Annotated in this window: 93 protein-coding genes, 1 rRNA gene and 3 riboswitches; of the genes, 24 read left to right on the forward strand and 70 right to left on the reverse strand. The window is 38.5% G+C overall.

The features are described from left to right. Positions 1–358: 358 nt before the first annotated feature. Positions 359–2263: a heavy metal translocating P-type ATPase gene (locus tag ACQKMI_RS21925; RefSeq protein ID WP_427492374.1), complete on the forward strand. Its 1905-nt coding sequence runs from the start codon at positions 359–361 to the stop codon at positions 2261–2263. 55 nt (positions 2264–2318) lie between these two features. Here ACQKMI_RS21925 and ACQKMI_RS21930 read toward each other — a convergent pair whose 3' ends face one another. Together ACQKMI_RS21930 and ACQKMI_RS21935 are read right to left on the reverse strand one after the other, a co-directional pair. Further along, entirely contained in the window at positions 2319–3257 is a 939-nt protein-coding gene (locus ACQKMI_RS21930; RefSeq protein ID WP_427492376.1) for a YihY/virulence factor BrkB family protein, read from the reverse strand. Between the two features lie 25 nt (positions 3258–3282). Next, entirely contained in the window at positions 3283–3609 is a 327-nt protein-coding gene (locus ACQKMI_RS21935; protein ID WP_427492378.1) for a YtxH domain-containing protein, read from the reverse strand. A gap of 206 nt (positions 3610–3815) precedes the next feature. Here ACQKMI_RS21935 and ACQKMI_RS21940 point away from each other — a divergent pair, with 206 nt between their 5' ends. Beyond that, entirely contained in the window at positions 3816–4037 is a 222-nt protein-coding gene (locus ACQKMI_RS21940) for a DUF1128 domain-containing protein (RefSeq protein WP_427492380.1), read from the forward strand. Positions 4038–4103: 66 nt separating this feature from the next. On the opposite strand, the gene motB is transcribed toward ACQKMI_RS21940, so the two are convergent. Both motB and motA read right to left on the reverse strand, forming a co-directional pair. Then, positions 4104–4877, reverse strand: a complete 774-nt coding sequence (gene motB / locus ACQKMI_RS21945; protein WP_427492382.1) for a flagellar motor protein MotB — start codon at positions 4875–4877, stop codon at positions 4104–4106. Then, the gene (motA, locus tag ACQKMI_RS21950; protein WP_427492384.1) at positions 4861–5664 is read right to left on the reverse strand and encodes a flagellar motor stator protein MotA; all 804 of its coding nucleotides are present in this window, start codon (positions 5662–5664) and stop codon (positions 4861–4863) included. Before motA ends, motB begins: the two co-directional genes overlap by 17 nt. A gap of 915 nt (positions 5665–6579) precedes the next feature. Between motA and ACQKMI_RS21955 the strand changes: the two genes are divergently transcribed. Further along, entirely contained in the window at positions 6580–6714 is a 135-nt protein-coding gene (locus ACQKMI_RS21955; protein ID WP_255350001.1) for a hypothetical protein, read from the forward strand. A 179-nt stretch (positions 6715–6893) separates the two neighbouring features. Continuing rightward, positions 6894–7454: a beta-class carbonic anhydrase gene (locus ACQKMI_RS21960; protein WP_427492386.1), complete on the forward strand. Its 561-nt coding sequence runs from the start codon at positions 6894–6896 to the stop codon at positions 7452–7454. Positions 7455–7508: 54 nt separating this feature from the next. Here ACQKMI_RS21960 and ACQKMI_RS21965 read toward each other — a convergent pair whose 3' ends face one another. Continuing rightward, positions 7509–8096, reverse strand: coding sequence for a GNAT family N-acetyltransferase (locus tag ACQKMI_RS21965; protein ID WP_427492388.1), 588 nt, complete (start codon positions 8094–8096; stop codon positions 7509–7511). Positions 8097–8295: 199 nt separating this feature from the next. Next, positions 8296–9120 (reverse strand): polyphosphate kinase 2 family protein, encoded by an 825-nt coding sequence (locus ACQKMI_RS21970; protein WP_427492390.1) that lies wholly within the window; start codon positions 9118–9120, stop codon positions 8296–8298. A gap of 203 nt (positions 9121–9323) precedes the next feature. Here ACQKMI_RS21970 and ACQKMI_RS21975 point away from each other — a divergent pair, with 203 nt between their 5' ends. Beyond that, positions 9324–10037, forward strand: a complete 714-nt coding sequence (locus tag ACQKMI_RS21975) for a hypothetical protein (protein ID WP_427492392.1) — start codon at positions 9324–9326, stop codon at positions 10035–10037. Between the two features lie 25 nt (positions 10038–10062). Here ACQKMI_RS21975 and map read toward each other — a convergent pair whose 3' ends face one another. Both map and thiT read right to left on the reverse strand, forming a co-directional pair. Continuing rightward, positions 10063–10818 (reverse strand): type I methionyl aminopeptidase, encoded by a 756-nt coding sequence (gene map / locus ACQKMI_RS21980; RefSeq protein ID WP_323650904.1) that lies wholly within the window; start codon positions 10816–10818, stop codon positions 10063–10065. 288 nt (positions 10819–11106) lie between these two features. Then, positions 11107–11667, reverse strand: coding sequence for an energy-coupled thiamine transporter ThiT (thiT, locus tag ACQKMI_RS21985; RefSeq protein WP_427416120.1), 561 nt, complete (start codon positions 11665–11667; stop codon positions 11107–11109). A gap of 130 nt (positions 11668–11797) precedes the next feature. Beyond that, a riboswitch (TPP riboswitch) is annotated at positions 11798–11905 on the reverse strand. A 125-nt stretch (positions 11906–12030) separates the two neighbouring features. Here thiT and ACQKMI_RS21990 point away from each other — a divergent pair. From ACQKMI_RS21990 to ACQKMI_RS22020, 7 genes are all read left to right on the forward strand, one after another. Continuing rightward, positions 12031–12363 carry a DUF4870 domain-containing protein gene (locus ACQKMI_RS21990; protein WP_323650789.1) on the forward strand — a complete coding sequence of 111 codons (333 nt, stop codon included), beginning with the start codon at positions 12031–12033 and terminating at the stop codon, positions 12361–12363. A gap of 47 nt (positions 12364–12410) precedes the next feature. Further along, the gene (locus ACQKMI_RS21995; RefSeq protein ID WP_427492394.1) at positions 12411–12536 is read left to right on the forward strand and encodes a hypothetical protein; all 126 of its coding nucleotides are present in this window, start codon (positions 12411–12413) and stop codon (positions 12534–12536) included. Positions 12537–12679: 143 nt separating this feature from the next. Then, entirely contained in the window at positions 12680–14455 is a 1776-nt protein-coding gene (locus tag ACQKMI_RS22000) for a helix-turn-helix domain-containing protein (protein ID WP_427492395.1), read from the forward strand. Positions 14456–14582: 127 nt separating this feature from the next. Next, positions 14583–15896 carry a GntP family permease gene (locus ACQKMI_RS22005; RefSeq protein ID WP_427492397.1) on the forward strand — a complete coding sequence of 438 codons (1314 nt, stop codon included), beginning with the start codon at positions 14583–14585 and terminating at the stop codon, positions 15894–15896. Between the two features lie 33 nt (positions 15897–15929). Further along, on the forward strand, positions 15930–16664 hold the full coding sequence (locus ACQKMI_RS22010) for a (Fe-S)-binding protein (RefSeq protein WP_427492399.1): 735 nt from the start codon (positions 15930–15932) through the stop codon (positions 16662–16664). After that, on the forward strand, positions 16664–18088 hold the full coding sequence (locus tag ACQKMI_RS22015) for a LutB/LldF family L-lactate oxidation iron-sulfur protein (protein ID WP_427492401.1): 1425 nt from the start codon (positions 16664–16666) through the stop codon (positions 18086–18088). The genes ACQKMI_RS22010 and ACQKMI_RS22015 overlap by 1 nt, the downstream gene beginning before the upstream one ends. Positions 18089–18091: 3 nt before the next feature. Next, on the forward strand, positions 18092–18811 hold the full coding sequence (locus ACQKMI_RS22020) for a LutC/YkgG family protein (protein ID WP_427492403.1): 720 nt from the start codon (positions 18092–18094) through the stop codon (positions 18809–18811). A gap of 436 nt (positions 18812–19247) precedes the next feature. Here the strand turns inward: ACQKMI_RS22020 and ACQKMI_RS22025 are convergent, their stop codons facing one another. The 9 genes from ACQKMI_RS22025 to ACQKMI_RS22065 form a co-directional block, all read right to left on the reverse strand. Continuing rightward, entirely contained in the window at positions 19248–22328 is a 3081-nt protein-coding gene (locus ACQKMI_RS22025; RefSeq protein WP_427492405.1) for an AAA family ATPase, read from the reverse strand. Further along, on the reverse strand, positions 22325–23482 hold the full coding sequence (locus tag ACQKMI_RS22030) for an exonuclease SbcCD subunit D (RefSeq protein WP_427492407.1): 1158 nt from the start codon (positions 23480–23482) through the stop codon (positions 22325–22327). Before ACQKMI_RS22030 ends, ACQKMI_RS22025 begins: the two co-directional genes overlap by 4 nt. Before the next feature lie 615 nt (positions 23483–24097). Beyond that, on the reverse strand, positions 24098–25327 hold the full coding sequence (locus tag ACQKMI_RS22035; protein WP_427492409.1) for an aminopeptidase: 1230 nt from the start codon (positions 25325–25327) through the stop codon (positions 24098–24100). 1 nt (position 25328) lies between these two features. Further along, positions 25329–26477 carry a DEAD/DEAH box helicase gene (locus ACQKMI_RS22040; protein ID WP_427492414.1) on the reverse strand — a complete coding sequence of 383 codons (1149 nt, stop codon included), beginning with the start codon at positions 26475–26477 and terminating at the stop codon, positions 25329–25331. Between the two features lie 273 nt (positions 26478–26750). Continuing rightward, positions 26751–27452 carry an aspartate/glutamate racemase family protein gene (locus ACQKMI_RS22045; RefSeq protein WP_427492416.1) on the reverse strand — a complete coding sequence of 234 codons (702 nt, stop codon included), beginning with the start codon at positions 27450–27452 and terminating at the stop codon, positions 26751–26753. After that, positions 27452–28681 carry an ATP-grasp domain-containing protein gene (locus ACQKMI_RS22050; RefSeq protein ID WP_427492418.1) on the reverse strand — a complete coding sequence of 410 codons (1230 nt, stop codon included), beginning with the start codon at positions 28679–28681 and terminating at the stop codon, positions 27452–27454. Before ACQKMI_RS22050 ends, ACQKMI_RS22045 begins: the two co-directional genes overlap by 1 nt. A gap of 475 nt (positions 28682–29156) precedes the next feature. Beyond that, on the reverse strand, positions 29157–30137 hold the full coding sequence (locus ACQKMI_RS22055) for a C39 family peptidase (protein ID WP_427492510.1): 981 nt from the start codon (positions 30135–30137) through the stop codon (positions 29157–29159). Between the two features lie 398 nt (positions 30138–30535). Further along, a complete protein-coding gene (locus ACQKMI_RS22060) occupies positions 30536–32038 on the reverse strand; it encodes a class I adenylate-forming enzyme family protein (RefSeq protein ID WP_427492419.1) in 1503 nt (500 codons plus the stop codon). 300 nt (positions 32039–32338) lie between these two features. Further along, positions 32339–32482: a hypothetical protein gene (locus ACQKMI_RS22065; protein ID WP_427492421.1), complete on the reverse strand. Its 144-nt coding sequence runs from the start codon at positions 32480–32482 to the stop codon at positions 32339–32341. 65 nt (positions 32483–32547) lie between these two features. On the opposite strand from ACQKMI_RS22065, the gene ACQKMI_RS22070 reads away from it, so the two are divergent. Beyond that, a complete protein-coding gene (locus ACQKMI_RS22070; RefSeq protein WP_427492423.1) occupies positions 32548–33144 on the forward strand; it encodes a metallophosphoesterase family protein in 597 nt (198 codons plus the stop codon). A gap of 113 nt (positions 33145–33257) precedes the next feature. Here ACQKMI_RS22070 and ACQKMI_RS22075 read toward each other — a convergent pair whose 3' ends face one another. After that, positions 33258–33839 (reverse strand): DUF305 domain-containing protein, encoded by a 582-nt coding sequence (locus ACQKMI_RS22075; protein WP_427492425.1) that lies wholly within the window; start codon positions 33837–33839, stop codon positions 33258–33260. 117 nt (positions 33840–33956) lie between these two features. Next, the gene (locus ACQKMI_RS22080) at positions 33957–34127 is read right to left on the reverse strand and encodes a cysteine-rich CWC family protein (protein WP_427492426.1); all 171 of its coding nucleotides are present in this window, start codon (positions 34125–34127) and stop codon (positions 33957–33959) included. Between the two features lie 92 nt (positions 34128–34219). Here ACQKMI_RS22080 and ACQKMI_RS22085 point away from each other — a divergent pair, with 92 nt between their 5' ends. Then, positions 34220–34399 carry a hypothetical protein gene (locus tag ACQKMI_RS22085; protein WP_427492428.1) on the forward strand — a complete coding sequence of 60 codons (180 nt, stop codon included), beginning with the start codon at positions 34220–34222 and terminating at the stop codon, positions 34397–34399. Positions 34400–34435: 36 nt separating this feature from the next. Here ACQKMI_RS22085 and ACQKMI_RS22090 read toward each other — a convergent pair whose 3' ends face one another. From ACQKMI_RS22090 to ACQKMI_RS22100, 3 genes are read right to left on the reverse strand one after another with little or no spacing between them, the layout of a single operon-like run. Continuing rightward, positions 34436–34633 (reverse strand): gamma-type small acid-soluble spore protein, encoded by a 198-nt coding sequence (locus ACQKMI_RS22090; RefSeq protein ID WP_323650824.1) that lies wholly within the window; start codon positions 34631–34633, stop codon positions 34436–34438. A gap of 15 nt (positions 34634–34648) precedes the next feature. Next, the gene (locus ACQKMI_RS22095) at positions 34649–34858 is read right to left on the reverse strand and encodes a hypothetical protein (RefSeq protein ID WP_427492430.1); all 210 of its coding nucleotides are present in this window, start codon (positions 34856–34858) and stop codon (positions 34649–34651) included. A 44-nt stretch (positions 34859–34902) separates the two neighbouring features. Next, entirely contained in the window at positions 34903–35136 is a 234-nt protein-coding gene (locus ACQKMI_RS22100) for a hypothetical protein (RefSeq protein ID WP_323650826.1), read from the reverse strand. A gap of 494 nt (positions 35137–35630) precedes the next feature. Between ACQKMI_RS22100 and ACQKMI_RS22105 the strand changes: the two genes are divergently transcribed. Continuing rightward, positions 35631–36125 carry a L,D-transpeptidase family protein gene (locus tag ACQKMI_RS22105; protein WP_427492432.1) on the forward strand — a complete coding sequence of 165 codons (495 nt, stop codon included), beginning with the start codon at positions 35631–35633 and terminating at the stop codon, positions 36123–36125. A gap of 340 nt (positions 36126–36465) precedes the next feature. Here ACQKMI_RS22105 and ACQKMI_RS22110 read toward each other — a convergent pair whose 3' ends face one another. Beyond that, entirely contained in the window at positions 36466–37230 is a 765-nt protein-coding gene (locus ACQKMI_RS22110; protein WP_427492435.1) for a DUF2935 domain-containing protein, read from the reverse strand. A 171-nt stretch (positions 37231–37401) separates the two neighbouring features. Between ACQKMI_RS22110 and ACQKMI_RS22115 the strand changes: the two genes are divergently transcribed. Further along, on the forward strand, positions 37402–39075 hold the full coding sequence (locus ACQKMI_RS22115; protein ID WP_427492437.1) for a ribonuclease J: 1674 nt from the start codon (positions 37402–37404) through the stop codon (positions 39073–39075). On the opposite strand, the gene ACQKMI_RS22120 is transcribed toward ACQKMI_RS22115, so the two are convergent. Then, positions 39062–39286, reverse strand: coding sequence for a hypothetical protein (locus tag ACQKMI_RS22120; protein WP_427492438.1), 225 nt, complete (start codon positions 39284–39286; stop codon positions 39062–39064). The two genes, ACQKMI_RS22115 and ACQKMI_RS22120, sit on opposite strands and share 14 nt — an antisense overlap. Before the next feature lie 76 nt (positions 39287–39362). After that, the gene (locus ACQKMI_RS22125; RefSeq protein WP_427492440.1) at positions 39363–39998 is read right to left on the reverse strand and encodes a restriction endonuclease subunit S; all 636 of its coding nucleotides are present in this window, start codon (positions 39996–39998) and stop codon (positions 39363–39365) included. Between the two features lie 211 nt (positions 39999–40209). Here ACQKMI_RS22125 and ACQKMI_RS22130 point away from each other — a divergent pair, with 211 nt between their 5' ends. Continuing rightward, positions 40210–40599: a helix-turn-helix domain-containing protein gene (locus ACQKMI_RS22130; RefSeq protein WP_323650837.1), complete on the forward strand. Its 390-nt coding sequence runs from the start codon at positions 40210–40212 to the stop codon at positions 40597–40599. 194 nt (positions 40600–40793) lie between these two features. Here the strand turns inward: ACQKMI_RS22130 and ACQKMI_RS22135 are convergent, their stop codons facing one another. After that, a complete protein-coding gene (locus tag ACQKMI_RS22135; RefSeq protein ID WP_323650908.1) occupies positions 40794–41669 on the reverse strand; it encodes a radical SAM/SPASM domain-containing protein in 876 nt (291 codons plus the stop codon). 186 nt (positions 41670–41855) lie between these two features. On the opposite strand from ACQKMI_RS22135, the gene ACQKMI_RS22140 reads away from it, so the two are divergent. Beyond that, complete coding sequence (locus ACQKMI_RS22140; RefSeq protein WP_427492442.1) at positions 41856–42125, forward strand: hypothetical protein; 270 nt, start codon at positions 41856–41858, stop codon at positions 42123–42125. A 203-nt stretch (positions 42126–42328) separates the two neighbouring features. Next, the gene (locus tag ACQKMI_RS22145; protein WP_427492444.1) at positions 42329–42646 is read left to right on the forward strand and encodes a hypothetical protein; all 318 of its coding nucleotides are present in this window, start codon (positions 42329–42331) and stop codon (positions 42644–42646) included. A gap of 109 nt (positions 42647–42755) precedes the next feature. Here ACQKMI_RS22145 and ACQKMI_RS22150 read toward each other — a convergent pair whose 3' ends face one another. The 3 genes from ACQKMI_RS22150 to ACQKMI_RS22160 all read right to left on the reverse strand — a co-directional run bounded on the left by ACQKMI_RS22150 (position 42756) and on the right by ACQKMI_RS22160 (position 47556). Further along, positions 42756–44153 carry a SpoVR family protein gene (locus ACQKMI_RS22150; RefSeq protein ID WP_427492512.1) on the reverse strand — a complete coding sequence of 466 codons (1398 nt, stop codon included), beginning with the start codon at positions 44151–44153 and terminating at the stop codon, positions 42756–42758. 33 nt (positions 44154–44186) lie between these two features. After that, positions 44187–45344: a sporulation protein YhbH gene (yhbH, locus tag ACQKMI_RS22155; protein ID WP_427492446.1), complete on the reverse strand. Its 1158-nt coding sequence runs from the start codon at positions 45342–45344 to the stop codon at positions 44187–44189. A gap of 316 nt (positions 45345–45660) precedes the next feature. Continuing rightward, complete coding sequence (locus ACQKMI_RS22160; RefSeq protein ID WP_427492514.1) at positions 45661–47556, reverse strand: PrkA family serine protein kinase; 1896 nt, start codon at positions 47554–47556, stop codon at positions 45661–45663. 479 nt (positions 47557–48035) lie between these two features. Between ACQKMI_RS22160 and ACQKMI_RS22165 the strand changes: the two genes are divergently transcribed. Beyond that, positions 48036–49037 carry a M23 family metallopeptidase gene (locus ACQKMI_RS22165; protein WP_427492448.1) on the forward strand — a complete coding sequence of 334 codons (1002 nt, stop codon included), beginning with the start codon at positions 48036–48038 and terminating at the stop codon, positions 49035–49037. Between the two features lie 123 nt (positions 49038–49160). Here ACQKMI_RS22165 and ACQKMI_RS22170 read toward each other — a convergent pair whose 3' ends face one another. Next, a complete protein-coding gene (locus tag ACQKMI_RS22170; protein ID WP_427492450.1) occupies positions 49161–50027 on the reverse strand; it encodes a copper amine oxidase N-terminal domain-containing protein in 867 nt (288 codons plus the stop codon). A gap of 423 nt (positions 50028–50450) precedes the next feature. On the opposite strand from ACQKMI_RS22170, the gene ACQKMI_RS22175 reads away from it, so the two are divergent. Further along, entirely contained in the window at positions 50451–52145 is a 1695-nt protein-coding gene (locus tag ACQKMI_RS22175) for a methyl-accepting chemotaxis protein (RefSeq protein WP_427492452.1), read from the forward strand. 155 nt (positions 52146–52300) lie between these two features. Here ACQKMI_RS22175 and ACQKMI_RS22180 read toward each other — a convergent pair whose 3' ends face one another. The 7 genes from ACQKMI_RS22180 to ACQKMI_RS22210 form a co-directional block, all read right to left on the reverse strand. After that, the gene (locus ACQKMI_RS22180) at positions 52301–52981 is read right to left on the reverse strand and encodes a hypothetical protein (protein ID WP_427492453.1); all 681 of its coding nucleotides are present in this window, start codon (positions 52979–52981) and stop codon (positions 52301–52303) included. An 86-nt stretch (positions 52982–53067) separates the two neighbouring features. Continuing rightward, positions 53068–54813: a methyl-accepting chemotaxis protein gene (locus ACQKMI_RS22185; RefSeq protein WP_427492455.1), complete on the reverse strand. Its 1746-nt coding sequence runs from the start codon at positions 54811–54813 to the stop codon at positions 53068–53070. 308 nt (positions 54814–55121) lie between these two features. Then, positions 55122–56618: a sodium:solute symporter family protein gene (locus ACQKMI_RS22190; RefSeq protein ID WP_427492457.1), complete on the reverse strand. Its 1497-nt coding sequence runs from the start codon at positions 56616–56618 to the stop codon at positions 55122–55124. 24 nt (positions 56619–56642) lie between these two features. Next, positions 56643–57395, reverse strand: a complete 753-nt coding sequence (locus ACQKMI_RS22195; protein WP_427492459.1) for an SDR family NAD(P)-dependent oxidoreductase — start codon at positions 57393–57395, stop codon at positions 56643–56645. Next, complete coding sequence (locus tag ACQKMI_RS22200) at positions 57395–59137, reverse strand: methyl-accepting chemotaxis protein (protein WP_427492461.1); 1743 nt, start codon at positions 59135–59137, stop codon at positions 57395–57397. Before ACQKMI_RS22200 ends, ACQKMI_RS22195 begins: the two co-directional genes overlap by 1 nt. A 105-nt stretch (positions 59138–59242) precedes the next feature. Next, a riboswitch (cyclic di-GMP riboswitch) is annotated at positions 59243–59328 on the reverse strand. Positions 59329–59539: 211 nt separating this feature from the next. Then, the gene (locus tag ACQKMI_RS22205) at positions 59540–59737 is read right to left on the reverse strand and encodes a hypothetical protein (protein WP_427492463.1); all 198 of its coding nucleotides are present in this window, start codon (positions 59735–59737) and stop codon (positions 59540–59542) included. Positions 59738–60064: 327 nt separating this feature from the next. Further along, on the reverse strand, positions 60065–60559 hold the full coding sequence (locus ACQKMI_RS22210; RefSeq protein WP_427492465.1) for a DUF1456 family protein: 495 nt from the start codon (positions 60557–60559) through the stop codon (positions 60065–60067). Between the two features lie 206 nt (positions 60560–60765). Between ACQKMI_RS22210 and ACQKMI_RS22215 the strand changes: the two genes are divergently transcribed. After that, positions 60766–60963: an alpha/beta-type small acid-soluble spore protein gene (locus ACQKMI_RS22215; protein WP_079562673.1), complete on the forward strand. Its 198-nt coding sequence runs from the start codon at positions 60766–60768 to the stop codon at positions 60961–60963. An 87-nt stretch (positions 60964–61050) separates the two neighbouring features. Here ACQKMI_RS22215 and ACQKMI_RS22220 read toward each other — a convergent pair whose 3' ends face one another. The 19 genes from ACQKMI_RS22220 to ACQKMI_RS22310 form a co-directional block, all read right to left on the reverse strand. After that, on the reverse strand, positions 61051–62040 hold the full coding sequence (locus tag ACQKMI_RS22220) for a tRNA dihydrouridine synthase (RefSeq protein WP_427492467.1): 990 nt from the start codon (positions 62038–62040) through the stop codon (positions 61051–61053). Between the two features lie 489 nt (positions 62041–62529). Then, positions 62530–62718: a hypothetical protein gene (locus ACQKMI_RS22225; RefSeq protein WP_323655684.1), complete on the reverse strand. Its 189-nt coding sequence runs from the start codon at positions 62716–62718 to the stop codon at positions 62530–62532. Further along, on the reverse strand, positions 62718–64091 hold the full coding sequence (rlmD, locus tag ACQKMI_RS22230; protein WP_427492469.1) for a 23S rRNA (uracil(1939)-C(5))-methyltransferase RlmD: 1374 nt from the start codon (positions 64089–64091) through the stop codon (positions 62718–62720). Before rlmD ends, ACQKMI_RS22225 begins: the two co-directional genes overlap by 1 nt. Positions 64092–64521: 430 nt before the next feature. Beyond that, a complete protein-coding gene (cydS, locus tag ACQKMI_RS22235; protein ID WP_256469478.1) occupies positions 64522–64644 on the reverse strand; it encodes a cytochrome bd oxidase small subunit CydS in 123 nt (40 codons plus the stop codon). Positions 64645–64657: 13 nt separating this feature from the next. Then, positions 64658–65683 carry a cytochrome d ubiquinol oxidase subunit II gene (locus tag ACQKMI_RS22240; RefSeq protein ID WP_427492471.1) on the reverse strand — a complete coding sequence of 342 codons (1026 nt, stop codon included), beginning with the start codon at positions 65681–65683 and terminating at the stop codon, positions 64658–64660. After that, complete coding sequence (locus tag ACQKMI_RS22245) at positions 65680–67026, reverse strand: cytochrome ubiquinol oxidase subunit I (RefSeq protein ID WP_427492473.1); 1347 nt, start codon at positions 67024–67026, stop codon at positions 65680–65682. Before ACQKMI_RS22245 ends, ACQKMI_RS22240 begins: the two co-directional genes overlap by 4 nt. 369 nt (positions 67027–67395) lie before the next feature. Then, positions 67396–68310, reverse strand: coding sequence for a diacylglycerol kinase (locus ACQKMI_RS22250; protein ID WP_427416286.1), 915 nt, complete (start codon positions 68308–68310; stop codon positions 67396–67398). Positions 68311–68437: 127 nt separating this feature from the next. Then, entirely contained in the window at positions 68438–68998 is a 561-nt protein-coding gene (locus ACQKMI_RS22255; RefSeq protein WP_427492475.1) for a thioredoxin family protein, read from the reverse strand. Positions 68999–69435: 437 nt separating this feature from the next. Then, positions 69436–70863 carry an Asp-tRNA(Asn)/Glu-tRNA(Gln) amidotransferase subunit GatB gene (gatB, locus tag ACQKMI_RS22260; RefSeq protein ID WP_427492477.1) on the reverse strand — a complete coding sequence of 476 codons (1428 nt, stop codon included), beginning with the start codon at positions 70861–70863 and terminating at the stop codon, positions 69436–69438. A gap of 1 nt (position 70864) precedes the next feature. Further along, the gene (gene gatA, locus ACQKMI_RS22265; protein WP_323650883.1) at positions 70865–72328 is read right to left on the reverse strand and encodes an Asp-tRNA(Asn)/Glu-tRNA(Gln) amidotransferase subunit GatA; all 1464 of its coding nucleotides are present in this window, start codon (positions 72326–72328) and stop codon (positions 70865–70867) included. Between the two features lie 24 nt (positions 72329–72352). Next, on the reverse strand, positions 72353–72640 hold the full coding sequence (gatC, locus tag ACQKMI_RS22270; RefSeq protein WP_010857153.1) for an Asp-tRNA(Asn)/Glu-tRNA(Gln) amidotransferase subunit GatC: 288 nt from the start codon (positions 72638–72640) through the stop codon (positions 72353–72355). 247 nt (positions 72641–72887) lie between these two features. Then, positions 72888–73304: a hypothetical protein gene (locus ACQKMI_RS22275; protein WP_427492479.1), complete on the reverse strand. Its 417-nt coding sequence runs from the start codon at positions 73302–73304 to the stop codon at positions 72888–72890. A 79-nt stretch (positions 73305–73383) separates the two neighbouring features. Further along, positions 73384–74517: a CamS family sex pheromone protein gene (locus ACQKMI_RS22280; RefSeq protein WP_427492481.1), complete on the reverse strand. Its 1134-nt coding sequence runs from the start codon at positions 74515–74517 to the stop codon at positions 73384–73386. Positions 74518–74788: 271 nt separating this feature from the next. Further along, the gene (gene ligA / locus ACQKMI_RS22285) at positions 74789–76795 is read right to left on the reverse strand and encodes an NAD-dependent DNA ligase LigA (RefSeq protein WP_427492483.1); all 2007 of its coding nucleotides are present in this window, start codon (positions 76793–76795) and stop codon (positions 74789–74791) included. A gap of 14 nt (positions 76796–76809) precedes the next feature. After that, positions 76810–79062, reverse strand: a complete 2253-nt coding sequence (pcrA, locus tag ACQKMI_RS22290) for a DNA helicase PcrA (protein WP_427492485.1) — start codon at positions 79060–79062, stop codon at positions 76810–76812. Positions 79063–79094: 32 nt separating this feature from the next. Then, positions 79095–79784 (reverse strand): heptaprenylglyceryl phosphate synthase, encoded by a 690-nt coding sequence (locus tag ACQKMI_RS22295; RefSeq protein ID WP_427492487.1) that lies wholly within the window; start codon positions 79782–79784, stop codon positions 79095–79097. Positions 79785–79894: 110 nt separating this feature from the next. After that, a complete protein-coding gene (locus ACQKMI_RS22300) occupies positions 79895–80215 on the reverse strand; it encodes a YerC/YecD family TrpR-related protein (RefSeq protein ID WP_427492489.1) in 321 nt (106 codons plus the stop codon). A gap of 15 nt (positions 80216–80230) precedes the next feature. Further along, the gene (locus tag ACQKMI_RS22305; protein ID WP_427492491.1) at positions 80231–81292 is read right to left on the reverse strand and encodes a DUF3048 domain-containing protein; all 1062 of its coding nucleotides are present in this window, start codon (positions 81290–81292) and stop codon (positions 80231–80233) included. Between the two features lie 64 nt (positions 81293–81356). Next, positions 81357–83078 (reverse strand): adenine deaminase C-terminal domain-containing protein, encoded by a 1722-nt coding sequence (locus tag ACQKMI_RS22310; RefSeq protein WP_427492492.1) that lies wholly within the window; start codon positions 83076–83078, stop codon positions 81357–81359. A gap of 199 nt (positions 83079–83277) precedes the next feature. Here ACQKMI_RS22310 and ACQKMI_RS22315 point away from each other — a divergent pair, with 199 nt between their 5' ends. Next, on the forward strand, positions 83278–83721 hold the full coding sequence (locus ACQKMI_RS22315) for a YgaP-like transmembrane domain (protein ID WP_323650903.1): 444 nt from the start codon (positions 83278–83280) through the stop codon (positions 83719–83721). Between the two features lie 383 nt (positions 83722–84104). Here ACQKMI_RS22315 and purD read toward each other — a convergent pair whose 3' ends face one another. The 13 genes from purD to ACQKMI_RS22380 all read right to left on the reverse strand — a co-directional run bounded on the left by purD (position 84105) and on the right by ACQKMI_RS22380 (position 98092). After that, a complete protein-coding gene (gene purD / locus ACQKMI_RS22320; protein ID WP_427492494.1) occupies positions 84105–85361 on the reverse strand; it encodes a phosphoribosylamine--glycine ligase in 1257 nt (418 codons plus the stop codon). Positions 85362–85435: 74 nt separating this feature from the next. Next, the gene (purH, locus tag ACQKMI_RS22325) at positions 85436–86962 is read right to left on the reverse strand and encodes a bifunctional phosphoribosylaminoimidazolecarboxamide formyltransferase/IMP cyclohydrolase (protein WP_427492496.1); all 1527 of its coding nucleotides are present in this window, start codon (positions 86960–86962) and stop codon (positions 85436–85438) included. 422 nt (positions 86963–87384) lie between these two features. Beyond that, on the reverse strand, positions 87385–87954 hold the full coding sequence (gene purN / locus ACQKMI_RS22330) for a phosphoribosylglycinamide formyltransferase (RefSeq protein ID WP_427492498.1): 570 nt from the start codon (positions 87952–87954) through the stop codon (positions 87385–87387). Further along, entirely contained in the window at positions 87954–89009 is a 1056-nt protein-coding gene (gene purM, locus ACQKMI_RS22335) for a phosphoribosylformylglycinamidine cyclo-ligase (protein WP_376078109.1), read from the reverse strand. The genes purN and purM overlap by 1 nt, the downstream gene beginning before the upstream one ends. 86 nt (positions 89010–89095) lie before the next feature. Next, on the reverse strand, positions 89096–90520 hold the full coding sequence (gene purF, locus ACQKMI_RS22340; protein ID WP_323651739.1) for an amidophosphoribosyltransferase: 1425 nt from the start codon (positions 90518–90520) through the stop codon (positions 89096–89098). Next, entirely contained in the window at positions 90496–92730 is a 2235-nt protein-coding gene (gene purL / locus ACQKMI_RS22345; protein ID WP_427492500.1) for a phosphoribosylformylglycinamidine synthase subunit PurL, read from the reverse strand. Before purL ends, purF begins: the two co-directional genes overlap by 25 nt. After that, the gene (purQ, locus tag ACQKMI_RS22350; RefSeq protein WP_323651741.1) at positions 92717–93400 is read right to left on the reverse strand and encodes a phosphoribosylformylglycinamidine synthase subunit PurQ; all 684 of its coding nucleotides are present in this window, start codon (positions 93398–93400) and stop codon (positions 92717–92719) included. The genes purL and purQ overlap by 14 nt, the downstream gene beginning before the upstream one ends. A 2-nt stretch (positions 93401–93402) precedes the next feature. Beyond that, positions 93403–93651: a phosphoribosylformylglycinamidine synthase subunit PurS gene (gene purS, locus ACQKMI_RS22355; protein WP_079562648.1), complete on the reverse strand. Its 249-nt coding sequence runs from the start codon at positions 93649–93651 to the stop codon at positions 93403–93405. Positions 93652–93653: 2 nt separating this feature from the next. Then, positions 93654–94364: a phosphoribosylaminoimidazolesuccinocarboxamide synthase gene (gene purC, locus ACQKMI_RS22360; protein WP_427492502.1), complete on the reverse strand. Its 711-nt coding sequence runs from the start codon at positions 94362–94364 to the stop codon at positions 93654–93656. Between the two features lie 224 nt (positions 94365–94588). After that, positions 94589–95884: an adenylosuccinate lyase gene (gene purB, locus ACQKMI_RS22365; RefSeq protein WP_427492503.1), complete on the reverse strand. Its 1296-nt coding sequence runs from the start codon at positions 95882–95884 to the stop codon at positions 94589–94591. A 13-nt stretch (positions 95885–95897) separates the two neighbouring features. Beyond that, on the reverse strand, positions 95898–97022 hold the full coding sequence (gene purK, locus ACQKMI_RS22370; protein WP_427492505.1) for a 5-(carboxyamino)imidazole ribonucleotide synthase: 1125 nt from the start codon (positions 97020–97022) through the stop codon (positions 95898–95900). Then, entirely contained in the window at positions 97019–97507 is a 489-nt protein-coding gene (gene purE / locus ACQKMI_RS22375; RefSeq protein ID WP_427492506.1) for a 5-(carboxyamino)imidazole ribonucleotide mutase, read from the reverse strand. The genes purK and purE overlap by 4 nt, the downstream gene beginning before the upstream one ends. 198 nt (positions 97508–97705) lie before the next feature. After that, positions 97706–97804: riboswitch (purine riboswitch) on the reverse strand. A gap of 93 nt (positions 97805–97897) precedes the next feature. Continuing rightward, positions 97898–98092 (reverse strand): NETI motif-containing protein, encoded by a 195-nt coding sequence (locus tag ACQKMI_RS22380; RefSeq protein WP_323651745.1) that lies wholly within the window; start codon positions 98090–98092, stop codon positions 97898–97900. Between the two features lie 446 nt (positions 98093–98538). Between ACQKMI_RS22380 and ACQKMI_RS22385 the strand changes: the two genes are divergently transcribed. After that, positions 98539–98724 (forward strand): hypothetical protein, encoded by a 186-nt coding sequence (locus tag ACQKMI_RS22385; RefSeq protein WP_427492508.1) that lies wholly within the window; start codon positions 98539–98541, stop codon positions 98722–98724. 19 nt (positions 98725–98743) lie between these two features. Here ACQKMI_RS22385 and rrf read toward each other — a convergent pair. Next, positions 98744–98834 (reverse strand): 5S ribosomal RNA (rrf, locus tag ACQKMI_RS22390); the annotation flags it as partial.

The raw sequence follows: 98834 nt of genomic DNA on the forward strand, positions 1-98834 counted from the left end.
CGCACAGATAAAACCGTGTTGCTGTCGCTTCGCTTTCGCACAGATAAAACCGTGTTGCTGTCGCTTCGCTTTCGCACAGATAAAACCGTGTTGCTACCGCTTCGCTTTCGCACAGATAAATTGCCACAGGACGTGGCGTTCTTAGACTGAGTTCCTTTATTTTAGCGGGTGTTTGGACACCCGCTAAAATATGTTAAAAAAACCTCCTAATTTCTTACTTTCTTTTTTCAAATTCCTTTGTTATAATAATTCTAAATTAAAAATGAATTAATTGATATCTATTTTCAATTAGAAACAGTTTATACTCATTGATTTATATAGATTTTGATATTGATTTTCATTATCAGGAGGGATAGAAATGGAACATGCTAATCGAGAAAATATTAGTTTAATTGAGAAAACAAAGGAACACGCTGAATTAATCGCCGCTCTTATAGCAGGTTTGTTTATTTTACTTGCATGGCGTTTAGATACAAGCGGGCAAACAACAGCCTCTATTCTTTTATTTATTGTTGCATTTTGCGTTGGTGGATTTGCTAAAGCAAAAGAAGGTATTGAAGAGACCATTGAAAATAAGGCACTTAACGTTGAACTACTGATGGTATTAGCCGCAATCGGTTCAGCAGCAATCGGTTATTGGACGGAGGGTGCTATTCTAATTTTCATCTTCGCTGTGAGTGGTGCTCTTGAAACATACGCAATGAACAAAAGTCATCGTGAAATTTCTGCACTCATGAATTTACAACCTGAAGAGGCTTGGCTTGTTCGTGGTGGTTTTGAACCCATGAAAGTTGCTGTATCAACTCTACAAATTGGTGATCACCTACTCGTTAAGCCTGGTGAACGTGTACCAGCAGACGGTGTAATCTTCAAAGGACAGTCTTCTATCGATGAATCTGCAATTAGCGGTGAACCACTTCCAGTAGCAAAACAGGAAGGTGACGAGTTATTTGCGGGTACAGTGAACTTAAATGGTGCCATTACGATGGAAATGACAAAGCCAAATTCCGAAACACTATTCCAAAAAATTATCCAGCTTGTACAAAGTGCTCAGAGTGAAAAATCACCATCACAACAGTTTATAGAAAAATTCGAAGGTACGTATGTGAAATTTGTGCTACTTACCGTTGCCCTAATGATGTTTCTTCCTCACTTTGCCCTAGGTTGGGACTGGACGACAACTTTCTATCGAGCAATGGTACTCCTAGTCGTTGCTTCTCCGTGCGCACTTGTTGCATCTATTATGCCAGCAACACTTGCAGCCATTTCAAATGGTGCAAAACACGGTGTGCTATTCAAAGGGGGCCTACATTTAGAGCATCTAGGTGCATTACGTGCCCTTGCAGTAGATAAAACAGGTACCTTAACACAAGGTAAACCAACCGTTACTGATTTTATTGTTCGTGAAGAATTTGACCGTAAAAGCGCAATGTCCATCCTTGCAGGTATTGAGGCACAATCGAACCATCCACTTGCTCAAGCAATTACATTATTCGCAAGAAAAGAAGGGATCACACAATTTCCTCAGGCCACTATTAAAGATATCCCAGGTTGGGGTATTAAAGGTTACGTTAATGAGGTCGAGTACCTTGTTGGTAAACCAGACTTTGTTGGTATAGATGAGGCAAATGAATTTGCCGATGGTGTAGCGGAAAACCTCGCTTCAGAAGGAAAAACGGTAATTTTCATTCGTGATAAAGATGGCATCGTTGCATTGGCAGCCTTAAAGGATACCGTTCGCAACGAAGCAAAAAAAGCAGTTTCATTACTAAAAGAACTAGGGATTAATGTTGTCATGCTAACAGGCGACAACGAGAAGACTGCAAAGGTAATCGCTAAGGAAGCAGGCGTGACAGAATACGTCGCAGAGTGCCTCCCTGAAACAAAAGTGACTGAGATGAAACGACTTCTTTCTGAGCATAAATTTGTAGGGATGGTCGGTGACGGTATTAACGATGCACCCGCATTAGCTACTGCCACTACCGGAATTGCTATGGGAGAAGGAACAGATGTTGCTTTGGAAACAGCTGATGTCGTTTTAATGAAAAATGACTTATCAAAAATTGCCTATGCCGTACGTTTGTCTCGTAAAATGCAACGTATCGTCAAACAAAACATCTTCTTCTCAATCGGCGTTATCGTTTTATTAATTGCCTCAAACTTTTTACAAGTTGTCGATTTACCCCTAGGTGTTATCGGGCATGAAGGAAGCACCATTTTAGTTATTTTAAACGGCTTACGTATGCTGAATAAAAACGTCTAAAACAAACAGCCTCGTATCACAAAACGTGATATCGAGGCTGTCCTTTTTAATATTCCTAACTATTTGTTAATATCTCCTGCTTCACAAGCTCTTTTTGCAATGTTTTTTTCTGCATCGTCGCATTTAAAACGCCACCAAATATTAAAATAATCCCCGTGAAATATAGCCAAAGCATTAAAATAATAACACCACCAATACTGCCATATGTAGCTGAATAATTTGCGAAATTATTAATATAAAAGGAAAAAACAAACGTAACCGCTAGCCAGGCTAGAGTCGAAAACAATGCCCCCGGCCAAACGCTCATTATCTTCAAACGAGGATCTGTATTCGGAACAAATCTATAGATCCCCATTAAAACAATAAAAATAAGTAGTGGTGGTATCGACCAGCGCATTCTATGCCAAATGATTTCAAACTGCTCCTCAATGCCAACAATCGAAAATAAGAAATGCCCCACCTGTTGCCCAAAAACCGGTAGAAGTAGAGCGACAGCAATAACAACGACAAATGCTATGGTGAAAACAAGGGATAACCCTCGATCCAATATACTCCCCCTAGTTTCTGTATCGTAGGCCTTATTCAAGGCTCTAATCAACGCATTAATCCCTTTAGAAGCAGACCAAATTGTTCCAAGCACCCCGATGGATAACAAACTACTATTACGGCTTGTTAAAATTTCATTTAATGTATTTTCAATAAGCCTATATACCTCGTCCGGCATAATATTCACTAGAAAGGAATACACTTGCGTCGTCTCTAAATTCAAATACGGTAGTAATGTAACTAGAAAAATTAGTAGTGGAAAAAAAGATAGTAAAAAGAAATAAGCCAATTCCGCAGCAAGAGCCGATACTTCCACTCGCTGTAAGCGTAGTATTAAATCTTGCATAAAGCCTCTTGATGTCATCACATCTACAGTGTCTTCGTCTGGTGAGACAAATGATTTCACCACACCAACAGCTGTATGTATCGATGCTTTTTTCTTTTCCATACAAATTTCCTCCTGTACGAACCGACTATTCTTTATCAGGTAAAGAAAAGGCTGATTTTGTATCATTAATCATACCTTCGATTGTAGAAGGTAATTCTTTAAATTCATCCACTTTTTCAACAATGGCATTCACATTTTCTGTAACACCTTCACACAGTACTTTAGCGGCCAATACTTTTTCCTCAACTAGTACTTGTAATTCCTCTCGATTGGTTGCATAATACGAGATTGCCTCTTTCATCTTTTTCGTTGTAGCTACTGTTTTTTCACGCGTTACACGGTCCAACATGCTTAATGCAGCACCAACTGCGGCACCAACTACGATGGATGCTAATAATTTACTTCGTCCCATATTAAATACCCCCTGCTTTAAATGTGTTTTAGAATAATAAATCAATTATGCCTCGGCGTACTTGCTTCCAGAGGCTTTAACTTTCTCACTGCCCTTATTCTACCCAATAACAGTCTATTTTTAAAGCAAAGCTCAAATACAGTGTTGACATTTTTTTTATTCAATGAAATGATATTTCCGAGGATTATGAAAGGTAGGTTTAAATAATGGATTTATCAGTACCGTCAAAAGAGAACGTTATTTATATGGTTGATCAAATGAAAGAAAAGCTTCGTATGGTAAATGTCGATGCAATGAAATCGGAAAATTTCGATGAAGCTAATTACGAAGACCTTGTCTATTTATACGAAATGGTCATGAAGCGCGATTCATTTAGTCCGAGCGAGATGCAAGCCATCGTTGCTGAATTAGGATCTTTACGTAAATAAATAGGATTTTGTAAATAAAAAGCTATTAGCAATAGGGCATCAAATCCTGTTACTAATAGCTTTTTTCTAATTTGTTTTTTTTGCGGAAGTACCATCCTCAGTCACAAGTGGTTGTATTAACACTTCTACACGACGGTTTTTAGAACGCCCTTCTGTAGAATCATTTGGTGCAATGGCACGATTTTCACCGTAACCTTGTATACTAAAGTTTCGACGATCTAACTTCGAGTTACTGTTTATTAAAATTTCTGCGAAGTTCACTGCACGCAACCCCGAGAGTTGTAAGTTAGAAGTGAAGTTTGGACCAGCCGGCACATTATCCGTATGACCAGTAATCACAATACTACGTGGTGGATTAGATACTATTACATCTGAAAGTTCTTTAGCTATCGAATTATATTCTGGTTTAATCTCTGCTTTCCCTGGATCGAACAAGATACTATCACGAATTGTTACAAGTAAACCCTCATCAGTCATTGCTGTTGCAAATTGACCTTCCATCTCATTCACTGCGATAAAATTATCAACACTATCTTTAATTTCAGCTAACTCCTTCTGATCCTTTAAATACGCGGAGTTTTGTTGCGCTTGTTGTGGTGTTTGATTACTTTCTGCATTCGGACTTTGTATCGGTGCAGGCTGTTCTAAAAAGCCAGTACCACCATCAAATACTTGATTAAACACCGCTGACATTTTCTCTAACTTTTCTTGGTCTACTGAACTGGACGCAAACAGTACAATAAATAATGCTAATAACAGCGTTAAAATATCAGCATACGGTACTAACCAAGACTCATCGATATGCTCATCATGCTTTTTTTTCTTAGCTTTCTTTGCCAAGGCCGCCCGCCCCGCTTTCATCCGAAATTTGACGACGTTCTTCCATTGTTAAGTAAGAAGATAATTTTTGTTCGATAACACGTGGTGCCTCCCCTTCTAATACCGAAAGGATACCTTCAATCATCATACGTTTTTGTTTTACTTCTACAGCAGATTTTCGTTTTAATTTATTCGCAAATGGATGCCATAAAACATAACCTGTAAAAATACCTAGTAATGTAGCCATAAAAGCAGCTGAAATAGCATGTCCTAGCTTTTCTATGTCATTCAAATCTGCTAATGCGGCGATTAAACCTACTACCGCACCGAGTACCCCTAAAGTCGGGGCATATGTACCAGCTTGTGTAAAAATTGCAGAACCACTAGCATGACGTTCTTCCATTGCTTCGACTTCTTCCGTTAGGACATCACGAATATAGTCCGCATTTTGACCATCAATTGCTAAGGTAAGTCCATTTTTCAAAAATGGGTCTTCTATCTCTGAAGCTTTACTCTCAAGCGCTAATAGACCTTCACGGCGAGCTAAATCAGCCCATTGCGAAAACATCTTAATAATCTCAATATCATCTGCCAATTTTGCTTCTTTAAAAAGAATTTTAAATAGCTTTGGTACACGCTTTAACTCCTTCATGGGGAAGGCAATTGTTACTGCGGAAACAGTACCGACGATGATAATTAGAATGGCCGCTGGGTTATAAAACGCACTTAAGTTTACACCCTTCATCACCATCCCTGTTAATAGCGCGATAAACGCTAAAATTATCCCTACTACCGACGACAAATCCATTTTTTTGAACCTCCAAATCTCCTATTTACCTTTATTTCGTCCTTTTTTTCATATTTTGAATATAGTATAAATGTATTTCACATTTTTTTCGATGTAATAAATACTTTTTATTCACTTTCCGACTACATTTGATTATATTGAATTAAGAATAATACACTAAATTGTCTTTATTTGAAATTAGTTAAGAATTTGTTATTATCCTTCGACACAAAATTATTAAAATATGCTGAACGAGTCGTAAAAGTAGGCTTAAATACCTAAAAATATCAATTTTACTATATAAGCTATTCGACTGATAATTTGAAATCTATTCGGATAATTACTAAAATTTCGCAGAAAAATAGTGTAAAACAGTTGTTTGTCGATGTATCAGACGATACTTTTTTTCACGCTCGCAATAAAAGCACTCCGAAAGACTCATTTATTTTTTTCTCCTATTTAATCAATTATACCTTGGCATAATTGCGTACGGCTTCGGCTTTGTGCTTGGACAAAAAGCTCCTTTCACCACCTAAAGGCACGGAATTACCTATTCCACAGTCTTGTATATTGTTTTTGATGAAAATGCCTCTAACCAATACGCGATAGAGAATGTTGCCTTTTCTTTTCGTATCGAGAGTAGGAAGGAAATGTCTTTTGGAGAGCTATTGAAGAATGTGCTAAATGAAAGCTTGGCACATGACTTTATAGTTAGTTTTAAGTAAATGAGTACAAACAATATTCCTACAGATAGGTAAAAAAGAATCTATTCTCTGTAATAAAAACTGGGTATTTCAAGTATTTTATACCTACTAATATTAGTCCAGACTAGGTATCTTATGGATGTCATAAATTCTCCTTAGATTTTCCTAGTAACCTATTGTATAATTGCTATAGATAGTATTGTAGATTATTTAGTAGAGAGGAGCTTTCATTATGTTCATTACGACTGTACTTGGCTTTTCAGCCGTTTTACTAATTTCTCTAGCATTCTTCATCCACTACCTACAAGTTGGTTTAGATTCTAAATCTTCAGTAACTGTAGATCCAATGCCAAAAGAAAAATATTAATTTCATTAAAAAACAGCTACTAGAATGTAGCTGTTTTTTTATTTCCAACTATTTCGCTTCGCTAAATAAATTACTAAACTTCTTTTTTTTTCATAAAAATTGCGTGAATATTGTCATTATTGTTTGCATATTGATCATTTTGCTCTAAAATATTTCTGTAGGGAAGGGAGCAATCTTTCATGACAATGTTACAAGATATTCTTAAGTTTAATGAAGATTTCGTTCAAGAAAAAAAATATGAGCCTTTTATTACAACAAAGTATCCTGATAAACGCATCGTTGTGTTATCTTGTATGGATACTCGTCTTGTTGAGCTGTTACCTAAAGCTATGAACTTACGTAATGGCGATGTAAAAATTGTTAAAAGTGCTGGGGCATTAGTTAGTCACCCTTTTGGTGCAATTATGCGTAGTTTACTTGTAGCTGTTTATGAACTGCAAGCGGATGAAGTGTATGTTGTTGGACATTACGACTGCGGTATGAGCGCAGTTGACCCAGAAGCAATGCTAAATAAAATGGTTGCTAGAGGGATTAATCCTGAAACTATCAAAACGGTAGAAAATTCAGGTCTTGATTTAAAAGAGTTTTTACGTGGCTTTGGCGACGTAGCAACAAGTGTTAAGAAAAGCGTAGATACAATTCGCAATCACCCGTTAATGGTGAAAGATGTGCCTGTTCATGGATTAGTAGTTGATCCAAATACAGGTCGCCTTGATTTAATCATAGACGGTAGTAAATAATAGTAAAAATAAGAAGCGTCTATCCTTCATTACTTGAAAGTAAGACGCTTCTTTTTATTCGTTCTCTAAACGTGTATACATATAATGATCCACCCATTGGCCATTAATGTACAGCAGCTTTCTCAAAAGACCTTCTCGCTGAAATCCAGACTTTTCTAAAACTCGGATAGAAGGATTATTTTGTGTTGAAACATAAGCCTCTACACGATGTAAGCCTACTTGCTCGAACGCAAATTGCACGACCATATTCACTGCTTCTGTCACGATCCCTTTTCCCACATAAATTTCATCCATCGCATAACCAACAAACGCACTGGAATACGGTAAACGTTTTACTGCATAAAGAGCAATATGTCCTATTAGATTATTTGTACCTGGCTCAAAAATACCGAAAGTAAATTCCCTCTTTGAGTCCATTAAGTATAAGCTTTCTTGAATTTTTTTATATTGAGCATTAATTGTATAATATTCAGGTCGTTGTAACGGTTCGTATGTAGACCAAAAATATTTATTGCGGCTTACGAGATCAGTTAAACTTTGTGCGTCTTTTTCATAAAATGTGCGAATGTAGCATTTCCCTCCCTGAATTGATACCACATTTTCACCCTTTTTCCTCAATAGTCTCCAAATTTTAAGCACCATTTTTCCACACTAACCTTCCGATAATTGTTTAAAGCCTGCGTTCATTTTCAATCCACATAGTCCACGATTAACTGACTAAATACTTACCTAACAATTTGTGGGTAAACACCCACCGAATTGAAGTTTTACTTTATTGTATGTAAAAAAAGATGCTGCTACAACTAAAACATCTCGTCTTGTTGTTACAGCATCAATAACATTATTTCACTTTTTGTTTTTTAGGCTTCTCTTCTAGCAATTCCAGGCTAGACGATTCAGCATCTTCTAAATGCGCTTTGTCTAAGACATTCGTTACATGAAGGCCACGTTTTTTTGCTTCACGTTCTATATGTGCTAGTGTTTCTTGCAGCACCTGTACACGTGCATATTTTTTATCGTCTCCTGGTATTAGAACCCATGGAGCACTTTTCTTATCGGTCTTCTCAAACATTTCATTTGCAGATTCCGTATACTGTAGTGTTTTTTCACGATTTCGCCAGTCTTCATCTGTTAGCTTCCAAGACTTATACGGATCTTGCTCACGTTCTTTAAAACGTTTAAGCTGCTCCTCATCTGATACTTGAAGCCAAAACTTAATAACAATATAATCTTCTGCCGTTAAAATCTTTTCAAAATTATTAATTTCTTCGTATGCACGAGACCACTCTTCATTTGATGCAAATCCTTCAATACGCTCAACTAATACACGGCCATACCATGAGCGATCAAAAATAGCGATTTGCCCATGCTGTGGTAGCTTTCTCCAAAAGCGTTGTAAATAGTTGTAGCGTAGTTCATGAGGCTGAGGTGCTGAAATCGGATGTACGACATAACCACGTGGATCAACACGTTCGATTAGACGCTTAATAGCACCACCCTTACCAGCAGCATCCATACCTTCAAATACTAAAATTAACCCTATTTTATTGTTTAATAAAAACTGTTGCGCATTTAACATTTCATACTGGAGTACTTTTAATTTCTTTTTATACATTTTCTTATCCAGATTAACTGATAGATCTAGATCATTTAAGTTTTGAGTCATTAAAACTTCACTCCTTACATTTGTATACTTCCATTGTACTAAAGAAATATATGAATGCACATTTAAATGGTAAATTGTAGATAATTTTAGCGAAACAACACGATACATTGTTGGAAATTTCCGTTATAATGAAAATATAACGTTACAGTCCTATACTTATTTGTCTTTTCCCTATACAATTTAACACGAAGGGAGAGGAAAACATGCCTCGATTTTTTTTGATGACAATCACTTACGTTGTCTCACTTATCCTAACCTTTTCATCCTATTTCATGAAAATAAACGGTCAATCTTCCTTAGAGATCTCAAATCGTTTTCCAGTAATATTTGCACCTTTTGATGTTAGTTATGTGATTTGGATTGTGGTTTACATGTTACTTGGTTATTGGTTAGTCATGAATCTAAAAAAGACATCTTTTAAACAGACTGTTCTCTTTAGTAGCATATGTATCATGCAGGCGTTAGCAATTGTTGTTTGGCAACACGAACTATTTATAGTGTCAATTGTCAGTACGTTTATTTTAGTCCTGTATTTATCTAAGTTGTACAAAACGTACCCACTCAGCAATAATTCACTTACAGGTCGTTTACCCTTCTCGATTTACTTCGCGTGGATTACATTCAGCCTGATGACAAATGTAAGCTTTACGCTAACATCTTATCAATGGAATGGTTTTGGGCTTAGTGATCCCCTTTGGGCAGTTATTTTACTGACACTTGGGGTAGCAATAGCACTACATATCCGTTTCCATTATTTTGATATTATCTATCCAAGTGTATTTATCTGGGCCTATATCGGGGTCGCATTACATAATGGTTTTGATGAGCTACTTGTGTCAACGGCAGCCTTATTTTTATGTGGAGTGCTACTTGTCGGTATATTATTTATTAAAAAAAATCCTGCCTACCAAAAATAAATTGGTAGCAGGATTTTTAGCTTTTTTATTGTTCATCAAGTGAAGTTAAAATAATTGGTTTGTCTTTTGTAACGATAATTGAATGCTCAATTTGAGCAACTAATGATTTGTCTGGCGTAACGAATGTCCAGCCATCACCAGATTCCACAATATGCTCCGCTTTCGCTGAGATAAATGGCTCGACTGCAAGTACCATGCCTTCTTTCATAATTGTAGAATCCCATGCATCGTAATAATTTAAAATATGATTTGGCTCATCATGTAAAGAACGACCTAAACCATGACCTGTTAGGTTCATAATCACTGTTAAATCATTGGCATATGCTTCACGCTCAACAGCTTTGCCGATTTGGTTTAATTTTGATCCAGCTTTTACTTTTGTCATTGCACGGTCGAAAGCACTTTTAGCTACGCGACATAGCTTTTCTTTATCCTCATAACCTTCACCAACTACAAATGAAATGCCCGTATCCGCAAAGTAACCATTTAATGAACCAGATACATCTATATTGACGATATCTCCCTCATTAATCACACGTTCACCTGGAATACCATGTGCGACTTCCTCATTAACACTAATACATGTGTATCCTGGGAAATCATACTCCCCTTTAGGTCCAGAAACTGCTCCTGCCTCAGCAAACATACGGCCTGCAATTTCATCTAGTTCAAGTGTTGTTACACCTGGTTTTGTAGCAGCCTTCATGGCTTCACGAATTTCAGCACAAATACGGCCGATTTTTTTAAAGGCTTCAATCTCTTCTTGCGTTTTTACAATCATTTTTAACGTCCCTTTCATCTAATATCTCTATTTAATATAACATAACTTTTTATACATAAAACGCTAAACGCTCTAAATATTATATGCCATCATAAAGTGTAAATTGCTAAAAAACAAGCTTATCTCCATAACGTAGAGTTGATTTCCGTTCCGGCTGGGCGCTTTCCTGGGGCGTCCGATGATCCTCTTCGCTCGCGGTGCTCGCTGCAGAGTCTCGGGCCAACACGATGTTGGTCACGAAGGCGTTATTAAAAATAAAACCCTTCACTCATGTGAAGGGAATCATAATTATGATTTTCGTTGCATTAATTGAGGTGCTGCCGTAAATAACAGAACACCGACAATCGCTGTTAAAATCGTTGCTGGTAACATATATGTTCCATTATAGATGATTGAATAAATCCATGCATTTTGATCGCCAGCATACTCTGCGAAAAATACAGCGCCCCCAATGGTATGTGCTGCATAACGTAAAAAGCCCGCTATTACCGTTCCTAAAATAATATAAAGCGCCATTTTCTTTTTGTTTAAATCTTTTGCAGCCTCAAGCACTGGCCCACGCACAACGGCCGCTAAGCCTACTACTGTAAAGGCAACACCATAATCAAGTGTTCCTTGAAGCCAATGTATAATATAGGCACCAAACATCGTTTGCATAACACCAATGAGTAAACCCGTTGTCATGCCTGGAATAAGGCCCCAGCGAAATGCTATTAACACTATTGGCACCATTACGAGACTAACAGAGCCCCCTTGTGCCCATACTTTAAAGGAAACCTGATCAAGCACAAGGCCAATCGCTGCGAATATCGCAATCTCCACAAGCATTAAAAGTCTTTTATTGTCCATAATTATTCTCTCCTTTGTTCCGATGTAGGATACAAGAGCAGGAATAGAAATCAGTTGGCAAATATGTTCCTATATGGCATCAATAAAGATTAAAAAACGATGCCAGGACAGAGCCTCACATCGTAAAAGTGTCGGTTTCTATCCACATCCCTACGCAAGCGTTAACTTACAGGTTCAAAGAGTCAAGGCATTACGTGCCCAGTCTCAGCTGACATCATCAGCTCCCCTTGTGGTCGTTACATCTTAATTTAGTTGAACAACCTCATTGTACGCAAACACTATAACGATTACAACCTCTTCCACATTAATTTTTTGAAACTTTACTGTTTTTCATGCGTAAATATTAAAAAAGGAGGTACAACTATGGAGAACCAAAAAATTTTATCTGCCTTTAGTTATCTCAGTATCTTTTTCGCACCTTTCATTGTGCCATTAGTAGTTTACTTTGTTTCAAAAGATCACGACGTCAAGAGTCATTCTCTTCGAGCACTAATATCACATTTAATCCCAGTCGCATTTGGAATAATATTTTTTGCAGTCTTTATTTTCTCAACTTTATCATTCAACACTTTTGAACCAGATTCAGGTAGCAGTACATTTCTTATCATTTGGTTAGTTTCGTTCGCAATTTACATTCTCGTCTCAATAGGAATCGTCATTTGGAATATTATTCAAGCTGTTCGCGTTATCCGATAAGTTTCATTTCAACCTTGAACAGATAGTACTAAAAGGAGCTGTTATTTTTGAAAGTATCTAAAGTTGTCAAAACCGCCGTAAAATTAGCACCTATCGTTATTCCAATTGTTAAAAAAGTAATCGCTGCAAAGAAGGGAACGGCTAATTCCTCAAAAAACATCTATAAGCAATAATACGTTTTTAAAGTTAAAATGAGGTTACTAACAAGAATCTGCTTACTTTTTTCAGCAGATTCTTTTTTTCGTTATTTAACAGTTCGCTATCTTCTATATGGCACTGTAAAATAAAGTTTAACAATACACATGAGGAGTTGTTTATGATAAATACCGAAAAACAATTAATGAGCTTGGTTAATGCTGCACAGGTCCTAACATCAACACTCGATATAGACCAAGTGTTAGAGAAACTTATTAGTGAAGTACTCCATGTGATTAAAGGTGCTGATGCAGGTGTGCTGTTTATGTTAAATACAGAGACAAATCGTTTAATTGCTAAGCATACTGTAGGTTATGATCTAGCTTACTTGAAGAAAATTCACCTTGCCTCAAATGAAGGGATGACCGGAAAAGTATTCTCTCAAAAAAAGGCATTTAGATTCCATACTAGCGATGATGTAACTGAAAATATGGCCGATTTATTTCCACAGTATGAAGAACACTATACAAAAGCAGTCGGTGATTTTACTTACCCAAAAAGTGCTGTTTGTGCTCCGCTTCTTGATAAAAGTAATTCATGTATAGGCGTGTTAACGATTGTCAATTTTTCAGGAGATACACAGTTTGAGAATAGTGATTTAACAATGCTTCAAGCATTTGCGAATCAATCCTCAATTGCCATCGAAAATGCAAAATTATTTACTCAAAATGAACGCTCTAAACGCATTTATAATGCTTTAACACGAGTCTCTTTAACACGAGGTCGACTAAACGATATGATCGATACACTCGCTTCCTTACTAGGACAGTCTGTAGCGATTACCACTGATTTTTACGATTTACTTGTCGCATCTTCTTCAACAGCAAAGCTTGCAACCGAAATTTTAAAAGAGCAGGAATCAGAGCATCTTCATACAGTTGTTCACCAATGCGTGCAACATCAAGTACATATACCAATCAACCATGAAATGTATGTAAGTTATTTGTTCCCTATCCATACAGAGCGGGGTGTAATAGGAATACTGTTGATTGTTATGGATCAACATTTACAGATGGATCCTCTAGATTTATTTGCAGTAGAACAGGCAAGTGCTCTTTTCGCCTTACAATTAGCCGAGGAGGAAAAGGAGCTTGAAATTTCCTTCAAATACGACGGTTATTTGTTACAACAGCTACTAAACTTGAATTTTAATGCCTTTTATAAACGTCAAGAAGCCCAACAAACGACCCATTATTTATGCGCTACTCTACAGCTTGAGGGAAGTAAGTATGGTGTTGCTCAAACAAAAAAAAAGCAGCAACAATTTAGCAAGCTACTTTATCGCTTAGCACGTTTATTTTCCTTACCAGTTTTTATCTCAGAACATGATTTACACTATCATTTTTTATTTATGAACAATCTAAGAGAACCAGTTGAACAATTTAAAGAAAGCATTCAACTTTTTTTCAAGCTCCTCAATAAGGATTCTAAAAAGTACAATTCACTGTCGTTTATCGTTGGCCTAGGGAGACATTTCGACACTATTGAAAATATTTCTAGTTCTTACCGGGACTCAAAAAAGTGCATTGACTATTTACAAACACTCGAACAGGCACCGTTCATTTTATCCTACGATAAGCTTGGACCATACTCACTTTTCTTACATAACGACCCACAGGAAATGACAGAATATGTAGAGATGAAGCTTGGACCAATTATCGAATATGACAAACAGCATAAAACTGATTTGTTATATACACTCAAACTATTTTTTGAACATAATCAAAATCGCAAACAAACTGCGGAGGCATGCTATGTACATCTAAACACTATTAAATATAGGCTTCAGACGATCTTTTCATTGATAGAAGTTGATGAGCAAAATGGGAAAACTATGTTTGAATTAAACCTTGCCATCTATATGTTTTCTTACTTACAAAATGCGAAGTTAGCCTAAACAGACAAAGTACAGATCTTATCTTTGTCTGTTTTTACATAGTATTTTCATAGCATTCATTGTTATACTAAACCCTACTTATTGAATTTTCAGAATATTTATATTAAACTAGGAGGGCTTAACAGGAATGGAAATGTGGAGTTTGTTTACGATTATTGCTTCCCTGGCTTTATTAATTTTTCTAGCACTACGCGGGTTCAGTATCATTATTATTGCGCCAATTGCCAGCTTAATCGTCATTATTTTAAATCAAATGCCTATTTTAGATTCACTACAGGGCGACTATATGACCGGGTTTATAAACTTTATGAAAAACTACTACCTCATCTTCTTATTTGCCGCAATTTTCGGTAAATTCATGGATGATAGTGGTGCTGCTCGTGCAATAGCAGAAAGACTTTTAAAGATTATGGGACGTCATAGCAAATTTAATGCATTGATGGCTGTCGTCATCATTTGTGCTTTTTTAACGTTAGGCGGTATTAATACATACGTTGTTATTTTTGCTATTTTACCAATTGCTAAGCCGCTATTTAAGGCTATGAATATCCCTTGGCATCTATTTACAGGAGCATTTTTCTTTGGCATGGCAACCTTTACAATGACTATGCTTCCTGGTTCACCATCTGTACAAAACATCATCCCAACGAAATATTTAGGTACAACAGCTACTGCAGCACCTGTTGTTGGGATTGTTGCTACGGTTACCATTATTGTTTTTAATTGCTTCTATTTAAAACGTCAATTGTCTAAATCAGATGCGCGTGGTGAAACATACGAAAATATGAAAAATCCAGACAAACAGGATTCAAAAGCTTTTGAGGCAAGCGAGAGAAAATTGCCGCCATTTATCTTAAGTATTTTGCCACCAATTTTCTTAATTGTTACATTAAACGTTTTTAAAGTAGATATCCTCTACACATTAATGCTTACAGTGCTTGTTTCCATCATTATCTTTTGGAAATACATAGACAACAAATTACAAGCAATTAATATAGGAGCAACAAATACAGTTTTACCAATTGTTAATACAAGTGCTGATGTTGGTTATGGCACCGTAATTGCAGCGACAGCAGGCTTCGGAGTAGTAACTGAAATGCTTACCAACATACCTGGTTCCCCTTTGATTTCTCTTTATGCCGCTATTGCGGCACTTGCAGGAATTACAGGTACTGCCTCTGGCGGTCTTGGAATTGCGATGGAAACACTGGCCCAAACTTATTTAGATTTAGGCGTTAATCCTGAGGCACTTCATCGTATTGCGACAATCGCTTCTGGTAGTTTAGATTCTTTACCGCATAATGGAGCAGTTATTACTGTACTGGCAGTTATAGGATTAACACATAAAGATGCCTACAAGCATATATTTTTTGTCTCAGTAATTGGACCTCTTGTAGCAGCAATTCCAGCATTAATTACTGCGATTTTAATTTATTCGTAAACACCAATAATAAACAGTAGGAGATGAACAAACATGAAAGTCTCACTTTTCGCAACATGTTTAGTAGATATGTTTCAAACAAATGTGGGCAAAGCAACTGTAGAACTACTAGAACATCTTGGCTGTGAAGTCATATTTCCAAAAGGACAAATTTGTTGCGGTCAACCTGCCTACAACTCTGGCTATGTTAAAGAAGCAAAGGAAGCAATGAAAAACATGATCACAGCATTTAATGATGCTGAGTATATCGTCTGCCCTTCTGGCTCTTGCGCTTATATGTTTCGAGAATATGAAAAAGTTTTTGCAGACGATGCTCAATGGTCGGCTCGTGCAAAAAAATTGGCTGACAAAACGTATGAATTAACACAATTTATCGTAGAGGTTCTTGGCATTACAGATGTGGGTGCTAGCTTCAACGGAAATGTGACCTATCATATGTCCTGCCATATGACTCGTCTACTCGGTGTGAAAAGCGCGCCTTTAACATTACTAGAAAACGTGAAAGGCTTGACGTATACAGAGCTGCCTAACAAAACAACTTGCTGTGGTTTCGGTGGTACATTCTCTGTAAAAATGACACCTATTTCCGAGCAAATGGTTGATGAAAAGGTGCAGCACATTATTGAAACAGGTGCCGCTTATTTAGTTGGCGCGGATGAAGGCTGCTTAATGAATATTCGCGGTCGTGCTGAACGATTAGGTGCACATGTACAAGTACTTCATATAGCTGAAATTTTAAATTCTCGAAAAGCGGAGGTGCGTGCATAATGCCAATGAAGGTCGGCAATGAATCTTTTAATAATCGTGTTGGAGAAGGCATTCAAAATACCTTTATGCGTAGTGCCGTTTCAGGAGCACAAGACCGATTAGAAACAAATCGTCAATTGGCTACCGAGGAGCTTGGCAATTGGGAGGAATGGCGGTCACTTGGTGAAGAGATTCGTCAGCATGTACTTGCAAACCTAGATTATTATTTAACACAGCTAAGTGAGCAGGTCGCTGCACGTGGTGGTCATGTTTTCTTTGCCGCTACTGCGGAAGAAGCACAAGTCTATATCGCTGATGTCGCCAATAAAAAGCAGGCCAAAAAAATCGTTAAATCAAAGTCAATGGTAACAGAAGAAATTGACTTAAATCATTATTTAGAGGAGCATGTTGGTTGCCGTGTTATCGAAACTGATTTAGGAGAATACATTTTACAGCTCGACAACGATTTACCTTCACATATCGTGGCACCCGCTTTACACCGTAAGAAAGAACAGGTACAGGAAAGTTTCCAACATCATCACCAATATGAAGGCTCTGAACGTCCTGAGGAACTAACAAAGCATGCAAGGAAAATGTTACGTGATGATTATTTAACTGCGGATATTGGAATTACGGGCTGTAACTTTGCAGTAGCCGAAACTGGCTCTGTTTGCATCGTAACAAATGAAGGAAATGCTGATCTATCGACAGCATTACCAAAAACACAAATTACTGTAATGGGTATGGAGAGACTTGTTCCAACGTTTGAAGAGCTAGAAGTACTAGTCAATATGCTAACAAGAAGTGCAGTAGGTCAAAAACTCCCTAGTTACGTAACTGTATTAAGCGGTCCTCGTCAAGAGGGTGATGTAGATGGCCCAGAAGAATTCCATTTAGTTATTGTTGATAATGGGCGGTCAGAAATTTTAGGTAGTGAATTCCAAGCCATTTTACAATGTATTCGTTGTGGTGCTTGCGCTAATATTTGTCCTGTTTATCGTCATGTAGGTGGTCATTCATACGGTTCAATTTACTCTGGACCAGTTGGGGCGGTCTTATCTCCATTACTTGGTGGATATGATGAATATAAGGAACTACCATTTGCTTCAACACTTTGTGGGGCTTGTACTGATGTTTGTCCAGTAAAAATTCCGTTGCACGAGTTACTTCATAAGCATCGACAAACAATTGTGGAAAAGGAAGGTCGTGCTCCCGTATCAGAACGCTTCCTTATGTCTATTTTCGGTATTGGTTCCTCATCAAGCGGTATGTATAAATTCGGTTCTAAAGTTGCATCGAGTGTTTTAAAGCCATTAACAAAAAATAATCAACTATCAAAAGGCATTGGCCCATTAAAAAGTTGGACAGATATTCGAGAATTCCCTGCACCTAAAAAAGAGCGCTTCCGTGACTGGTTCGAAAATCGACAAAAAGGAGATGATTAAGGGATGGTAGGCACAATTCAAAATCGAGAGACATTTATTCGTCAATTATCTTCTAGACTTCAACGTTCATCTATACCAACACATGTGGAGCGTCCTCAATGGCGATATACACCGCAGCATAAAACATTACAAAATTTATCGCAGGATGAGCTATTGGGCGTCTTACAAAAACAATGCACACGCATCAATACGAACTGCGTCGTGACATCTACTGCTAATTTAGCTACGACACTGGAAAAAGTCATTGTCGATTATGATGGTGGTCCAATCATGACTTGGCAGGATGAACGATTTGACGCTTATGGTTTGACAGCACTATTTTCAGACACATTACCTAAGAAACAAATCGAGCTGCACACGTGGGATCCGACAATTGGCAAGGACAATATAACACTAGTAGAGAAAGCAAATATCGGAATTACAATAAGTGATATCACACTGGCGGAATCCGGTACAGCTGTACTTTTTAGCAATCCAAATCACGGTCGGACTGTTAGTTTCTTACCTACCAAATCCATCATTTTAATGCCAAAAAGTTCAATAGTACCTCGAATGACGCAGGCAGCTGTACAAATTCGAGAGCGTCTACAAAAAGGAGAAACTCTCGCCTCTTGCGTTAACTTTATTTCCGGACCTAGTAACTCTGCTGATATTGAAATGATTTTAGTTGTCGGTGTTCACGGCCCTATGTACATGACCTACATTATTATTGATGATTTATAGAATAAAAAGAGGCGTATCGCTTTACGCCTCTTTTTCATGTTGTTGTAAAACACATTGGCCAAGGAAATCTTTGTGAATAATGAGGGATGTAAATGAGGGTGATCTCCGTTCCAGGCAACTCGCTTTCCTATGGCGAACATAGAGCAGCTTCCCACGCTTTCGCACAGATAAAACATTGTTGCTGTTATCACTATAAATTAGAGTGACATGATAGTAGTTACATGCTAAGTGAATTGATTGATTGGAGTGGAGACTGAGCGACTCCTTGGGGATCAGCGTCACAGATGAGACCCTGGAGCGAGCAACGCGAGTGAAGCGGCTCATCGGACGCCCCCAGGAAAGCGCTCAGTCGGAACGGAAATCAACCCCTCGTTTTGCCGAAAAGCTATACTTTATTTAATATGATGCCTTAATTTCATTGGCACAATTATGTTTTTCACTTCACTTCAAAATATGTTTGACTATGACCGTTCATTGTTTTTTCAACATGCAACACTGCTGGCATTGTAGCTTTTAATTCTGCAACGTGTGAAATGACGCCAATCATACGTCCAGAATCTTGTAAATCAATAAGCGTATCAATCGCCTTATTCAACGCTTCTTCATCAAGAGAACCAAAGCCCTCATCAATAAACATTGTTTCAATACGGATATTACCTTGAAAGTTTTGAATGACATCTGCCATACCAAGGGCAAGACTTAAAGAGGCATTAAACTTTTCTCCCCCTGATAATGTTTTCACATCACGTAATTGGTCTGTATAGGCATCATACACATCTAGTCCAAGCCCACTTTGCTTAGCATGCTTTTCTAAACGATCTGAACGTCGTAGCTCAAATTGACCGTTTGATAAATGATAAAGCCGGACATTTGCTGCCTCTGTAATTTTATCTAAATAGTTAATTTGAATATAACGCTCAAAGGACAGCTTTTTCGCATTTTGTCCATTTAACATTGCATAAAGTTCCTTCACTTGCCCCGCTTCTTTTTCAAGTAAGCGTATCTCCATCTCCGCTTCCTCTACTTTTTCTATAAAGTCTGCACAAGCTTTCGCAAATCCTTCTATCTGCTGCAATACTTTAAATGCTTCCTCATAGGTTACACGAAGCACTTCTAACTTTTCTTCCATTGCCGTTAAATCCTGTTTTTCTTGTCCTTTAAGATGCTTCGCTCCCTCAGTAATTTGCACCTGTAAAGTGTGAATTTGCATTGCATAATCACTGCAAGCCTTCCGTAAAGCTTCTATTTGCAACACACTACGCTTCCCAGTAGCAAATTCTTCATAGCTTTCAAAGCCGGCTTCCTTCATACTTACCGAAAATTGCTCGCGCTTTTCATCCATTTTCAGCTTTAACTCCTCAAAAGCCTGTTTCGCTATTTCGACGGTCATTCTAGCGTTATTTGCTGCTTCCTTGGCAGATTGCAGACCTTGTTGGCTGACAGTCCATGCAGTTTGTAAGGCAACCTTTTTGGAACCTATATCAGCAATCTCCTGCTTCAATGCATGTAGCGTCGTAAGATTTTCCGGAATATGTTTTTGCTGTTCTTCCACAACTGCTTGTTGTTTAGTCAATTCCTTCGTCTTTTCAGCTAAATATTGCTCTAGTTTTAATTGCTTTTCTTGTAGCTGCTCCATTCGTGCACGATGATCCTTTTGCTGCATGCGAACATCAGACAATTGATTGCTCACTACTTTTAAGATAATTATTTGTTGCTCTACATTTTGTAAGGAAGCTACAATTTGTGCTTGATTCGATGGATCTATCTTATTCGTTTCTACCTGTTCTAGTGCCTCTTGTAGAAGATGCTTTGTAGAATTCAATAAAGCTTCTTTCTCTAAAAACTTGCGCTCATCATTAGTAGCCTTTACTCGTAAAGCTTCCACCTGTACTAATTCGATCATCTCTAATTGCTCACGATGTGTTTCGAGATGTGATGTACTACCGCATACTGGGCAAGGTTCTCCATCCTTAAGCTGCTGTGCTAAAATACTTGCCTGACTCGCAATCCATTGCTGCTCCAGCTTTTGAAGAGCTTGCTTACTTTCTTGATAGTGGACATTAGTCGTCGCCACATCCTGCTCTGCCGTTTCAACTGCTCTAGTGTATTTTTCAACTTGTGCTAGGTATGATACTTGCTCTTTTAGCTTCGGTAACTGTTCTAAAAAACCCTCATATGGCTCAAGTTGTTTTTCATATTGTTCAATTGTATTTGCTAGATGCAGAACTTGCATTTGTCCTGTTTCTACGATTTTACTATTATCATCTACTGCTAGCTTAGCTGTTGCAACATATTGTTCAGCTATTTGCAGTTGCTGAAGATTATTCTCATACGCCTCGAATGTCGGTAATAATGCTTGTAGCTGTAACTCCCGTTGTAGAATGTGTTGACGTTCAGGTTCTTTTGCCTCTTCAACGTTATATTTTTCCTGCGCTATTTTTAACTGAGCTTCCGCGTTCTGCTGCTCTGTCACTGCTTGCTGACAGGATTGTTCTTTCCGATTTTGCTCAGTACGCAAATCGATGCATTGTTGCTCAAGTATAACAAGACGTTCTGCTTTCTCTGCTAATGCAATTTCACGTTCTTTTGCGCTATATATATCTTGCTCTTGAAGCAATGCATGCAGACGGTTCTGACGATTCGTTTGCTCATCAAATTGCTCATTCAATGTTTTCGCCATACTATAAAACTCTTGCTCTTTTTGATGATGCGCATAAGCTTCTTTATAGCGCTGCTGTTCCAATTGTATACATTCAGTATAGTAGGTCTGCTCTTCTTCCAAAGCCTTCTTTAGCTGATGCATATTTTCGGTATTGTTAGTAATGCAAGTAAATAAAGAAGACGAACGCTGTGGCAAAGCACCCGCAATTTGGCCAAGAAGATGCTCCTTTAATTGTTTCGCACGCAGCAGATCACTTTCCGCTTCTTTTCGTTTCGCATCAAGTCTTTTTGTCATAGCACCAAAACGGTCTGTTTTAAAAATCTTGCGCAAAATAACTTCTTTATTGGTAGAATCTGAGGTTAATAGCTTACGAAATTCACCTTGTGGCAGCATTACAATTTGACTAAACTGATCCTTTGTGAGACCTATTATTTCCTGTAGTTTTTTATCTACCTCAAGTGTTTGCTGCTTTTCTACAATACTATAATCAAGTGTGTCTCCTTTGATTTCAGCCAGTTCTATTTTCTTACCAGTAACACTTTTGTTCTTTTCTTTAATATGACCTGGCTGACGTACTATTTGATAGACCCTATCATGCATTTCAAAAACGAGTTCTACGGCAGTATACACATCGTCATCTGCAAATCCGCTTCGTAACATTGCCGTATCTTGACGATCTTCACCGCTACCTGATCCGTAAAGTGCATAGCATATAGCATCAAAAATCGTCGTTTTCCCTGCACCTGTTTTTCCGGAAATCGCAAATAGACGATGTTCACCTAACTGTTGAAAATCAATAACCTCTGTATTTTTATATGGACCGAATGCAGTAATCGTTAACTTTAAAGGCTTCATTTTACTGTTTCTCGCTCCTCATCTAATAATTCTTGTAGCATCTCTGTAAATAGACGCTCTGTATCTTGATCTGGCTGTACGCCAATAATATCTGTAAAAAATGATCGGAATAAATCGATGTCTTCTATCTTCTCCGCCTCAACCGCTTGAATTTCTTGTGATACTTCTTGGCGTATTACTTTACGCTCAACATGCATCGCATGAGGAAACACTGTACGAATACGTTCCATCGGCGACGTTACTGGCGTAGTATCTGTTAAGCGTACAAATACATAATCATCACTAGGTGGTAATTGCAATAAATCATCCATTAACCCCTCTACCACACGTAAATCTCGTCTCGGTATAAGTTTTCGCTTCGTCACAGCTATTTTTCCCTGTGCATCTAACTCAACAATTAAAAAGCCCTTCTCATGTAAGTGCTCAGATAATGAATACTTCAATGGAGAACCAGCATATCGAATCGTTTCATTCAACACAAAATGGGCTTTATGCAAATGTCCAAGTGCAGTGTAATGAAAAGGCTTAAACAACGCTGCATTTACGCAATCTGAGCCTCCTATTGATAAAGGTCGCTCTGATTCACTCGTATTTGCTTCCTCTTCTCCATACTTCGTCACAAAGGCATGTCCAACAAAAACATTACGTTTTGTAGAATCTAAACTTTGCCCAATATATTCAATAATTTTTTCCATTGCCTCTTGATGAGAACGAATGGAATCATCCTCTAAAATTGTCCGTACTGAAGCTGGCTCTGCATATGGTACGAGATGAAAATGTACTTCGCCATACTCATCATGTAAAACGATTGGTGCATGGTCTTTCGTAAACTGGCCTTTAATATGTAAGCCACTATCACTCATTAAACTACTGCCAAAGTTCAATCGACCTGCACTATCATGGTTCCCGGCAACTGCTAACACAGGGATTTTTTTATCAAGCACAATTTCCGCCAAAATATCATTTAGTAAATTCACTGCCTCAATCGGAGGCATCGAACGGTCATATAAATCACCTGCTATAACGATAACGTCCGGTTTCTCTTCATCTATAGCTAGCTTAAATTGCTGTAAAATATAATGTTGATCCTCGGTCATGTAGACGCCTTGTACAAGCTTCCCTAAATGCCAATCTGCTGTATGAAATATTTTCATTCTGTGCGCCTCCTGTCTATTTCATTTTATCATGGCTACTGGATTGTTTGTTTTTCCTTTTATTAGTTTGAAAAATATAATAAGGCTCCACGTCGTAACTTGTGGAGCTGAGGTGTCAGGGGGATCCGTCGTTTCGGCGATTGTTTCCGTCGCTTCGACGGTTCTTTCCGTCGCTCTGGCGATTCTTTCCGTCGCTACGGTTTTTTCCGTCGCTCTAATGATTCTTTCCGTCGCTCTGATGATTCTTTCCGTCGCTGGTACTTTCCGTCGCCTATTTTTTTGATATACGTTCAACAAAAAAAGAGCATCCTTGTCGAATGCCCTGTTACATTAAAACGATTCTTTCACTCTTACCTTCTCCATAAAAGCGGCGCCACACAGTCGTGTGTTATTGCTGTTGTTGTCGCTTCGCTTTCGCACAGTTAAAACCTTGTTGCTGTCGCTTCGCTTTCGTACAGTTAAAACCTTGTTGCTGTCGCTTCGCTTTCGCACAGTTAAAACCTTGTTGCTGTCGCTTCGCTTTCGCACAAATAAATTGCCACAGGACGTAGCGTTCTTGAGTCCCTTATTTCAGCGGGTGTTTGGAAACCCGCTGAAATAAGTTACATCAAGAGCCTAAAATGCCCAGCTACCTTTGCGGAAAATTGGCTCTACAGTTCCATCTGGTAAAATACCGTCGATGTCCATCTCACCGCTGCCAATCATAAAGTCCTCATGTGTTACTGAAATATTTGCACCTAACGCTTCAAGCTGACCTTTTTCTAAATCTCTTCCACCCTCTAAGCAAGTTGGATAAGCTTCACCAATCGCTAAATGGTTCGATGCATTTTCATCAAACAATGTATTAAAATATAAAATTCCCGATGCTGAAATTGGTGATTCATGTGGTACAAGCGCTACCTCACCTAAATAGCAAGAGCCTTCATCCACATTCATAAGCTCCTGTAATAAATCATGGCCTACCTGTGCTTCAGCCTGAACAATTTTTCCTTCTTCGAATGTCAGTTTAAAGCCATCGATAATATTCCCTTGATAAGCTAATGGTTTTGTATTGCTTACATAGCCATTAACACCTTGTTTCATCGGTAATGTATAAACCTCTTCTGTCGGCATATTAGCAATAAAGATCGTATCCTCTGGCGTTTTACTACCTCCAGTAAGCCATTTATGCTGTGGCGCTAATGCAATTGTTAAATCAGTACCTGGCGCTGTATAGTGAAGCTTCGCATATTTTTTATTGTTCAGTAGAGCCGCACGAGATTCTAAATTTGTTACGTGTTCACGCCATTTTTCAACAGCATTGCCGTCACCGATACGAACAGTTTTAAATATAGCCTCCCATAATGCTGGTACTTGTTCCTCAGCCGCTAAGTTCGGGAACACCTTCGAAGCCCACTTTGGCGAAGGAACGGCTACAATCGACCAAGCGATTAAGTCCTTCATGACAGCGTTACGATAGTTTCTTAGAGCAGCTCCTGATACCTTTTGATGGGTAGCTAGACGGTCTGCTGAAATACCTGTTAATTTATCAGGGTCTGCAGCATCAATCAATAATATTGCGCCTTTTCGTTCGATTACCTCATCACGCATTTTAACTACCCATTCTGGGAAACGATTAAATTCTTCATCTGAGGCATGCTCAAAGTAAGCACGATCCATTTCATCATCTGATAAGTTAACATGAACACGTCCTGCCCCAGCCTTATAGGCCTCTTTCACAACTAAACGGGCGAAATCCAATGCATCAACTGATGTATTGATTAATAAATATTGCCCTGGTTGAATATTGACACCGACTTTTACCGCAAGTTCTGCATATGCTTGTAATTTTTCTTCAAAAGTCATATTATTTACCTCGCTTTTGTCCAATTGTTTTTGAATTGCCCTCCACTAGCTTGCCTTCATGCCATACTTTTTGCACAGGTTTTCCAGAAATTTCTCTAGTCCATTTTTTATACGTTTTTTCATCACGATATGATAATAACGTTAATACTTCCCCATCTGCTCCAGCACGACCTGTACGACCTGAACGATGTAAATACTGCTCAATTGTTCTTGGAACATCGACATGAATAACATGTGTTAAACCTGCAATATCTAAACCACGTGCTGCAATATCTGTAGCAATTAAAATACGCGCTTCTCCTTTACGGAATGCATCTAACGTCTTTTTACGTTCTTCTTTTTTCATGTCAGAATGTAATGTCACAATCGGTGCCGCATGGTATTGTAATTTCGTTTCCTTCATCAGCAATTGATCTATATTGTTGACGAAAGCTAGTGCACGTAAACCTTCAGTATGTGATAGTCGGCGTAGGAAATCAGTTTTATCTCGCTCCTCGACTTTCACGAAAGAGTGCACAACTTTACCAACCTTTAACATATCCTCAGGTTTAATTTTGAAGCGTACTGGCTCGAACATCATGCGACTAGCTACTAATTCAATTTCCTCCGTAATAGTTGCTGAAACAACAACTATTTGTCGCCCAAATGCTGAACCTTCGATAAAGGATTTTACTACAACACGATATTCACGACTAAGTAACTGATCACATTCATCTAAAATAACTGTTTCAATCTCTTTTAGCTTTAATTTTCCAGAACGAGCTAATTCATTTAATCGGCCTGGTGTTCCTACAACTATCGTCGGTTTTTTCTTTAACTTTTCGATTTGACGTGCGGAGTTTGCACCACCAATTAGTTGTTGAACCGTAATATCAGAACCTGCTGTCCATTCACGGATAACCTCTACAATTTGCATTGCTAGCTCCTGTGATGGGGCTACGATAAGTCCTTGTGTTTGTTTTTTTGAACCGTTTACTTTATTTAGTAAAGGAAGTACATAAGCTAATGTCTTCCCCGATCCTGTCGGAGATTCGGCTACAATATCTTTGCCCTCAAGCATCGCTGGAATCATTTCTTCTTGTATTTTCATTGGCTCTTCAAATTTCCATTTTGCTTGCAAATCTTCATTTAATAAATTTATTACTGACATGTAATTTCCCACCTTCTATCTACTTGACACTAGTTTAACACACTAATCATTTTCCTACTTCATATGTACATTAACCATTTTATAATCGTTTCAATAATCACACCTAACGAATTTGGGGGTGGAAGTCTTCCTGCACAATAATGCGAAAAAAATCTGCACGATTCATACACGGGATTTGTAAGCCTTCAAGCCCTCATAGACACCGAAGCTTCTTTGAAGGTTTATAGCTTACCCGCGAAGAGCGAGCAGATTTTTATTTGGTTGATTCAATTGTTAATCTACTATTTCATAGCCACATGCTTCTATAGCACGTTCTGCTAAAACAATTAATGAGTCGATATATGTGTCACTTAATTTTAAATCTCGATTGACGATAGATAATTCTGTACATCCTAATACGATACGATCACAATTAAGTGCAAGCATTGCCTTTTCTATCGGTTGCCAATCTTCTCGAGAGACATCTTTCCCAGCCTTTACGTAATCATAAATAATTGACATGACTTTTTCTTTCATCACATCGTCTGGGACAACTGGTGTGATACCAAATTCCTCTAACGCATCTTGATACATGCGTGAAGTTAATGTACCCGTTGTCGCTAAAATACCTACACGCTCTGCCCCTAAATCAGAGGCACGCTTTGCTGTTTCCCTTATCATATGTAATACGGGAACTGGAGAACCTTCAGCAATCTCATCAAAAAAGGTATGTGCTGTATTACATGGAATAGCAATCATATCTGCTCCAACAGAAGCAAGCTTTTTAGCATCTTCGACTATTACTGGTACAGGATTTTCCTTTGTACTATCTAAAATAAAGGCAGTACGATCAGGGATATTCGTATCATTATCAATGATTGTATGTAGATGTTCCTGATCCTTCGTTGCCTTCGTACGTCTTACAATCATTTCACCGATAAACATCGTTGCAAGTGGACCTACGCCACCTATTATACCTAAAGTTTGTTTTTTCATTAGTTTGACAGACCTTTGTTGTTAAAATATTTCTTATATTTGCGATAAAAGCTTAAATTATCTAGCGTTATATTCAACCAACGCTTTGCATTCATATCTTTATAATTAAAGATGGAATCCGTAGCCATTCCTTGGCGAATAAGGCTCTTCGCTTCAATTACTAGCTGTTCATTTTGTACATATTTAAAAAGTACACCATTTGGCACAATCGTCCAAAGATGCTTATTCTGAACATAAGTTAGCTGTTGCTTGCTTCCTCGAATAAAATCATCCGCAACATATTGCATTAAATTATAGCCACTAGCTGTCACATAATAATTGGAAAGTTCATTATGTAATTCAATACTTAATAGCTTATATTGACCGTCACGTTCATCATACTTCATATCAAACTTGATAAATCCTTGGAATCGAATCTCCTCTAGAAACAATTTCACGCGATCCATTAAGTCTTGATCATATGCTGTCATTATGGCTACATAGCGACCAATTCCCTCTGGAGAATGCTCCTCTAAAATTGGGTTACCTACAGAAAGCAGTTTTACCTTATTGTCTTGCCCAACATAAGCATTGACGACGCACATATGAGCATCTTCGCCTGGAATATATTGCTGTACCATTATGTCATCTCGGTATATAGATTCCTTATAAATGGCGTGGAAAACAGCTTCCTTTTCGTCGTTATCTTTTGCAACATACACTTTTTTCTTGCCTTGAAAAGTACATGCAGCATACTTTGTCATATTCAGTGGTTTAATGACAACTGGATATTCGAAAGGTATGTCAAATTCCTCATAGTCATTGACGGTGCAAACATGCATTGTCGGATAGTGAAAGCCGAACTTCGCACAAAGTTCATACATGCTCTCGCGTGTTAATAACTCTTGAGCAAGGTTTGCATCCACATAAGGAACCTCAAAATACTCTGCTAGTTCCTCTTTATGTTGCACAATTCTTTTTACGTAAAATTCATCGCACGCTAATAAAAGCAATTTTTTACCTGTAAATTCCTCTGCAATTGCCTTTAACGCCACGACAAAACGATCTTCAATATGGAGTCTTGGAACTTCACGAAATGTTAATAAATCACTCTGCTGTATTTTCTCCATATTCGTATGATTTAATGCAAGTGATTTAACGCCATAGGACTCGTAAAATGCTCTTGCCATGCCGTAAGCATTCATTTCATCTCCTAATAAAATCGGTAAAAAAGCGTGTTCAATGGCCATTCTGCTCAACTCACTTTAGCTTTTTTTAGGCTTATCACCATAACGTGGGGTTGATTTCCGTTCCGACTGGGAGCTTTGTCGCTGACGCTTCGCTTTCGCGCAGAGCAAAGCTTCCTAGGGGCGTCCGATGCCACTTGGGCCAACACGGTTTTCGTCTGTGCGAAAGCGTAGCGTCAACAACACGGTTTTAACTGTGCGAAAGCGTAGCGTCAGCAACACGGTTTTAACTGTGCGAAAGCGTAGCGTCAGCAACAACAACAACAACAACAACAAAACGATGTTGGTCACGAAGACATCATCACAGGATGTGATGCTTTTAACCTTCGTTCCGCTACTTGCTAGGATCTCATCGGTGACGCTGATCCCCAAGGAGTCGCCCAGCCTTCACTTCGATCAACTTATATATAAACAAATGTCACTTTTAGTGTCGAGCCTTTTTTATAAGTGTAACATACTTTCCTACCTCTTCTTTGAATCATTTATGAATAGCTACAGCTTGTTTACCTAAATCTCTATAACTTTCAAAAAACTGATCCACATTATACGTGACAAAGCCTTTTAATGGGTCCATGACCACTACTTTATCACCTAAATGCCCGGTTAAAACAACAGCATGTAAGTTCATATACGCTTCATGTGGAACTGTTTCCCCTTCATAGATCCAGCCCTTAGCTAAATCTTTTTTTGGTTCTGATAAATCCAATGTAACCCATGTCACAACAGGGACTCCCTCCCGAACAAGCTGTAAAATTTCGTCCTGTGAAGCCTTACTCATATTTGTAACACGTAAATCTGCCTGTTTATCTGCTATTACTGCCTCTGCCGCCTTTACAATCGGGGCAGCAAAGACATACATACCATGTTCTTTATCACTGGGTTTACCTGCAAAAGCCTGTGCTGGATTTGGACCATAGCGTTGTCCATCTACCGTACGTATATCTTGCTTCGGTAAATAGTTATTAGCCATTTCAAGCTTTGTAACATTCATCCCATAATAATTTAAGACAGCTGTTAACGATGTAATTTCACAGCCATGTGGAAGTTCAGGCTTTTGCATAACAACTGGTACATCTAGCTCCTGCTCGTCCCTTGAAAAATGTGTTTGCAATCGATAATATGGCTTCGTCACATCATATGTAAAATGTTCGATTGTCGTATAGCCATCGTTTTTCGTACTATTTTCAAGTGTAGTTGCAGCAATAGCGTAATCCCGCCCCTCTTCAAGCTTCGAAAATGTTGCTTCGCCCTCTTCAGAGCCAACCGCATCCTCTACTACCTTACCTGTCACTACATCTGTAGCAGTTATATAAAGGTTAGGTATTGGTGCACCACTATTAAACTCTACCGTTAACACAGTTAACCCATTATTTTGCGTTTCCTGCTGAGAAAACGAATTGCAACTCGAAAGTAGCATGATGATCATAATACCTATTAGTAAAAGGCGTTTATACCTCATCCACAAGACAAATTCCGCTCCTATCTTGTTTGAAGACAATAACTTCAATTCTATTATTTCAATTTGTCATAGACTCTATTATACGCTAATTTCATAGACGTTCCTATTTTAACCTCTTTCAGCAAATGTTTTCTGTAGCGAAAGCGAAGCGTCAGCTACAAATGTTTTATGTAACGTAAGTGAAACGGCAGTTACAAATGTCTTTTGTACCGAAAGAGAAGCGACAGGTACAGGTGTCTAAGTATCCGCGCTAAAAACATCTACAGACCTAAAACCTCCGACGGACGTCACGGAATTAGACCGAGGATCATTGATTTTCATTCACCCTTTACATATGGCGTTATTGCCCAATCAAGGTATTATTGGTTTTGCTACTTTGCAGTTTCACTTTTACACACTTAGTTTATGGTACTGCTTACGCTTGGTCGTAATGTATGCTTCAAAACCTTACCAGAAGCATTACGTGGTAATTCAGTTAAAAATTCAATTTCATGTGGCACTTTATATTTTGCAAGCTGCGTCCGACAATAAGCCATTATCGCCTCTTCATCGGGAGACTTCCCTTCCTTCAATACGACGAATGCTTTCGGGACTTCGCCATATACTTCATGCGGTAAACCTACAACAGCTGCCTCTAAAACTTCTGGCAGTTGATATAAAACCTCTTCTACCTCGATAGGATAAATATTTTCGCCACCACGAATGATCATGTCCTTTTTACGATCTACAATATAGAGATAACCTTCTTCATCAAAACGTCCTAAATCTCCTGAATAGAGCCAGCCATCTTTAATTGTTCTAGCTGTTTCTTCAGGATTGCGTAAATAACCTTTCATGACTTGTGGTCCTTTGACACAAATTTCCCCTACCTCACCCGCTGGCACAGTTTCACCAAAACTATCAACAACACGGACGTCTGTTTGTGCTAATGGTATTCCTACTGATCCAATCTTCATCAATGCATCTGCATCTAAAAGAGAAGAGGTCGCAGGAGTATTTTCTGTTTGTCCATATAGGTTTTGTACTTTCACATTAGGAAATGTCTCTTTCACTTGCTTAACAAGCTCATAAGGCATCGGTGCCGCCCCGTAACATAATAAACGTAAATTTTTAAATGCATGTTCCTTAAAGTTAGGTGTGTTTAAAATTATTGTATACATTGCCGGAACACCAAAGAATATTGTCGCAGCTGTAGCGGCAAGCTGTTCTAATGTATTTGACGAAGAAAACGCCTCTTCTATGACCATCGTACCGCCTTTATAAAACATCGGCATCGCAAATACATGAAGACCAGCACAATGAAATAAAGGCGTACAAATAAACATGCGATCCTCATTGGTCATATCCATTGATGACGACCATATATCCGCAGTTGAAACAATATTTTGATGAGTTAGCATTACTCCTTTTGGTTTTCCCGTCGTACCGGAAGTATACATAACAACAGCAGTATCATGTGGCTCCAATTTGATAGCTTTTCTTTGACCTGGATATGTTTTAATAATGTCTTTCATTTCATTGAGCCCTACAATAAGTTGAAACGGATATGCAATAGTTGTGAGTACATCCTCTAACCTTTCATCATAAATAAGTCCTTTAGCTTCTGAATGATTAAAAATATATTCGACCTCTGGAGCTGCTAATTTTGTATTTATGGGCATGACAACGTAGCCCGCTAACTGAACACCGATATAAGCAATTAAAAATAAATCTGAATTGAGCGTATATAATGCAATTACATCATCTTTTTCAAAGCCTTGCTCTTGTAAGTACGCTGCGAATTTTTCTGCACTTTTATAAAATTCACTATAGGATAACTCTGTCCCATCGTATATCGTTGCAATCCCTTTTGGTTGCTGCATAGCATAGTTTTGTAGCATGTCTGTCATTAACATCGTCATCATAAGCCCCCCAAATCATTAATTCATTACCCTCACACTTTATAGAATCGCCATAAATCAAATAACACTAAGAAAATTCAGAAAATTACAATTACATTTTATCAATCTATGAAAAGGTTGGCAATTTTTCTTCACATAAAAATATGTAATCCGGAGCGAAAGCTTGGAAACCTCCCAGTCGGAACGGAAATTTGCTCCACATTATAGGCTGACCCAAATATAACCAATACGTAATTAAATATATTTATACATTTTACTTTTCTATCAATTTCTGTTAGGTGTATGATATTTGTATAATGATTAACTTCTTTCAGCAAATGTTTTTTGTACCGAAAGCGTAGCGACAGGTACAGGTGTTTGGACACCCGCTGAAGTAGAAGAACTCAGGCTAAGAACTTCACATCCTGTGAAAACGCCTGAGTGACCAACATCGTGTTTGCCCAAAGCCTCCGGCGGATGTCACGTAATTATACCGAGGCATAATTGATTTTAAGAAAGGCCTGATTAAAATGCTGTACGCACTTTTAGGAGATTTACATTCTAATATAGAAGATACAAAAGCAGTTCTAACCCATATTCAGCACACTGCGAAAGATGCAAAGGTATTGGGATTAGGTGATTTATACGAATGTACTGTAAGTAAGAAAAAGGCACAAACAATGTCGGGTTTACCGCTTCAAAAAGCTGCAATTGTGGAAAATGATTTTGAAAATTTGCTAACATTCCCTTCTATTCGTGGCAATCAAGAAGAGCGAATTACGCGTGTAACTGGCATCGAACGTTTTACAAACCTACCTGAAACAATGGAGATTGATGGTGCTACACTTATGCATGGCCATCAATTTCAATGGAGTGTGACGTGGCAACCAACATTTCCGCCATTCAAAAAATCGCTTCTTTTCTTCGGACATAGTCATGAATCAGGTCTTTATCATCGCAATAAAAAGCTACGTATTCGTATTCGCTTTGGTCAACCAATCGCATTACAAGAAAAGCAGTACTGCATCAATGTTGGATCAGTTGTCGATCACCGTGAATGGTGTCTCTACGATAGTCATAAACGAACAGTAACATTTATGTGCGCTCCTTCTATTGAGAATGTATAATTATTTTTCAACCTAGGTAAGCCTCACTCTGCAGTTTTGCTGATATACATAGCACTCACAAAAAAACGCTAAAGTCGACTTCGACCCTAGCGTTTTTTAGCTCCGTGTTCAAACTAGCAATTTTCGCAATCCTTTAAAGCATCCAGTAATTTTTCCATTTCACAAATACGATCGCACATAGTTTGAATCATATTTCGAAGGATTGGTATTAATTCCTGGCAAATACAGAACCTTAAAACATTTTGTGCTAGTCGAACGCCTCCCTGATGATGAACAATCATTTCTCGAAGAAAGTTTATATTTATATTGTTAGAAACTGGTGGTAAACTCATTGCTTGGAACATAGCCCCGGTAATTTCTTTGTATGCACACATATATTCGTACAATTCACATTCCGAATTTTGTACGATACAGCATCTATTTTGTATCGCTTCCAGGCATTCAACAGTTTCCGTACTTGTTGCTATTATTTCTAAGGCGAGATTTTGCACTAGTATATTAGTGGTATATCGCAAAACATTTTCCGACATTTTAATAGCAGCTACTTGATGCGGTAATATTTGCTTAATAAAATTATCTGAAATACTACAGGTAATTGTCACATAGGTCATACCCTGCATCATTTTATTGAGGATTCTTTCGTATTCCTCTAAATATGCCTTTGTTACATTACTAAGTAAAATTGTTTTAGTCATTAGACACACTCCTTTCAGAGTAATATATGTCCGATAGGTTGTTGTGCGGTAGACAATTGTACCAAATGATCTTTATTGTTTCGTAACAGCAGTTAGTTATTTTTAAGTTCTAAACGATTAATCCTTTTTATATGTATCCAAGCATTTTTGACAAATACATTGTTCTTTTGGTACCGCTCCAAGAATTTCTTTAGGGAAACTTTCTGTCATACACCAGCAATCCTTTTGCCCCTTTACTACCCCACAATGATTTTCTTGCCCACATAACGGACAACGTTTTTCTTTCATTCGTCCACCTCCTTACATGTGCTTTCATTTTATAATAAAGTGAGATTTTAATCAGTGATTTTTTTCTTCCCAATCGGGCTTTAGGCCAACAGATGTCTTTTGCGCGAAAGCGTAGTGCTAACGCAGCGGCAGCAACGTGTTTTGTCTGTGCGAAAGCGAAGCGTCAGCAACAGCATGATGTTGGTCACTCAGTCGTTGCCACAGGACGTGGCGTTCTTAGACTGAGTTCCTCTATTTCAGCGGGTATTTGGACATCCGCTGAAATGAGTTAAGAGGAGTACGTCATTTCATACTCCTCCCAAAATAACTTATTGATTTTTCCCATGAATCTCTTGCTTTACTTCTTCAACATCTGTATCACTATAGATTCCCGTACCAACCCCACCTCTTTGGGCTAGCAGTTTTTTCACTTCATTGTAAGATAAACCACTTTCCGCATTTTGTCTTTTCACTTCATTAATATTCGTTCCAGCAGAAGTAAACTGAGCTTCGTTATGATCCGTCATGAAAATCCCTACCTTCTATAGTTCATCAGGCTGCAATTCGATCAATTCATCGCCTTCTCGTTCTACTTTTTTATTGAGCTCACTAACCGGTATAGGATCAACCGTTTGCATATCTTCGTGTAAATCGAAAAGACTTATATTATCAGATTCCACCATGTCTGGTTTATCCTTACTTGCTAAGTTCATGAACATCTTTTTTTCATGTGGTATGTTTTCTTTGTCCATCATTGCTCACTCCTTTACCTATAACATGTGCAATGTTGGACAAATCATGTACCTTTCGTTTTCGAGCTTTTATCGATGCGATGATATTCAGATATTTGAATGACCCGAACATGTCTTGTATGCAGCTCATGATACATCCCTCTACTATCTGTAAAGGATATATATTGATCTCGTTCGCTTCGAACTAATGCCTCTGCTTTTTCCTGTGACTCTATATGGATAAATCTCCGTACATAATGTAGTTCATCAAAAAAATAAGTAATTTTAAATTCTTTCATCAATATCTCCTCGATTACTGGATATGGTTTGTTACTGCTTATCATATCCAACTAACTGCAATTGCTATTCTCATGAAAATTATAGGTATTTTCTATATCTACGGCATAACCTATATTAAAGGAATTATTTTGGACTCATCATCATAACGTGTAGTTGATTTCCGTTCCGACTGGGCGCTTTCCTGGGGGCGTTCGATGAGCCGCTTCGCTGCAGGGTCTCGGGCCAACAGATGTTTTCTACGCGAAAGCGTAGTACAAACGTAGCGGCAGCAGAGGGTTTTGTTTGTGCGAAAGCGCAGCGACAGCAACAGCACCGATGTTGGTCACGAAGGCGTTGTCACAGGATGTAATGCTTTTAGCCTTCGTTCCTCTATCGCTGATCCCCAAGGAGTCGCCCAGCCGTAACGAAGATCAACTTATATACATGGTAAACGTTTTAACATATGTCATCTCTACTTTTGGTGATGTGCCTTATTTTATTGGAGGTGAAGATTTTGGTCCATACAGTTAAAGCAGGCGAAACCTTGTCCCAAATAGCTAGAAATTATCGTACGCCGTTATCGTCCATAATTGCTGCTAATCCAGGGTTAGATCCGAATGTACTTTATATAGGACAACAAATTGTTATTCCTGGATTTCCTAATCCAAATACTATCCCTTATAGAATAGATATTTCTACTGAAAATCGATGGCTACGGTTATATAAGGATAATGTTCTTCAAAAGCAATACCCAATAGCAGTCGGTAGGATGTTACATGATACACCTACTGGCGATTTTATAATCATTAATAAGGCTCCAAATCCCGGTGGTCCTTTTGGAACAATGTGGATGAGTTTATCTAAAGAGCACTACGGTATTCATGGAACTAATGATCCTAGCTCTATTGGTCATGCTGTTTCACGTGGCTGTATTCGTATGCATAATAAGGATGTCGAAGAGCTTGCAAGCATTGTCCCAATCGGTACTGAAGTTTTTATTCATCCATAAAAATCAACAAGGCTATCTCATAAGATAGCCTCATGTTGTTGAAAAACTTTTTCTAAAGAGTGCTAGAATACAAATGCTATGTGTGAAGTGGTTGATTGGAGTGGAGGCTGGGCGACTCCTCGGGGATCAGCGATAGGGGAACGAAGGCTAAAAGCATCACATCCTGTGATAACGCCTTCGTGACCAACATCGTGTTGGCCCGAGACCCTGCAGCGAAGCGAAGCGGCTCATCGGACGCCCCCAGGAAAGCGCCCAGCCGGAACGGAAATCAACCACTCGTTTTGCCGAAGAATCATATGACACCTTTAATTTCATTGGTAGATAGCCTCTTTAGTGCAAATTAACCTTCACCTCTAGATTGTGCAAGCTTCGATAAATAGTATTGCTCCTCTCTTAGCATATGATCCGCCATTAGAGCTGTAAACGTCCCTAATACTTCTGCACTTAACTCCATTTCCTCTAACTCGCGTAAAAAAGTTTTGAACAATGTCATTTCTAGATCTACATCTTGATTAAAGCGAGTTAATGCAGGGAAAGAGTCTATATTTGAACGTAAATATCCTGTAAGCTCCACTGCTTTTAAATAAAATTGTTCAAAATGTTGGGCAAAGGTAGTACTTTTTTGTCTCAGCCTTTTTTCTACACTATCTAAATCGTCATGAATAATACCTGCATGCCCTGATGCATCTAAAAGCCATAGTAAGTGATGATGTAGCTCATGAAATATTGGTGGAACTTCCCCTTTCTTCAGATAGCTAAGTACATTTTGATATTCCTCTAGTTCATTCACCATGTGATTAATAAAGGTAGGTGATAGATGGATATTAATATTTCCCGTTAATTGCTTTCGAAGGATATAAAATTTAAATTGCTTTAGTTGTTCTACAGCTTCATCAACGGTAAGCGTAAAGGAAATTGCATTATTGGCATCGATCGAATTCACATAGGCAAGAAGCTGAGAAAATTGATGAATAAATGAATCTGCTCTTTTAATATCCTGTGTCTCCGATGGAAACAATGAATCATGAATAAATTGAGAATGATCTTTTAATATCCTTAGCCAAAACTTATGTTCAAACACCGCATGCTGTAAGTAATTCGACAACCAGTCACATCCCCTTTATTCTTTACGTTCCTCTATTCTATTCTTCTTGAAAACCTAATATTAGTACTTATTCTTAAATGATCTTTTCGTATAGGATGAAACGCTTAAAGCTATACTACAAATGCTGAAGTAACGAACATCCAAAATACCTGAAATCAGGAGGGAATATACTTGTCCACAAAAGACAATACATTATCAATTTTCGCCTTAGGTGGCATTAATGAGATTGGCAAAAATATGTATGTAGTACAATATGGGAATGATATTTTAATTATCGACTGTGGCGCTAAATTTCCAGACGAAAGCTTACTAGGTATCGATTTAATCATTCCTGATATTACGTACCTACTGGAAAATAAAGAGAAAATCAAAGCATTAATTGTGACACATGGTCATGAGGATCATATTGGCGGTATCCCTTATCTGCTAAAAAAAATAAATGTCCCTATTTATGCGACACGTTTTACGCTTGGGTTAATCCAGCTAAAGCTGAAAGAGCATAAGCTTTTAAGAGAGACAGAATTAATAGAAATTCATTCCGATTCATCTTTAAATTTCGGACAAGTTGATGTTAGTTTCTTTAGAACAAACCATAGTATACCTGATTGCTTAGGAATCGTTATGAATACACCTGAAGGAAATGTTGTGCACACTGGAGATTTTAAATTTGATTTAACGCCCGTCAATGATCAGTTTGCTGATATTCATAAGATGTCCGAGATTGGATCAGAAGGTGTACTAGTACTTATTTCTGAAAGTACAAATGCAGAACGACCTGGGCTAACACCTTCCGAGAAGCTTGTCGGTAATCATATTGAAGATGCATTTTTACATGCCGACCGTAAAATCGTTATCTCTACTTTCGCCTCAAATGTTAATCGCATACAGCAAATTGTAGATGCAACGATTACTACAAATAGAAAGCTTGCATTACTTGGCCGTAGTATGGTGAATGTTGTAGATGTTGCACTTGAGCGAGGCTATTTAGACGTGCCCGAGGATTTGTTAATTGATGCACGCGAGGTGAAATATCTCCCTCCAGAAGAAGTTGTTGTACTATGTACGGGTAGTCAGGGAGAGCCATTAGCTGCACTCTCTCGCTTAGCAAACGGCAATCATCGCGAAGTGAAAATTTTACCTGATGACACAGTTATTTTAGCTTCATCCCCTATTCCAGGGAATGAGAAGGGTGTTTCAAGGATCGTCGATAATTTATTCCAACTAGGTGCGAATGTTATTTATGGTTCCTCTAGTCATACAGGTATGCACGTTTCAGGTCATGGTCATCAGGAAGATTTAAAACTAATGCTGACACTAATGAAACCTAAATTTTTCATTCCGATTCATGGTGAATTCCGTATGTTACATCAGCATCGTCTACTAGCTGAGTCCGTTGGTGTCAAAAGAGGGCATACGTTTATTATGAAAAACGGAGATGTTATTGATATTGAAAACTCCATGGCTAGGCAAACACGTAAAATTCCTTCAGGTGATACGTATGTCGACGGTATCGGTATCGGTGAAGTCGAAGGAATAGTTTTACGAGATCGCAAACAGCTTTCTGAAGACGGCATGCTTGTCATCGTGATCACACTTAATAAAGTAGATAGTGCCTTTATTTCAGAACCGGATACAATTTCACGTGGCTTTGTTTATGCCAAAGACTTTGAGGAGCTTTTAACGAAAGTAAATATTCTCGTTAAAGAAACGGTAAATGAGCTTCAAGAAGAAAGTAAGCAGCAAATACATGTCTTAAAAAGAGAAATCAAAAGGGCTGTCGGTCAGTATCTATTTTCACAAACAAAAAGAAAACCAATGATTTTACCTATAATCATTGAAATTTAACTTCTTTCAGCAAGTGTTTTGGTAGCGAAAGCGAAGCGTCAGCTACAAATGTCTTTTGTACCGAAAGCGTAGCGACAGGTACAGGTGTCCAAACACCCGCTGAAATAGAAGAACTCAGTCTAAGAACGCCACGTCCTGTGGCATTACCGAAATGACCGACATCGTGTCGGCCCTCGTGCAGTCCTAAACGCAAAGCCGATTCTGGACGCAATTATGCCGAGGCATAATTGATAAAAGTCGGTGTGAGGCTTCAGCCTTTACACCGGCTTTTTGATGCTGTTATGGATTTATTTATGCTCACCCTTAAAAATTTTATTTAACATATAATTGTAAAGATACTGAGCATGATTAAACCCATGATGTAAATTTTTTGAGTGATTTTCTATTTGCACCGAAACATTGTCAAAATGCTGTGGTAGCCCCTCTACTGTTGTCAGCAACGGCTCTTTATTTTTTAATAAAAGCTGAATCGTATTTAAAATTTGTACCATTTTGTGTTGGATATCTATCATCGGAATATCAATGGGTATATGGTACAAATGCTGCCATTCTGCATTCACTTTATACCATCTAAAAAAATGTAATAAATAATCACTTAAAATAATTGTTTCATTTGGAATAATAGCAACGATATCGCTTGCAATACACAGTTCAGTTTCACTCTGATAAATATATTTATTGGTGTCCTTCAAATTAGCTTTAGTAAGAATGATGGTTTTAGCTGGTACTGGTGCACATTTAAAATGTTTTTCAAAGGTAATATTAACTTTTGGTAATTGCTCAATATCACCATCTAGCATTAACTTTTTTAAATTTTCTGCTGTAATGAGAGGTACTCCGATGTTTGTAAAATACTTTCTCCTCGGTATTATTTTCCCCTCTTCTATTTTAGCAACCTCACCTAATCGATAACGCTTTACCATGCCTGAATCCTCCAATCCTCACTTAATTAGGTATACTCTAAAACAAGCTACTGAAGAATCATCCACACTGTTTTACACAAGTCTTTTCTCTTAATAAAACTTCCCACTAATCATTGTACCATTTTACTATAACTTTTTCTCTATTATACCACTATAATAGTATAGGCATTTCTAATGTTTTTCACTAGCTTTTTACATAGAGGTGAATCATATGTCAGACTTTTTAAAGCTAGTAGGCGAACAACTCCGTATTATTAGGGTTTCCAAGGGGCTTAGTCAGGAAGAAGTAGCAGAAAAAACGGGGAAACTTGGTTTTAGTAAAGGACGAATCTCAAACATTGAACACGGGCAATCTAATATCACATTAAGCACTTTAGAAACGCTAATGAAAGCATTAGATATTGCACCTGAGGAGCTTTTTAATTTTCAAAAATTATCTGGTGTTACTGATATTGAAGAAAAGAACATTATGCTTGATATACATCGATCAGTATTAAGGGAGCGCAATTTAGACGAGGTGAAATACGTAGTACGCATTACGAAGGATTTTTTAAATACTATTGATTCACAATCAAAGAAAAATAGCTCCAATGGTCAATAACGTTGGAGCTATTTTTAACGAGCTATAAATTATATTTTTGCTTAATGTGTAGGGCGTCCTCACATTTAATAAATAGCATACGTTTGAACAAGTGCCCCGATTTTTGATGAGGAATCACTCGTCCTCTATTTGCTTTAATTTAACATCCTCCCATATAAAAAATCCATTTAGTCTAAACCAAATGGATTTGTTTATTACATTCCAAACTTTTGACGATAGCCGCATTTTCTACATAGCTCTTCGACTGCTTCCCTACGTGAAAATCCGTCGACAATATTATTTGCACGTTCACCTTGAACAATGTCTGTGAAGGATTTCTCGTTCACATTCCCCAAATTAATGACGCCCTCTCCATCAAGACAGCAAGGCACTACTGTACCATCCACTAAAATAGCGGCTTGGCTTCGAAGTGCATGGCAAAAACCTTTTCCTTCATCCTCAGCCTCCAGTAAGCTTGGCCATTTGAATTCATGATCCTGGTTTAAATAAATATTATTAGCAATCTTTACACCTTTACCAGGCTGCACCTTTTCTTCGATGCGATAATCAAGATTATATTCATTTTCTAGAATATCAAGCGTTTCACGATTTCTTCGTGCCGCAATATCCGATACTTGATCCCTTTGTAAATTCCATAAACGATATGAAATAATCGTATTATAATCTTTTGAATCACGCACAAAATCTAATATATCCCCTAAGTATTTCTCACGATTTTCCGATCCCTCGTGACCGTCGAAACTATGCAATGAAAAATTGATTTGGCGTAAGGCTGGTTTCCCTAATATCTTTTCACGATTCTTTTTAATCAGTGTACCGTTCGTTGTAATATTAACTTTAAAACCCTTTTCATGTGCTGCGTCAAGCAACTGATCAATACGCGGGTGTAAAAGCGGCTCTCCTTTTACATGCAAATAAATATATTTCGTATGAGGACGTATTTCATCCAATATTTTATTAAATTGTTCTACTTTAATAAGTCCCTTTGCACGAGCAGTTGGCGGACAAAAGCTACATGCTAAATTACAGACACTCGTTATTTCTATATAAACCTTTTTAAATGTTCTCAACGTTAATTCACCGTTCCAGTTCTTCATATATTCAAATCCTATTCATTTTAACAAATTTTACGATCAGGAACAGTTTTTCAGTCTCCATCCTTCACATTATTTATACCTTTTAGGGCTACATGAACAAGTAAACTTGAGAAAGTTTAATAACTTAATAGTACTGCTGAAAATAAGGAGGTGAAAACTATGTCTGACTATAAATCTGAAAATGAACGTTCAAAGGAGCCAACTAAAAATAATATTACCATCCATCTTACTATTAATATTGGCAATACAGATATCCATGTTGAACAAAGGGCTGAAGGTAGAGGACAAATAAATAATGATGTAGGTACTAATGCCAACCAAGGCGACCAAAACATAAACGGTAGTACTAGAAATGTAAACTCCAAATTTGCTGATGGAAACAGCAGAAGTGAAATTGCTGGTGACAATTTTGATGAAGCTGACGAATAACAAGGAATAAAAGTAAGGGACAGCGATATCCATACATCTTCGAATCATAGTGATAGTAGTGAAGTTGAAAATGAGTCCTCCCCATTGTTAGATGATGATGATAATAACGAATAAAGTTTATTTGTGCACAGCACCATAATTTTGGATGAAATATGTTAAAACGCCATGTTTTAAGTTGATCTTCGTTACGGCTGGGCGACTCCTTGGGTATCAGCGATAGAGGAACGAAGGCTAAAACCATCACATCCTGTGATAACGCCTTCGTGACCAACATCCTGCCGCTGACGCTTCGCTTTCGCGCAAAAAAACATCCTGCCGCTGACGCTTCGCTTTCGCGCAAAAAAAACATCCTGTTGCCCCGACGCCCCCAGGAAGCTTTGCTCTGTGCGAAAGCGAAGCGTCAGCAATTGTTTTATCTGTGCGAAAGCGTAGCGACAGCAACAACAAATGTTTTCTGTAGCGAAAGCAAAGCGGCAGCTACAAATCGCCCAGCCGGAACGGAAATCGACCCCACATTATGACGATGAACCTTTATGAATGACTGCCAAAAATTAAAACTTCTATCTGCCGGAATATTTCATACCAACAGATAGAAGTTTTTGTTTTGATTATCCACCAAGGAATCACGCCTCACACATTACGTTTATAATTTTTTGTACCATCATATGAATACAGCACTGGCTTTCCATCCACACTTGTTTCTAAATGAACAGGACGACCCCATAGCTGATAAATATATGGCAAAACGTTCTCTAAATAGTGCGGATCGAGCTCCATTCCCTCATAGCCGTGCACTAAATAGAGCTCTCCGTTGCGAAGGTAATCGCCATTTTTAACGACGATGTATGGGAATCCCCCGTTTACACGCATCGATATGAGCTGATCACGTACCATTTCATGATCCTTATCTGTAATACGGTATTCATTCCCCTTTTTCTGGAACAAATAAAGATCCTCTCGCTTTGCTAAATCCTTAGATAAATAGTTGCGGATAAAGGATATATCCGACTCTATCTCTCTTACTTCAAACATTTTTTCTCGACCTGTGTTAGGTTGAACACCTAGTTTTCTCATCTCTTCTGTCGGATGATTATAGCGGTCTTCAATATCCTCGAAAATTTTCACGCCAAGGTAATAAGGATTAATCGTTGTCTTTGAAGGCTGCACAACACCTGCATTTAATTTCGCATATTCAATCGTTTCGGCTGTTGTTAGCTTAAGCTCTCGCATAATACGTTGATGCCAAAAGGAAGCCCAACCCTCATTCATAATTTTTGTCTCTAATTGTGGCCAAAAATAAAGCATTTCCTCACGCATCATCGTTAATATATCTCGCTGCCAGTCCTCAAGCTCTCGACTATGCTCCTCTAAAAATAGCAATAAATCTTTTTCTGGCTTTGGCGGGAAGTGCTTTATTTTTCGCCTTACCGATTTATACTCTTTTTCCTTATCATCTAAACGCCATAGATCATCATAGGGTGATTTCGCTTGAGAAGTCTCCTCTTCAAGATCATCCTCCGTATTCCAAGCCAATTTTGGTCGTAAAAGGGATGGATCGATATGCTCCTGAATCGCTAAAATCGCATCTAAAAACTGCTCGACCTCATCCTTACCATATTCTCTTTCATAACCAGCGATCCTCTCAGCTGTTGCTGTCATGCTCTCCACCATATCTCTTCTAGTATTGGAGAAGCGTACATTATTTTTAAAGAAGTCGCAGTGCGCCAATACATGCGCAATAATTAATTTATTTTGTGTTAACGTATTTGTATCAAGTAAAAATGCATAGCATGGGTTTGAGTTAATCACTAGCTCATAGATTTGACTTAGCCCTAAATCATATTGAAGCTTCATTTTATGAAATTGTTTACCGAAGCTCCAATGTGAAAATCGAGTAGGCATACCATATGCGCCAAATGTATAAATAATATCTGCCGGACAAATTTCATAGCGCATTGGAAAGAAATCTAAGCCAAAGCTTGAGGCAATTTCTGTAATTTCATCAATCGCACGTTCAAGCTCTTTCATCTCCACTTTTTAGTCCCCTCCTTTGAACATAGTTTAAGTTTCACTTTTTTTGAAAAAGCTCTTTAAGGCATCGTACACATCGCCTTTTTTTCTCAAAATATGATATCTAAACTTAGGATCATCTACTTTTTTATATGTGTACATAAGTGTAGAAAAGCGGTTATGTTGATTAACCTCACCATATCCAAACATACTCGATACTTCCATTAACTCTCCCACTAGCTTCAAGCACTTTTCATTATCCATTGATATATTTTCACCATCTGAAAAATGTACTGGATAAATATTGTAGCGAGAAGGATTATACTTTTCCCGAATTAGTTCCAATGCCTTAATATAGGCAGATGAACAAATCGTTCCTCCACTTTCTCCCTTCGTGAAAAATTCTTCTTCTGTCACTACTTTTGCCTCTGTATGATGCGCAATAAACTCAATTTCCACGGTTTCATACTTGGAGCGCAAAAATTTTGTCATCCAAAAGAAGAAACTCCTAGCGCAATATTTTTCGAAGGAGCCCATCGAGCCACTTGTATCCATCATGGCAAGGACAACTGCCTTCGATTCAGGTTTTTCCACTTCATCCCACGTTTTAAAACGCAAGTCATCATTATGAATCGGCGTAATTTCTGGTTTTCCTTTCATCGCATTACGCTTTAACGCATTGAGGATTGTGCGCTTTTTATCGACATTTCCCATTAAACCTTTTTTCCGAATATCGTTAAACTCGATCTTTTCCGTTTTAATATCCGCTTTTTCTTTTTGCTGTAGGTTTGGTAGCTCAAGCTCGCTAAATAACACATTTTGAACCTCTTCAATGCTTACTTCAGCTTCATAATAATCATGGCCTGGCTTGTCACCAGCTTCTTTTCCTTTACCATTAGCCTGATTGCCTTTGCTAGCATCACGCGCAACCACATCACCTACATTACTGTCTCCTTGCCCCTGCCCAACATGCTTGGAATTATCATAGTTATATCGAATTTTATATTCATCAAGTGAACGTATAGGGATTTTTATTACCTCGCGACCATTGGACATGACAATACTTTCTTCACTAACTAAATCGGGTAAATTATTCTTAATAGCATCTTTTACTTTATCCATATGCCGTTGCTGGTCCTGGTGCCCTTTACGATGGAGGGACCAATTTTCCTGAGAAATGGCAAAACCTTTATTTTCGTTTTCAGTCATTTTTATCCTCACCCATCTATCAAATTCGCTTTTTCTATACTATGCTAGTGATTCGCTTTCTTGAACTTTTTTAGAGAAATCAATTACACTTCGTGGTTACTTCACCTATGCAAAAAATAAGTAAATGAAGATCAATTTCGCCTTGGCGTAATTGCGCTGTCGCACAGATAAATTGCCACAGGACGTGGCGAGTTCCTCTATTTTGAGTAAGTGTTTGGACACCCACTGAATGAAGATAAAAGGAGTGCCCTAAAATGGACACTCCTATTCACTCCTATCAATAGTCTTATAGTTTCCACTGAATAGGTCAAAGTCATTAACGATTTAACAGACTACCTACATACTGCAATAATTCATTTGCAGATGTTGTATTATAGCCATGTTCATCAACAAGTCTCGCTACAACCTCATTAATCTTCTTCAGCTGTGATTCATCCGGCATTTTTGAGGATGTTGTAATTTTCACGACATCCTTGAGATCCGCAAATAGTTTCTTCTGGATGGCTTCTCGTAATCTTTCATGAGAATTATAGTCAAAACGCTTCCCTTTTCGAGCATAAGCAGAAATACGAATGAGTATCTCCTCACGGAACGCTTTTTTCGCATTTTCCGAAATGCCAATTTGCTCCTCAATAGAACGCATTAATTTTTCATCTGGATTCATTTCCTCACCAGTCAATGGATCGAAAATTTTATTTTTATTACAAAACGCTTCAACATTATCAAGATAATTATTCATCAATGTTTTTGCAGACTCTTCATACGAATACACGAAAGCTTTTTGGACTTCGTTCTTGGCAATGTCATCATACTCTCTTCGAGCAACTGCAATATAGTTCATATATTTTTCTCGATCTTCCTGAGAAATGGAAGCGTGCTGGTCAAGCCCATCCTTTAGTGCACGCAGAACATCTAACGCATTAATGGATGGTACCTCTTTTCGGATAATAGCAGAAGAAATACGATTAATAATATACCGTGGATCAATACCGTTCATGCCTTCGTTCGGAAACTCTTTTTTAAGTTCCTCTAAGTCAACGGAATTAAATCCCTCCACATTTTCTCCGTCGTACAGTCGCATTTTTTTAATAAGATCCACACCTTGCTTTTTCGGTACTTCTAGTCTTGTTAGAACCGAAAAGATTGCTGCGGCCTTTAATGCATGTGGCGCAATATGAACATGGGCCATATCGCTTTCTTTAATCATTTTTTCGTAAATCAATTCTTCCTGACTAACTTTTAAGTTATACGGAATCGGCATCACAATAATACGTGAATGTAGCGCTTCATTCTTTTTATTTGAAATAAATGAGCGATACTCCGTTTCGTTTGTATGCGCAACAATTAACTCATCTGCACTAATTAACGCAAATCGACCTGCTTTAAAATTACCTTCCTGTGTTAAAGACAATAAATTCCACAAGAATTTTTCATCAAGCTTTAACATTTCTTGGAATTCCATCATACCCCTGTTTGCTTTATTTAGCTCACCGTCAAAACGATAAGCACGAGGGTCTGATTCTGAGCCAAATTCTCCAATTGTAGAAAAATCGATACTACCTGTTAAATCAGCAATATCTTGCGATTTTGGATCTGATGGTGTAAATGTTCCTATGCCTACACGTTTGTCTTCAGAAAAAGAAATACGTTCAATCATCACATTTTCAATGCGTCCATCGTATTCCTTTTCAAGACGCATCGTATTTAAAGGCGATAAACTTCCTTCAATTCGTATACCATACTCCTCGTAAAATTCATTACGCAAATGATGTGGAATTAAATGTAGAGGATCTTCATGCATTGGACATCCCTTAATTGCGAAAACCGCGCCTTCATCTGTTCGAGAAAATTGCTCAAGTCCGCGTTTCAACAAGGTCACTATTGTTGATTTACCACCACTAACTGGTCCCATTAATAACAAAATACGTTTTCTAACATCCAATCTTCGTGCTGCCGGATGGAAATATTCCTCCACCAGTCTTTCTATTGCTGTTTCAAGCCCAAAAATTTCTTGCCCAAAAAATTCATACATTTTTTGCCCATCGCGTTCCTCTACACCACTACTTTTTATCATATTGTAGACGCGTGAATGGGCTGTTTGAGCAACTTCAGGTCTTTCCTTGATGATGTTTAAATAATCTGCAAATGTACCTTCCCACTTTAGCCGATTTTCTTCTTCGCGATAGCTTTTCACTTTATCTAAAATGTTAATAGCCTTCCCTCCATTCAGGGCTTGATTTATAACATAGTATGAAGAAAAAGACATTATGATACCCAATACTTTTCCTTTGTCGAAATTTCTTCTTATTGCTTTTAATTTTTTTCTCTGAATAACAAGAATTTAAACGCTCAATAAAATACTTTAAGGCTCTTCCCCGTAACGTAGGGTTGATTTCCGTTCCGACAGGGCGCTTTCCTGGGGGCGTCCGATGAGCCGCTTCACTCGCGTTGCTCGCTCCAAGGTCTCATCTGTGGCGCTAATCCCCAAGGAGTCGCCCTGTCTCCACTCCAATCAACTTATTTTCAAAAAAATATCCATTCTAATTTTTGGTGGTGATTCGAAACATTAATCGTTATACCTGATGTTTTTTTCACAAACGTTGCTCATTTTTACCGCTTTGTTTTCCCACAAAAAGTACTGAATGAAGATAAAAAATTCGGTTATTCTAACGTTAGAAAGGAGGTCCTTTATTGAATCGCCATTTTATATTCCTTTTATCATGGATATTATTATGGAGTTTTACTCTCCCCACTGTTGCATTAGCAAAAGAAGAACCCACCCAAGAAGAAATTGTGCAGCAACGTATGGCCTATTACGTACAATTTGACGAATTACTCATTCCGTGGCATTTCTTAGCAGCCATTGACCAATATGAACACAATTTGCAATCAGTTCGTAAAGATATTCCGAAACGGGATGGTATTATAGCCATTCAATTTTCTGATGAATATTGGTCAGGTGCTTTAAATCCTGTAAGAGATGATACTCGCCCAGACACAATTAGTTACTTTGGCGGAATGGGGCTAGATGGCAATGGTGATGGAGTTGCCAGTCCTAAGGATGATGTCGATATTATATTTTCGATGGCCACTTTTTTAAGTAAATTTGGAACAACTGATGAGGACTTTAAATTAGCTTTATGGGAATATTACGGAAGTGAACAGGCTGTAAATCAAATCTTCACGATTTCCAAAATGTATAGTCATTTCAAAACAACTGAGCTCGACGATCACACATTCCCAGTCCCTACTAATTATGATTACAGCTATCGAAGTACATGGGGTGCCAATAGGGGCTGGGGTGGACGCCGTATTCATGAAGGAACAGATATTTTCGCTAGCTATGGTACTCCAGTGCTTTCTACCTCTTATGGTGTAGTGGAAATAAAGGGCTGGAACCAATTTGGTGGTTGGCGCATAGGCATTCGAGATAATCACAACTCCTATCATTATTATGCCCATCTCGGCAGTTATAATAAAAAAATTAAAGTTGGAGACCTTGTCGAACCTGGAACTGTTCTCGGTACGGTTGGTAGCTCTGGCTACGGTAAAGAAGGGACGTCCGGAAAATTCCCGCCTCATCTTCACTACGGCATCTACAAATTCAATGGGCGTACAGAATGGGCATTTGATCCATATCCATCTTTAATGCAATGGGAACGACAAGCAAAAAAAAGCAAAGCAAAACAGTAATTAAATGTTGCACACAAAAAGAAGGATAGATAAAATTGACTTTATCCATCCTTCTTTTTTGCTACATATATCCTGTAATTTCATAAAGCTTCTATGGTTTTTTAGCCGGGCTCAGTCGCTAATCTACCTCTGATCCGTCCGTTCCTCCCCTTCAATTTTTAGAACTAGATTGTTGTTATTTTCCGGATGGATTTTTCCCAGCTCCGTATCTTTGCCTTGAGCGTCTACAATACCATAAGTGAATAAGCCACCCTTAAACTCGTCCAAGAAATAAACATAGCTTTTAAAGGTTGGTTTCGCTCCCCATTCTCGTTCCGCCACATTATCCTGCTGCCATTTAATGACGGCCAGACCTTCTTTATTCACTTCATAATAAGCATCGCTATAGCCGGCGAGATTCAGCGTGAAACGCAATGCTTCTCCTTCTGGAAACGTGTAATACCAGTAATTATACCCTTCTCCAAATTGAAGAGGTGGCGCTTCATCTGTGAGTTTTTCTAGTCCAAGCGCAATATGACGCGCCTTCGTGAGATCCCCGTGCATCAGTGTCTCGTATTCTTCCTGACCCGCAGGTGTACGGACAATGACCTGTTTATCTTTGTTATTGTAATAGACATAACCGCCAAGTGTCTCGCTAATGAAACGAATCGGCACATAAGTGCTACCGTTTTTGTTTACTACTGCAGCGTCTAATCTTATCGCTTTCCCATTAACTGTTGCTGTTTTTTTCCCCGCCACAAGCTGTACTTTTTTACTCTTATCTTTATTTTGAATCGTAACGACACCGGCCTTAGAATCATAAGCGAGCACAGGCCATGACGAGTCGCTCAGAGACCTTAATTTAACCATTGTTCGTCCTTCAACCGTAATAAAGTCATACTCAGCTTGACCGTTGACAAAAAGAGAAGTAGAAGAAGCCGCATGTGCTGAAGTATTGCAAATAAAACTCACAAATATCACGAAGCCCATTATTTTGAGCCATTTGTTCATATCATCTTCCTCCTATAATTGTATTGTTTTAAAACAGTTGAACATTAAATATATTATACCATTCAAACTAAAATATGGATAATCAAGGGAGATACTTTATAGAAGCTGCCAACTCGGATTGGTGGCAATTTACGGAGTTCCGAATGTTCACCTCGATGTCTGTATATGAGAATAGCGTTAGGTATAAATACATAAAAGTATTAAAAAAAATTTGAAATTTCTATTTAGACATATACATTTAACTAGCTATCCATTCATAACCATGATTCGTTATTGTACTAAAAAACCATTTTTAAATTTTTCCATTAAAAGGGCTTATGTATATATAGAATTAGTTATAAAATATATTTGTACTATAACAATTATTATTTCGATTTTTTCACAGTTCTACATTGAAAATGAACAATAAAAGGATGGGAAAAGATGAAGGGAATATTTCAGTTTAAAACACTTAAAGCCCGAATTTTAAGTGCATTTCTTCTTTTGATAGTATTAGTTGTTTGTTTTACAACCTATTCGTACATTTCTAATAATAAGATGGAAAAACAAGCAGAAGGTTTAGTGAAAGAAGATTTACAAGTCTTAACTGCAAGTAAAAATTTAGCAATGTCTATGAGTGTTCGTCTCTCTGCAGCTTTAAGTTACGTTGTATCAGGTGATGAAAAATACATAGAAACTTTTAATGAATATCGTCAAATTGCTGAGGAAAGTAATAGTATTGTGGAAAAATACGAAAATACGTCTGAGCGTGCGGCATTAGTAGAAATGGCACGTACATGGAGCAATCGCGTAAATACCGAAGTATTCGATGTTTATAAAAAAGGTGACAAAGAATTAGCATTAAAAAATTTAACAGCTATCAATAATCTCGTAACCGAAGTTCGTGTTGGTTATGAAGAATTGGCCAATAAACGTTCAGACGCCATTACTACGGTAGGAGATGACGTAGTCTCAACAAGTTTAAGCAATAAAACAGTTGGACTAATTGTTAGCATTGTATTGACGATCGCAGGTATCCTAATCGCTATTGTCACTGCTAGCAATATTTCTAAACCTATTACAATTGTCTCAAAGCGCATGAGCGAATTAGCGGATGGTAATCTGCAACACGAACTACTTCCAATAACGCATCGAGATGAGATTGGTCAATTAATGCTTTCCGCAAATAATATGAATGAAAAATTGAAGCAAACAATAAGCTCCATTCATGCTGTTTCCGAAACAGTAGCAGCTAGTAGCGAAGAGCTGGCCCAATCTTCTAATGAAGTACAATCAGGTACAGAGCAAATTACTGTAACTATGCAGGAGCTAGCCTCTGGCACTGAAACACAAGCATCTACAGCAGGTGATTTAGCCGAAACAATGACTTCTTTCCAACATAGTATTCATGAAACAACACAGGAAGGCATTGAATTAAAAACGCATTCAAATCATGTACAAGAACTAACGACTACAGGTAAAGGCTTAATGGTACAATCAACACAACAAATGGCAACCATTAATGAAATTGTTTTAGATTCAGTGAAAAAAGTTGAAGGCTTAAATGTGCAATCTGCGGAAATTTCCAAGCTTGTTTCTGTCATTGATGATATTTCAAATCAAACAAATTTACTGGCCCTAAACGCTGCCATCGAAGCAGCTCGCGCAGGAGAGCATGGTAAAGGTTTTGCAGTTGTAGCGGATGAAGTTCGGAAGCTTGCAGAAGAAGTACAGTTCTCTGTCACTGATATTTCAACAATCGTCAATCGGATTCAAGGTGAAACTGGCAATGTAACAACCGCTCTACAATCCGGCTATGAGGAAGTAAAACGAGGAACCGTACAACTAAATCAAACAAATGAAACATTTGAACAAATTTCGGTAGCAGTTGAGGACATGATTCTTAACATAAATACCATTTCAAGCAATTTAAATAAAGTTGCTCAAAATTCCGAAGCCATCAATGTCTCCATCGATGAAATGGCTTCTATTTCTCAAGAGTCTGCAGCTGGAGTAGAACAAACAACAGCAACTGTAGAGGAAACTGCTGCTACTATGGAGGAAATTTCAAGGGGTGCAAATCATCTCGCTGGTATGGCTGAAGAGTTAAATAGTCAATTACAGCAATTTAAACTTTAAGGTTCGAAGCGATACCTGATCACCTCGGGGCTATACCCGATCACTTCGGAGCGATACCTGATCACTTTTGTGGCTCACCCGATCACTCCGAAGCGATTCTACCTAAAAAAGCTATCTCGACAATACGGTCGAGATAGCTTTTTTTCCTCTTATTACTAATGCCTAATTGGTACCCTTTCCAGCTCATAACGTTTGATAATCACACTGATCTTCTGAAACCATTCCTCACATAGCTCTAGCGCTTCTTGATACTCATCCTCTTCTCTTGATAGAGGCTCACTGTTATCCATAAAAACATATTCTAGAATAGGGTCAGATAAATTATCAGCTACAATTTTCAACGTCAACTGAGACATAGAATTATACTCAGGGTCCTCTTCATCTAATTCCTCTTCTTCTATATCCATGTCTTCACCAAGTAATGAACCACTTATGAAGTTATTGCTTGTCCTAGCAATGTATATGTCGTCCTCTACTATAGCTACTTCATATATTTTATTGAATGGAATTTCTTTTTTTATCAATGCGTCTTCTAATTCTTCTCTACTTACAAAAATAAGTGTATTTGTAGGTTCATTTAGTAATAAAGCACTTAAACAATCATTTGAGATGATGCAATGTGTATGAGGGATAGCCATAAGCTCCTCCTCACTCGCCTCTTTCATTTCATTCAATGTATGGATATAGATAAATCGTTCTTTCACATACCGAAAAACTCCTGCTATTACTAGCCCTAAACCAATTAAAAAATATACCTTTCTAAATATAGCCGTTTCGACTGAATTTGCGAGTAATACATAGATTGTCCCAAGAAATAAAAGAAAAAAGGTTTTCATCCATCTCCCACCCTCAAAAAGATAATCGATAGGATTATTTCATCCATGTTCATAGCAATTTTATTCTAACGATTATCTTTTCATTCTTAATTTCTATAGGAATTATTTGTGCTATTAGCATCTACCTCAAACTTTGAAACGGATTTTTCTAGGTCCTCCGCCATTTTGTTCAATTTTAAAATAGAATGGAGGATATCTTGATTGTAGCTTTCTTGTTCCATCGTACGCTCTACAACACTTTCCGTTGCCTTTGCAGCCTTATTCGCAAGCATCGTTGTTTCCACAACTCCTGCTGTAATCTCCTCAGAAAATGCAGACATTTCTTCTGAGGTTACAGAAACTTGTTTTGTATGTGATACTACGCCCTGAATAGATTGGAGAATACTTTCGAATGATTTTCCGGCTTCTTCTACAGCTTGTAAACCGTCTTCTACATTATCTGTTACAACATTCATAGTTTGCACCGTTAAGCTTGTATCCTCATTTATTTTAGAAATCAAGTTTGATATGCTATTCGCCGATTTTTCTGATTGCTCCGCAAGCTTCCTTACTTCTTCAGCTACTACGGCAAAGCCCTTTCCAGATTCACCAGCTCTAGCCGCTTCGATCGCTGCATTTAATGCAAGTAGATTTGTTTGTGAAGCAATATCACGAATCATATTTATTATCAGTGATACTTCATTTGATTGACTCTCTAGTTTTTTTATAGCATTTGCGGATAACTGAACGGATTCACTAATAATATTCATTTGATGAACTACTTTTTCAATGTTTCCATTTCCAAGCTCTACATTTTGTAAGCTAATAGATGATAATTGAGATACATTTGAAGAAGCCTCTGCAATTTGTTGAATGCCCTCCGACATTTGCTCTAATGTAGCTGAGCTTTCCTCTGAGTTTTTATACTGTGCATGTGCGCCAGCAGATACTTCCTGGATGGAGGCTGAAATATGACTAATTGCTTCATTTGCCTTTTCACTACTTTTTGCTACTCCGTTCGTCGTATCGATTAACTGCTTAGAGCTAGAATTGATTCCAATAATAATATTTTGCAAATCCAGCACCATTTGTTGGATTGCATTTGTTAAAACGCCAATTTCATCTTTTCGATTTGTTTCTATTTTTACCGTTAAATCACCATTACCAACTTGGTTTACTTGTGCTGTTAATTTTCTTATTGGCCTCGTTAAATAATCTGTAAAGAAATAAACAATGCAGATTCCTACTATTAATACAATTAGCGTAATCAATATAATTTTCATTTGATTCGCATTCATGTCCGCATAAACTTCTGTGGCATCTAAATCTGCCCCTACTAATCCTATAACTTCGCCAGCATCATTTTTTATTGGCGCGTAGATGGCAAGGACAGCTCCGTATTGTGAATCATTTGATAGCTGAAATTGTATTTGCCCAGTTTCAAATACTTGCTTCATTTTAGGATACGATTCTGGTGATTCCTCTTTAACGCCAAGCGTTGAATCCTCATTCGGAACACTATCTACCATATAATAATAGTCATATCCATCACCATTTTTTATCCGAGTCATCGAATATAAACTAGATACTTTATGAAGCTCTTTAACAGAGTTTAATTCTTTTTGTAATTCATAATAATAGTCATCTTTTTTTGCACCAATTTCTAATCTTTGATAGCCTTCTACATCTATTTTGGATATTGCCTGATCAATCATATTTATGTTTTGCCCGCCAACTGTCTCTTTCACCAGCTCCAATGACGAACGATAAATAAAAAAGCTAATCAGAAAACACGAAATAACAAGTAAAATTGAAAATACCATTAACATTTTAATTTTTAAGCTACTTCTCATCGTTGAACTCCTTTAAACTTTTTTCTATATGAATAATTACTAAAAAATTGAAATTTTAGTAACAATAAATTTTACAACATTTCCCCTAGTAAATGTTGGTATTTCTAAAATATTTATTTTTTTTACTAAAACTAGCTAAATTGGTCATTTTTTAGTGTTATTTTTTGCACAAAAAAACACGAGAGCATTGAGAATCAACACTCTCGTGTCAGCTTGTCGACAAAAGAATACATATAATAATGTAAATCAATAAGTAGAGGATGATTTACACTCCGAGTTTTCTACTATCTGAAACGAGGATTTGGTTATCAGTTTGACTGTTCCGTTAATTCCTCTTTACCGCCCACATCGTCTAAAGTCTTATCCTTTTCAATCTTATGCATCTCAAGAACATGCTGCGAAGGTGGAATAAGCAAACTTACAATAACAATTGTAATACCTGTGATCACAACTCCTGAAAAAACAGGTGCCTGCCACAGTTCATTTAATAAACCTAAAAATCCTTCTGATTGGATAGAAAGACTTGGTACATAGGTTAAAGATGTAATGATGTAATAGACTAGCCCGACAGATATACTTGTCCACACTGCAGGTGTACTTACACGCTTCCAAAACGGCCCTAATACGATTGGCCAGAAAATTGTTACGAAAACAATATCCCATGCCAAATAGGCTAAATCAATCACTTTCTGGAAGCTAACCGCTAAAACTAAGCCTAGCAAAGCGCTTAAAATAATAATAAGTCTTGAAAATCTTAATAATTTTTTAGGGTCTGGGTTTCGATTAATAAAGTCTAAATAAATGTTTTTTGTGATAATTCCTGAAGTCGCAACATAACATGCAGCTACAGTAGACATCCCCATCGCGGCCATTGCTGTTAAAAAGATGGCTGCTAATAACGGTGGGAAATATCCCTGAGCAAAGGCAAGCATTAACGTCTCTGGATTTGTGCTACCAGGATAAATCGTTTTGAATGCCTCTCCTAACATACCCGGAATCCAGCTGATCGCGATAATAATTGTCCCAGCTATAATCATGCTGCGCTGTGCTACTTTTGGACTTTTCGCAGCTGCTACCCTTTGTCCTAAATCCACCGCTGGAATATCACCAAGTGCTAACACAAGATAAAGTGTCCAAAACTCTGCTCCAGCCTTATTGAAGAGTTCACTAATATTCCACCACTCAGGGTTAAATGTTACATCAGGGTAATAGAATAAGATAAAAATTGTAATCCCTACTATACCCGCTACTGCAAGTGCCCCCTGAACAATTTCTGTATAGGCTACAGCCCATAAGCCACCAATAACAGAATATATAGCTGTTAATGATACGAAGAGTAATGCAGCTGGAACGAAATCAATTTGCAACAGTTGCTGAATGATATACGTGCCACCAACTGTTAACGCAGCTGCATTAAAGACACCGAAGGCAATCGCCATTACGACGCCTGTGTAGGCACCTAACTTTTTACTTCCATATCTTAATCCATAGTAGTCTGCTAATGTCCAGCCCTTCAATCTACGTAAAGGCTTCGTCCAAATGAGTGCTCCAAGAATCATACAAGTCCCTAAACCGCCCATTGTCGCTGAACCTTCAAAGCCGCCACTTGTGTAACCTGAGCCTACTGCTGCAAAGAAGAATGGGGCAGCTAATAAGGCCGCCACTAGACTTCCTGTTACAACAGATAAAGGCATACTCCAACCAGCAACAATTAAATCCTCCGCAGTATTTACGCGTTTGTATCCTTTATATCCAATGTAATAAATAAAAATTAAGTATAAGCTAAAGATGATTATATTTAACATAGTAGTGCTCCTTATTTTCCCACATTATCCGTTCATAACGACTCCACCATTAGGTGTTAATATTTGACCCGTATAGAAATCCGCATTTTCTGAAGCTAAAAATAACACGCTCTTTGCGATTTCTTCTGGTTGAGCTAATCGTTTTAACGGATATTTAGCAGACTCTTCCTCCACATAATTTTCGCCAAATTCCTTTAGGATGTCTGTAAATGTTCCACTAGGAGCTACTGCGTTGACTAATATCGAAGGCGCTAGCTCTCGTGCCAAAGCCTTCGTAAATGCATTGATGCCACCCTTTGCAGCAGAATAATGCGTAAATTCTTCACAACCTAAACTACCAATATCAGAAGAAATATTAATAATTTTTCCTTTGTTTCGTACTTTCATTCTTTTTACTGCTTCTCGACAATTGTAGAAGCAACCGTATAGATGAACTTTAATCATTTTATCCCACTGCTCATCTGTTAAATCCATCATACTTGAAGCCTGTGCGAAGCCAGCATTATTAACAAGAATATCAATATCGCCTAACTGTTTGTCCATAGCTTGATACATAGCTTGAACTTGCTGAGAATCCGATACATCTGCATTAAATTTCATAGCCTGTACACCAAACTTTTCCGCTTGTGCACGAACCTCTTCTGCCTCGTTGTCATCACCAATATAATTGATACATACATTGGCTCCTTGCTCGGCAAATCCTAAAGCAATGGCTTTGCCGATTCCTTTGCTGGAACCAGTAATTAGTACATTTTTTCCTTTAAAATTAATTTCCATTATTGATCATTCTCCAATTTGAATTTTGTTACAAGTACCTGTAATTCTTCTGCTGTTTTTCCTAATGAAGAAGATGCCTCTTTCACCTCTTGCATGGTCGTCAATTGCTCTTGAGTTGCGCTTGATACGTTCGACGAGAATTCAGATGACTGCTCCGTAGATTGCTTAATATTATTGACAGATGCTGCGACTTCCTCCGAAGAAGCGGAAATTTGTTGAGACGCAGCTGAAATTTCGCGAATCTGACTCGCCACTTCTTCTGATGAAGTGAGAATTTCTTTAAAGATTTCCCCTACCTCATTTGTAAACGCCATACCCGCCTTTACATCTTCTTTTCCTTTTTCCATAACAGTGATAGAAGCGTTTGAATCAGCTTGAATTGTACTAATCAAATTGTATATTTCCGTTGCAGATTGTGATGATTGCTCCGCTAATCGTCTAACCTCGTCAGCGACAACCGCGAAGCCTTTCCCATGCTCTCCTGCCCTAGCAGCTTCGATTGCCGCATTCAATGCTAGTAAGTTTGTTTGATCTGCTATTGCTGTAATAAGACTTACGATATCGCTAATTTTTTTCGTATTGATATGTAAACCGTTTATTGTTGTCCCTATTTGTTCAACAGAACCATTGATCAACTCCATTTGTGCAATGACTTGTTGAACAACATGATTTCCACGTTCTGAAGCTTGAGAAGCAGAAATAGATGATTCAGCAGCTGTATTAGCAGAGTCAGCAATTTGCTGGATGCCTGTTGCTGTTTCCTCCATAGCAGCTGCAGTTTCCTCAGTCATAACCATTGAGGCCTCAGCATTTTGCGTGATTTGCCCCATGTCTTGAGCAATATTTGTTGCGCTGTTATATGTCTCTGCTGCATTCACCGTTAGCTGATTAGCTGCAGAAGAAACGTTATTAGATGTATTTCGGATATTTAAAATGATATGTTGTAAATTTAAAACCATCGTATTAATAGATTTAGATAAATTTCCGATTTCATCCTTCGTTACTTCTAAATCTACATTTACTAATTCCCCATTCGCTACTTGATTTGCAGCATTTACTACTTTCTTAAGTGGCTTTAATAGACGATCAATAATTATGTAAAGTAAAACTAATAAAATTAAAATTCCAATAACAGCTATAACAATTTGTTTAATGATACTTGTTTTAATGATTGTATTTATATAGTCCGCAGAATAATCAAGTCCTAATAATGCAATGAGCTTGCCATTGTCATCTTTAATAGGGCTAAATACAGTTCGCCATGAACCATAAGGATCTTGGAAAATATCGGTTACCTCAGTGCTATTATTTTTAATAGCCAATTTAGCTGTTGTTACATGTTCATCTGCTAAATCAGTAAAGAGTTCACCCGCTTCATATACTTCGTTCAAATTAGAAGTATAGCCTATTGGGGTAACGCCATCTGCATCCTTTACATCCCAAATATAGCTCCAGCTCATAATTCCTTGTTCTTCTTGAATCCTATCGAGTTGCTTTTGAATTTTCTTAAATTCAGCATTCGTTTCTCCCTTTTCAGACAACAAATCTTTAATATCATCACTATTAAGATTCATAGCTGTCAATAAACCAACACTTTTCAACTCTTGCTCTAAATCAACAGACATTCGATTGTTTAATTCTCTAATACTTTGCGTAGTAATAATAGCAATTAAAAGTAAAACAATTATTGAAACCGTTAGTAAAAGTTTGTTTTTCAATGAAGCATTTTTTAACAACCTCATGATTACTTCCCCCTTTATTATGTTTTTGACAAAAAAATAACCTATTTCAAAAGAAATAGGCTTCAAAGAATATAACTAGCAACTATATGTACTTAACTAGTACTCCTTCGCAGCTCAGCCATCATAGTAATTAAAACCTTAGACCTGTAGCTTTGCGTCTCTACCTTTCGGTAAATTTGCCCATCTTTTTCTTTCCAAAATTAACACAATGGGTAAAAGTAGTCAATGTCACTAGATAAAAATACACATATTTTTTACTATTTTACTATAAGTATGAAATGAATAGTATTACGGCTCATCCACAATTTGCGTAAATAAAAACAGCTACAACGCAATATTGTAGCTGCTACTATAATTTAAAATAATCAATTACCCCTAAATGATTATTCATATTAAAAATACTTATCCGTTTAGTGTCATGACTAAAACTGCCGGTATAAATGATACTGTAAACATACTCACATACCACATCGATGTACGGCGTAATGAAAAACGAACTTGTTTCTTTTCTGCATAAAAAATGTCTATCATAATTGCAGCAACAACAAGTGGAATAGTAACACATGCGATAGCAACTAATAAAATTTTTAAACTAAACATAAAAGCACCCCTCTGTTCGTGAACATTTATTTTCCATCTTTGTGACAACTTTATGTCATTTTCAGTGTACACAATTTCGTCACAAAATGTCAACTACATTCGACTAAGAAAAATGTGCTTTTTGTAGATAATTTTTATCATAAACTAGATTTCTCCGTAAAACTCTTCACAAAAAAAGCAGCTGCAAAATTGCAACTGCTTTGTTGAACATTAATTTATTGGCTATTCACTAAAATTACCACTTGACTAATTATAGAAGAACGCAAGGACGCGCCTCAGACTTCACGCTTCTTTTTAATCAAAAATAGATCTTAGTATTGAGCCATTTTAATCTCTATATTTATATGTCAGCCCTCTTAAAAAATTTCTCACAAAGCGATCGCCACATTCTTTATAGTTACGATGACTCGGATTTCTTAAAATGGCACCTAATTCGCCTTTCGAAACGCTAACGCCCCCATCATATAAAATATCGAGCATCTCTTCACTCGTTAAGGCTAACGCTATCTTCACTTTCTTTAATAGCATATTATTAGGACTTTCTTTTCCTGAAACAGGTGGTGGTCCTTCTTGCTGACCAGACTTAGGCTTTTGCGGACCTCGTTTAAATGTAATAAATCCATTTAAAAAAGCCTCTACCATTTTATTATTACATTTGATGTATTCTTCTGGTGCTTCTTCCTCATCATTAACTTTAATAAGCATGTTCAATACTTCTTCCTTCTTAAAGTCCATGCCGCCTAGCTTGAAAATTTCAACCATATCTTTATTTTTGATATCTAATGCATATCTTAAACGAATTAAAATATCATTGTTCGTCATTTAAAAAACCTCCATTTTAACTGTAAAGCGCTTCTAACAATCGTATCTTCAAGATTGTAGCATTACTTTATTATAGCAGAGACATTCACAATTTTAGTTAGCTTTCCAAAAGTTACTTTACTATAGTATTTAGAATGTGCATTTTATTTTTTAACATGTATGATTAGCCAACTCTCGACCATTCTAATCACAAGGAGGTGAGATAAATGGCTAATCGTAGTTCAAATAAGCTTCTAGTTCCTGGTGTACATGAAGCTGTTACTCAATTGAAGTATGAAATCGCACAAGAATTTAATGTACAATTAGGTCCAGAAGCCTCTTCTCGTGCAAACGGATCAGTCGGAGGAGAAATTACAAAACGCCTCGTAGAAATGGCTGAAAAACGTTCAAAAGGTTTATTATAATAATAAATTTAAAAAAGAACGAATCCCTTTTATTAATTGGAATTCGTTCTTTCATGTTTTTGCAGTTACATCATTCTACCGTCGTCGTCAATCAACATTATTTGATTCAAAGTTATCAAGCAATGCACGCACTTCATCTGTTGATTTCGTGTTCATCAATTGATTTCTTAATTCACCAGCTCCACGGAATCCTTTGACATAAATTTTGAAAAAGCGATGAAGCCCTGTTATTGAACGTGGTAGTACTTCCGCATATTGATCTTGAAGATCAAGCTGCAGTCTTAAAAGATCAAGGTACTCTTTGCTGCTATGCTCTTTTGGCTCTTTTTCAAAAGCAAAAGGATTTTTAAAAATACCTCGCCCGATCATAACACCATCAATACCATATTGTTCAGCAAGCTGCAGTCCAGTTTGACGGTCAGGAATATCTCCATTGATTGTTATTAGCGTATCTGGTGCGATACGGTCACGTAATTTTTTGATTTCCGGAATGAGCTCCCAATGCGCATCTACTTGGCTCATTTCCTTTCTTGTACGTAAATGAATAGAAAGGTTCGCAATATCCTGTTTTAAAATATGCGTTAGCCACTCCTGCCACTCATTTACCTCTTTAAAGCCAAGTCGTGTTTTCACACTTACGGGCAATCCGCCCGCTTTTGCTGCTTGAATAAGCTCTGCCGCAACGTCCGGACGCAGAATAAGGCCACTACCTTTCCCTCTCGATGCTACATTCGGTACAGGACAGCCCATATTAATATCGATGCCTTTAAAACCTAGCTCTGCCATACCAATACTCATTTGACGGAAATATTCGGGATTATCACCCCAAATATGTGCCACCATTGGCTGTTCATCTTCTGTAAAAATCAAACGACCTCGCACACTTTTCATGCCCTCTGGATGACAATAGCTATCCGAGTTTGTAAACTCAGTGAAAAATACATCCGGTCGACCGGCTTCACTTACTACATGACGAAAAACAACATCCGTCACATCTTCCATTGGTGCAAGTACAAAAAATGGTCGCGGTAAATCACGCCAAAAATTATCTATCATTTCAAACTCAAATCCTCTCACTGTGGGTACAACTTCAAACTCTCGGTCAAAAATATGAAGCCAAATGTTCCACTTCTTTTACACTTATATCATGCTCAATAACTGATTATCAAACACAAATACATTTGGCATTTATAATTTGTGAAAATCGGCAATGTTTATTTTAACGAAAATCGGTCTTGAATGGTATGTTTATAAACAAAAAGCAGATGGCATAGATTTTTGAACTGAACCCCGAATAGTGGACATTTTATTCCAAAAACATAAAAAAGCAATTCAAGATAACGGTTAATTTATCATAAAGCAATCGAATTATAAACCTTTGATATCAAACCCACGTTCTTGAACTGCCTATTATAATGTTCTGTTACCAATTATGAGGTGTATAATTTTCATCACATATATCAAAAGTAACCTCTTCTATTCAAGCATAAGATTCAACCAAAACCCTTCCATGCTTACACAAAAAGGATGGAAATTCACTCCATCCTTTCAGAGTTCTATCATTTACTAATCAATCACCCGAGCAACATCTCTACCACAAGTCTTGCATTTCCCCTTCAATACAGGGGCATATTCTCCCTCTTGTATCGTGTACTTCACAATTGCCGTTACACCACAATTGCCACAAAATACGTTTTTCACGAGCATTTCTCTGATATCTTTCGGGATAGAGAGCCATTTTTTTGCTGCGTCCATTATGATCGCTCCTTTAGAGTTAGTTCCGTAACAACCTCCACATGCGTCGAATGCGGGAACATATCCACAGGTTGAATCTCCTGTGTTTGATAGCCCCCATCCTCCAAAATTCGAAGGTCACGTGCTAATGTAGCTGGGTTACAGGACACATACACAACACGCTTTGGACGTTGCTCTAAAATCGTCTGAAGAAGCGCCTCATCGCAGCCTTTGCGTGGTGGGTCAACTACTAAAACATCTGCTTCCTTACCTTCCTTATACCAACGTGGAATAACTTCCTCTGCTGGTCCAGCCTCGAAATACGTATTCGTAAAGCCATTTAGTGCTGCGTTACGTTTTGCATCTTCAATCGCTTGCGGGACAATTTCAACGCCCATAACAGCCTTTGCTTGTTGTGCAAGGAATAATGAAATTGTGCCTATACCACAGTAAGCATCAATTACTCGTTCATCACCCTGTAAGTCAGCGTAGTCTAATGCTTGTTTGTATAGAACTTCCGTTTGCTCAGGGTTTACTTGATAAAATGAACGGGCTGAAATTTCAAAGCGAACATCGCCAATTGTATCAATAATAACGTCCTTGCCCCACAGATTTACGGTTTCATCACCGAAAATAACGTTCGTTTTGTCGCTGTTAATGTTTTGCATAATGGATGTGACATTCGGGACAAGCTTCTGAATTGTCGCAACAGCGGCTTCTTTTTGCGGGAATTTTTTCTTTTTAGTTACGAGAACAACCATCACTTCACCAGTTGCTCGTGCCTTACGAACAACTACGTGGCGCAGCATTCCCTCATGTGATAGCTCGTTGTATGGTTGAACACCGATTGCCACTAGTTCCTTCTTCAAACCTGCAAGAATAGCGTCCGCTTCCCCAGTCTGGATTAAGCATCGCTCCATATCCACAATGCTATGAGACTTCGTTTTGTAGAAACCAGCAATTGCTTGTCCTGCTTCATTTGAGGAGAAAGGTATTTGCGCTTTATTACGGTAATTCCAAGGCTCTTCCATGCCTTTCACAGGTAGAACAGGCGCATCAATTTTACCAATGCGTTGCATGACATTACGCACCATGTTTTCTTTCCATTTTAGCTGTCCTTCATAAGACAGGTGCTGTAATTGGCAGCCGCCACATTGTTTAAAATATGCACAAGGCGCATCTACTCGATCTGGCGATGGCTTGAGAATTTCTACGACCTTCGCAAAGCCGTAGTTTTTTAGCGTTTTCACAACATGTACTTCCGCCGTTTCATTAGGAAGTGCACCTTGGATAAATAATGGATAGCCATCGACCTTTGCAACGCCATTGCCATCATGTGTTAAATCTTCTATATAAACTGTTAATCGGTCATTTTTTTTCACGGGTGCTGACATTCGTACATCCTCCATTTCAATCTCTCTATTGTAGCATGTTGTGGCGGATGAAAAAAGAACAAGGCTACTATTAACGGCTCAAATGTGGTCGGCTCTCTTTCTAAACTGATCGGGTAAACCAAGAATGTGATCCGCTCTCTCTTCAAACTGATCGGGTAAGACAAGAATGTGATCCGCTCTCCTCTCAAACTGATCGGGTATGCCGAGAATGTGATCAGTTCTCTCTTCAAACTGATCGGGTATGCCGAGAATGTGATCCGCTCTCTCTTCAAACTGATCAGGTAAGACAAGAATGTGATCCGCTCTCTCCCAAAACTGATCGGGTAAATCAAGAATGTGATCCGCTCTCCCCAAAACTGATCGGGTAAACCAAGAATGTGATCCGCTCTCCCCAAACTGATCACCTTTACACGAGTAGAAAAAAGAGCCGCTATTCGCGACTCTTCCCCTCTTTCCTTACTGTATGGTAATCTCTAGGTGCCCACCAGAAAGCAGCGACTACACCTAGGATGACGACTATAAATGGTGCATAAAAAATCAAAAAACTTGTCATAGTTGTATCCCTCCTATGCGTGATTGTCTTCTTTTCCTGTCACATAATCTTTGTTGAAAAGGAATAATTTCAACAACAAGAACAGTGACGGAATAAGCAGACACAATCCCAAAATAAACGCGATGACGAGTGCAATTGCCATTTGTGTACTTGTAAAGCTATCGTAAATTGTTAAATACGGATACAGTAAATATGGATATTGAGCAATTCCATATGCGAAGAATGCCACTGCAAATTGGGCAATCAATAAACTAACCGCAAGACCGTAATTTTTTCGCATCCATATTAATATTACAGTAACAATAAATAACACAGCTGAAATGGCAAACATCCACCATAGATTTACCATGTTATTGTAACTTTCAGGGTTGATGAATTTCATTTCGTACATAATGCCGAGCGCACTTACCATTAATGGTATCGCCCAAGCAAGTGCGTATTTTCGCATTAAATTTGTAGCTTCTCGATCCCTTGCTTTATGCGCATACCAAGTTAAAAACACGGCTGAAATATAAAGTACAGCTGCAATGCTCAACACGACAATACTCCAAGCAAACGGGCTCGTATACAACGTCCAATAATTCAACACCGGTTGCCCGTCAACAATATCAACATAGCCACCACCAGCAATCGCGAACACAACAGAGAGTGAGGCCGGAATAAGTAAGCCTGCTATACCATACGTCAACGTGTAACCAATATGCCCACGTGCGCCATATGATTCAAATGCATAGTAGGAGCCTCGTATTGCAAGAAGCACTAGCGAAATACTAACTGGGACAAGTAAAATTGTTCCATAATAGAAAGCTGTTTGTGGGAAAAATCCAACAATCCCTACAAAGAAAAATACTAAAAAGACATTAGTTACTTCCCAAACAGGTGATAGATAGCGCTTAATAATATTCGTTAAAATGTGATTTTTTCCGATAAGTAGACTGTAGGCATTAAAAAAGCCTGCACCAAAATCGATTGAAGCTACAATGACATAACCAAATAGGAAAATCCATAACACTGAAATACCTAAAATCTCTAATGTCATAAGATGTCACCGCCTTTTTCAGCATGGCGATCTTCTATTTCTCGCTCAATTGGATTCTTTTTGAACATACGAATTAACACTACGATACTTCCTACTGCTAATACAGCATATACGCCGGTAAACAACAGCATCATTAAATCTACATGGTCACTCGTTGTGGCCCCTTCTGGTGTTCGCATTAATCCGTATAAGATCCAAGGCTGTCGTCCCACTTCAGCAAGCCACCAACCTGCTTCAATTGCAATAATGGAAAGTGGTCCACCTGCAACAACGATCCATCTAAACCAACGTCTATGAATAAATCGCCAATCACGTGCTTTCCCGGATACGTAAACTAGTGAAACGAATGCCATGAACATGCCAATAAACACCATTAGATCAAAGAGGTAATGAATATACAGTGGTGGTCGATCTTCTTTAGCAAATTGATCTAAACCAATTACCTCTGCATTTGGATTATTATGTGCTAAAACACTTAAAGCATAAGGTACTTTAATAGCATATTTTACTTCTTCACCATTTAATACACCAAGTAGTATAAGAGAGGCTTTATCTCCTGTTTCAAAATGCCACTCAGCTGCAGCTAGTTTTTCTGGCTGATATTCTGCTAAATATTTTCCTGAAAAGTCTCCAATAATCGCTGATGCAATGGAGAAAATCAGACCAATCTTCATAAGTAGGTATAAAGATTTTTTATGGTATATATGCTTAGAACCTCTAAGTAGACGGTATCCTGCAATAGATGCTAATACAAATGCGGAAGTCATGTAGGCTGTAACGAGAACATGTGCTACTTTTGTCGGCATCGCTGGATTAAACATGGCTAAAAAAGGTTGAATATTCACAAGCTGTCCGTCCACAATGTCAAATCCTTGTGGCGCATTCATAAACGCATTGACAATTGTTATAAACACAGCTGACATTGATGCACCGATAGCAACCGGAATTAACAGTAGCATATGCTTTTTCGGACTATCGAAACGATCCCACGTATATAAGTAGATGCCTAGGAAGATGGCTTCAAAGAAAAATGCAAACGTTTCCATAAAAAGTGGTAATGCAATTGTTTGTCCGGCAAGCTGCATAAAATTCGGCCATAGTAAAGACAACTGTAAGCCAATTGCTGTCCCTGTAACAACTCCGACTGCAACTGTAATAACAAAACCTCGTGCCCAACGTCTTGCCATTAAAATATAGTGCTCATCATTCTTTTTATACCCAGTCCATTGTGCGATCATAATCATTAATGGGACACCAACACCAATCGTTGCATAAATAATATGGAACGATAAAGTTAGTTCCGTTAATGCTCTACTCCAAAAGACCGCTGATTCATTTACCATTTCATTGCCCCCCTAACTTCCAAATATTCTTCCAAGTATGGAAAGTAGCATGATAATTGCAACACCAAAGCTTAGCCAAATGAGCTTTCTTTCCTGTGACTTATACAAAGGCAACACTTCCTTTCCCTTATCCATACCCTCATTTTCCACTATTGCAACGAAAAAAACCTTTATAATGGACCGGAATTTCGGCCTATTATAAAGGTTTCAAATTTTGTTCAAGTAATATACGCACATTTGCCAAACATTTTTCTTAATTCATTCACAATACCAATTAAAGGATGTAAATATGCATGTATGTGGTATTTAATCCATTAATATCCATAACGAAAGGTTCTCTTAACTTGAATAGAACCCTTGTTATGTTTATTACATACGGTCTTCCTCACGAATATCTGCTAGTGGAACAAAAATTTCAATATGACGCTTCAAGTTTTCAAATGTTGCAGGCGCGTCCCCACCATATTCACCATCTAAGTTTAAATGAATTTCATCTTCAGTAGATACTTTGACGACACTTGCCTTTTTATAAATTACACGATCATCATTTAAATGCTCGCCTCTTAATGCCATCGCAGCAAGCTGAATAAATTCAGGTAGGTTTACTTTTTTCAATACGATTAAAGTAAAGTAGCCATCATTTATACTTGCGTCTGGTGCAAGCTTTTCAAAGCCTCCTACTGAATTTGTTAAGCCACATAAAAACATCATAGCATCCCCATCAAACACTTCACCATCATATTCAATACGCATGTGAGAAGCTTTAATCGATGGGATCATTTCCACTGCTTTTAAGTAATAAGCTAACTGTCCTAGCATTGTTTTCATTTTACTTGGCACTTCATAAGTTAATTCTGTAATCCGTCCGCCAGCAGCAATATTGATGAAATAGCGTTCCCCATTTAATAAACCAACATCTACCGGCAACGATTCACCTTTAATAATAATGTCAACGGCAGCTTCAATATTTCGAGGAATCTGCACGGCACGGGCAAAGTCATTCGTTGTGCCCATCGGAATTAGACCCACTTTCGGCCGGTTCTCAAATGGACTTACACCTGCAACAACTTCATTTAATGTGCCATCTCCACCAACTGCAATAATTATATCAAAGCCACGTTCTACTGCATTTTTTGCAGCAATGGTTGCATCGCCTTCACAGGTTGTTGCGTGACAAGATGTTTCATAGCCTGCTACCTCTAATTTTGCCAATACTTCTGGTAGATGCTTTTTAAACACTTCACGCCCAGATGTAGGATTATAAATGATTCTTGCTCGTTTCATAACATACCTTCTTTGCTTCATAAGATTCTATTTCTTTTCAACGAATTATACGTTTAAATGTTGCATTGAAGTAAACAAAAGCAAGGCATGTCCTCTTTTTTCTGACATGCAGCCTTGTGATTTACAATTATTGCAATGCAGCTGTTACTTGCTTTTTAAAATCCTCGTAAACATATGTCCAATATGATTTATTCGTTATATTCTCTTCACGAATTTCTGCATATAGCGCTTTTTGTGCATCATCAAATGTCGGATCTTCTTTATCAGGTAAATTAGCTCGTTTACTTACTACTAGATCCTGTAATTCTGGTGCTCGTGGTCCCCATTTTCCAACAACCTGACCAGCATCATCTAATAAAACATAAACCGGAATTGCACGGCCACCGTTTGTTAAATAACGATCAATCAAATCTGTATCGGCATCACGTAGTACTGCGCGCATATCTAATCCTGCTGCCTCTGCAACTCGGCGAATGATTGGATTGTTTAACATTGCGTCCCCGCACCAGTCCTCAGTAATTGTTAAAATTTTTGGTTGCTTGCTCTTCAGCATTTCGATAAAGCCATCGTTTACTGGCACTTCGAAACCATCATAAATACGGAAGCTTTCCTCTTTTAACGTCTTCATATTATCCATATATTGTTGAATTGAAATCGCATCATTGAAATATTGTTGTTCAGTTTTCATTGATAGACCTCCTAAAGTTTTATCATGTTCTATTCTATATTTTGCTATGAATACTCCATTTAGACAACTATAAAGTGCTAATTTGGTATTTTTTAGTTCTTATCTCCATAAAATCGAGTTTATTTCCGTTCCTGCCGAACCTTTCCTGGAATCGCCCAGCCTCTACTTCAATCCATTTATTCAAATGACATACATTTTATCAAAAATCATCTCCGATTTTTGGTGACTAGCCATTTTTTATAAATTGGCATCAAATAAAGGAACCATATGTAACTTCCTAAACGCACCTGATATTGACTGCCTGTTGATACTTTACTGGTAATAGGCATTTATCTTGTTATAGATGCCCCTAAAGAATCTTTAGTATGTATTAATTTTCAAAATAAAAAGCCAAGAAAACAAATTTGCTCTCTTGGCCCTCTATATTGCAATTGCAATTAACGTTTTGCAATTTCTTGTTGTAATAATTTATTGACCATTGGTGGGTTCGCTTGACCTTTAGTGGCTTTCATAATTTGACCAACTAAGAAGCCGATAGCGCGATCCTTACCGTTTTTGAAGTCTTCGATTGATTGTGCATTGTTGTCTAGAACTTCTGTAACGATAGCAAGTAATGCACCTTCATCAGAAATTTGAACTAAACCTTTTGCTTTAACGATTTCTCCTGCAGAACCGCCTTTTTCTACTAATTCAGCAAATACTTTTTTACCGATTTTAGAAGAAATTGTACCGTCAGTGATTAATTTCACCATTTCCGCAAGGTTTTCTGGTGTTAATGCAGTATCTTTAAGGTCTTTTTGTTCTGCATTTAGGTATGCAGAAACATCACCCATAAGCCAGTTTGCTGAAAGCTTTGCATCCGCACCATTTACGATCATTGCCTCGAAGAAGTCTGAGATTTCTTTTGAAATAACAAGAACTCCTGCATCATATGGTGTTAACCCTAATTCTTCAACATAGCGTTTTTTACGAGCATCTGGAAGCTCTGGGATTTCTGATTTTACTCGTTCTAACCACTCATCATCGATTGATAGACGAACTAAGTCTGGCTCTGGGAAGTAACGATAATCGTCTGTTCCTTCTTTCACACGCATAAGAATTGTTTTACCTGTTTTTTCATCGAAACGACGAGTTTCTTGCTCAATTTCCCCACCTGAAAGAAGAACATCAGCTTGACGTAATTCCTCATGCTCTAAACCACGGCGAACATAGTTGAAAGAGTTAAGGTTTTTAAGCTCTGTCTTTGTACCAAATTCTTCTTGACCATATGGACGAAGTGAAATGTTGGCGTCACAACGAAGTGAACCTTCTTCCATTTTACAGTCTGAAACATCTGAGTATTGGATGATTGATTTTATTTTTTCAAGATACGCATACGCTTCGTTTGGCGTGCGAATATCCGGCTCAGAAACGATTTCTACAAGTGGTGTACCTTGACGGTTAAAGTCAACTAAAGAGTGGTCGCCACTGTGAGACAGTTTACCAGCATCTTCTTCCATATGAAGACGTGTAATACCAATACGTTTTGTGTAACCATCTACTTCGATATCAACCCAGCCATTTTTACCGATTGGTTTATCGAATTGAGAAATTTGATAAGCTTTCGGATTATCTGGATAGAAGTAGTTTTTACGGTCAAATTTTGTTTCTTGTTCGATTTCCATGTTAAGTGCAAGTGCTGCACGCATTGCGAAATCTACAACATTTTTATTAAGTACAGGAAGGACACCAGGATAGCCTAGGTCGATAACTGTAGTATTTGTATTTGGTTCAGCACCGAAATGAGCTGGTGCTGGTGAGAAGATTTTTGAGTTCGTTTTTAACTCAACGTGTACTTCTAAACCAATGACTGTTTCAAAGTTCATGTTATTTTCCCTCCCAAATTTGAGGAACTTGTTTATGGAACTCCGTTGCTTGTTCAAAAGCATGAGCTACACGGTAAATTGTTGCTTCATCGAAATATTTACCGATAATTTGTAAACCTAGAGGTAGACCATTTTCAATACCGCATGGGATCGAGATGGCTGGCACACCAGCTAAGTTCATAGGAATCGTTAAAATATCGTTCGCATACATCGTCATTGGATCATCGACGTTTTCACCAATTTTAAATGCTGGTGTAGGAGAAGTTGGTCCAATGATTACGTCAAAGTCTTCAAATACTTTGTCATAGTCTGCTTTGATAAGTGTACGTGCTTGTTGAGCTTTTTTGTAGTAAGCATCATACGTACCTGCACTTAGCGAGTAAGTACCAAGCATGATACGACGTTTTACTTCATCACCAAAGCCTTGTGCACGTGTTTCTTTATAAAGGTCCATCAAATTATTAACATTTTCTGCACGGAAACCATAACGGATACCATCAAAACGAGAAAGGTTAGAAGACGCTTCAGAAGAAGAAAGAATATAGTACGCTGCTAGTGCATATTTCGAGTGAGGAAGTGATACTTCTTCTACTGTAGCACCTAAGCCTTTTAATACTTCTAATGCATCAAGCACTGATTGACGTGCTGCCTCGCCAACACCTTCACCAAGAAATTCTTTTGGCACAGCGATACGTAAGCCTTTTACGTCACCTGTAAGTGCTGCCGCGTAGTTTGGTACTTCTACGTCTGCAGAAGTTGAATCGTTTGCATCTAATCCTGCGATTGCTTCAAGTAAAAGAGCGTTATCTTCAACATTACGTGTAATTGGTCCGATTTGATCTAAAGAAGATGCAAATGCAACTAGACCAAAACGTGATACACGACCATATGTAGGCTTCATCCCTACAACACCGCAATAAGCAGCTGGTTGACGGATTGAACCACCTGTATCAGAACCAAGTGAGAATGGTACTTCACCTGCTGCTACTGCTGCTGCAGACGCACCTGAAGATCCACCTGGTACGTGGTTTAAGTTCCATGGATTTTTTGTTGTTTTATAGTATGAGTTTTCATTTGAAGAACCCATTGCAAACTCGTCCATGTTTAATTTACCGATAGTGACCATACCTGCATCACGTAGCTTTTTAACTACTGTTGCATCGTAAATTGGCATAAAGCCTTCTAAAATTTTAGAAGCACAAGTTGTTTCTAAGCCTTCTGTCACGATGTTGTCTTTAACACCGATAGGAAGACCGAAAAGTGGTCCGCGCTCTTCAAATGGCACTTTATCCATTTCAGCTGCTTGTGCAGTTGCTTTTTCTTCGTTTGAAGCAAGGAAAGCTTGTACATCGCCGTCAAGCTTCGCCACACGTTCGTATGCTTCTTTTGTTAAATCAGCGATTGTTAGGTTACCCGCTTTAATATCAGCTTGTAGCTCCTTTGCTGAACGTTCAAATAACGTCATGAGGAATCCTCCTATGTTTTAGTATTACATGATAGCTGGTACTTTTACTTGACCATCTTCTTGTTCTTTTACGTTTAACATCATTACTTCACGGTCTAAGCCTTTTGTTGCCACATCTTCACGCATTACGTTTACTAGTGGTAAAACGTGAGTTGTTGGTTCAACATTTGTTGTGTCTAACTCGTTTAGTTGCTCTGCGAAGTCTGTAATTTTACCAAGTTGTTCAGCAAATTTCTCTGCTTCCTCTTCCGTAATTGCAAGACGTGCCAAATTTGCCACGTGCTTAACTTCTTCTTTTGTTAATTTCGCCATTTTTCACACCTCCGAATACTCATTCAATTCATCGCTTTTGTCGATAACAATAGGGTTGAATAAAGTTAACCATGCAAATAATCATAACATTTTTCATATTAAAAATCACAACTTTCACCAAAAATAAAGAAACTTTCACTACTATGACGAAGTGTCGTCTTTAGGGACTGTTTTTAGAAGTCCTTCATAAGACTTTCCTTTTGTGAGCGAGGCATCGATTGCGTTGCTGTGCGCTCTTATCTATCCGTCATTTTGAGGAGGCTTTCCGTTTGACTTCGTGAAGGCTTTCCGTCGTTTCGATCATTTTTTCCGTCGATACAAGGATTCTTTCCTTCGCTTTTGCTTTTCTATCCGTCACTTCGCCCGGGCTTTCTGTCGCTCTTTTTCTTTCCGTCGTTTCGATCGCTCTTTCCGTCGATACAAGGAGGCTTTCCGTCGCTTTTGCTTTTCTATCCGTCACTTCACCCGGGCTTTCCGTCGCTCTTTTTCTTTCCGTCGTTTCGACCGCTCTTTCCGTCGATACAAGGAGGCTTCCCGTCGCTTTTGCTTTTCTATTCGTCACTTCGCCCGGGCTTTCCGTCGCTCTTTTTCTTTCCGTCGTTTCGATCGCTCTTTCCGTCGATACAAGGATTCTTTTCGTCGCTTTCACTTTTCTATCCGTCACTTCGACCAGGCTTTCCGTCGCTCTTAATCTCATTTTCCTCCCATAAAAAAAATATAGTCAGCACAAGGCTGACTATATTTTAATAGACATGGACGTATGGTTCTTTTTCGTTGGCATTCTTGACGATTAATGCCTCTGGACCGTTAATGGAGGTGATACTTACTTCAACATTGATGTTATCAAATTGATTAATCAGAACACCTGTTAAATATTGAGTAAAGCCTGTAATTTCAAGCTTGCTAAAGAATTGGATGGGTACTTCAATCGATAGCTTTTGAATTTTTTTGTCTTTGTAAAAGCCTGTTCCTATCACACTAGTATAGTTTGAAAAATATTTATCTACATCTTGTTTAAAATTCTTAAAGTTATTGCTAACATCTCGGTATACATCCTGTGATTCACTCGTTGGGAACAGTACATATTCTTCATCCATAGCTTTCCAATCAGCTATGTCGTTTTGCCCAGCTTTGGCTACACCATAGTTAAAATACGTTCCTGGAATAATGTCATTGCGTGCTTTTTGCTTAAATAAGCCTACTACAATCGGTACATCTTTCAATTCATCTTGGGCTCTTAGGCGGGACACAATTTCTGCGGCCATCTTCTTCCCTTGCTCAATCAGTGTTGCCTCCGAAATTGGTTCCTCATAGTATTCCCCATACTTTTCTTTTTGATAGTAATAAATAGTGTTTAAAGCAAGTCCTATCGAAATACCGCCTAATTTCACTTTGTTATCACTAGTTTTTGTTAAATAATTTTGCTCAACAATATGCGCTAAATAGATTGGGGCCTTTATTGCACGTTCTTCTGGCGTCATTGATTCCGTCGTTGGAGGATTTAAACCATCCTTCTTTTGTGAACTACGTGAAAGCCAATCTGTTACTGTGCTTTCCGCTAAATATTGACCCTCTTGGAAGAAGTAGTTTTCTGTGTCAAACTCATTTTGAGACAGACGCATTAAACCTGTTTCAACTTCCTTTACATCATATTTTGTATACATATTTGAAACTACTAATCCCCTGCTAGCACTTTCTTTATAAGGTATTAGCGTTCTATAATATGAGTCATCAATCTGTAAGCTTGGAATAATTGTTGTTTCCGCTTTTTCCTGTTGCGTCTCCTGTGTTAGCTCTGTCTCCTTCTTATTAGAAGGTACACAGCCGACTAGCATTGCAGCGGCGACAATTGCTGGAATGAGTCGAAATGACTTCATTATTTTAGTACTCCTTTACTGATGTTCAAATTTTGCTTGACGAATTGTTCATACCTACCTGTGGAAAGGACGGACAATTCATCTTACTTTACTATAATATTTAGATCATCACCATAACGTATGATTGATTTCCGTTCCGACTGGGCGCTTTCCTGGGGGCGTCCAATGAGCCCCAAGGAGTCGCCCAGTCGTAACGAAGATCTATTTATATAAGGTATGCATTTTAATAAATGTCATCCTCAACTTTTGGTGATGAACCTGATAGTATCCATTATTGGACAAGGTTAAATTGTTCGATCAGGCTTTCTTCATTCCAAACTTCAATACCTAACTGTTCAGCTTTTGTTAGTTTAGAACCCGCATCAGCTCCTGCTATGACAAGGTCTGTTTTTTTGCTGACACTGCCTGTAACAATACCACCTAACTCTTCTATTTTCGCCTTTGCTTCGTTACGTGTCAATTGCTCAAGTTTACCAGTTAATACGATAGTTTTACCTGCAAAAGGATTATCCCCTACAGCTACCTCTACCTTTTTACCTTTATACGTCATATTGACGCCTACTTCAGCAAGGCGCCCGATGACTGCACATGCATCTTCATTTGAAAAATACTCGACAAGTGATGAAGCCATTTTATCGCCAATTTCATGTATCGCCACGAGTTGCTCCTCTGTTGCTGCCATCACCGCTTCCATTGTTCCAAACTCCTCTGAAACAATTTTCGCTGCCTTTTCACCAACATGTCGTATCCCTAATCCAATTAGTAAACGTTCCATCGAATTTTCTTTGGAAGCCTGGATAGCATTGACTAAATTCGCCGCTGATTTTTCTCCCATACGCTCAAGCTCGACAAGCTTTGCTTCAGTTAAATGATATAAATCAGAGACATCATGAATTAAATCTGCACGTAATAATTGCTCAACGACCTTATCACCAAGACCGTCGATATTCATCGCATTACGCGAGACAAAATATTTAATGCTCTCCGCAATTTGTGCAAAACATGCAGGATTTACACAACGTAAGGCCACTTCTCCTTCAATACGAATAAGTTCGCTATCACAAACAGGACAGTTTTCAGGCATTACATACGGAACTGAGTCCTCAGGGCGATGCTCCAGTATTACACCTACAACTTGTGGGATAATGTCTCCGGCTTTTCGGATAATGACTGTATCTCCTAGACGAATATCTTTATCTCTAATTAAATCCTCATTGTGTAATGATGCACGTTGAACCGTTGTACCTGCCACTTGAACAGGCGATAAAATAGCAGTTGGTGTAACAACCCCTGTACGCCCAACCGTTAAATCAATATCAAGTAATGTTGTAACTACTTCCTCAGCAGGGAATTTATATGCAATTGCCCAACGTGGACTCTTTGCTGTATAACCTAGCTCATCCTGCTGAGCATAGCGATCCACCTTAATAACAATGCCGTCAATTTCATAGGCTAAATTCGGGCGGTTTTCAGTCCATTTTTCTATAAAGGCTAGTACCTCTTCAATTGTTGAGCAGCGTTGACGCTCTTTGTTTGATGGGCAACCTAGTCCCTCTAAATAATCAAGCATCTCTGCATGACCGTCAATACCATATGCCTCGCCATCTCCCCCAATTGCATAAATAAAGGTCGATAGTTGACGACTCGCTGCTATTTTAGGATCTAATTGGCGTAAAGAGCCTGCAGCCGCATTTCTCGGGTTAGCAAATAATTCTTCTCCATTATCAGCACGTAGGGAATTCAAATTTTCAAATGATTTTTTAGGCATATACGCCTCACCACGTACTTCAATTGTAATTGGTTCCTTCAATCGAAGTGGTATTGCTCGAATCGTTTTTAAATTTGCTGTAATATCTTCCCCTACAACACCGTCTCCTCGTGTTGCTCCTTGTACAAAAACGCCGTTTTCGTATTTTAAAGAAATGGCAAGACCATCAATTTTCAGCTCGCAAACATAGGAAAATTTATCACCGATTGCTTGACGCACTTTACGGTCAAATTCACGTAAGTCTTCTTCATTAAAAGCGTTTGATAGACTTAGCATAGGGTAATCGTGAGTCACTTTTTTAAAGCCTTCTACCACTGCTCCACCAACACGCTGTGTCGGTGAATCTGGATAAATGAGTGACGGATTCGCTTCCTCTAATGCAATAAGTTCATGTAATAATTGATCATAAACACTATCTGCTACGACAGGTTTATCCAACACATAATAGGCATGACCGTATTCATGTAACAATTTATTTAATTCAACAACGCGCTGTTCAATTTCGTTCATTTAAGTTCCCCCGGTTACCCTTTTTCAATAGGTGCAAATTGTGCTAGTAATCGCTTAATACCAATAGGCTGCGGAAATGCAATATCTAGCTCTGTACTATCACCCTCACCTTTTACACTAACAACCATACCTGTTCCCCATTTTTTATGGATTGCTTTGTCTCCAGCCTTCCAGCCAAATTGGTCTCCACCAGTTGTTTGTAAACGAGTTGTTGCAGGCTGCGTTTTCTGAATTGCTCCAAGTGTACGTTTTTGATAGCCACCTGTTGAACGATTGCTAGAGGCAAACGGAACTTCAGGCTTCGCACCACCTTTGGAAACCGATTGTGTAATATCCTCCGAAATTTCTCCTAAGAAACGTGAGACATTGTTATAGCTAGAACGACCAAAAATCGTACGACTTTGTGCACTCGTTAAATATAAACGTTCCTCTGCACGAGTTATACCTACGTAGGCTAAACGACGTTCTTCCTCCATTTCATCCATATCATCAAGTGAACGAGAATGCGGGAAGATATTTTCCTCCATTCCGATGATAAAAACGATCGGGAATTCTAAGCCCTTTGCGGCATGCATCGTCATTAAAATAATGTTGCCCTTCGATGCATCATCTTTATCAAGTGCATCAATATCTGCAATTAGCGCTAAATCTGTTAAAAAGGCAACTAAGCTCTTGTCCTCACTACGCTCTTCAAAAGCCTTTGTTACTGATAAAAACTCTTCAATATTTTCTAAGCGGCTTTCTGCTTCAATCGTCTTTTCGTTTTGTAGCATTGCACGATAACCAGATTTGTCAATGACCTGCTCTACAATTTCTGTCACCGATAAATACTCTTGCATCTCTGTAAAGCCTTTAATCATCGCATAAAATTGCTCAGCTGAATTAGCAGCCTTCCCTGTAAGCCCCATGAACACAAGATCATTCATGGCATCAAAAATAGAGCGCTCTTGATCAATCGCATAGCGCGCCATTTTTTCAAAGGAAGTTGCACCTATACTACGCTTTGGCTCATTGATAATACGTGCTAGTGATAAATCATCATCATTGTTGGCAATAAGACGCAAGTAGGCAAGTAAATCCTTAATCTCTTTACGATCATAGAACTTAGTACCACCAACTATTTGATAGGACATATTAGACTTAACAAGCACTTCCTCCATTACACGAGACTGAGCATTTGTACGATAGAGTATCGCAAAGTCATCAAATGAACGATTTTCTTTTTGAATATGCTGTTGGATTGTTTGTACAACGAATTGTGCTTCCTCTTGTTCGTTATACGCTTTGTACAATACGATTTTTTCACCCTCTGCATTTTCTGTACGCAGTTCCTTTGGATAACGTGTTGTATTATTTTGAATGACGTCATTTGCTGCTTGTAGGATGCGTTTTGTTGAACGATAATTTTGCTCAAGCATAATGACCTTTGCACTTGGATAATCCTTTTCGAATGAAAGAATATTGCCAATGTCCGCACCACGCCAACGATAAATCGATTGGTCTGAATCACCTACAACACAAATATTTTTAAATTTCTTGGCAAGCATCTGAACAAGTAAATATTGAGATTTATTCGTATCTTGATATTCATCTACATGGATATATTGGAATTTATTTTGATAGTATTCAAGCACTTCTGGCACACGCTTGAATAATGTAATAGTTGTCATAATTAAATCATCAAAATCGAGTGATTGATTGCGGCGTAGTCTTTTTTCATAACCTTTATAAACCCGGGCAATCGTTTTTTCGTAAGGATTATTTTCATTGATTTGACCTGCATAATCGTCTGCAGCTATACATTCGTTTTTTGCAGAACTAATCGCATTTAAAATCGCACGCGGTTCAAAACGCTTCGTGTCAATATTTTCATCCTTCATAACATTTTTAACAACTGATAGCTGATCAGTCGAATCTAAAATTGAAAAGTTACGTGATATCCCTAGCTGATCAATATTGCGTCGTAAAATTCGCACACACATAGAGTGGAAAGTCGATACCCACATACTATCGCCAGTTCCGTTACCGAGAATGCCATCTATACGCTCTCGCATTTCACGTGCAGCTTTATTTGTAAATGTGATTGCTAAAATCTTTGACGGATATACCTCTTTTTCAATGATTAGGTATGCAATACGATGTGTCAATACACGTGTTTTCCCTGATCCAGCACCCGCCATAATTAGAAGCGGTCCTTCAGTTGTTTTGACCGCATTTTCCTGCTCAAGGTTCATACCTGCTAATAAGTTTTTCGTTAACTGCTCCATTTCGCACCGCCTTACAAACATTTGTTCTTAGATTATATATTATTTTTTACAGCCTTAACAGTCGCAAGTGCAGCTTTTAAATCTTGGTAAATAATATTACCAACTACTACTGTATCTGCATATTTTGCCATTTCTGCTGCTTGGTTAGCAGATGTAATGCCGCCACCGTAAAACAGTCGAGTATTTTTCAGTTCATTTTTAACAGCACTTACAACCTCAATATCTCCATAAGTACCGCTATACTCTACATAAAATACAGGTAGTCTAAAGAAATTTTCAGCCATACGTGCGTAAGCAACAACATCATCTATGGATAAATCGGTTTTCGCATTCGTTACTTCCGCTACTTTACAACTCGGGTTTAAAATACAATAACCTTCAGCGACTAATTCATCCCACACCATAATATCTCCATATTCCTTAATAGCTTCATGGTGTAGATTTTTAATCCACTTTGGATCATCACTATTTAACACGGTTGGAATGAAATAATAGTCATAACCTGGTGTTACCGAGTCAATATTAGAGATCTCAAGCGCTATTGGTACTTCAAAGCGTCTTACACGAACAAGCAAATCTAATACACCATCTAAAGTTATACCGTCTGTTCCGCCAACTATAATAACATCTGTACCTGATTCACAAATTCTTTCTAGTGCCTCATCTGAAATATCTTTAGCTGGGTCCAGCTTGAACACATGTCTCCATTCTAAATAATCCATCTATTTTACCACCTATCATTTTCTATCTATTTGTTTACAAGTATAGCTTATGACTGTCTACAAAAAAATGAAAAAGACTGAGCAGAACCTCTACCCAGCCTCTTTACCTACTATTCTTTTGGTGCTTGAAATGACTTTTCATCTGGATACAGACGACCTAACATTTCATCATACGTATCATTCCCATAGTCAAAGCAACGGCGTACACGCGAAATAGTTGCTGTACTTGCTCCTGTTTCCTTTTTAATGGATTCATAGGTTTTCTTTAAACGTAGTAAATGCGCAACCTCAAAGCGTTGTGCCAGCGATTGAATTTCACTAATCGTACATAAATCATCAAAAAACTTATAGCATTCTTCGATGTCTTTCAGCTCTAACACTGCTTTAAATAATTGATCTGTTTGATGCCCTCGAATTTTTTCGATTTGCATGCAATCTTCCTCCCTTTAAGGCTGCGTTTTCACCATTGCTTTTAATCCTGGTGAGGTTGGTACAAAATGAACCCAAGACTTCCCTGGCACTAGCTTCACAAGCTCCCCAGACTCTTCTACAGCCATTGGTATTCCATCAATATTAGCCCATTTGACTTCTCTCATATAGCCATTTTGAAATACATACGCATTTCCACCAGAAGTTAAATCAATTTCTTGTCGCCCCTCATTATCAATCGTTCGATGTTTCATTTCAAAAAATAGAACATTTGCAATTGATAACGTGTCGCCAGTTAACATATCCTTTGTGTCAACGCCAGCCGATTGTCGTCCATAACGATTACTTTGATGATCATACAAATACGAATTATGGAAATACTCACTATTTCCGTAGTTAATGTCAACTCGACTTGTTTCAATGCCTATTTTACCACGTTCATCGGGTTCATAAAAAGCCTGATTTACTTTTTCACGGTAACTCATTGAAGCGCCCACTTTTTTCGCTCCATTTACTATATTTTCAGACGTAATATACGAGTTATGTGGAGCAACACGATCTTTTGAGCGTTTAAAAAGTGTACCATCATACTCCATGCCATTTATATTGTCGACTACATTATTAGAAAGCATCGATTTTGCCTCAGGGCTATAGCCATGCGCTACATAAAATGCATCAAAGCCTTTTGCAAGATCAATAAAATAAGATCGAGCACTACGAACTGGCCCTACAGTTTCTGGCAGTTCACTTTGATACACTGCCAATAAACGCGTAACATCGCCTTCAGCGAGCATTTCATAAATAATATCCGCCGCTTCAATTCCTGATTGCGGACGTGCTTTCTGATGATTATTAATTGTAACTATAATTGGGCGTTGCGTAATTTCTTCCTTCACAGCTTCACCTGTTAACGGAGCAACCTCAGTCCCCTCTTGAGTAGGCTCTTCAATAGCTGTTTCTTCATCAACCTTGTTCGTATCGTCTTCCTTTACTTCCGACGAGTTTTTAGAACATCCTCCTATCAACAAAGTACTAAAAGCCATTGCGATAATTAGTTTCTTTGATTTGAACACAAGCATTACTCTCCTTTAATCAATTCCATCTAACTGTAATTGTTGTGGCTATACCATAAGGAAGCTTCAACTAACGCATCACTGCTGGTAATAATAACTTATTCTTCATAACATCAAAAATCCCTTTTGGTGTTATCCTGATATATGGTAAATGTGTAGATTGTAAAAATAATAAAGAATAAATTGCGTCTCCTAAGTGGTAACCACGTTCTGCTAATGCTTGTTTTAAGACCTTCTCTTTTTCTGATAGCGCCTTAACATCCCCATCATGCAAAAGACCACCAATAGTTAATGGAATAGATGCAATTACTTCACCCTTTTCAGCAAGTACAATCCCACCACGCATTGCCTTCATTTCTTCAAAAGCTGTAATCATATCATCTTTATTCTTTCCGATTAGCAAAATATCGCCTGTATTCGAATAAGATGAAGCAAAGCCTTGAACACTAGTAGCAAAACCTTTAATCATCGTGTTAACATGCCAATCGCCATCTCTATTAATAAGCATTAAATAACATTCATCGTGATCTGCAAGCTGCCCTTCTCTAGTAATTAATGAGTTATATGGTTTGGTAATAACATCATTTACTAACTCAATTCCAAACGGCATCGAGAATTGAAAATCATGAGACGTTAAAGAAAAATCTAAGTCAAATGCAGGAAGCGCTGAATAATCAATTGCAGCAAGTTTTTGCACTTGCTCTCCATCACGTTTTAACCAAACACCCTTCGATAGTACACTCTCAGGAACCGGGTGCCATTCATCTTGTAAAATATTAAGGGAAGCAAATCGACCAGTTGCGATAAAGCCATGTAAGCTGGACATATTATAATAACGCGCCACATTATAAGAAGCCATTTGATAAGCATCGATTGGTGCTACACCTGCATCTAAGGCTACTTGAATACATTTATCCATCACACCATCGTCATGAAAAGAGGGTGTCGACCCATCTGTTGTCATCATTAAATGATCAAAAATAGGTAGTTCTTTTTCGACGATTCCTTTTAATAGATGTGGTAAGTCTGGACGTATCGAAGAATGACGCAGCGTTACAGCATACCCTTGCATAATACGTCGCTCCACCTCTTCCACTGTCATAGCTTCATGATCACCATCTGCACCAAGTAGCTTCATACGTGCTAAAGTGCGTTCTGATGCACCAGGGAAGTGCCCTTCAATTTTTTTTCCGTAGCCCTTAGCCATTTGCATGCGATAAAGCATTTGGTCATCTCCATGTAACAACCTTGGCCAGCCCGTTAATTCTCCTCCAAGTAAAACGTCATCTCGTTCTAGCCATTCTAAAATGGACGTATTAGAAAAAATCTCTTCCTCCTGCTCCATTTCAGTTTGCGAATCAAAACGAGTCCACCAATAAAATGAAAACGGTAGTTTTTTCAAATCATCCAAAATTGAAAACGCTTTCTTATTTTCTAAAGATAAAACGAAGCTTAAATTATCTGAAATAAAAGTTGTAGTGCCTAGCTGTCCACAAAAATCAGCAAAAGATTGTGGATGGTATAACTGGAACGGATGAACATGTGGCTCAATATATCCTGGTACAATTGTTTTATTCGTACAATCGACCACCTCTGTCCCTTCTAATAACGGAGGCATTCTATCACCAACATAAACAATACGATCTCCTAAAATCCAAATGTTCCCTACTACCCATTGTTTGAGCATGCTATGTAAATAACGCGCATTTTTTAATACAATATCAGGTGCTTTTTTACCATCAATTACAGCTAATTGTTGGCGTAATTCTGTAATTTTCCATACTGGATCCATTCTATTCGCTCCTTCCTAAATTACGTAAAATTTCATTGTGTAAATCCTACTTGAAATCACATACTACTACTGCATAAACGCTTTCTTTCATAATTTTAGTGCTTTATGCAATCATCTTGTTTCAATCGTAACACAGCACTTTCATAAAGCAAAGTGCCCCCGCTTTATTTTTTCCACAATGACTAAAGGAGGAAATATGATGATGCAGGAAACGAATTTAAGCGAAAAAAATGCCTTTTGTCGCTTTGCCATGGGTGCAAGTTTAACGGCATTCGGTATCGCTAAGGTCTCAAGAAATCCTAACTGTACGGGTGGTCGATTGATGATTGCTTTTGGTGCCATGAAAATGGCTGAGGGTATCTTTAAGTATTGCCCAACTAAAGCTTTACTGAGCTCAAGTATGGAGAGTGCTATGAACACCAGCAACAATAACAGCAACTCTTCTATGCAAAGTATGTTCAGTGGCCAAAATTCTATGTCATCTGAACAAATCGATAAACTTATGAAGGATTTCTCCTCCGTTATAACTGGAAATTTGTCAGGATCAAACGCAACTGCGTCAAAGCAATCTGACTCCAGCACTTCCAATCAAAACTCCTCAGAAAGTAAAAGTTCCACAAATAATGCACAAAATCCTTCTTAGTCAAAGGAGCCGTCTCAACTGTATTGTTGAGACGGCTCTCACCCTTGTAAATCATACGTTTGAAAACAATAAGAAGTTTCACAGTATGATTAAAATATTTAATTATAGTGACCATCACCATAGTAAGGGGTTGATTTCCGTTCCGGCTGGGCGCTTTCCTGGGGGCGTTCGATGAGCCGCTTCGCTACGCTGCAGGGTCTCATCTGAAACGCTAATCCCCGAGGAGTCGCCCAGCCTCCACTCCAATCAACTATTTGCAAAGCATACATTTTAACAAAATGTCATCTCTAAATTACGATGATGGACCAAAATTTATTAAAAACACTTGTATGGCAGATTACTACAACGAGGGTTGATTTATGTTCGGCTCATTTAATCAGTCACTACTTAAACGTACGCCAGCCGATATCTTTACGGTAGAAGAAATTGTCCCATTTTTCAGTAGCAATGCCTGCGTATACTTTTTCTTGTGCTTCTTTTAAAGTAGATGCCTTTGCTCCAACTAATAAAACTCGGCCACCATTCCCTACAAACTTCTCATCTACAAGCTTTGTACCTGCGTGGAATACCGCGTGTGAAGCTGATAGAGCCTCTAGGTTAGGTAATGCATGTCCTTTTTCAACGTCCCCTGGATATCCTTCAGCGGCAATAACTACACCTAGCACCGCTTCTTCAGACCATTGCAAATCAAATGGCGTTTCATCCATTAATGCTGTCATAAATGCACCAAAGTCAGATGCCATACGTGGTAAAACTACTTGTGTTTCTGGATCACCAAAGCGTGCATTAAACTCAATCACTTTTGGACCATTTTTCGTTAAAATCAATCCTGCATATAAAATTCCTGTAAATGATACACCGTCCGCCCCCATACCTTTCACGGTAGGTTCAACAATTGTCTTATAAGCTTCATCCACTACGTCTTGTGAAATTTGAGGTACTGGGGAATAGGCTCCCATACCACCTGTGTTCGGTCCTTTATCGCAATCATAAGCACGTTTATGATCTTGAGCAATGACCATTGGATAGATCTGACCTTTATGGACAAATGACATAAAGGAGAATTCTTCTCCGTCTAGGAATTCTTCAATGACAACACGGGAAGATGATTCACCAAAACGTTGGTTCCCAATCATATCCTCTACAGCTTCAACTGCTTCATCTTCAGTCATTGCTACAACTACACCTTTACCAGCTGCCAATCCATCTGCTTTGATAACGATTGGTGCACCTTGCTCTTTAATATAGGCGATAGCCTTTGTAGCCTCAGTAAACGTTTCATGTGCCGCTGTTGGGATATTATATTTATTCATAATATCTTTCGCGTATGATTTACTGCTTTCGATTTGTGCTGCTACCTTTGTTGGACCAAATACTCGTAAACCACGAGCAGTAAAGAAGTCAACTACGCCTTCAGCAAGTGGTTGCTCAGGTCCTACAAAAGTTAAATCTATTGCGTTCTCTTTTGCAAATTGTGCAAGACCTGCAAAATCCATCGTATCAATCGCAACGATTTCCGCATCATCTCTCATGCCATCATTACCAGGTGCTACAAATACTTTATTAACAGATGGTGAAATACTAAATTGTTTGGCGATAGCATGCTCACGACCGCCGCTTCCAATAACTAATACTTTCATTCTAGGGAATCCTCCTATTTGTAAGTAAGACCGAGATGAACCAACATCTCGGTCTAGTTTTTAACGTGTTTTAATTAGTGTTTGAAATGACGTACGCCAGTAAATACCATTGCAATGCCGTATTCATTTGCTTTATCGATTGAATCCTGATCTTTTATAGAGCCGCCTGGTTGAATAATGGCTGTAATGCCAGCCGCTGCAGCTGCTTCTACAGTATCGCTCATTGGGAAGAATGCATCTGATGCTAGTGCTGCACCTTTTGCTTTTTCACCAGCTTGCTCAAATGCGATTTTAGCTGCTCCAACACGGTTCATTTGGCCAGCGCCAACACCAAGTGTCATTTGAGAATCTGTAACGACGATAGCATTAGATTTAACATGCTTCACAACTGCCCAGCCAAGTTGTAATGCTTCCCATTCTTGTGCTGTCGGTTCACGGTCTGTGACAACTTTAATATCTGCATTAGAAAAACCGTAGCGATCTGGTTCTTGTACAAGAAGACCACCTTCAACCGATACAACATTGAATTTGTCTTGTTTTGCTTGCCCGAAAGGAATTGTTAAGAGACGAATATTTTTCTTCTTCGTTAAAATATCAAGTGCTTCTTGGGAGAAAGCTGGTGCAATAATAATTTCTAAAAATATATGGCTTAATTTTTCAGCAGTTGCTGCATCCACTTCCATATTTAAAGCAATAATGCCACCAAAAATAGACGTTGAATCTGCTTCATATGCTTTATCAAACGCTTCTTCTAATGTTACGCCAGTTCCAACACCACAAGGATTCATGTGCTTTACAGCTACTGCTGCAGGCATTTTAAACTCTTTAACAATTTGCAATGCTGCATTCCCGTCCTGAATATTGTTGTATGATAATTCTTTACCATGCAATTGCGTAGCATAAGCTAATGAAAAATCAGAGCCTAGACGTTTTTGATAGAATGCCGCTTTTTGATGAGGATTTTCACCATAGCGTAAGTTTTGTTTTAATTCATATGTCATTGTTAAGCTCTCTGGGAACTCTTCTTCTGTTAAGTGGTTTGATATATATGAATCATAAGCGGCTGTGTGACGGAAAACTTTTGCAGCTAACTTACGACGTGTTTCAATAGTCGTTGCTCCATTAGCTTTTAGTTCCTCTAATACGTTCGCATAGTCATTGCTATCCACAATTACTGTTACATATTGATGGTTTTTTGCTGCAGAACGTAACATTGTTGGGCCACCGATGTCGATATTTTCGATCGCATCATCCCATGTTACATTAGGCTTTGAAATTGTTTCAACAAACGGGTAAAGATTGACACAAACGATCTCGATTGGCTCAATTCCATGCTCATTCATTTGTGCTTGATGAGAAGCATCGTCAAATTTTCCTAATAGTCCACCGTGAATCATTGGATTTAAAGTTTTTACACGGCCATCTAAAATTTCAGGGAATTTAGTTACTTCATCTACTGCTGTTACGGCAACATTATTGTCTTGTAACATTTTTTTCGTACCACCAGTTGATAAAATTTCATAACCTAATGCTACTAGTTCTTTTGCAAATTCTAAAATACCATCTTTATTGGAAACACTGATTAATGCGCGTTTTGTCACAACGAAATCCTCCTAATTTTTAGGATCATCACCAAAACGTGTGGTTGATTTCCGTTCCGGCTAGGCGCTTTGCCGCTGACGCTTCGCTTTCGCGCAGAGCAGAGCTTCCTGGGGGCGTCCGATGAGCCGCTTCACTCGCGATGCTCGCTCCAGGGTCTCGGGCCAACACGATGTTGGTCACGAAGGCGTTATCACAGGATGTGATGGTTTTAGCCTTCGTTCCCCTAATCGCTAATCCCCAAGGAGTCGCCCAGCCGTAACGAAGATCAACTTATTTACATAGTAGACGTTTTAACAAAAGTCATCCACAATTTTTGGTGATGAACCAATTTTTATCGTGTTTGCCACGAATATGTCTTGCTATTATTGATAGAGTAGAGTTAGGCTGTATTGTTCCTGAAGACCTAACTCCTCACCACTGATTACTTTAATAATTGCTCTAAAGCTTTTGTATAGAGTACATGCTCTTCCTGGTGAATTGCCGCTTCTGTTGCCACACGGTCGCCTTCAACTACTTGAACTGCCGCTTGTGCAATAATAGGCCCTGTATCCATACCCTCATCCACAAAATGGACTGTTACCCCTGTTATCTTGACACCCTGCTCCATCGCTTGACCAATGGCATCCTTACCAGGGAAGGCCGGTAATAGTGAAGGATGAATATTCACAATGCGCTGTGGGTAGGCAGTTAGCAATACTTCACTAATTAAGCGCATATAACCTGCAAGCACAATCCATTCTACATGACGTTCTTGAAGAGCCTCGATAATAGCAGTCTCGTAATCTGCCTTTGATGAAAACTCTTTTGGACTTAAAGCTAGCACTGGAATACTATAGTTTTCAGCACGTGTCACTACAAATGCGCTAGGCTTGTCTGTCACAACAAGTTCAATCTTTGCATGTAGTTCACCACGTTCAATGGCCTCTTGAATAGCTTGAAAGTTACTGCCGCTACCTGAAGCAAAAACGGCAATTTTAGTTGGTGCAGTCATTACACTAAACTCCCATCATGTGAGCCATTGAATACAACACCTTCGCCTTTCACAACGCGACCAATTTTGTATGCTTTTTCACCATTTGCTTCTACTGTAGCAAGCACTTTCTCTACTTCAGCTGCAGGTACAGCTAAAACGAAGCCAATGCCCATGTTAAAGACATTATATAAATCCTTGTCCTCTAACTGTCCTTTTTCTTTTAAGAACTCAAAAATACGTAAGACTGGCCAAGAACCTAAGTCAATTTCAGTTGCTAATCCTTCTGGCATCATACGTGGTAGGTTCTCATAAAAGCCACCGCCCGTTACATGTGCACAGCCATGAACGTCTGCTGCTTTTAAAGCTGCAAGTACAGGTTTCGCATATAATTTTGTTGGCACTAACAAGGCTTCCCCGATAGGACCAAGATCCTCGTAGCCTTCCACAATCGAATCAACTGCGTACTGATTATCTGCAAAGACAATTTTTCGCACTAATGAGTAACCGTTTGAATGCACCCCACTTGAAGCAATACCAACAAGCACGTCACCCTCTACGATGTTCTCACCTGTTACGATGGCTGATTTTTCACAGGCTCCTACTGCAAAACCAGCTAAATCATACTCATCTTCTTCGTAAAGACCTGGCATCTCTGCAGTTTCACCACCGATTAATGCCGCACCAGATTGCACACAGCCATCTGCAACGCCCTTTACAATTTGCTCAATTTTTGCAGGCTCTGCCTTTCCAAGGGCTACATAATCTAAAAAGTACAATGGTTCAGCACCTTGCGCTACGATATCATTGACGCACATCGCTACACAGTCAACGCCAATAGTGTCATGCTTGTCCACCATAAACGCTAGCTTTAGCTTTGTCCCAACACCATCAGTACCTGAAATAAGAACAGGTTCCTTAAGATTTAGTTCTGACAAGTCAAACATACCACCAAAACCACCGAACGTGCCCATCACACCTAGACGGTTTGTACGTTCAACGTGAGACTTCATTCGTTTTACAGCTTCGTAGCCTGCTTCAATATTTACACCTGCTTGTTCATATGCTTTTGACACGCAGAGTTCCTCCTTATCATCCAAATCGCCTTGGCACATCTGAATCTTGATTTGTCATCATTGCTAGACGTATTTAGATGTTTTTCTTAACGTAATAGTTCTTTTTCATGCGGTAAGATTGTATCTGGGAAAATTTCTGTTGGATATTTACCTGTAAAGCATGCTAGGCATAATCCACGGTTTTCATCTTCATATGGTCTTGCAATCGTCTCTACCATACCTTCAACGGAAAGGAATGTTAGTGAATCGGCTCCTATCGTTTCACGGATTTCATCTACAGTTTGGCTAGATGCAATCAATTCTTCATGTGTTGAAGTATCGATGCCATAATAGCAAGGATCCGTCATCGGTGGCGAAGAAATCACAACATGTACTTCTGCTGCCCCTGCATCTTTTAACATTTTTACAATACGTCGTGAAGTTGTACCACGAACGATTGAATCGTCCACCATCACTACTCGTTTACCTTTTACGACTTGAACAACCGGAGAAAGCTTCATCTTCACACCGCGCTCACGTAATTCCTGTGTCGGCTGGATAAATGTACGACCTACATAACGATTTTTAATAAGACCTAGTTCATACGGAATACCGCTTTCCTCGGCAAAACCAATTGCTGCTGAAATACTTGAGTCAGGGACACCTGTAACAACATCAGCTTCAATATGTGCACATTCACGAGCAAGCTGTTTTCCCATACGTTTACGCGCCATGTGGACGTTAATACCATCAATATCAGAATCAGGACGTGCTAAATAAACGTACTCCATCGCGCACATTGCACGTTTATCCATCTCTGCAAAACGATCAGATTTTACACCTTCATCGTTAATAATTAATAACTCACCAGGTTCAACAGAGCGAACAAATTCTGCACCTATTAAATCAAATGCACAAGTTTCAGAGGCAACAACCCAACCATCTCCTAGCTTTCCAAGAGATAATGGACGTAAACCATGTGGATCACGTGCGACAAGCATTTCATCTTTAGTCATAATTAAGAATGAGTAAGCACCCTTTAATAATGAGAGGGCATTTTTCACCTTTGCACGGAATGGTGAAAGCGAGCTTTTCTTAATAAGATGCCCAAGCACTTCAGTATCGGAGCTAGAATGGAAAATACTCCCTTGTCGCTCTAAGTACTGTTTTAAGTGCGTTGCATTGACTAAATTACCGTTATGAGCAATTGAAAGGCTACCAGTTGACGAGTGGAATAATAACGGCTGTACATTTTCAATACCGCCTCCTCCAGCAGTCGTATAACGGACATGGGCAATTGCTGCTTTTCCGTCCACTGCCTTTAACTTCTCTTCGTTGAAAACATCATTAACTAGTCCTTCGCCTTTCACCGCGCGAAGATGCTGACCGTCAGAAACGACGATTCCAGCTCCTTCTTGGCCACGGTGTTGAAGAGCATGAAGCCCGTAATAACTAAGGTGTGCTGGATTCGGGTTGCCCCAAATACCAAACACCCCACATTCTTCGTTTAAGCCTCTGAGTTCAGCAAGCATGGGATTGCTCCTTTCCAATTAGAACGGAATTCCTCCACTGTACCTTCTACAAGCACACCGTTGTCACCGTTGATTTTAACAAGCGCATCGTTTGTTACGACACCGATTTTCTTTGCGTCTTTTACAATTTCTACAAATGCAGCTGCATTTTCTTCTTTCACTGTTACAACGAAACGAGATTGTGTTTCACTGAATAATGCTGTTGTAGCAGAGCCTGTTAATGTCACATCAAGACCTAAGCCATTAGCGCCAAATGTTGTTTCAGCAAGAGCCACTGCAAGACCACCTTCTGCTACATCATGTGCAGATTGTACGATTCCTGCTTTAATTGCCGTAAGCAATGCTTGTTGACGTGCAACTTCAATTTGTAGGTCAATCGCTGGTGCTTTCCCTGAAATAACCCCATTATTTAATAATTTTTGAAGCTCCGAACCACCGAATTCAGTTTTTGTATCGCCGATCACAAATACTACATCACCAGTTGCTTTTACTTCTTGAGTTGTTACATGTGCTAAATCTTCAATTAGTCCAACCATACCGATTGTTGGTGTTGGGTAAACCGCTTCACCAGAACGTTCGTTATAAAGAGACACGTTACCACCGATTACTGGTGAATTCAGTGCTGTACAAGCCGCTGAAATACCATCAGCTGATTTTTCAATTTGCCAGAAGATTTCTGGCTTCTCAGGATTACCGAAGTTTAGGCAGTCAGTAATCGCTAATGGCGTACCACCAGTTGCTACGATATTACGAGCCGCCTCAGCTACAGCAATGGCACCGCCTACTTCTGGATCTAGGAAAATATAACGAGAGTTACAGTCTGTAGTCATCGCTAATCCTTTGTTCGTACCGCGAACGCGGATAACGGCTGCATCAGAACCTGGTGCAACGACTGTTGATGTACGAACTTGATAATCATATTGATCGTAAACCCACTCTTTTGAAGCAACTGTTGGTGCTTGTAAAAGTGCATTTAATGTTTCTTTGTAATCTTTTACCGCTGGCTCTGTGTTTTCCATCGCTTGGAACTCTGCATAGTAAGCAGGCTCTGCAGATGGCTTATGATAAACTGGTGCATCTTCTGCAAGTGCATCAGCAGGTACTTCCGCTACAACTTCACCATTATGTAAAAGGCGAAGCATTTTATCATCAGTCACTCGACCAATTGCCACAGCATCTAAATCATATTTATCGAAAATCGCTTTAATTTCATCTTCGCGACCTTTTGTCACAACAAGTAGCATACGCTCCTGAGATTCAGATAGCATCATTTCATATGCTGTCATGCCTGTTTCACGTTGAGGTACTAAGTTTAAGTTCATTTCTACACCAGAGCCAGCCTTAGAAGCCATTTCTGCTGATGAAGAAGTAAGACCAGCAGCACCCATATCTTGAATACCTACAAGAGCGTCAGATTTTACAACTTCTAAACATGCTTCAAGTAAAAGTTTCTCCATAAACGGATCTCCTACTTGTACTGCCGGACGTTGGTTCTCAGATTCTTCTGTTAACTCCTCAGAGGCAAATGTTGCACCATGGATACCGTCACGACCTGTTTTAGCGCCAACATACATAACTGTATTCCCTACACCAGCTGCGATTCCACGTTGAATATCTTTGTGGTCAATTAAACCTACACACATGGCATTAACTAATGGATTGCCTTCATAGCAAGGATCGAATTGGATCTCGCCACCTACTGTAGGAATCCCGATACAGTTACCGTAACCTGCGATCCCAGCAACGACTTCTTCAAATAAATATTTTCCACGCGCTGATTTTAATTCGCCAAAGCGTAGTGAGTTCAGCATCGCAATTGGACGTGCACCCATTGAGAAAACGTCACGGATAATACCACCAACACCTGTGGCAGCACCTTGGTAAGGTTCAATTGCTGAAGGATGGTTATGTGATTCCATTTTAAATACAACTGCTTGCTCATCACCAATGTCTACGATACCAGCACCTTCACCTGGACCTTGTAAAACTTGTGGACCCTTCGTAGGGAATTTACTTAACACTGGTTTTGAATTTTTGTATGAGCAGTGCTCAGACCACATTACTGAGAAAAGACCTGTCTCTGTCCAGTTTGGTAGACGCCCTATAATACCTTCTACCATTGCAAATTCTTCGTCTGACATCCCCATACAAGCGTATAGCTTTTGATCTTTAATTTGCTGTGCTGTTGGCTCAAACTTAGTTGTTGACATGATTTTCCCTCCACTGCTTCACAATTGATTTAAATACTGCTAGACCGTCTGCTCCGCCCACCAGTGCATCAACAGCTCGCTCTGGGTGAGGCATCATACCTAGTACATTGCCGCGCTCGTTTATAATCCCTGCGATATCTTCTAAAGAACCGTTTGGATTTTCGCCTGAGTATGTAAACACGATTTGATTGTTATCTTTTAATGCTTGTAAAGTTTCCTCGTCACAGTAGTAGTTACCTTCACCATGTGCGATTGGAATATTAATCATTTGACCTTGCTCATATTGGTTTGTGAATAATGTATTATTGTTTTCAACTTTAAGCTGGATTGTACGGCACACGAATTTCAAATTTTTGTTTCGAAGTAATGCACCTGGTAATAAACCTGCTTCAGTTAGGATTTGGAATCCATTACATACTCCTAATACTGGCTTACCGGCATCTGCTGCCTTCTTGACCTCTGCCATAATATTAGATTGATTTGCCATCGCACCACAGCGAAGGTAATCCCCGTATGAAAAGCCTCCCGGTACTAAAATACCATCAAAACCACTTAAATCTGTTGCTGTATGCCATACATATTCTACTTCTTCACCTAGCTCGTCTTTAATCGCATGATACATATCGATATCACAGTTTGACCCAGGGAACACGAGTACTGCGAATTTCATGATTAGTTAGCCTCCTCGACTTCGTAACGGTAGTCTTCGATTACAACGTTAGTTAAAACCTTTTCACACATTTCTTTTACTAGAGTATCAATATCACGTTCTGTATCTTTAATTGCTAGTTCAAGATATTTACCGATACGTAAATCTTCTACTTCAGCGTAACCCATTTTCACTAAAGAACCTTGTACAGCTGAACCTTGTGGATCAAGAATGCTTTCACGTAATGTTACGTAAATTTTAACTTTTTTCATTGTTATTTGCCTCCGAGTCTAGAAAGTATAATAGTATAAACTTCAGTTAAATTACCAAGGTCTCTACGAAAGACATCTTTGTCTAACTTTTGCTTTGTAGTTGCATCCCAAAGTCTGCATGTATCTGGTGATATTTCATCTGCCAGCAGTACATTTCCATCATTGTCACGTCCGAACTCTAATTTAAAGTCAATTAGTGTAACGTTGACATCTGCAAATATAGGCTGCAAAACTTCGTTAACTGCAAGTGCACCATTATAAATGGCTGTCACTTCCTCAGGTGTTGCAAGATCAAGTACGTCAATATGCTCCGTTGTAATGAGCGGATCGCCTAGTTCATCGTCTTTATAGTAAAACTCAACGATTGAGCGTTTTAATGGTGTACCTTCCTCCAAGCCGAGACTTTTCGCTAAGCTACCTGCTGCTATATTACGAACTACGACCTCTATTGGAATAATATCTACCTTTTTTACAAGCTGCTGCGTATTAGATAATTGTTTCACGAAATGTGACGCAATTCCGTTAGCTTGCAATTTTTCGAAAATTAGAGAGGTAATGCGATTATTTAATACGCCTTTACCTTCAATTTCTTCTTTTTTCTCACCATTAAATGCTGTTGCACTATCCTTGTATTCAACGAGTAACACATTTGGCTCCTCTGTTGTATACAATTTTTTTGCTTTACCTTCATACAAAAGTTGACCTGTAGTCATTTCGTTACTCCCCCTGATATTATGAAATACACGCGTATTGTTCAGAATTGAATCGTACGTATACGATTCAATCCTGTAACATCCGCTAGTGGCTACTCAATCAATTTCGCCTTGGCGTAATTGAGTCCGGATTTTGAATTGTGCTAGCACAATTCATTCCTTTCAAAATCCGTGACATCCGCCGGAGGCCTTATCTTCATTCAGTTGCTGAATGAAGATAAATGTTAGTTAAGTCCAAGACGCTCAAAAATCATATCTACATGCTGTAAATGGTAGTTGTAGTCGAAGCACTCATCTAGCTCTTCTTTCGTTAAATACGATGTAATTTTTTCACTTGCATCGACTAACGTACGGAACTGAACTTGCTCGTCCCACGACTGCATCGCTAAAGGTTGTACTGTATCATACGCTTCCTCACGCACTAACCCTTTATCGATAAGTGCTAATAGGATGCGTTGAGAGTAAATTAGACCAAAAGTGCGACCCATATTACGTTTCATGTTTTCAGGGAATACTGTTAAGTTTTTCACAATGTTACCGAAGCGATTTAACATATAGTTAAGTGTAATCGTTGCATCCGGTAAAATAACGCGCTCTGCAGATGAATGTGAAATATCACGCTCATGCCATAATGCTACGTTTTCATAAGCTGTTACCATATAGCCACGCATTAATCGTGACATACCAACCATGTTTTCAGACCCGATTGGATTACGTTTATGAGGCATCGCTGACGAGCCTTTTTGCCCTTTTGCAAATCCTTCCTCAACTTCACGTGTTTCAGATTTTTGCAAACCGCGAATCTCTGTTGCAAATTTCTCTATTGATGTTGCGATTAATGCCAACGCCCCAAAATACTGTGCATGGCGATCACGTTGTAATGTTTGTGTTGAAATAGGTGATGCTGATAGACCTAATTTATCGCATACATATTGCTCAACTCGAGGGTCGATATTGGCATATGTTCCAACTGCACCAGACATTTTTCCTGTTTCAATTACTTTTGCTGCTGCTTCAAAGCGTTCTAAGTTACGCTTCATTTCTTCATACCATAAACCTAATTTCAAACCGAAAGTTGTTGGCTCAGCATGAACACCGTGTGTACGTCCCATCATGACCGTATGCTTATACTCTTTTGCTTTTGCAGCAATAATATCAATGAAATTCATGATGTCTTTACGTAAAATATCATTCGCTTGTTTAATTAAAAAAGAAAGGGCTGTATCAACTACGTCCGTTGAAGTTAAACCATAGTGCACCCATTTTCGCTCTTCGCCAAGTGTTTCAGATACGGCACGAGTGAATGCTACAACATCATGACGTGTTTCTTGCTCAATCTCTAAAATACGATTCACATCAAATGAAGCATTTTCACGGATTTTAACTACATCTTCTTTTGGAATGTCGCCTAATTCTGCCCAAGCCTCACATGCTAAGATTTCAACCTCTAGCCAAGCTTGATATTTATTTTGTTCTGTCCAAATTGCGCCCATTTCGGGTCTTGTGTAACGTTCGATCATTGCGTTTCTCCTTCTATTCTGACCAAATGCCAGAACTCTCGATTTGTTGTAGTGTTTCTTCTAAGTTTTTTGTCATAATCGTTACGTGGCCCATCTTACGGTTCACCTTAGCTTCAGCTTTCCCATAAAGATGTATAGACCATTCAGGATATTTAGCAATTGAGTTACTAAGTGGCATGACATGCTGCCCTAAAACATTAATCATAATAGATGGTGCCCAAAGTTGTGGTTTACGTAATGGCCAACCACAAACAGCGCGTATATGCTGATGGAACTGTGAAACATTACATGCTTCTATTGAATAGTGACCTGAATTATGAGGTCTTGGTGCTAATTCATTAATAACAATGCCACCATCTTCTAATACAAACATTTCTACAGCTAATGTGCCTACTAAATTTAAGTAATCAGCAATTTTCAAGGCTTCGCGCTCTGCAGCCTGTGCTGTTTCCTCTTTTATACGAGCTGGCACAATCGTTTCATGTAAAATATGATGAACATGAATATTTTCTCCAACTGGCTGACAATATGATTCACCATCACCGTTTCTTTGTACAATGACAGACACTTCTTTAACGAAAGGCACAAATCCCTCAACAATACATTGTGAATGAGAAAAAAGCCCCTTTGCTAACGATAGGTCTTCTGCAGATTTTAAAAGCTGCTGCCCCTTGCCATCGTAGCCACCTCTTGCTGTTTTGACTATACAAGGATAACTAATCCTATCGATATTGGCTAGTAATTCTTCATATGTATTTACAACCAAATAAGGGGCTACCGGACAACCTGCGTTCACAATCGCTTCTTTCTCAGTCACACGGTTTTGTGTAATGCGTACTAGCTCTGCTCCTTGTGGAACGTAAGCCATTTGTGTTAAGCGTTTTAAGCCATCATAATCGATGTTTTCAAACTCATACGTTATAACGTCACTTACCTCGGCAAGTTCTTCTAAAGCCGCCTCATCATCATATGGTGCTACAATACGTACATCCGCAACCTGTCCACATGGTGAATCCATTAATGGTTCGAGAACAGCAACTTTAAAGCCTGCTTCTTTTGCAGCAAGTGCCATCATACGACCAAGTTGCCCTCCTCCGATAATGCCTATCGTTTGCCCTGGATAAATTATCTTTGTCACACTAAGTCACCTGTGCTTTCCAGTACTTGTTGCTTCGTGGCTTCACGTCTAGCATCTAGTTTATTAGCAAGCTGTGCATCTGTTGTCGATAAAATTTGTGTTGCAAGCAAGCCTGCATTCGTCGCTCCTGCTTTGCCAATTGCTACTGTTGCTACAGGTACACCTCCAGGCATTTGAACGATTGATAATAGTGAATCAAGACCGTTAAGAGCACGGGATTGCACAGGAACACCGATTACCGGTAACGTTGTTTTAGCTGCTACCATTCCTGGTAAATGTGCAGCTCCACCTGCACCAGCGATAATTACTTGAATACCTCGCTCACGTGCTGATTCTGCATACTCAAACATTAAGTCAGGAGTACGGTGTGCAGACACTACCTTTTTCTCGTATGGTACTTGTAATTCATCTAAAATATCACATGCATGTTTCATTGTTTCCCAGTCACTTGAACTCCCCATAATGACACCGATTTTCGGATTCATGATTGTCGCTCCTTTTTAACGATAGAAAAATGATCAAATATATTATAGCTACTACAATTCTTTACTTTTTCTTTTATAACAAAGAAAATCCTCAAATAAACTACTCTCTACCATACACGTGAAAGCAGTTTACTTGAGGACTTATTATGAAAAGAATATGTAAATGTACATTTCTGTACACACACCCTTCCGTAACATGCCAAAAGTGCTTTCCCGCATAGTCCGGCATTTACGGTGCCGGGTAGAGACACTAGAGCCAATCCTCTAGCATATATGTGGGATTTATTTGTTTTTCCTTCTCATATTTTAACAAGTCATTCCACTATCGTCAATGCAAAAATGCGAACATTTTATTTTTGTTATTTATGAACGTTCGGATTTTAGTCAAATTTACTCGGATTCTTGCCAGTCCATCGCTTTAAATTGTATTTTTTGACGTAAATATGTTGGTTCTCCATTGACTAAATGAAAAATTGGTTCTTCTTTTCTTCCCACTGCCATATAACCATCTCGACGCATTCTTGCCAAACAATCTTCAATTGTTTCGTTTTCTTCTACTTCATACCAAATTTGTTTTTTTCCCAAATCTTTCTTCCTTTCGATCTTGTATCCAATAATTTTTCCTCGTATGAGTTTCATTATACCTTTAGTTTGTCCCTTTAGTATGTTTGATTTATTAATAAAATGCTCTTCACCATAACGCTTCCGTAACCGCTGTCTTTCTTCTATACCTCGTTTTTTTATAAGTAAGTGGCAAGTAGTTTTTAATTATTATTTATTTCTTCTAAATTAAGATCCGCTACTAATCTAATCTCTGATAACTCACCATCATTATGTTCTGCTGAGATAATAGAATTATCCTCTTTCATTCTGAATTTCCTGAAAAAATGGTATTATTTCCGAAAGGAGGTATGACTTTGAAGTATTCTTTTTATTTTTGTTGTTTTTTGTTAATTTTCTTGTTAATAGGATGCAATTCTTCATCTTCTTGGGCATTTCACTTCGTAAAGTACAATAATACACATTACATTGTGACTGAAGAAGTTTTAGAGAATAACCAACTTGGTGAAAAGTTAGGCGAAGTAAATTACCACCTCAACAAAGAACAAGTAGCGAAAGCAAAGCGACAGCTACAAATGTTTTCTGTGCGAAAGCGAAGCGACAGCAACAATTACGTCAAGGGAAAATGGATTAAAACAAAAAAAGCCGAGGAATAAATCCTCGACTTTTCTAGGTGCCTAGCGACGTCCTACTCTCACAGGGGGAAGCCCCCAACTACCATCGGCGCTAAAGAGCTTAACTTCCGTGTTCGGTATGGGAACGGGTG

It is taken from the genome of Lysinibacillus sp. NPDC097214 (assembly GCF_050277945.1).
In the GTDB taxonomy this organism is placed as follows: Bacteria; Bacillota; Bacilli; order Bacillales_A; family Planococcaceae; genus Lysinibacillus; species Lysinibacillus xylanilyticus_B.

Coding starts and splice junctions, on each gene's coding strand:
- ACQKMI_RS22190 (WP_427492457.1), bottom strand. CDS start 56,618: ATGTTAAATATAATCATCTTTAGCTTATACTTAATTTTTATTTATTAC.
- ACQKMI_RS22245 (WP_427492473.1), bottom strand. CDS start 67,026: ATGGTAAATGAATCAGCGGTCTTTTGGAGTAGAGCATTAACGGAACTA.
- ACQKMI_RS22300 (WP_427492489.1), bottom strand. CDS start 80,215: ATGCAAATCGAAAAAATTCGAGGGCATCAAACAGATCAATTATTTAAA.
- ACQKMI_RS22020 (WP_427492403.1), top strand. CDS start 18,092: ATGGTAGGCACAATTCAAAATCGAGAGACATTTATTCGTCAATTATCT.
- ACQKMI_RS22240 (WP_427492471.1), bottom strand. CDS start 65,683: ATGACATTAGAGATTTTAGGTATTTCAGTGTTATGGATTTTCCTATTT.
- gatA (WP_323650883.1), bottom strand. CDS start 72,328: ATGACGTTATTTGAACGTTCAGCAAAGGAGCTACAAGCTGATATTAAA.
- rlmD (WP_427492469.1), bottom strand. CDS start 64,091: ATGTCAGCACCCGTGAAAAAAAATGACCGATTAACAGTTTATATAGAA.
- ACQKMI_RS21965 (WP_427492388.1), bottom strand. CDS start 8,096: ATGGTGCTTAAAATTTGGAGACTATTGAGGAAAAAGGGTGAAAATGTG.
- ACQKMI_RS22250 (WP_427416286.1), bottom strand. CDS start 68,310: ATGAAACGAGCAAGAATCATTTATAATCCTACATCTGGGCGTGAAGTG.
- ACQKMI_RS22130 (WP_323650837.1), top strand. CDS start 40,210: ATGTCAGACTTTTTAAAGCTAGTAGGCGAACAACTCCGTATTATTAGG.
- purN (WP_427492498.1), bottom strand. CDS start 87,954: ATGACTGCACCAACTAAAATTGCCGTTTTTGCTTCAGGTAGCGGCAGT.
- ACQKMI_RS22055 (WP_427492510.1), bottom strand. CDS start 30,137: ATGAGGTATAAACGCCTTTTACTAATAGGTATTATGATCATCATGCTA.
- purQ (WP_323651741.1), bottom strand. CDS start 93,400: ATGAAATTCGCAGTACTCGTGTTCCCTGGGTCAAACTGTGATATCGAT.
- purB (WP_427492503.1), bottom strand. CDS start 95,884: ATGATCGAACGTTACACAAGACCCGAAATGGGCGCAATTTGGACAGAA.
- ACQKMI_RS22030 (WP_427492407.1), bottom strand. CDS start 23,482: ATGAAAATATTTCATACAGCAGATTGGCATTTAGGGAAGCTTGTACAA.
- ACQKMI_RS21975 (WP_427492392.1), top strand. CDS start 9,324: ATGCCTCGATTTTTTTTGATGACAATCACTTACGTTGTCTCACTTATC.
- ACQKMI_RS21955 (WP_255350001.1), top strand. CDS start 6,580: ATGTTCATTACGACTGTACTTGGCTTTTCAGCCGTTTTACTAATTTCT.
- ligA (WP_427492483.1), bottom strand. CDS start 76,795: ATGAACGAAATTGAACAGCGCGTTGTTGAATTAAATAAATTGTTACAT.
- ACQKMI_RS22075 (WP_427492425.1), bottom strand. CDS start 33,839: ATGACTAAAACAATTTTACTTAGTAATGTAACAAAGGCATATTTAGAG.
- purC (WP_427492502.1), bottom strand. CDS start 94,364: ATGACTACAGGTCAACTTTTGTATGAAGGTAAAGCAAAAAAATTGTAT.
- ACQKMI_RS21935 (WP_427492378.1), bottom strand. CDS start 3,609: ATGGGACGAAGTAAATTATTAGCATCCATCGTAGTTGGTGCCGCAGTT.
- ACQKMI_RS21925 (WP_427492374.1), top strand. CDS start 359: ATGGAACATGCTAATCGAGAAAATATTAGTTTAATTGAGAAAACAAAG.
- ACQKMI_RS21990 (WP_323650789.1), top strand. CDS start 12,031: ATGGAGAACCAAAAAATTTTATCTGCCTTTAGTTATCTCAGTATCTTT.
- purF (WP_323651739.1), bottom strand. CDS start 90,520: ATGCTTGCTGAACTCAGAGGCTTAAACGAAGAATGTGGGGTGTTTGGT.
- ACQKMI_RS22180 (WP_427492453.1), bottom strand. CDS start 52,981: ATGAAAACCTTTTTTCTTTTATTTCTTGGGACAATCTATGTATTACTC.
- cydS (WP_256469478.1), bottom strand. CDS start 64,644: ATGACAAGTTTTTTGATTTTTTATGCACCATTTATAGTCGTCATCCTA.
- gatC (WP_010857153.1), bottom strand. CDS start 72,640: ATGGCGAAATTAACAAAAGAAGAAGTTAAGCACGTGGCAAATTTGGCA.
- ACQKMI_RS22295 (WP_427492487.1), bottom strand. CDS start 79,784: ATGGATTATTTAGAATGGAGACATGTGTTCAAGCTGGACCCAGCTAAA.
- ACQKMI_RS22100 (WP_323650826.1), bottom strand. CDS start 35,136: ATGAAAGAATTTAAAATTACTTATTTTTTTGATGAACTACATTATGTA.
- ACQKMI_RS22310 (WP_427492492.1), bottom strand. CDS start 83,078: ATGGATCCAGTATGGAAAATTACAGAATTACGCCAACAATTAGCTGTA.
- ACQKMI_RS22195 (WP_427492459.1), bottom strand. CDS start 57,395: ATGGAAATTAATTTTAAAGGAAAAAATGTACTAATTACTGGTTCCAGC.
- purL (WP_427492500.1), bottom strand. CDS start 92,730: ATGTCAACAACTAAGTTTGAGCCAACAGCACAGCAAATTAAAGATCAA.
- ACQKMI_RS22225 (WP_323655684.1), bottom strand. CDS start 62,718: ATGGACGCAGCAAAAAAATGGCTCTCTATCCCGAAAGATATCAGAGAA.
- ACQKMI_RS22305 (WP_427492491.1), bottom strand. CDS start 81,292: ATGCTTGTGTTCAAATCAAAGAAACTAATTATCGCAATGGCTTTTAGT.
- ACQKMI_RS22005 (WP_427492397.1), top strand. CDS start 14,583: ATGGAAATGTGGAGTTTGTTTACGATTATTGCTTCCCTGGCTTTATTA.
- gatB (WP_427492477.1), bottom strand. CDS start 70,863: ATGAACTTTGAAACAGTCATTGGTTTAGAAGTACACGTTGAGTTAAAA.
- ACQKMI_RS22095 (WP_427492430.1), bottom strand. CDS start 34,858: ATGGACAAAGAAAACATACCACATGAAAAAAAGATGTTCATGAACTTA.
- ACQKMI_RS22210 (WP_427492465.1), bottom strand. CDS start 60,559: ATGACGAACAATGATATTTTAATTCGTTTAAGATATGCATTAGATATC.
- ACQKMI_RS21960 (WP_427492386.1), top strand. CDS start 6,894: ATGACAATGTTACAAGATATTCTTAAGTTTAATGAAGATTTCGTTCAA.
- ACQKMI_RS22045 (WP_427492416.1), bottom strand. CDS start 27,452: ATGAAAAAACAAACTTTAGGTATAATAGGTGGCGTAGGTCCACTTGCA.
- ACQKMI_RS22035 (WP_427492409.1), bottom strand. CDS start 25,327: ATGACTTTTGAAGAAAAATTACAAGCATATGCAGAACTTGCGGTAAAA.
- purS (WP_079562648.1), bottom strand. CDS start 93,651: ATGAAAAAAGTTAAAATTTACGTAACATTACGTGAAAGCATTCTTGAT.
- ACQKMI_RS21930 (WP_427492376.1), bottom strand. CDS start 3,257: ATGGAAAAGAAAAAAGCATCGATACATACAGCTGTTGGTGTGGTGAAA.
- thiT (WP_427416120.1), bottom strand. CDS start 11,667: ATGGACAATAAAAGACTTTTAATGCTTGTGGAGATTGCGATATTCGCA.
- ACQKMI_RS22315 (WP_323650903.1), top strand. CDS start 83,278: ATGATGCAGGAAACGAATTTAAGCGAAAAAAATGCCTTTTGTCGCTTT.
- map (WP_323650904.1), bottom strand. CDS start 10,818: ATGATTGTAAAAACGCAAGAAGAGATTGAAGCCTTTAAAAAAATCGGC.
- ACQKMI_RS22175 (WP_427492452.1), top strand. CDS start 50,451: ATGAAGGGAATATTTCAGTTTAAAACACTTAAAGCCCGAATTTTAAGT.
- purD (WP_427492494.1), bottom strand. CDS start 85,361: ATGAAAGTATTAGTTATTGGAAGCGGCGGTCGTGAGCATGCTATCGCC.
- ACQKMI_RS22025 (WP_427492405.1), bottom strand. CDS start 22,328: ATGAAGCCTTTAAAGTTAACGATTACTGCATTCGGTCCATATAAAAAT.
- yhbH (WP_427492446.1), bottom strand. CDS start 45,344: ATGACTGAAAACGAAAATAAAGGTTTTGCCATTTCTCAGGAAAATTGG.
- ACQKMI_RS22060 (WP_427492419.1), bottom strand. CDS start 32,038: ATGACGATGTTAATGACAGACATGCTACAAAACTATGCTATGCAGCAA.
- ACQKMI_RS21940 (WP_427492380.1), top strand. CDS start 3,816: ATGGATTTATCAGTACCGTCAAAAGAGAACGTTATTTATATGGTTGAT.
- ACQKMI_RS21970 (WP_427492390.1), bottom strand. CDS start 9,120: ATGACTCAAAACTTAAATGATCTAGATCTATCAGTTAATCTGGATAAG.
- ACQKMI_RS22280 (WP_427492481.1), bottom strand. CDS start 74,517: ATGAAGTCATTTCGACTCATTCCAGCAATTGTCGCCGCTGCAATGCTA.
- ACQKMI_RS22010 (WP_427492399.1), top strand. CDS start 15,930: ATGAAAGTCTCACTTTTCGCAACATGTTTAGTAGATATGTTTCAAACA.
- ACQKMI_RS22140 (WP_427492442.1), top strand. CDS start 41,856: ATGTCTGACTATAAATCTGAAAATGAACGTTCAAAGGAGCCAACTAAA.
- ACQKMI_RS22255 (WP_427492475.1), bottom strand. CDS start 68,998: ATGAAAACTGAACAACAATATTTCAATGATGCGATTTCAATTCAACAA.
- purE (WP_427492506.1), bottom strand. CDS start 97,507: ATGAATCCGAAAATCGGTGTCATTATGGGGAGTTCAAGTGACTGGGAA.
- ACQKMI_RS22000 (WP_427492395.1), top strand. CDS start 12,680: ATGATAAATACCGAAAAACAATTAATGAGCTTGGTTAATGCTGCACAG.
- ACQKMI_RS22050 (WP_427492418.1), bottom strand. CDS start 28,681: ATGGCCATTGAACACGCTTTTTTACCGATTTTATTAGGAGATGAAATG.
- ACQKMI_RS22185 (WP_427492455.1), bottom strand. CDS start 54,813: ATGAGAAGTAGCTTAAAAATTAAAATGTTAATGGTATTTTCAATTTTA.
- ACQKMI_RS22125 (WP_427492440.1), bottom strand. CDS start 39,998: ATGGTAAAGCGTTATCGATTAGGTGAGGTTGCTAAAATAGAAGAGGGG.
- ACQKMI_RS22170 (WP_427492450.1), bottom strand. CDS start 50,027: ATGAACAAATGGCTCAAAATAATGGGCTTCGTGATATTTGTGAGTTTT.
- ACQKMI_RS22205 (WP_427492463.1), bottom strand. CDS start 59,737: ATGTTTAGTTTAAAAATTTTATTAGTTGCTATCGCATGTGTTACTATT.
- ACQKMI_RS22090 (WP_323650824.1), bottom strand. CDS start 34,633: ATGACGGATCATAACGAAGCTCAGTTTACTTCTGCTGGAACGAATATT.
- ACQKMI_RS22150 (WP_427492512.1), bottom strand. CDS start 44,153: ATGAAAGAGCTTGAACGTGCGATTGATGAAATTACAGAAATTGCCTCA.
- ACQKMI_RS22015 (WP_427492401.1), top strand. CDS start 16,664: ATGCCAATGAAGGTCGGCAATGAATCTTTTAATAATCGTGTTGGAGAA.
- pcrA (WP_427492485.1), bottom strand. CDS start 79,062: ATGGAGCAGTTAACGAAAAACTTATTAGCAGGTATGAACCTTGAGCAG.
- ACQKMI_RS22215 (WP_079562673.1), top strand. CDS start 60,766: ATGGCTAATCGTAGTTCAAATAAGCTTCTAGTTCCTGGTGTACATGAA.
- ACQKMI_RS22085 (WP_427492428.1), top strand. CDS start 34,220: ATGTCTTTTGCGCGAAAGCGTAGTGCTAACGCAGCGGCAGCAACGTGT.
- ACQKMI_RS22040 (WP_427492414.1), bottom strand. CDS start 26,477: ATGTCAGTAATAAATTTATTAAATGAAGATTTGCAAGCAAAATGGAAA.
- motA (WP_427492384.1), bottom strand. CDS start 5,664: ATGGATTTGTCGTCGGTAGTAGGGATAATTTTAGCGTTTATCGCGCTA.
- ACQKMI_RS22200 (WP_427492461.1), bottom strand. CDS start 59,137: ATGAGGTTGTTAAAAAATGCTTCATTGAAAAACAAACTTTTACTAACG.
- ACQKMI_RS22080 (WP_427492426.1), bottom strand. CDS start 34,127: ATGAAAGAAAAACGTTGTCCGTTATGTGGGCAAGAAAATCATTGTGGG.
- ACQKMI_RS22070 (WP_427492423.1), top strand. CDS start 32,548: ATGCTGTACGCACTTTTAGGAGATTTACATTCTAATATAGAAGATACA.